97 protein-coding genes, 4 tRNA genes and 3 rRNA genes (2 of these 104 running past the window's edge) are annotated in these 115,343 nt (G+C 43.2%); 66 read left to right on the top strand and 38 right to left on the bottom strand.

Annotation, left to right across the window (positions count from 1 at the left end; translation table 11 throughout):
* The 7 genes in view from J7649_RS09840 to J7649_RS09810 are tightly spaced (at most 36 nt apart) and all read left to right on the top strand, a layout consistent with a single transcriptional unit that may run on beyond the window.
* Nucleotides 1-384, top strand: the 3' portion of a protein-coding gene (locus J7649_RS09840) for an ABC transporter ATP-binding protein (RefSeq protein ID WP_219307710.1). Its footprint begins 279 nt before the window's first position; the window shows 384 of its 663 coding nt (coding positions 280-663); its start codon lies off the left edge, out of view; it ends in the stop codon at nucleotides 382-384.
* The gene (locus J7649_RS09835) at nucleotides 374-1,471 is read left to right on the top strand and encodes a KpsE/RkpR family capsule polysaccharide export protein (RefSeq protein WP_219307708.1); all 1,098 of its coding nucleotides are present in this window, start codon (nucleotides 374-376) and stop codon (nucleotides 1,469-1,471) included. The genes J7649_RS09840 and J7649_RS09835 overlap by 11 nt, the downstream gene beginning before the upstream one ends.
* 3 nt (nucleotides 1,472-1,474) lie before the next feature.
* Nucleotides 1,475-3,160 carry a polysaccharide biosynthesis/export family protein gene (locus J7649_RS09830; RefSeq protein ID WP_219307706.1) on the top strand — a complete coding sequence of 562 codons (1,686 nt, stop codon included), beginning with the start codon at nucleotides 1,475-1,477 and terminating at the stop codon, nucleotides 3,158-3,160.
* A gap of 16 nt (nucleotides 3,161-3,176) precedes the next feature.
* Nucleotides 3,177-5,399, top strand: a complete 2,223-nt coding sequence (locus tag J7649_RS09825) for a capsular polysaccharide export protein, LipB/KpsS family (protein ID WP_219307704.1) — start codon at nucleotides 3,177-3,179, stop codon at nucleotides 5,397-5,399.
* A 36-nt stretch (nucleotides 5,400-5,435) separates the two neighbouring features.
* Nucleotides 5,436-7,499, top strand: a complete 2,064-nt coding sequence (locus J7649_RS09820) for a CatB-related O-acetyltransferase (RefSeq protein WP_219307702.1) — start codon at nucleotides 5,436-5,438, stop codon at nucleotides 7,497-7,499.
* Nucleotides 7,500-7,509: 10 nt separating this feature from the next.
* Complete coding sequence (locus tag J7649_RS09815; RefSeq protein WP_219307700.1) at nucleotides 7,510-9,501, top strand: capsular polysaccharide biosynthesis protein; 1,992 nt, start codon at nucleotides 7,510-7,512, stop codon at nucleotides 9,499-9,501.
* 12 nt (nucleotides 9,502-9,513) lie between these two features.
* Nucleotides 9,514-10,773, top strand: a complete 1,260-nt coding sequence (locus tag J7649_RS09810; protein ID WP_219307698.1) for a capsule biosynthesis protein — start codon at nucleotides 9,514-9,516, stop codon at nucleotides 10,771-10,773.
* A 173-nt stretch (nucleotides 10,774-10,946) separates the two neighbouring features.
* Here J7649_RS09810 and J7649_RS09805 read toward each other — a convergent pair.
* Nucleotides 10,947-11,022: transfer RNA gene (locus J7649_RS09805), tRNA-Gly, on the bottom strand.
* Nucleotides 11,023-11,070: 48 nt separating this feature from the next.
* Nucleotides 11,071-11,143 (bottom strand) — tRNA-Gly (locus J7649_RS09800).
* 233 nt (nucleotides 11,144-11,376) lie between these two features.
* On the opposite strand from J7649_RS09800, the gene J7649_RS09795 reads away from it, so the two are divergent.
* The 5 genes from J7649_RS09795 (at nucleotide 11,377) to J7649_RS09775 (ending at nucleotide 14,217) form a co-directional block, all read left to right on the top strand.
* Nucleotides 11,377-11,685, top strand: a complete 309-nt coding sequence (locus tag J7649_RS09795; RefSeq protein ID WP_004280957.1) for a BolA family protein — start codon at nucleotides 11,377-11,379, stop codon at nucleotides 11,683-11,685.
* Nucleotides 11,686-11,694: 9 nt separating this feature from the next.
* Nucleotides 11,695-12,087 carry a SirB2 family protein gene (locus J7649_RS09790; RefSeq protein ID WP_005245348.1) on the top strand — a complete coding sequence of 131 codons (393 nt, stop codon included), beginning with the start codon at nucleotides 11,695-11,697 and terminating at the stop codon, nucleotides 12,085-12,087.
* 96 nt (nucleotides 12,088-12,183) lie between these two features.
* Nucleotides 12,184-13,020, top strand: a complete 837-nt coding sequence (locus J7649_RS09785; protein WP_219307696.1) for a ParA family protein — start codon at nucleotides 12,184-12,186, stop codon at nucleotides 13,018-13,020.
* 13 nt (nucleotides 13,021-13,033) lie between these two features.
* The gene (locus J7649_RS09780) at nucleotides 13,034-13,426 is read left to right on the top strand and encodes a hypothetical protein (RefSeq protein ID WP_005249588.1); all 393 of its coding nucleotides are present in this window, start codon (nucleotides 13,034-13,036) and stop codon (nucleotides 13,424-13,426) included.
* A 197-nt stretch (nucleotides 13,427-13,623) separates the two neighbouring features.
* Nucleotides 13,624-14,217 (top strand): threonine transporter RhtB, encoded by a 594-nt coding sequence (locus tag J7649_RS09775; protein ID WP_219307694.1) that lies wholly within the window; start codon nucleotides 13,624-13,626, stop codon nucleotides 14,215-14,217.
* Nucleotides 14,218-14,254: 37 nt separating this feature from the next.
* On the opposite strand, the gene J7649_RS09770 is transcribed toward J7649_RS09775, so the two are convergent.
* Nucleotides 14,255-14,893 (bottom strand): DedA family protein, encoded by a 639-nt coding sequence (locus J7649_RS09770; protein ID WP_004644839.1) that lies wholly within the window; start codon nucleotides 14,891-14,893, stop codon nucleotides 14,255-14,257.
* A 344-nt stretch (nucleotides 14,894-15,237) separates the two neighbouring features.
* Here J7649_RS09770 and guaA point away from each other — a divergent pair, with 344 nt between their 5' ends.
* Both guaA and J7649_RS09760 read left to right on the top strand, forming a co-directional pair.
* Nucleotides 15,238-16,806, top strand: a complete 1,569-nt coding sequence (gene guaA, locus J7649_RS09765; RefSeq protein ID WP_005245345.1) for a glutamine-hydrolyzing GMP synthase — start codon at nucleotides 15,238-15,240, stop codon at nucleotides 16,804-16,806.
* A 159-nt stretch (nucleotides 16,807-16,965) separates the two neighbouring features.
* Complete coding sequence (locus J7649_RS09760) at nucleotides 16,966-17,898, top strand: restriction endonuclease (protein ID WP_004280964.1); 933 nt, start codon at nucleotides 16,966-16,968, stop codon at nucleotides 17,896-17,898.
* A gap of 8 nt (nucleotides 17,899-17,906) precedes the next feature.
* Here the strand turns inward: J7649_RS09760 and J7649_RS09755 are convergent, their stop codons facing one another.
* Complete coding sequence (locus tag J7649_RS09755) at nucleotides 17,907-19,130, bottom strand: GGDEF domain-containing protein (protein ID WP_005108388.1); 1,224 nt, start codon at nucleotides 19,128-19,130, stop codon at nucleotides 17,907-17,909.
* A 190-nt stretch (nucleotides 19,131-19,320) separates the two neighbouring features.
* A complete protein-coding gene (locus J7649_RS09750; RefSeq protein ID WP_005264631.1) occupies nucleotides 19,321-20,643 on the bottom strand; it encodes a GGDEF domain-containing protein in 1,323 nt (440 codons plus the stop codon).
* A 497-nt stretch (nucleotides 20,644-21,140) separates the two neighbouring features.
* Here J7649_RS09750 and J7649_RS09745 point away from each other — a divergent pair, with 497 nt between their 5' ends.
* Entirely contained in the window at nucleotides 21,141-22,088 is a 948-nt protein-coding gene (locus J7649_RS09745) for a pirin family protein (protein ID WP_219307691.1), read from the top strand.
* 160 nt (nucleotides 22,089-22,248) lie between these two features.
* Nucleotides 22,249-22,899, top strand: a complete 651-nt coding sequence (locus J7649_RS09740; RefSeq protein ID WP_138743019.1) for a glutathione S-transferase family protein — start codon at nucleotides 22,249-22,251, stop codon at nucleotides 22,897-22,899.
* 46 nt (nucleotides 22,900-22,945) lie between these two features.
* Here the strand turns inward: J7649_RS09740 and phoR are convergent, their stop codons facing one another.
* From phoR to J7649_RS09725, 3 genes are all read right to left on the bottom strand, one after another.
* Nucleotides 22,946-24,304 (bottom strand): phosphate regulon sensor histidine kinase PhoR, encoded by a 1,359-nt coding sequence (gene phoR, locus J7649_RS09735; protein ID WP_148334838.1) that lies wholly within the window; start codon nucleotides 24,302-24,304, stop codon nucleotides 22,946-22,948.
* A 25-nt stretch (nucleotides 24,305-24,329) separates the two neighbouring features.
* Nucleotides 24,330-25,040, bottom strand: a complete 711-nt coding sequence (gene phoB, locus J7649_RS09730) for a phosphate regulon transcriptional regulator PhoB (protein ID WP_004280972.1) — start codon at nucleotides 25,038-25,040, stop codon at nucleotides 24,330-24,332.
* A 249-nt stretch (nucleotides 25,041-25,289) separates the two neighbouring features.
* On the bottom strand, nucleotides 25,290-25,967 hold the full coding sequence (locus J7649_RS09725; RefSeq protein ID WP_219307689.1) for a TetR/AcrR family transcriptional regulator: 678 nt from the start codon (nucleotides 25,965-25,967) through the stop codon (nucleotides 25,290-25,292).
* A gap of 223 nt (nucleotides 25,968-26,190) precedes the next feature.
* Here J7649_RS09725 and J7649_RS09720 point away from each other — a divergent pair, with 223 nt between their 5' ends.
* Entirely contained in the window at nucleotides 26,191-27,039 is an 849-nt protein-coding gene (locus tag J7649_RS09720; RefSeq protein WP_219307687.1) for an SDR family NAD(P)-dependent oxidoreductase, read from the top strand.
* Between the two features lie 114 nt (nucleotides 27,040-27,153).
* On the opposite strand, the gene J7649_RS09715 is transcribed toward J7649_RS09720, so the two are convergent.
* Entirely contained in the window at nucleotides 27,154-28,518 is a 1,365-nt protein-coding gene (locus J7649_RS09715; RefSeq protein ID WP_174894090.1) for an MATE family efflux transporter, read from the bottom strand.
* Nucleotides 28,519-28,646: 128 nt separating this feature from the next.
* Nucleotides 28,647-29,801, bottom strand: a complete 1,155-nt coding sequence (locus J7649_RS09710) for a methionine aminotransferase (RefSeq protein WP_034435675.1) — start codon at nucleotides 29,799-29,801, stop codon at nucleotides 28,647-28,649.
* Nucleotides 29,802-30,047: 246 nt separating this feature from the next.
* On the opposite strand from J7649_RS09710, the gene J7649_RS09705 reads away from it, so the two are divergent.
* From J7649_RS09705 to J7649_RS09695, 3 genes are read left to right on the top strand one after another with little or no spacing between them, the layout of a single operon-like run.
* Nucleotides 30,048-32,909: a type VI secretion system Vgr family protein gene (locus J7649_RS09705; RefSeq protein WP_219307677.1), complete on the top strand. Its 2,862-nt coding sequence runs from the start codon at nucleotides 30,048-30,050 to the stop codon at nucleotides 32,907-32,909.
* Complete coding sequence (locus J7649_RS09700; protein WP_219307675.1) at nucleotides 32,906-34,663, top strand: glycoside hydrolase family 19 protein; 1,758 nt, start codon at nucleotides 32,906-32,908, stop codon at nucleotides 34,661-34,663. Before J7649_RS09705 ends, J7649_RS09700 begins: the two co-directional genes overlap by 4 nt.
* On the top strand, nucleotides 34,660-35,052 hold the full coding sequence (locus J7649_RS09695) for a hypothetical protein (RefSeq protein WP_180181000.1): 393 nt from the start codon (nucleotides 34,660-34,662) through the stop codon (nucleotides 35,050-35,052). The genes J7649_RS09700 and J7649_RS09695 overlap by 4 nt, the downstream gene beginning before the upstream one ends.
* Nucleotides 35,053-35,127: 75 nt before the next feature.
* On the opposite strand, the gene J7649_RS09690 is transcribed toward J7649_RS09695, so the two are convergent.
* Nucleotides 35,128-36,042, bottom strand: a complete 915-nt coding sequence (locus J7649_RS09690) for a Dyp-type peroxidase (RefSeq protein WP_219307673.1) — start codon at nucleotides 36,040-36,042, stop codon at nucleotides 35,128-35,130.
* 160 nt (nucleotides 36,043-36,202) lie between these two features.
* On the opposite strand from J7649_RS09690, the gene J7649_RS09685 reads away from it, so the two are divergent.
* The gene (locus J7649_RS09685; protein WP_004280977.1) at nucleotides 36,203-36,823 is read left to right on the top strand and encodes a LysE family transporter; all 621 of its coding nucleotides are present in this window, start codon (nucleotides 36,203-36,205) and stop codon (nucleotides 36,821-36,823) included.
* Between the two features lie 74 nt (nucleotides 36,824-36,897).
* Here the strand turns inward: J7649_RS09685 and znuB are convergent, their stop codons facing one another.
* Genes znuB through J7649_RS09670 form a run of 3 tightly spaced genes read right to left on the bottom strand, consistent with a single transcriptional unit; the run spans nucleotide 36,898 to nucleotide 38,963 of the window.
* Complete coding sequence (znuB, locus tag J7649_RS09680; RefSeq protein ID WP_219307670.1) at nucleotides 36,898-37,698, bottom strand: zinc ABC transporter permease subunit ZnuB; 801 nt, start codon at nucleotides 37,696-37,698, stop codon at nucleotides 36,898-36,900.
* 3 nt (nucleotides 37,699-37,701) lie between these two features.
* Nucleotides 37,702-38,484 (bottom strand): zinc ABC transporter ATP-binding protein ZnuC, encoded by a 783-nt coding sequence (gene znuC / locus J7649_RS09675; RefSeq protein ID WP_005105130.1) that lies wholly within the window; start codon nucleotides 38,482-38,484, stop codon nucleotides 37,702-37,704.
* Nucleotides 38,466-38,963, bottom strand: a complete 498-nt coding sequence (locus J7649_RS09670) for a transcriptional repressor (protein ID WP_004280980.1) — start codon at nucleotides 38,961-38,963, stop codon at nucleotides 38,466-38,468. The genes znuC and J7649_RS09670 overlap by 19 nt, the downstream gene beginning before the upstream one ends.
* Before the next feature lie 146 nt (nucleotides 38,964-39,109).
* Here J7649_RS09670 and J7649_RS09665 point away from each other — a divergent pair, with 146 nt between their 5' ends.
* The 10 genes from J7649_RS09665 to J7649_RS09620 all read left to right on the top strand — a co-directional run bounded on the left by J7649_RS09665 (nucleotide 39,110) and on the right by J7649_RS09620 (nucleotide 47,306).
* A complete protein-coding gene (locus tag J7649_RS09665; RefSeq protein WP_219307669.1) occupies nucleotides 39,110-39,946 on the top strand; it encodes a metal ABC transporter solute-binding protein, Zn/Mn family in 837 nt (278 codons plus the stop codon).
* A 174-nt stretch (nucleotides 39,947-40,120) separates the two neighbouring features.
* The gene (locus J7649_RS09660) at nucleotides 40,121-40,513 is read left to right on the top strand and encodes an ATP synthase subunit I (protein ID WP_004280982.1); all 393 of its coding nucleotides are present in this window, start codon (nucleotides 40,121-40,123) and stop codon (nucleotides 40,511-40,513) included.
* Nucleotides 40,514-40,623: 110 nt separating this feature from the next.
* The gene (gene atpB, locus J7649_RS09655) at nucleotides 40,624-41,499 is read left to right on the top strand and encodes a F0F1 ATP synthase subunit A (RefSeq protein ID WP_004644859.1); all 876 of its coding nucleotides are present in this window, start codon (nucleotides 40,624-40,626) and stop codon (nucleotides 41,497-41,499) included.
* A gap of 85 nt (nucleotides 41,500-41,584) precedes the next feature.
* Nucleotides 41,585-41,830, top strand: a complete 246-nt coding sequence (gene atpE / locus J7649_RS09650; RefSeq protein ID WP_000424060.1) for a F0F1 ATP synthase subunit C — start codon at nucleotides 41,585-41,587, stop codon at nucleotides 41,828-41,830.
* Nucleotides 41,831-41,869: 39 nt separating this feature from the next.
* Nucleotides 41,870-42,340 (top strand): F0F1 ATP synthase subunit B, encoded by a 471-nt coding sequence (locus J7649_RS09645; RefSeq protein ID WP_004280990.1) that lies wholly within the window; start codon nucleotides 41,870-41,872, stop codon nucleotides 42,338-42,340.
* Nucleotides 42,341-42,352: 12 nt separating this feature from the next.
* Nucleotides 42,353-42,889, top strand: coding sequence for a F0F1 ATP synthase subunit delta (locus tag J7649_RS09640; protein WP_004280992.1), 537 nt, complete (start codon nucleotides 42,353-42,355; stop codon nucleotides 42,887-42,889).
* Between the two features lie 45 nt (nucleotides 42,890-42,934).
* Nucleotides 42,935-44,479, top strand: coding sequence for a F0F1 ATP synthase subunit alpha (gene atpA, locus J7649_RS09635; protein WP_004644861.1), 1,545 nt, complete (start codon nucleotides 42,935-42,937; stop codon nucleotides 44,477-44,479).
* An 89-nt stretch (nucleotides 44,480-44,568) separates the two neighbouring features.
* A complete protein-coding gene (gene atpG / locus J7649_RS09630; RefSeq protein ID WP_004644862.1) occupies nucleotides 44,569-45,438 on the top strand; it encodes a F0F1 ATP synthase subunit gamma in 870 nt (289 codons plus the stop codon).
* A gap of 26 nt (nucleotides 45,439-45,464) precedes the next feature.
* Nucleotides 45,465-46,859, top strand: coding sequence for a F0F1 ATP synthase subunit beta (atpD, locus tag J7649_RS09625; protein ID WP_004644863.1), 1,395 nt, complete (start codon nucleotides 45,465-45,467; stop codon nucleotides 46,857-46,859).
* 27 nt (nucleotides 46,860-46,886) lie between these two features.
* Complete coding sequence (locus J7649_RS09620) at nucleotides 46,887-47,306, top strand: F0F1 ATP synthase subunit epsilon (protein ID WP_219307666.1); 420 nt, start codon at nucleotides 46,887-46,889, stop codon at nucleotides 47,304-47,306.
* 44 nt (nucleotides 47,307-47,350) lie between these two features.
* On the opposite strand, the gene J7649_RS09615 is transcribed toward J7649_RS09620, so the two are convergent.
* Nucleotides 47,351-49,045 (bottom strand): ATP-binding protein, encoded by a 1,695-nt coding sequence (locus J7649_RS09615; protein WP_004732607.1) that lies wholly within the window; start codon nucleotides 49,043-49,045, stop codon nucleotides 47,351-47,353.
* Complete coding sequence (locus J7649_RS09610) at nucleotides 49,045-50,217, bottom strand: SIR2 family protein (protein ID WP_219307664.1); 1,173 nt, start codon at nucleotides 50,215-50,217, stop codon at nucleotides 49,045-49,047. Before J7649_RS09610 ends, J7649_RS09615 begins: the two co-directional genes overlap by 1 nt.
* A gap of 359 nt (nucleotides 50,218-50,576) precedes the next feature.
* Here J7649_RS09610 and J7649_RS09605 point away from each other — a divergent pair, with 359 nt between their 5' ends.
* On the top strand, nucleotides 50,577-51,953 hold the full coding sequence (locus J7649_RS09605; RefSeq protein ID WP_219307662.1) for an NAD-dependent succinate-semialdehyde dehydrogenase: 1,377 nt from the start codon (nucleotides 50,577-50,579) through the stop codon (nucleotides 51,951-51,953).
* 29 nt (nucleotides 51,954-51,982) lie between these two features.
* Here the strand turns inward: J7649_RS09605 and J7649_RS09600 are convergent, their stop codons facing one another.
* The 3 genes from J7649_RS09600 to J7649_RS09590 form a co-directional block, all read right to left on the bottom strand.
* A complete protein-coding gene (locus J7649_RS09600) occupies nucleotides 51,983-52,999 on the bottom strand; it encodes a pirin family protein (protein ID WP_005245301.1) in 1,017 nt (338 codons plus the stop codon).
* Nucleotides 53,000-53,140: 141 nt separating this feature from the next.
* Entirely contained in the window at nucleotides 53,141-53,740 is a 600-nt protein-coding gene (locus tag J7649_RS09595) for a hypothetical protein (RefSeq protein WP_005108413.1), read from the bottom strand.
* A 329-nt stretch (nucleotides 53,741-54,069) separates the two neighbouring features.
* Nucleotides 54,070-54,615, bottom strand: coding sequence for a glutathione peroxidase (locus tag J7649_RS09590; RefSeq protein ID WP_180038387.1), 546 nt, complete (start codon nucleotides 54,613-54,615; stop codon nucleotides 54,070-54,072).
* 190 nt (nucleotides 54,616-54,805) lie between these two features.
* Between J7649_RS09590 and J7649_RS09585 the strand changes: the two genes are divergently transcribed.
* The gene (locus J7649_RS09585) at nucleotides 54,806-55,702 is read left to right on the top strand and encodes a DMT family transporter (protein WP_219307660.1); all 897 of its coding nucleotides are present in this window, start codon (nucleotides 54,806-54,808) and stop codon (nucleotides 55,700-55,702) included.
* 445 nt (nucleotides 55,703-56,147) lie between these two features.
* On the opposite strand, the gene tsaC is transcribed toward J7649_RS09585, so the two are convergent.
* From tsaC to J7649_RS09570, 3 genes are read right to left on the bottom strand one after another with little or no spacing between them, the layout of a single operon-like run.
* Nucleotides 56,148-56,717, bottom strand: a complete 570-nt coding sequence (gene tsaC, locus J7649_RS09580; protein WP_086044343.1) for an L-threonylcarbamoyladenylate synthase type 1 TsaC — start codon at nucleotides 56,715-56,717, stop codon at nucleotides 56,148-56,150.
* Nucleotides 56,718-56,758: 41 nt separating this feature from the next.
* Nucleotides 56,759-57,898, bottom strand: a complete 1,140-nt coding sequence (dprA, locus tag J7649_RS09575) for a DNA-processing protein DprA (protein WP_219307657.1) — start codon at nucleotides 57,896-57,898, stop codon at nucleotides 56,759-56,761.
* Between the two features lie 56 nt (nucleotides 57,899-57,954).
* A complete protein-coding gene (locus J7649_RS09570) occupies nucleotides 57,955-59,109 on the bottom strand; it encodes a LysM peptidoglycan-binding domain-containing protein (RefSeq protein WP_219307655.1) in 1,155 nt (384 codons plus the stop codon).
* Between the two features lie 120 nt (nucleotides 59,110-59,229).
* On the opposite strand from J7649_RS09570, the gene def reads away from it, so the two are divergent.
* The 11 genes from def to J7649_RS09515 all read left to right on the top strand — a co-directional run bounded on the left by def (nucleotide 59,230) and on the right by J7649_RS09515 (nucleotide 73,480).
* The gene (gene def / locus J7649_RS09565; protein ID WP_044112406.1) at nucleotides 59,230-59,760 is read left to right on the top strand and encodes a peptide deformylase; all 531 of its coding nucleotides are present in this window, start codon (nucleotides 59,230-59,232) and stop codon (nucleotides 59,758-59,760) included.
* Nucleotides 59,761-59,852: 92 nt separating this feature from the next.
* Nucleotides 59,853-60,263, top strand: a complete 411-nt coding sequence (locus J7649_RS09560) for a DUF2946 family protein (RefSeq protein WP_004644876.1) — start codon at nucleotides 59,853-59,855, stop codon at nucleotides 60,261-60,263.
* 72 nt (nucleotides 60,264-60,335) lie between these two features.
* Nucleotides 60,336-62,351 (top strand): TonB-dependent copper receptor, encoded by a 2,016-nt coding sequence (locus tag J7649_RS09555; RefSeq protein ID WP_219307646.1) that lies wholly within the window; start codon nucleotides 60,336-60,338, stop codon nucleotides 62,349-62,351.
* A gap of 755 nt (nucleotides 62,352-63,106) precedes the next feature.
* Nucleotides 63,107-64,644, top strand: a 16S ribosomal RNA gene (locus J7649_RS09550).
* A gap of 60 nt (nucleotides 64,645-64,704) precedes the next feature.
* Nucleotides 64,705-64,781 (top strand) — tRNA-Ile (locus J7649_RS09545).
* A gap of 48 nt (nucleotides 64,782-64,829) precedes the next feature.
* Nucleotides 64,830-64,905 (top strand) — tRNA-Ala (locus J7649_RS09540).
* A 415-nt stretch (nucleotides 64,906-65,320) separates the two neighbouring features.
* Nucleotides 65,321-68,215 (top strand): 23S ribosomal RNA (locus J7649_RS09535).
* Nucleotides 68,216-68,440: 225 nt separating this feature from the next.
* A 5S ribosomal RNA gene (gene rrf / locus J7649_RS09530) occupies nucleotides 68,441-68,555 on the top strand.
* The 16S, 23S and 5S rRNA genes sit together here with 2 tRNA genes alongside, the layout of an rRNA operon.
* A 153-nt stretch (nucleotides 68,556-68,708) precedes the next feature.
* The gene (locus tag J7649_RS09525) at nucleotides 68,709-69,902 is read left to right on the top strand and encodes an MFS transporter (RefSeq protein ID WP_219307644.1); all 1,194 of its coding nucleotides are present in this window, start codon (nucleotides 68,709-68,711) and stop codon (nucleotides 69,900-69,902) included.
* Nucleotides 69,903-70,124: 222 nt separating this feature from the next.
* Complete coding sequence (locus J7649_RS09520; protein ID WP_004644879.1) at nucleotides 70,125-72,533, top strand: YgiQ family radical SAM protein; 2,409 nt, start codon at nucleotides 70,125-70,127, stop codon at nucleotides 72,531-72,533.
* A gap of 398 nt (nucleotides 72,534-72,931) precedes the next feature.
* Nucleotides 72,932-73,480 carry a DUF2726 domain-containing protein gene (locus tag J7649_RS09515; RefSeq protein WP_219307633.1) on the top strand — a complete coding sequence of 183 codons (549 nt, stop codon included), beginning with the start codon at nucleotides 72,932-72,934 and terminating at the stop codon, nucleotides 73,478-73,480.
* Nucleotides 73,481-73,534: 54 nt separating this feature from the next.
* Here J7649_RS09515 and J7649_RS09510 read toward each other — a convergent pair whose 3' ends face one another.
* The 6 genes from J7649_RS09510 to mdtD all read right to left on the bottom strand — a co-directional run bounded on the left by J7649_RS09510 (nucleotide 73,535) and on the right by mdtD (nucleotide 79,797).
* Nucleotides 73,535-73,891, bottom strand: a complete 357-nt coding sequence (locus J7649_RS09510; RefSeq protein ID WP_005101539.1) for a RidA family protein — start codon at nucleotides 73,889-73,891, stop codon at nucleotides 73,535-73,537.
* The gene (gene shiA / locus J7649_RS09505) at nucleotides 73,881-75,191 is read right to left on the bottom strand and encodes a shikimate transporter (RefSeq protein ID WP_148334370.1); all 1,311 of its coding nucleotides are present in this window, start codon (nucleotides 75,189-75,191) and stop codon (nucleotides 73,881-73,883) included. Before shiA ends, J7649_RS09510 begins: the two co-directional genes overlap by 11 nt.
* 222 nt (nucleotides 75,192-75,413) lie before the next feature.
* Nucleotides 75,414-76,469 (bottom strand): DNA polymerase IV, encoded by a 1,056-nt coding sequence (dinB, locus tag J7649_RS09500; protein ID WP_004281020.1) that lies wholly within the window; start codon nucleotides 76,467-76,469, stop codon nucleotides 75,414-75,416.
* 20 nt (nucleotides 76,470-76,489) lie between these two features.
* A complete protein-coding gene (locus J7649_RS09495) occupies nucleotides 76,490-77,506 on the bottom strand; it encodes an MBL fold metallo-hydrolase (RefSeq protein WP_174894108.1) in 1,017 nt (338 codons plus the stop codon).
* Between the two features lie 53 nt (nucleotides 77,507-77,559).
* A complete protein-coding gene (locus J7649_RS09490) occupies nucleotides 77,560-78,339 on the bottom strand; it encodes a glycoside hydrolase family 25 protein (protein WP_219307631.1) in 780 nt (259 codons plus the stop codon).
* Nucleotides 78,340-78,405: 66 nt separating this feature from the next.
* Nucleotides 78,406-79,797, bottom strand: a complete 1,392-nt coding sequence (mdtD, locus tag J7649_RS09485) for a multidrug transporter subunit MdtD (protein ID WP_219307629.1) — start codon at nucleotides 79,795-79,797, stop codon at nucleotides 78,406-78,408.
* Between the two features lie 177 nt (nucleotides 79,798-79,974).
* Between mdtD and J7649_RS09480 the strand changes: the two genes are divergently transcribed.
* Complete coding sequence (locus tag J7649_RS09480) at nucleotides 79,975-81,786, top strand: choice-of-anchor I family protein (protein ID WP_420868609.1); 1,812 nt, start codon at nucleotides 79,975-79,977, stop codon at nucleotides 81,784-81,786.
* Between the two features lie 153 nt (nucleotides 81,787-81,939).
* Nucleotides 81,940-82,914 carry a hypothetical protein gene (locus J7649_RS09475; RefSeq protein WP_114541479.1) on the top strand — a complete coding sequence of 325 codons (975 nt, stop codon included), beginning with the start codon at nucleotides 81,940-81,942 and terminating at the stop codon, nucleotides 82,912-82,914.
* 65 nt (nucleotides 82,915-82,979) lie between these two features.
* On the opposite strand, the gene J7649_RS09470 is transcribed toward J7649_RS09475, so the two are convergent.
* On the bottom strand, nucleotides 82,980-83,600 hold the full coding sequence (locus J7649_RS09470) for an LOG family protein (protein ID WP_004281026.1): 621 nt from the start codon (nucleotides 83,598-83,600) through the stop codon (nucleotides 82,980-82,982).
* A 332-nt stretch (nucleotides 83,601-83,932) separates the two neighbouring features.
* On the opposite strand from J7649_RS09470, the gene J7649_RS09465 reads away from it, so the two are divergent.
* The 6 genes from J7649_RS09465 to J7649_RS09440 all read left to right on the top strand — a co-directional run bounded on the left by J7649_RS09465 (nucleotide 83,933) and on the right by J7649_RS09440 (nucleotide 92,414).
* A complete protein-coding gene (locus tag J7649_RS09465; protein WP_174894110.1) occupies nucleotides 83,933-85,510 on the top strand; it encodes a TerC family protein in 1,578 nt (525 codons plus the stop codon).
* 72 nt (nucleotides 85,511-85,582) lie between these two features.
* Nucleotides 85,583-86,047: a YchJ family protein gene (locus J7649_RS09460; protein ID WP_219307627.1), complete on the top strand. Its 465-nt coding sequence runs from the start codon at nucleotides 85,583-85,585 to the stop codon at nucleotides 86,045-86,047.
* Between the two features lie 61 nt (nucleotides 86,048-86,108).
* Nucleotides 86,109-86,753 carry a trimeric intracellular cation channel family protein gene (locus J7649_RS09455; RefSeq protein ID WP_004644893.1) on the top strand — a complete coding sequence of 215 codons (645 nt, stop codon included), beginning with the start codon at nucleotides 86,109-86,111 and terminating at the stop codon, nucleotides 86,751-86,753.
* A gap of 129 nt (nucleotides 86,754-86,882) precedes the next feature.
* Complete coding sequence (niaP, locus tag J7649_RS09450) at nucleotides 86,883-88,202, top strand: niacin transporter NiaP (RefSeq protein ID WP_219307625.1); 1,320 nt, start codon at nucleotides 86,883-86,885, stop codon at nucleotides 88,200-88,202.
* Between the two features lie 165 nt (nucleotides 88,203-88,367).
* On the top strand, nucleotides 88,368-90,587 hold the full coding sequence (gene parC / locus J7649_RS09445; RefSeq protein WP_219307623.1) for a DNA topoisomerase IV subunit A: 2,220 nt from the start codon (nucleotides 88,368-88,370) through the stop codon (nucleotides 90,585-90,587).
* A 150-nt stretch (nucleotides 90,588-90,737) separates the two neighbouring features.
* Nucleotides 90,738-92,414: a long-chain-fatty-acid--CoA ligase gene (locus J7649_RS09440; protein WP_005101517.1), complete on the top strand. Its 1,677-nt coding sequence runs from the start codon at nucleotides 90,738-90,740 to the stop codon at nucleotides 92,412-92,414.
* Nucleotides 92,415-92,464: 50 nt separating this feature from the next.
* Here the strand turns inward: J7649_RS09440 and J7649_RS09435 are convergent, their stop codons facing one another.
* On the bottom strand, nucleotides 92,465-92,845 hold the full coding sequence (locus J7649_RS09435; protein ID WP_005108436.1) for a hypothetical protein: 381 nt from the start codon (nucleotides 92,843-92,845) through the stop codon (nucleotides 92,465-92,467).
* Nucleotides 92,846-92,945: 100 nt separating this feature from the next.
* On the opposite strand from J7649_RS09435, the gene J7649_RS09430 reads away from it, so the two are divergent.
* Entirely contained in the window at nucleotides 92,946-93,344 is a 399-nt protein-coding gene (locus tag J7649_RS09430) for an MAPEG family protein (protein ID WP_219307621.1), read from the top strand.
* 117 nt (nucleotides 93,345-93,461) lie between these two features.
* Nucleotides 93,462-93,998 carry an inorganic diphosphatase gene (gene ppa, locus J7649_RS09425; RefSeq protein ID WP_004644900.1) on the top strand — a complete coding sequence of 179 codons (537 nt, stop codon included), beginning with the start codon at nucleotides 93,462-93,464 and terminating at the stop codon, nucleotides 93,996-93,998.
* 95 nt (nucleotides 93,999-94,093) lie between these two features.
* Here ppa and J7649_RS09420 read toward each other — a convergent pair whose 3' ends face one another.
* On the bottom strand, nucleotides 94,094-95,434 hold the full coding sequence (locus J7649_RS09420) for an OprD family outer membrane porin (RefSeq protein WP_219307619.1): 1,341 nt from the start codon (nucleotides 95,432-95,434) through the stop codon (nucleotides 94,094-94,096).
* A 597-nt stretch (nucleotides 95,435-96,031) separates the two neighbouring features.
* On the opposite strand from J7649_RS09420, the gene J7649_RS09415 reads away from it, so the two are divergent.
* Nucleotides 96,032-96,766: a TorF family putative porin gene (locus J7649_RS09415; protein ID WP_219307617.1), complete on the top strand. Its 735-nt coding sequence runs from the start codon at nucleotides 96,032-96,034 to the stop codon at nucleotides 96,764-96,766.
* Between the two features lie 46 nt (nucleotides 96,767-96,812).
* Here J7649_RS09415 and J7649_RS09410 read toward each other — a convergent pair whose 3' ends face one another.
* Both J7649_RS09410 and J7649_RS09405 read right to left on the bottom strand, forming a co-directional pair.
* On the bottom strand, nucleotides 96,813-98,303 hold the full coding sequence (locus J7649_RS09410) for a YifB family Mg chelatase-like AAA ATPase (RefSeq protein ID WP_219307607.1): 1,491 nt from the start codon (nucleotides 98,301-98,303) through the stop codon (nucleotides 96,813-96,815).
* Nucleotides 98,304-98,369: 66 nt separating this feature from the next.
* Entirely contained in the window at nucleotides 98,370-98,597 is a 228-nt protein-coding gene (locus J7649_RS09405) for an accessory factor UbiK family protein (protein WP_004281041.1), read from the bottom strand.
* A 277-nt stretch (nucleotides 98,598-98,874) separates the two neighbouring features.
* Here J7649_RS09405 and glnK point away from each other — a divergent pair, with 277 nt between their 5' ends.
* From glnK to J7649_RS09370, 7 genes are all read left to right on the top strand, one after another.
* On the top strand, nucleotides 98,875-99,213 hold the full coding sequence (gene glnK, locus J7649_RS09400) for a P-II family nitrogen regulator (RefSeq protein WP_004281042.1): 339 nt from the start codon (nucleotides 98,875-98,877) through the stop codon (nucleotides 99,211-99,213).
* Between the two features lie 59 nt (nucleotides 99,214-99,272).
* Nucleotides 99,273-100,685: an ammonium transporter gene (locus J7649_RS09395; protein ID WP_219307605.1), complete on the top strand. Its 1,413-nt coding sequence runs from the start codon at nucleotides 99,273-99,275 to the stop codon at nucleotides 100,683-100,685.
* A gap of 140 nt (nucleotides 100,686-100,825) precedes the next feature.
* On the top strand, nucleotides 100,826-101,290 hold the full coding sequence (gene nrdR, locus J7649_RS09390; RefSeq protein ID WP_004281044.1) for a transcriptional regulator NrdR: 465 nt from the start codon (nucleotides 100,826-100,828) through the stop codon (nucleotides 101,288-101,290).
* 2 nt (nucleotides 101,291-101,292) lie between these two features.
* Entirely contained in the window at nucleotides 101,293-102,381 is a 1,089-nt protein-coding gene (gene ribD / locus J7649_RS09385) for a bifunctional diaminohydroxyphosphoribosylaminopyrimidine deaminase/5-amino-6-(5-phosphoribosylamino)uracil reductase RibD (RefSeq protein ID WP_219307603.1), read from the top strand.
* Nucleotides 102,378-103,670 carry a DNA adenine methylase gene (locus J7649_RS09380; RefSeq protein WP_004644908.1) on the top strand — a complete coding sequence of 431 codons (1,293 nt, stop codon included), beginning with the start codon at nucleotides 102,378-102,380 and terminating at the stop codon, nucleotides 103,668-103,670. Before ribD ends, J7649_RS09380 begins: the two co-directional genes overlap by 4 nt.
* 22 nt (nucleotides 103,671-103,692) lie before the next feature.
* On the top strand, nucleotides 103,693-104,352 hold the full coding sequence (locus J7649_RS09375; RefSeq protein WP_004644909.1) for a riboflavin synthase: 660 nt from the start codon (nucleotides 103,693-103,695) through the stop codon (nucleotides 104,350-104,352).
* A 109-nt stretch (nucleotides 104,353-104,461) separates the two neighbouring features.
* A complete protein-coding gene (locus J7649_RS09370) occupies nucleotides 104,462-105,007 on the top strand; it encodes a VTT domain-containing protein (RefSeq protein WP_005248429.1) in 546 nt (181 codons plus the stop codon).
* Between the two features lie 61 nt (nucleotides 105,008-105,068).
* Here the strand turns inward: J7649_RS09370 and blhA are convergent, their stop codons facing one another.
* Genes blhA through J7649_RS09355 form a run of 3 tightly spaced genes read right to left on the bottom strand, consistent with a single transcriptional unit; the run spans nucleotide 105,069 to nucleotide 107,573 of the window.
* Entirely contained in the window at nucleotides 105,069-105,698 is a 630-nt protein-coding gene (gene blhA, locus J7649_RS09365; protein ID WP_219307601.1) for a cell division protein BlhA, read from the bottom strand.
* Nucleotides 105,699-105,724: 26 nt separating this feature from the next.
* A complete protein-coding gene (locus J7649_RS09360; protein WP_180180668.1) occupies nucleotides 105,725-106,132 on the bottom strand; it encodes a DNA polymerase III subunit chi in 408 nt (135 codons plus the stop codon).
* Nucleotides 106,125-107,573, bottom strand: coding sequence for a leucyl aminopeptidase (locus tag J7649_RS09355; RefSeq protein ID WP_219307598.1), 1,449 nt, complete (start codon nucleotides 107,571-107,573; stop codon nucleotides 106,125-106,127). Before J7649_RS09355 ends, J7649_RS09360 begins: the two co-directional genes overlap by 8 nt.
* Nucleotides 107,574-107,729: 156 nt before the next feature.
* Between J7649_RS09355 and lptF the strand changes: the two genes are divergently transcribed.
* The 4 genes from lptF (at nucleotide 107,730) to J7649_RS09335 (ending at nucleotide 112,778) form a co-directional block, all read left to right on the top strand.
* Entirely contained in the window at nucleotides 107,730-108,830 is a 1,101-nt protein-coding gene (gene lptF / locus J7649_RS09350) for an LPS export ABC transporter permease LptF (protein ID WP_004281053.1), read from the top strand.
* 2 nt (nucleotides 108,831-108,832) lie between these two features.
* The gene (lptG, locus tag J7649_RS09345) at nucleotides 108,833-109,903 is read left to right on the top strand and encodes an LPS export ABC transporter permease LptG (protein WP_004281054.1); all 1,071 of its coding nucleotides are present in this window, start codon (nucleotides 108,833-108,835) and stop codon (nucleotides 109,901-109,903) included.
* Nucleotides 109,904-110,027: 124 nt separating this feature from the next.
* Nucleotides 110,028-111,575, top strand: a complete 1,548-nt coding sequence (gene gpmI, locus J7649_RS09340) for a 2,3-bisphosphoglycerate-independent phosphoglycerate mutase (RefSeq protein ID WP_219307596.1) — start codon at nucleotides 110,028-110,030, stop codon at nucleotides 111,573-111,575.
* 30 nt (nucleotides 111,576-111,605) lie between these two features.
* Nucleotides 111,606-112,778, top strand: coding sequence for a S41 family peptidase (locus J7649_RS09335; RefSeq protein ID WP_219307594.1), 1,173 nt, complete (start codon nucleotides 111,606-111,608; stop codon nucleotides 112,776-112,778).
* Here the strand turns inward: J7649_RS09335 and J7649_RS09330 are convergent, their stop codons facing one another.
* Nucleotides 112,779-114,206: a sigma-54-dependent transcriptional regulator gene (locus J7649_RS09330; protein ID WP_219307583.1), complete on the bottom strand. Its 1,428-nt coding sequence runs from the start codon at nucleotides 114,204-114,206 to the stop codon at nucleotides 112,779-112,781. It lies immediately after the preceding gene.
* Between the two features lie 14 nt (nucleotides 114,207-114,220).
* A protein-coding gene (locus J7649_RS09325) for a sensor histidine kinase (protein ID WP_219310093.1) crosses the window boundary here: on the bottom strand, nucleotides 114,221-115,343 show its 3' portion. It continues 443 nt past the right edge of the window; the window shows 1,123 of its 1,566 coding nt (coding positions 444-1,566); its start codon lies beyond the right edge, outside the window — the gene reads right to left on this strand; its stop codon occupies nucleotides 114,221-114,223.

Below are 115,343 nucleotides of genomic sequence, written 5' to 3'. Positions count from 1 at the left end.
CTTTATGTAAATCGTCATGATGAAGTTGAACATGTGGTAAATTTTGTTGAAGAGTTTGCTGAAATTGGTAAATACTTTGATATGCCGATGAAAAGTTACTCGAGTGGTATGCGTAGCCGGATTGGTTTTGGTTTAAGTATGGCCTTTAATTTTGATTATTATTTGCTCGATGAAGCGGGTGCTGTAGGGGATGCGTCTTTTCGAAAAAAGAGTCAGGCTTTACTTGACGAACTTAAAGAAAATTCAAATATTATTATGGTTTCTCATGACTTAAAAGACTTGACCCGCAATTGTGATGTCGCTTTCTTGGTGCGGGATGGTAAAGCAGAATATTTTGATAATGTGCAAGATGCAGTAGGGGTATATAAAGCGTATGCAAGCTAAAATAAATAAGCGGCTTTGGATTGCCTATACCTGCTGTGTTCTTATTCCGGTATTGATTATTGTTTTTTATCTTTTTGCCTTTGCGAAAGACCGTTTTCAGTCTTCTTCGATACTGTTGGTGAAGCAGGTGGCAGATACGCCAGTGGCTGATACTGCAGGAATAGGCGCTTTGTTGGGCGTGCCCAATACTAGTCGTGAAGACTCTCAAATTCTGAAAGAGTATATTGGTTCTCGCGATATGATCGAGAGGCTGGATCAAACGCTGAATCTGCGCAAAGAATTTTCATCGGTCAGTGACCCAATCTTTGCACTACCTCAAGATGCCTCAATCGAAGACTTGGTCGAATATTTTAATAAAATGATTAAAGTCGAACTTGATGAGCAAACCATGATGCTACATGTGCATGCTCAGGGATTTTCGCCAGAGTTCTCACTGAAACTCAATCAAGAAGTATTAAAGCAAAGTGATGAGTTTATCAATGAAATTTCCCAGACCATTGCGCAAGAGCAACAAGTATTTGCAGAGAAACAATATACAGAAGCAACAGCGCAGTTAGATGAGGCTCGTCAGGCGGTACTCCAGTACCAAAATGAAAATGAAATTTTTGATCCTGAATTACAAGCCAAAGCGGTGGCTACACTGATTGCAGGTTTACAGAGTAGTTTGGCACAATTGAAAACTGAAGAGCGCACTTTACTTAGTTATTTGACGCCTGAAGCACCTCAAGTGGTGGCGTTACGGAGTCAGATCGCAGCCTTGCAACAGCAAATTAATACTGAAAGTTCAAAACTGACTTCACCAAATAATTTGAAATTGAATAAAAATGTAGCGGACTTTGAAGCTCTGAAAGCGCAGGTTGAATTTGCAGCTGATCTTTATAAAATCTCTTTGGTCTCTTTAGAAAAAGCTCGATTAGAAGCCTCACGTAAGCTCAAGAAATTGGTGGTGATTGCGACACCGCGTTTAGCCCAGGATGCTTTATATCCGCGTAAAGTCTATATCAGTCTAACTTCATTTATTTTGTTGAATATTATTTTTGGTATTGGATTGCTGATCCATTCGATTATCCGTGAGCACAGAGAATAAATTATGAAAAAAATTGCGTTATTATCAGTTTTATCATTGGCCTGTGCGACGGCTGGTTATGCATTTGATCCAAGTTTATTGCCAAGCGAAGTATCTCAGACCTTCAGTGGCGGAAATTTCGATACAGCAAGTGCTAACAGTACTGCCCTGTTAAACAGCCAGTCTGTGGTTGAGCTTTCTCCAAGCAGCTCAATGAAATATCCAATTCAAAACAAGATGTTTGGTTCACAGCTGTTTAAAGGCGCTTTTGCTTCAACTGCAGGATCAACCTTCAATAGTAGTTATCAGATTAACCCGGGCGATAATATTAATTTACGTCTCTGGGGCGCTTATCAGTTTAACGGCACTCAAACCGTCGATCCACAAGGCAATATTTTTATTCCAAATGTAGGGCCAGTCAAAGTCGCAGGTGTTCGAAATGGCAATTTGCAATCGGTAGTTGAAGCGCAGGTCCGCCGTATTTATGTCTCCAATGTGGGCGTGTATGCAGCCCTCGAGCAAGCCCAGCCCGTGAAGGTGATGGTCACCGGATTTGTCAATCAGCCGGGTAATTATGGTGGTGTCGCCAATGATAGTGTCATTGCTTACTTGGACCGTGCGGGTGGGGTGGATCCGGAGCGTGGCAGCTATATTGATATTAAAGTCATGCGCAATGGCCAAACGATTCAGCAGGTCGATTTATATGACTTTCTGCTACAAGGTCAAATTCGCCCTTTCTCTTTCCGGGATGGCGATGTGATTGTGGTAGGACAGCGCACTCATACCTTTAATGTTTCTGGTGAAGTCTATAACCAGCATGATTTTGAGTTTAACTCGCCTGCGGTTAGCTTGGCACAGGCATTGGCATTTGCCAAACTTAAACCTGGGGCGACCAATGTCAGTATTCAGCGTCGACAAGGTGCAGAGTATAGAAGTGAATATTACTCGCTGAATCAAGCGCATAATATAATGGTGGAAGATGGCGATATTGTCACCGTTACGGCTGACCGCTATGCGGGTACCATTCAAGTACGTGTGGATGGCGCACACAATGGTGCTCACGCCGTTGTATTGCCTTATGGCGCTAAACTGAGTGATGTATTGACGCAGCTACAACCGAATGCTTTGGCTGAAGTGGAATCTTTGCAATTGTTCCGTCCTTCTGTGGCCAAGCGCCAAAAAGAGATGTTAAATGTCGCTCTAGATAAGTTGGAAGAAACCACATTTAATGCACGCTCAAGCACGCAGGAAGAAGCAGCTTTACGTTTGCGCGATGCAGAATTGGTCAAGCAGTTTATTGCTAAAGCGCGTCAAGTAGAGCCTAAAGGGCAGGTGGTGCTGAATCCAGATACTTTTCAAGATGTGATATTGGAACAAGGCGATATTTTACATATTCCAGAAAAAACATCCGTGATTATGGTACATGGTGAAGTTGCTTTCCCAAATGGTATTGAATATAGAAATGGTTTAAGTGCCAAAAACTATATTGAGCAGGTCGGTGGTTTTAGCCAAAAATCGAATAAATCCAAAGTGATTGTGATTCGACAAAATGGTAAGGCTGAACTGGTGCGTAAAGGCGAAAAAATTAAGCAAGGTGATGAGATTTTAGTCTTGCCTAAAGCGCAGACTAAGGGTATTGAGTTAACGCGTGGTATTACTCAAGTGTTGTATCAAATTGCAGTAGCGGCGAAAGTTGCTTTAGATTTATAAGAATGAGGAAGTTTAAGTGATAACACAATTAGAAAGTTTTTTCGTAAAAGAAAATATATCTGTAACACCTAAAGATATTACCTATTGTTTATGTATAAGAGTAAGTGATATTACCCCTTGGATTTTAGAAAGATTAGAGTTTTGCTTAAGTTATTATAGTCCACAGCCGGAAATTAATGTTGTAGATTTTGGCTCTGAGGATTTTTTTGCTACAGAGATTAAAAATATTTGTGAAAAATATGGAGCAAATTATATTTTTGAGAATGATAGAGAGGAATTTTCACTAGCTAAAGCACGTAATATTGCTGTTAATAATGTAAAAACTAAATATTTTCTTTTATCTGATATAGATTTTGTATTTGATAAAAATGTTTTTGCTAATTTAGCGAAAGATGCAGAACAATTAAAAATGCATATTTATCCAAAAAGATTTTTAACAATGTCAATATGTCATTTAGAGGAAAATGAAACAAATAAATTTTGGAATAGTGAAGATAAAGTAAGTTTTATCAAAGAGTTAGATTATTTTGTTTCTAAAGCTGAATATGGAAAAGATATAGAATTCTATACAAGCTATAGTAATGTATTTTTCATGACTAAGGAACTATTTAATTTAATAGGAGGATACTGTGACAAATTTAGAGGGCATGGTTCAGAAGATTTTGATTTAATGTTAAGAATTGGGTTGATCTGCTCAGATATCCCTAAGCCAGAACAATTAAATAAAGACTTTTATGGTCCATTAAAAGATTCTTTTTGGGGAGATAAAAATTATTCAGGTTTCAGAAGATATATTGAAGCTGTGATGTTTTCTAATGAAAGTCTAGGATATAAAGCTTACCATTTATGGCATCCAAAACCAAAAAGTAATGGTTATTGGACTAATAACAATGACTGGAAGAGAGAGAAATTTAATGAAGTGATTTCAGCTTATATTGAAAAAGAGGAAAAGGTATTAGAAGCTGATTATTTAATTAAAGATAAAAACTGTCTTTGCTTAATGAATGACTATAAAAACTGGAGATATTTTTTACCATTAAAATATCTTGGTTATAATTTAAAAGTTTTATCAAGGAATAATTTGGAAGAAATTGTCGAAGGTTATAAGCTTATTTCTGAAGGCAAAGTTGATTTTTTATGTATGTTTAATCCATATATGAAAAGTCATAAGAAATATAAAGATTTATTTGATTTTGCAAAGAAAAATGGTGTAGAGGTTTCAGTTGTAGAGCGAGGAGGTCTGCCAAACTCTATCTATTATGCTAACCAAGTTAGTTATGATGATAATGACTTTAAAAATACAAAAATATTAGATAAAGAACTAAGTGAAGAAGATATTTTTTTAACAAAAAACTATATAAATAGTTTAGTAACAGGGTCTCATACTTTAGAGTCAATGGAGACTTATGATGAAACGATTTCTAAACCAAGTATAGAAATACTAAAATTTAAACAATCTATTTTTATTCCTCTTCAACTTAATGATGATATGGCTGTTACATTTTTTAATGAAGGTTATTTAAAATATGACGAGTTTTTAGATGAATTAGAAAATACTATAATTAAAAATAAAAATATCCAATTTGTCATTAAGCCACACCCATTAGATAAAAAAGCTAATAGATTTAATTATGAAAATGTAACCAATTTAAATAATGAGAATATACATGCTGTAATAGATTGTGTAAATGCTGTTCTTTTATATAATTCAGGTGTGGGGTTGTTAGCGCTTGCACATAATAAACCTGTTTATACTGTTGGTAATGCATATTATAGTTTTAATGGTGCATTGACTAAGCAGATAGAAAGTCTGGAGATTATTATTAAAGACTTATATAATAATAAAGTATTTGATTTAAATGAAAGTAAAACTATAAACTTGTTTAACTGGTTGATTACAGAAAAATATAGTTGGTTTACTGCAAAAGATATTATTAAAGAGTTTGATAATAGAAAATCACATGCCTACGATTATATTAATGTCGAGTTTTTTAACTTTAAAGGAAAAACATGGTTTTCTGGTTTAAATCCTCTTTTTAGCTATAATAATAGAAGTTATTTAAATGCTATGTTGAAAATTGAAAACTTAAAGAGTGCTACTACTAGTGCAGTAGATAAAAAAGTATTAAAAAAATCTGATAAATTAGCTAGTGAAATATCTCCTTTAATGAGAAAAATCAGGAAATTAAAGAGAGATCCAAAAGCTTTTGTTGTAGATTTTATTAAGAAAAAAATATAAATATAGGATAAATTTCCTTTTTAATTGGATGTGGAAATGTTAAATTATTTAGATAACTTATTGAATGAAAATAAAATTGAAGGTTATGGGTTTGTTGAGGAGTTTTGCTTAATTAACTCTTGGAAGATTAGAGGTTTTTTTTCTATTGGCGCTTATACTAATATTAGTAAGAATGCTAATATTCGAGATGTAATTATTGGAAGATTTAGCAAAATAGATTCGAACGTTAATATAGGTAAATTTCTAGGTGAAAAAAATATATTTTCAAATAGTGATTTCTCTAATGGAATACCTCAAGTAATTTCAAGTGATTATGAAAAAATATCGAAAAACCGATTTTTTTATAATAAAACTCCATTAACTAAAATTGGTAATGATGTATGGATACAGGAAAACTGTATTATTAAATCGGGTGTTACTATATCGGATGGAGTTATAGTTCTTCCTAACTCTCTTGTAATTGATGATTTACCTCCATTTTCAATTTGTTCTGGAAATCCTGCACAAGTAATTGGTTATAGATTTGAATTTGAGATAATTGAGAGATTGCAAAAATATAGATGGTGGGATAAAGATATATTTAAATTAGAATCTGTTAATTACTCAAATATAAAAAAGATATTAAATACAAATTTAGACAATAAAAAATATCAACGATTCTTTGTTGATAGTTTTGATAGTAGAGTAATTAAAGATAATTTAGATCGTGTATTAATAGGACCTTCACATATAAAGAGATGGCGTGATAAAATATATAATGGTGATATTTTCTATCCAAATTTTTATTTAATAGGTTTTTCTGGCTTAAGTCTTTATGATAAAAGTTTAATAAGGTGGATTGATTTTTTTACTGAAATTGGGAAAGAAATTTTTTTAATGGTACCTGATTTTAGAATAGGTAATTCTTATATTTTAAATAAATCTTTAAATCCTACTTTTATTGATAAAGATCTAATTAATTTAGAGAATGATACTATTTTATATAATGAAGCAATTAAAATCCTTGATCACTTTGTAAAATTAAATGATAAAATAAAATTTATTTTTTGGTGCCTAGGTGCTAGGGAGAATTTGAATATTAAGAATAATAAATATATAGTTAATGGGTCTTATAAGCACCCCATATGGAATTTAGAAAAATTAAATAATCTTTATTCTAATAACACTCTGCAATTAGATAGTAGTTTTAACTTTGAAGATATGATTGAAAATGATGGCACAGTTCATCCAACTAACTTGGGCTATAATTTTATAAAAAATATAATAAATGGGAGAACTGCCTTTTCCAATATTAAAAAAAATAAATATAAACCAAATATATTGATTAGAACTTATCGTTGGGATGAAGTTAATAATCTATTAGCTTTATATTATAAAGAAAAGGGTGCAAATGTTATTTTTGTTGTAGATGAAACAAAAAATATCGTTAATATTCCTAGTGAGTGGTCAAAAGTATCTATAAATAAAGATAAAATAAAGAATAAATTTCTAAGATATCAAGATGATATAATGTGGCGTTCAGGAGATTACTGCTATTATTTTGCTTTTGATGAATTTCCTGAAATGGAGAGAGCTTGGTTAGTAGAAGATGAAGCTATTATTTATTCAGATGATTTTTTAAATTTTTTAGAAAAATTTGAAATGCATAATATTGATTTTTACGCAGGAAAATTTGGTAAGAGAGGTAATAAAAATTATTTATACAAAACTATAGATTTTATTAATAGATATCCTTACGGATGCATTTATTCAATTTCTATGATGACTAACTCCTATGCTAAATTTCTATATAAAAAGCGTGTAGAATTAAATAACTATTTTATTCAAAATAATTTAGAAAATGATAAATGGATGAATGATGAGTATTTTAGTATTAATATGAGTTATGGTACCCAATATTGTATAGCTGCTCTGCAGGATGTTAGTCGTTGGTGTTGTTCACAGACACTCCATTTCAGTACTCAGAAAGTTTTAATGAAAACGTCAAAATCTCTTAATTTTGAATATCAGAATCGTTTTTATCATCCCATTCTTGTAGAGGGTTTAGATGATTCTAATAGTTTAAAACGTAATAAAAGTTTACTTAATAAGTATTTGTAATGAATTATTTATGTATCTAAATGCTAATAAAAATATCTTATCTATAGTTAATCTCTATAAATATATTTTTAATAATCAAACCAACCTGCGAGTAAGTTGTGGCTGGGGCCGTAAAAAAAGTTTCTTTAAAGCCCAAGCCTTAGCCAAACAAAAAGGTCTGACAGCTCTCTGCCTGGAGGATGGTTTTGTCCGCTCTCTGGGCTTGGGTAAAGATGGTTATCCACCTCTATCGCTTGTTGTTGATGAAATGGGGATTTATTTTGATGCCCTACAGCCATCAAACCTAGAAAACCTTATTTTAAAAGATGAGAGTGTTAGAGATAATCTTCGTGCCCAGCATGCCATCGACCAAATTTTAAAATTTGGAATTACTAAATATAATCAAAAATTTCAAACAATAGATTTAGGTAAGTTTGATCGAAAAATTAAAAATATTTTAGTTATTGATCAAACTTTTGGTGATCAATCAATCAAATACGCAGGGGCTACTCCTGACACCTTTAAAAGCATGTTAAGACAAGCCTGTATTGATCACCCAGATGCGATTATATGGGTAAAAACCCATCCAGATGTCTTGGCAGGCAAAGCACAATCCCATTTTCAACCGCAAGATTTAGCATCTGCCAATATTCGGGTTTTAACGGAAGCCTATAATCCGATTGAGCTATTGGGCTATATGAGCGAAGTCTATGTGGTCAGTTCACAATTGGGCTTTGAAGCCTTGCTTTGTGGCAAGAAAGTTCATTGTTTTGGGGTTCCCTGGTATGCGGGATGGGGGCTGACAGATGATCAATATGCACCTTTGGAAATTTTAAATGGAAGACGTGGTGTCAAATGTTCCCTCAACCATTTATTTGCATCTGCTTATTTTCATTATGCACGCTATGTCAATCCAGTTACTGGTGAGCGCTGTGAATGTGAAGATATTATAGATCTGATTATTCCGAATATTGAATTTCAAAAACGTCTAGGTCAATCCTATATTGCGTATGGTTTTAGTCCCTGGAAAAAGAAATTTATTGCGGACTTTTTAAGCTTTCCAAAGCTTAGTCTAAAATTTCAACGCTATCTAAAGCCTAAAAAAAATCAGCCAACTCTTGCTTGGGGCAAAAAAGCGCAACGACTGAAAGATCAGAATTATCTAAATGTGATTACTGTAGAGGATGGATTTATCCGATCTGTTGGATTGGGCGCCACTTTAATTCGACCATGTTCGCTCGTTTTTGATGATGTCGGTATCTATTATGACGCGACAAAACCATCAGGAATTGAGAATCTTCTCAATCAAGTTAATCTTACCGAACAGCAGCTTCAAAGAGCACGTGATTTACAGCAAAAGCTGATCGATCTGAATATTTCAAAATACAATGTAGGTGAGTCAAGGCCATTAAAACGTCCTCAGCATTCGCGGGTTTTATTGGTCGTGGGGCAGGTTGAAGATGATATGTCGATTCAGCTAGGTGGAATCGGGATTAAAACTAATCTGGATTTGCTGAAACAGGTGCGGGGAGATCATCCTGACAGTTATATTATCTATAAACCCCATCCAGATGTACAAACGGGTCTGCGGGTCGGGAAAATTTCCGACCAAGACATGTTGACCTATGCTAACCAGATTGAATTGAACACCTCTATTTTAGAATGTTTTGAAATTTGTGATGAGGTACATACCATAACCTCACTTAGTGGCTTTGAGGCTTTGATTCGAGGCTTAAAAGTTTATTGTTATGGTTTACCATTTTATGCAGGTTGGGGATTAACACAGGACTTGTATTCATCACAAAGACGCAACAATAAAAATATAACCTTAGAAACTTTGTTATATGTAACTCTAGTAGAATATCCTACATATAATTTACCGCATACTCGAGCATCGGGTATTCCCTTGGTGCGTCCCGAGGATGTGATCGCTTATATTAAAAGTCAATTAGATCAACCGGTAGCTCATGATCATAGGTATAAGCGTGTATTATTACATTTATATAACAAGTTAAAAAAATAGGTTAGTTTCTTTATGTCAGTTCATGTGAATCGTTTATTGCTTTCTGAACGGGTTCTGTTATTACAGGGGCCGATGGGGAGTTTTTTTAATCGTTTTTCTGCCTGGCTCAAAGACCATGATATTCAATGTTTTAAAGTGAACCTGAACGGCGGAGATCAATTTTTTTCGCGTTCTTTTGAATACAACTTTGATTTTACAGGTGCTTACGCCGATTTTTCGACCTGGATCGAAGACTTGCTTTTGTCTCAAGAGATTGATGCAGTGGTCTGTTTTGGAGACTGCCGCAAGTATCATCAAGCTGCAAAAAAAGTTGCCTTAAAGCATCGAATTAACTTTTTTGCTTTTGAAGAAGGCTATATTCGGCCGAACTATATTACGTTTGAGCAAGATGGGGTAAATTTCTTTTCCAACTTCTTATCGCATTTAAAATTAAAAACAAAAAAACCTAAAAATACCCAAGTGAAAAAAGTATCTGAAGTCAATAATAGTTATCGTTCGATGCTGATCAGTGTCATGGTCTATTATGTATTTATGCTGCTTTTCTCTTGGAAATACCCGCATTATAAACATCATCGGCAGATGAGTATCTGGTCGGAAATTTATTATTGGGTCTGGTCGGGTGTGCGACGGATTAAAAATTCTTTCGTAGAAGAAAAGCAGTTTAATGCATTTATACAGGCCTATAAAAAACGTTATTTTGTATTTGCACTACAAGTACATAATGACTTTCAGATTCGTACCCATTCTGATTTAAAATGCATGAAAAAATACATTGAAATGGTCATGCAGGATTTTGCACAACATGCAGACCCCTATCATCATTTGGTGCTCAAACATCATCCGATGGATCGTGGCTATCGTAATTATGCCTCTTATATTCGTAAGCTAGCAAAGTCTCACGATGTTGAAGGGCGTGTTCACTATTTTTGTGATATTCATTTGCCTACACTATTAAAAAATAGTCTGGGTTTTGTTGCAGTAAATAGTACGACAGGTATTCAGGCTTTGTACCACCATATTCCTGTCAAGGTATTGGGTTATGCACTTTATAATTTACCTAAATTGACCAACCAACGTCCTTTGGCTAAATTCTGGAGAAATCCAGGTAAGGTCGATCAGGTGTATTTCAACTATTTCCGTGAAGAGCTAATTAATTATTCCCAATTGAATGGGGCTTTTTATGGTGATTCTCCTTGGATGAATGATTATGATTTATCACATATCGAGGTAGATGTTGAAATGCAACAAGCCAATAATCCTGTTTCCATCTGATAGAGATAAGATCATTACTGGTTTATATAAGCAATTATTTATAAAATTTAGGGGTCTTTTCTAGGAAAGATCCTTGAGTACTTTTGTTTAATCTTTACTAAAAAAATAATGATAATAAGAGATTTAACACAATAAAAAAGCCCCGATCTTTCGATCAGGGCTTTTTTAGAATCTGGAGCGGGAAAGGAGACTCGAACTCCCGACCCCAACCTTGGCAAGGTTATGCTCTACCAACTGAGCTATTCCCGCGGAGTCTATAAAGTTTTTTAAATGAAAAAACTAAATGAAAAAATTTTGAGCGGGAAAGGAGACTCGAACTCCCGACCCCAACCTTGGCAAGGTTATGCTCTACCAACTGAGCTATTCCCGCATGCCGTGTATAATACAGCATGCAAAAATGTGGTCAACACCTTTGTTAAAAATCTTGCATCAATTGCATAAAATAAAAGCAAAATGCTGTAGACCAGACAGTAAATAACCAATATTCATATAAAAATCAATAAATTTTCGCCACAATCAACGGATTGCATCTGAACAGATTACCGAAATACTCGGCAGAACAAGGTATACTGAGACCATATTTTTGAAGATTGGAGTCAGGCCATGAGCTTAGAACAACAACTGAAAGATCGTTTGGCGCAATTATCCCCAACCCATTTGGAAGTGGTGAATGAGTCTTCGGGTCATGGTGGTTATTTCCCGGGAAAAGAATCGCATTTTAAAACCGTGATTGTGAGTCAGGCATTTGCCGGTTTGCGCCCCGTCCAGCGTCATCAGAAAGTTTATGCTGCTGCGGGTGATCTGCTGTCAAAAGACAAGATTCATGCGCTGGCCATTCATGCATTTTTGCCTGAAGAATGGGCAGGTCAGGATACGACCAGTCCTGCTTGTGCACACGCACCTAAAAACTAAGAGGAAATGATGGAAACCCAACTTTTAGTCAAGATTATCCATATGTCGGTAGCAGGACTGGCGATTGTCGCCATTCTTGCCCGTGCCTTGACCTTGTTTGTCGGCACACAGGGAAATATGCCTAATCCGGTAGCACGTACAGCGCTAGTCGCTTTACAGCATTTAGCTATCACGGTGATTGCACTGACCGGTATAGTATCGCTCGTCCTGAAAGACTTTGATGTACAGCCTTGGTTCTATGCCAAAGTCATTTTATTTTTGGTGCTGGTGTCCTCGCTAGGCAAAGCCTATAAAAAAGATGATTCGATCTTGTTGTCGCAGCGTCGGGCTGGCTTAGTTATTGCTGTAGTTTCATTGGTGTCTATTCTGGCTTTGGTGATGATCAAGCCGAATTTTGGCTAAAAGCAGGCTGGCTGTGATGATCAGCACAGCCAGTCCATGCAAATAATTAGAAAATACAAATGTTGTAAAAGTAATTAAAAATGTGAGGAGGGGGACATGCGTACACGTGTGGTATTTAATCAAAAGGGTGGGGTAGGCAAGTCGAGTATTACTGTCAATCTGGCAGCGATCAGTGCATATCAGGGTTTAAAAACCTTATTGATTGACCTGGATCCGCAGGCCAACTCTAGCCAGTATGTGCTGGGTGATGATGCGACGTATTCTAGTGACAAGCCGGCACTCGAACCGAATATCGAAAACTATTTTGAAGATGTACTCGGTAATCAGCAAAGCAAGGGCTTGCTTGGTAATGCGATTGGCTCGATTTTAAAAAGTCGTAGCAAAGGTCTGGAAAGCTATGTGCATCAATCTTCTTTTAAACATCTGGATGTTATTCCGGCTAGCCCAACACTGGGTGCATTGGCCCATGCACTGGAGTCCAAGCACAAGATTTATAAGCTACGAGATGCCTTGCAACAACTGTCGGGGCATTATGACCGGGTATTTATTGATACACCGCCTGCATTCAATTTCTTTACCCTCTCTGCTCTCATTGCGGCGAACCGCGTGCTGATTCCATTTGACTGTGATGTATTTTCTAAACGTGCCCTACAGACCCTGATTGAAAATGTCATTGAAACCCAGGATGACCATAATGAAGGGCTGGAAATCGAAGGGATTGTCGTGAACCAGTTTCAGGCACAGGCCAAATTACCGCGTGAAGTGGTACAACAGCTCAAAGATGAAGGCTTACCGGTCCTCGACAGTATGTTGCCACCCTCGATCTTGATGAAAGAATCTCATCAGAAAAATCAGCCTTTGATTCATTTGGCTACTGATCATAAATTGACTCAGGCCTATCAATCGTTGTTCAATGAGATAGAGCAGAATTAAGATCGAGTTAGCTATGAAACTTGTGAAAGTAAGCCTGAGTATTGCTGCACTGGCATTACTGAGTGCCTGTGCAACGCCGGTAAAACCGACTTATGTGTCGCCCACCCTCTATCAGACTTTGGGTTGTTCGCAATTACAGGGTGAATATAATCGTATTCAGCAGTATATCGACAATGGCGTTGAACCACCGAAACGTACTGGCGTCGGTGTGGGTGTTGGTCTTGGCGGTGGTTGGGGTAGTCGCGGTGGATGGGGTATTGGCCCGAGTGTTTCAGTCAATATGGGACAGTCATCCGATACCAAAAGAACCGAACTGGCACGGCTTTTAGGCGAGCAGGAAGCGATTGTACAGGCCGCGCGTTATAAGAACTGTTCGATCATCGTTCGGCAGGCGACGCCTAAATAAATCATTCAACATTAAACGGATAAATGCTGACTTCGGGTCGGCATTTTTTATTGCTTTCACCAAGAATAGGGCAGTTTAAATTAAGATAAAACTCACGGGAAATTGACCAGAGTGTATATAAATCTGAAATTTATAAGCTTGTTATCCCACTCCCATATTGATTAAGCTACAACCTTGGCCCGGAAAAGTTCATTGCGATGATTGAAAATTGGTTATTTGTTTTAGGACTCATTGCTGTGTTGATGGTTCCAGGGCCCGCCAATGCCTTGGTGGCCAGCTCTGCTCATCAGCAGGGGCAGGCTAAAACCAGTCTCTATCTTCCTGCCATTTTACTCGGCTATTTTTATGCCATTAATGTCTGGGCCTTGTTGATTCATCTGGCGTCACCGATCTGGCCAAATTTTAAAGGCTTGGTCTATGTACTGAGTACCATCTGTGTGGGCTGGATGACCTTGCATTTATATAAGGCCCAGCAGTTAGAACGCTACAGCAAGAACCATCCGCAGATTCGCCCCTGGCAAATGTTTACAACTACCTTAAAAAATCCTAAAGCAGCATTGTTGGCCTCTGGAATTTTACCGATAGAAACCTGGCAAAGCCCGACCAACTTCGTTCTGGTTTTTGCTGCCTTTAGCTTGAGTACCGTTCCGGTCGGGATATTCTGGATGGTCTTTGGTCAGGCCATATTGACCAGTCCATCTGAAAAAATAAAAGCCGGCCTCATTTATAAAGGCGCGGCTCTATTTGTCCTGCTTTGTCTCATCCCACTCTTGATCAAGCTCTGGGATTAAACGCACAGGCTGTAAAAAATCTTAATGTAAAAAGTTCTTAAGCTGTTTTACTTTTTTTGAGCTTTTGTTGAATAAAGCCAATCACACCTGGCAATACACTTAAAATAATGATGCCAAAAATTAGATAGGTGAAGTTGTCTTTGACGATCGGCATATTGCCAAACATATAGCCCAAAATGACAAATGAGCTAATCCAGGCAAATGCACCTACTACATTATAGGTCAGGAAATATTTGTAATTCATGCTGCCAGCACCGGCAACGAAGGGTGCAAAGGTACGGGCAAAAGGAACAAAACGCGCAAAAATAATGGTCTTACCACCATGTCTGGCAAAGAATTGCTGGGTCGCCAATAAGTGTTTTTTATTGATGAAGCGCGATTCGATCTCGAAAACCCGAGGACCAATATATTTACCAATATGATAATTCAGGGTGTCACCCAGAACTGCCGCAACAAACAAGAGTGGAATCAGCACCCATGGATCCATTGCACCAGTAGAGGCTGCCAGTGCACCTGCTGCAAATAGCAAGCTGTCGCCAGGCAGGAACGGCATGACCACCAGACCTGTTTCTACAAAGATAATCAGGAAAAGAATGGCATAAATCCAGATCCCGTAATTAGTGATAAATTCAAGCAAGTGATCATCAACATGCAAGATAAAATCAATCAGTTCCATGAGCCCAGTACAAGCAAAAGTGTGGTCAAATCCTAACAGCCCGGGGCATGAAAGTCAGTACCAGAAAGTAAAATAATTAAGGCTTCATCCATCTTCAATTAAGCAAAAATTTCTCTTACATATTATCTTCGGATTTTTATAAAAACAGGCTTAATTGGATTAAATCTTGAGCTTAAAAATATAAAAATGACAGACCAATCAAGGCATCCAAAGGGATGCTTTATTCTGCTAGAAATATAATGCAATCAACTAAATGCATACCTCATGCGAATTGTGTGCTTAATGCGCTGAAAAATGTTAGAATACGGCGCTTATCTTTCGTTTGCCTTTCATAGTTGTTCGTCATGACTACCAATACTCAAATTACTGAAGATCGTATCCTGATTCTGGATTTCGGTTCTCAATATAGTCAGCTCATCGCACGTCGTGTCCGTGAAGCTGGTGTATATTCTGAAATGTATGCCTATGATATGTCTGAAGAAGACATTCGTGCATTTAATCCAAACGGTATCATCTTGTCTGGTGGACCTGAGAGCGTTCACCTTGAAGGCAGCCCGCGTGCGCCACAAGTGGTATTCGAGCTGGGTGTGCCGGTATTGGGTATTTGTTATGGTCTGCAAACCATGTGCGAACAACTTGGCGGTAAAGTTGAGCCAGGTACTGTGCATGAGTTTGGCTATGCAGAAGTAGATATTGTTGTACGTGACAAGCTGATCGGTAATTTACAGGACCGTGAAAACCAGCTGCATGTCTGGATGAGTCATGGTGACAAGGTTGCCCGTATTCCAGAAGGCTTCCAGATCACTGCACAGACGCCTAGCTGCCCAATTGCGATGGTATCTGATGAAACTCGCCGTTTCTATGGTATTCAGTTCCATCCTGAAGTGACACATACGTCTAAAGGTGCAGAATTACTGTCGAACTTCGTGCATCAAATTTGTGGCTGTCGCGGTCTGTGGACGCCAGAACACATTATTGATCTACGTGTAGAACAGCTTCGCCAACAGATTGGTGATGAAAAAGTATTACTAGGACTTTCTGGTGGTGTGGATTCATCTGTAGTGGCAGCGCTGTTGCATAAAGCGATCGGTGATCAGCTGACCTGTGTATTTGTAGACAACGGTTTGCTTCGTTTGAACGAAGGCGATCAAGTGATGCAAATGTTTGCTGATAACATGGGTATCCGCGTGATTCGTGCTGATGCTGAAGAGCGTTTCTTGACTGCGCTTGCAGGTGAAGTTGATCCTGAAGCAAAACGTAAAATTATTGGCCGTGAATTTATTGCTGTCTTCGCTGAAGAAGCACGTAAATTAGATGGCGTAAAATTCCTTGCACAAGGTACGATTTATCCAGACGTAATTGAATCTGCTGCAAGCAAGCAGGGTAAGGCGCATGTGATTAAATCACACCATAATGTGGGTGGTTTACCAGCAGATCTAGCGTTTGAACTGGTTGAACCATTACGGGACTTATTTAAAGATGAAGTACGTAAATTGGGTACGACTTTAGGCTTGCCACACAGCATGATCTACCGTCATCCATTCCCGGGCCCAGGTCTAGGTGTGCGTATCTTGGGTGAAGTGAAAAAAGAATATGCAGACATTTTACGTCTTGCGGATGACATTTTCATGCAGGAACTGCGTGCCAGCGGCTGGTATGACAAGACTGCTCAAGCATTTGCAGTATTCCAGCCAGTAAAATCGGTGGGTGTAGTCGGTGATGGCCGTCGTTATGCATGGGTGATTGCACTGCGTGCGGTAGAAACCGTGGACTTTATGACGGCTCGTTTCGCGCATCTTCCTTATGATTTAGTCGATAAGATCTCGACCCGTATCATGAATGAAATTGCTGAAGTTTCTCGTGTTGTGTATGACGTATCGTCTAAACCACCAGCAACAATTGAATGGGAGTAATTTAGGGGTTTCGGACAGCACTGCTGTCCGCCTAAATTACGCCAAGCGCTATGCGCGTGGCAGTATCTGGTTTATCAGATATAACCTAATAAAAAAGAGCGCTTCGGCGCTCTTTTTTTGATTTATACTGAATAAAAATAAACCTTTAAAAGCTAAAAAATGCCTTTACCTACTTATGATCAATTAATGCTGCCTTTAATGAAATTATTATCAGAATTAAATGAGCCAATAAAAATTTCGGATGCTGCGAATATCCTAGCTGAACGTTCCAATTTACACGAAGAGGATTTAAATAAAATTCTTCCGAGCGGGAAAAATATATTTAAAGATAGAGTGGCATGGGCAAAGACCTACTTAGTTAAGGCGGGCTTAGTTCAACAACCGAAGAGAGCATATTGTGAGATTAGTAGCTTGGGTAGACAGGTTGATTTAAAAAGTTTAGATGCTATAACAAATGAATATTTAGCACAGTTCAACGGATTTTCAGATTTTAAATTAGGAAAGAAAAATAAAGATGAGTTTGGGATCGGGAATCTACAAGTTATTGAAAGCCTAAATAGTTACCAAGAAACTCAGACTCCAGAAGAAACAATCCAGAACACAACGGAATTATTAAAATCTGATTTGAAAAGTGATTTGCTTCAGATGGTAAAAGATAAATCTCCTTCATTTTTTGAAAGACTGGTTGTCGATCTTCTGGTGGCAATGGGCTACGGCGGTTCACATCAAGATGCAGCTCAAGCGATTGGTAAAACCAACGATGGTGGAATTGATGGTGTAATTAGTGAAGATCGATTAGGGCTAGATAAAATTTACATCCAAGCGAAACGTTGGAAAGATACTGTTGGTCGTCCCGACATTCAACAGTTTAAAGGTGCTTTGGCCGATCAAGTTGCTAAGAAGGGGGTATTCATTACTACGTCAAGTTTCAGTAAAGAGGCCATTGAGTCGGCAAGAAAATCCGGTATTGTTTTAATTGATGGCGATAAGCTGACGTCTTTAATGATTGAATTTGGTTTAGGTGTACAAATAGAACGTAGTTTTCATATCTATAAAATCGACCAAGATCGTTTTGATGAAGATAATTTTTAACGGGTAATTTAAGCCGGTTTAACCTGCCAGTTTTGCAGCTCCCCAGCTAAACTTTGCTCCAGATCTGGATCATAAGCTTCAACCCGATTCCGTCCATTGGCTTTAGCCTGATATAAGGCAATATCGGCCTGTTTAATCAGGGTCATTAAATCTGTTTCACAGCTTTCCAGAATGGCAGCACCAATCGAAATGCTAAAACTGAAACGATGCTGGCTGTCTAGATCGATCACAATATTTTCAATGTTATGCCTTAAACGCTCGGCAACTTTTAGCGCTTCATCCAGAGAGGTTTCGGGTAAAAATGCAATAAATTCTTCACCGCCATAGCGTGCCAAAATATCATGCTGTCGCATTTCACTGCGTGTGCTCAGGGCAATCGTCTGTAAGACCTGATCTCCGATATCATGACCATAACGATCATTAATCTGCTTAAAATGATCGACATCAAAGACCAGTAAACTCATAGGTACCGGTTGATCAAAATTCTGTTGTACCAGTTGTTGCGCGAGATATTCAAAACAGCGACGGTTATTCAGGCCGGTGAGGGAATCGGTATGGGCCATATTTTCAAAGGCCTGCCGGTTATATTCATTCAGGGTATGCTGCAAGAATACCATGCGTGATTTTAAGGTTGAGCTCCAACTAATATAAAGACTGAAGGTCAATACCGGCAGATAAATCAGGGAAAATAAAAACATCTGGTACAGGTCAGACCGAGTATTGAAATATACACCGATGTAAATCATCAGGGTAATCAGACTTGAAGTAATCAAAGACGGCCAGAACCGGATCTGCACACATAAATTGGCCAGTACAATAAAGACTAAGGAGGCATATTGATAAATGAGGGTATAAGCACTTTCAGACTGATTCAGATTAAAAAACCAGATGGCACTTGCACCAATAATCGAGGTAGGCAAGAGCAGATCAAAGACAGGCAGATTGCGGTAAGAGTGATACATCCAGATCGTGATCAGTACGATCAGGATGGTATAGCTGATTTTGGTCAAAATGAGTAACTTGAGAATATCATTCAGCACCAGAATATCGGCGAGGGTATAAGAGGCATATGCCAGCTGTGCGAATAAATTGACCTGTAATAAGTATTTTAAAGTGAGTTTTTTCTGATGAGCATAGTAGGCCGGTTTTAGAGGTGCAGGAATACGAACAAGCGGATCTTGAAGAGCCTCCTGAATCAGGGTACGTGATTCTTTTTCGTTATCATGCGGCATGCAGCCTTCCCAAATTAAAATATATAAAAATGAATAAGATGAAATTTATATATAGTTGTATAAAAAATATTCTATTCTTTTGTTGGATATTTTAAAAGTGGAAGAATCAAATTTATTTTATAAAATGAAATCCCCGATTAACGCATTCTAAGAATGATCCTAGCTTATAGAACAGACTAATGATTCAGCTTTAATTCGCCGTTGACTGGGCTGGTTGAGTGTCTGGCTTAAATACATTCCAGGGATTTTCTGTTGCTGGCTTGGGCTTATTCAGCATATCCGGATGATAGACTTCAATCCGGTTTCGGCCAGACTTCTTGGCTTGATATAAGGCAATATCGGCTTGTTTGATCAGATCTTCCAGAGTCTGGGTATGGGATTCTAGTTCTGCAACACCGATCGAAATGGTGAACCGGATGGCATGATTGGATTCAACATAAATATACTGCTTTTGAATTGCACAACGAATTCGTTCTGCAATCACCAGGCTGTCTTGTAGCTGAGTATCTTCCAGGAGAGCGATAAACTCTTCCCCGCCAAAACGTGCCAGTACATCGCTATGCCGCATTTCTTTACGGGTCACTTCAGCAATCAGTTGTAGCACCCGATCACCGACATCATGCCCATAGCTATCATTAATATTTTTAAAATGATCCACATCAAACATCAACAGGCAGCTACTGGCATGTTTGGGCCATTGATGAATAGAGCGTTCAGCCATATCGACAAAATGGCGACGGTTGTAGAGCTGGGTCAAATCATCGGTATGTGCCAGATTCTTTAAGGTTTGATAGTTCCATTCATCAAGCAGGGAGCGCAGAAAAGAACGCCGCACATTCAGAATATTATTCCAGTTAATATAAATGCTAAAAAACCACAGTGGACTAAAGACCACACTAAAAATAAAGGCTTGAGAGGCACTCATGAACTGGGTCACCCCAAGCATGATAAACAGCGCAATCAAGATGGAGCAATAGACTGCGACTTTAAACTGGGTCTGCACACAGAGATTGGCGATAAGAATAAAGATCGCAGAGGCATAAATATAGGTGGCAACATGGGGACTGGTTGAAAGCGCGAGTAAGCTAATCCAGGCCGCTGCAGCTACAGTGGTGCCTATCGGCAAGATTCTGTCCAAAATCTGAATATTTTTATATTTTTTAAACAGGTAATAACAGCAAAACATCGCCCCCAGAACCAGAACGACGCGCATCAGACCAGAAATAAAAAACATGTCTGGAATAATCAGGATATCGGCAAAGAAATACAGTAAAAAGGCAATTTGCGCCAGATAGTTAATTTGACGCAAGTTATGATGACTATGCGTATAGACATAATCATGAAAATACTGCTGAAACAGGGCAGGGATACGGGCATGAGGATCTGTCAGCGCCTGTTCAATCAGCTGACGGTTTTGCAGATCACATTCAGATAATTTCAGTGATTTATCGGTCGTCGAATTTTGAAAAGATACATTCGCCGTTGAATATATATTCTCATTCTGAGCAGACATGTCCTGGTCCAGTATTATTTTTATAGGTGCCTATTATGCCGTGTTTGAGTAAAAAATAACCTCCCAAAAATTGGGTATCCGGGGAGTTTTTAAAGCTAAAACGTAACAAAATTTGTGTTTTATAAAATTGAAAGTGATTGAAATACATGAATAATCATCTTATTCATTGGGGTCTTTAGTTGTTGTGGATTCGTTTCACGTGAAACATAAATGACATTCCTGATCTTCAGTTTATTTAAACTCCTAACGTCATGTACCTAAATCATGATTGACTTGTTAAAACTCAAGTTTGGGGCTTTGAATATAAATCTCATCAGCTTTTCAGAATTTAAATTGATGGGACTAGTGAGGCGTTTTATACGTATCTAAATATTTCCAGGGATAGATTTTGCCCATAGACCCTGTACATTGTCCTGAACAGAGAGGCATCTTGAATCGGTCAAATACATGTCTCACCCACTCAAAAGTAGAATGAAAATGCCGAGGTAAGCTCAGCCATGTCGAATAATAGTGATATTGAACTGTCGAATTCCGATGATTGTGAAAAGTACGTGAATCAGTTTATTCAGGAGTTTCCTTTACGTCGCGCGGAAATCGGGCAGGGTACCGTGATTAAACGTGCCTTACCGAGCCGACATAAACGCATGATTGGTGCCTGGTGTTTTCTGGATCATGCGGGTCCGGCCAGTTTTCCGCAAGGAGATGGTCTGGATATCGGCCCCCATCCACACATTGGTCTGCAGACCTTTACCTGGATGATCGAGGGCAGCATGATGCACAATGACAGTCTGGGAAATCAGCAATTGATTCGTCCCAAACAGGTCAATCTGATGACCTCGGGCTATGGCATTTCACATACCGAAGTCTCTCCCGAGAGTGAAACGCATATGCATGCAGCGCAGTTATGGATTGCCTTGCCGGACGACAAGATCAATATGGCACCGGGTTTTGACCATTATCCTGAATTGCCGGTGGTCCATGAGCAAGGCATCGAGTTTACCGTGCTGGTAGGAGAATATTTAAAAACAAAATCACCGGTTAAAGTACATAGCGAACTGCTCGGAGTAGATCTGTATGCGGCTGAAAGTAGCAGTATGCATTTGCCGTTGAATCCGAAATTTGAATATGGTTTTATGGTGCTTGAAGGGACGGCTAGCATCAATGGGCATGAACTAAATGAAGATAATATGCTGATCCTGGAGCCCGGCTTACAGCAGGTCAACGCTGAAATTCATGCCGGGAGCCGGGTGTTATTGATTGGTGGGGAACCATTTGAAAGCCCGATTTTACTGTGGTGGAATCTGGTCGGGCGTACGACAGAGGAACTTAAAATTGCGCGGGAACAATGGATTGAAGGCCATGAACGTTTTGGTTCCATTCCTGCCTATGATGGGCCACGTTTAGAAGCGCCTGCATTTCCAGACCAGATGCGGGCTTCCCGATAAATGCTAAAAATGATGAGAATGTAGAGCGCTGTCTGAATTGAACTTAAATAGTTAATCTGCAACATAGAATACATATCATTACAGTCATCAAAAAATGAGCTAGAGTCTGCTGCTTTTTGTTATGCTCAAAAAGTAAGAACAATAAAATCATGAGTCTAATATGCGTGTTTTACATCATCTTGAACAATCACGATCATTTCGTATTCTGTGGGCTATGGAAGAATTAGGACTGGATTACGAGGTTAAATACTATAAACGTCAGCCCAACCTTTCTGCGCCACCGGCCTTAAAACAGATTCATCCGCTGGGCAAAGCTCCGATTCTGGTCGATCAATCGCAGGTACTGGCAGAATCTGCGGCGATCCTGGAATATTTGCAGGAAACTTATGATGAAATGCAGCAGTTTCGCCCAGAAGATATTGCTGACAAGGCCCAGTACCGTTACTGGATGCACTATGCGGAAGGCTCGTTAATGCCGCTGCTGGTGATGCAACTAGTGATGACCACTGTACCAAAACATACCCCGTTGCTGATTCGACCAGTCGCCAAGAAAATCTGTGATGGAGTGAAGAAGCAGTTTGTACAGAGCCGTTTAAAAGATCATATCCAGTTTCTGGAAAGCTATTTGAGCGAGCATGATTATTTTGCCGGACACTTCAGTTTTGCCGACATTCAGATGAGTTTTCCTTTGGAGGCGATGCAAAGCCGGACAGGCCAAAGTTATCCAGCGATTCAGGCCTATCTGAAACGGGTCTCGCAACGTGCTGCCTATGCGCGTGCACTGTCCAAAGAAAAACAGATCAGCTCTTAAACGCTTAAAAGAAAAGGTGCCGATGGCACCTTTTCTGATGGTTGTATTACTCTGGAAAGCTGAGACGCTCTTTGGGGAAAATCACCTTAAAGGTAGAGCCTTGGTTTTCCTTGGACTCAATTTCCAGATGTGCCTGATGTTGCATCAGCACATGTTTGACGATGGCAAGTCCCAAACCGGTACCCCCAGTACGGCGGCTGCGGTCTGAATCGATGCGGTAAAAACGCTCGGTCAGACGTGGCAGATGTTTGGGATCAATGCCGATGCCGTTATCTTGCACGACAAAATAGGCCGATTCACCATCATCATGCCAGCCGATGGTGATGGTACCGCCTTTAGGCGTGTACTTGATGGCATTGGTGATCAGGTTGCTAAAGGCGCTGGCCAGTTCCATATCTGAACCGATCAAATCGCAATGACTGTCAATGTCCAGATTTAGGGTATGACCATAATCAATATTATAGGCCTGGGCATCATCAAATAGCTGGTTCATCAGACTCGGCATTTCAATGATCTGGTTTTTGGCAATATTTTTATCATTTTCCAGACGTGACAGCAGCAACAGATCGTTGACCAGTGCATTCATGCGTCGGGTTTGCGACTGCATCTGATCAAAAGCGCGTTTCCAGCGTGGATTGATATCTTCCTGATCGGTAAAGGTTTCAATATAGCCACTGAGCACGGTCAAAGGAGTGCGCAGTTCATGTGAAATATTGTCGACAAAATCCTTTCGCATCTGTTCCAGATTGTGCATCCGGGTCACATCATAAGCGACCAGTACCCGACTTTCTCCGCCAAAACGGGTCATTTTGACCTGCACATAATGGTCTTCAAACAGCGAAGAACGCATTTTCAGGCCGTCCGGGGATTCATCAATATGGTGATAGTATTCGATAAAGCTTGGTTGGCGTAACAAGGTCAGGATATTACGGCGACGGTCATCACTGGAGATTCCGAGCAGACGTTCGGCTGCCGGATTCCACCATTCAATCTGTTGGTTTTCATCAAGTAGTACCACGGCTTCTTGCAAGGCCACCAGCGAAGATTGTGCACGATCAATCAATTCGACCATTTCCGCCTGAACAATCCGTTCCTGACGTTGGGCGCGATAAACATTGAAAAGTAGCGCACCCCAAATCCCGCCAATATTCGGTGGAACATCATAAGGGCGATTGGAAATCCATTCATTGACCAGATATAAGGAACGCATTTGGGTCGCAAAGAATGCCACGAAGGCAATTACGATACAAATCCAGAAATACCCAATCCCAAAACCGATAAAGCTGGCGATAATTAGGAAAAAAGCCAGTAGGCGTAAATCCTGCTTCGCAAAATCCCATAAACTGCTGTAACGGATTCTTTTGTGCTCGCGTGCCAGTTCGGGGACAGGGTAGGGCTCATACATAAAACAAGATTTACCTTAAAAGATATTAACCTAAAGCGACATCTGAACGGGTCGAGAAACGATACCCCGTTCCGCGAACGGTCTGTACAAAACGGTCTACACCATAAGGTTCCAGTACTTTACGCAAACGGCGGATATGCACATCGATGGTCCGGTCTTCAATATAGACGTTACCGCCCCAAACCTGATCCAGCAATTGCGCACGGGTATAGGCACGTTCAGGATGGGTCATGAAGAAGGCCAGCAAACGGTATTCAGTTGGCCCCATTTCCAGAATGTTGTTACCAAAATTCACCCGCTGGCTGACCGGATCCAGAATCAGGCCATTGGCATCAATGGTTTTTTCACCACTCAGGGCATTGGCGCGGCGAAGCACCGCCTTAATCCGCGAGACCAATTCCCGCGTCGAGAATGGTTTGGTCATGTAGTCATCGGCACCGGCATCCAGACCTTGTACCTTGTGGTCTTCTTCACCGCGCGCTGTGAGCATGATCACCGGAATTTCTGACAGGCTTTCATCACGTTTCAGACGACGACACAGGTCCACACCGCTGACACCACCCGGCATCATCCAGTCCAGCAAAATCAGTGCCGGACGCTGATCCACAATCATCTGATGCGCCTGCTTGGCATCTTCTGCCTGTAAGCACTGAAAACCGGCCATATCCAGAGAGGTATGGATCATTTCCCGAATCGGGAGCTCGTCATCGACGATTAATATGTAGTCATCTTTCACAACGCAATACCCTATTTCATGTAAACGGTGAACCGTTTTATATTTATGACAGGCTTATTACAAAGACTAATTATGACAGTATCATTGCAGAAAGGGAAAAACTGCTGAAATTCGAAAAGATTTGTGACAAATATAGCGCAGAAACTTGTTAAAAAATCATAAATTAATTTTACTCATTTCCGTAGTGCAGCATAAATTTGTAACTCACTGGTAAATGCAGGAAAGCCTATTAAGCACAGGATTTAACAGTTATTTTTTCTCTGAAAATGACTCGAGCAGCGCCAAAAAAACCACACTACAGGATGATAAAACTTCCTCAAGCGAATGCTTAAAACCGCTCATCACCCAACGAATGGCAATTTGGGTGACATAACCATTTAAACCGGTCGACACCAGGGAAATTTCCTGCTCACTGCGATTTAACTGCGGCATCATCAACATGACAAAGGCATGAATCATGCGGTCGAAACGTGACATGGTTTCATGAATAGTGGCCTGATTATGCAGTTCCTGCACCAGCATGGCATCAATATAAATGATCCTGGCCATACGTGGATTGTCACGCAGGGTAGTGAGCAAAGCGGTCAGACCCGCCTCGATCATTTTTTTTGGATCGGTGGAGGCCTGCATCATGGCCTGCATGACATTCTGTTGCAGCTCATCAATCAGTTTTAAGAAAATGGTCTGAAACAAATGTTCGCTTTTCTTGAAAGATTCGTAAAAATAACGTTCGGTCAGCTTGGCTTCATTGCAGATATCTTTGACCGTAACTGAAAAAAAGCCGTGACGGCCATAGGCTTCAATCCCCGCTTCGATCAGCTTTTCACGACGTGCCTGCTGCCTTTCAGCCATCGACAGGCCTTTAAACTGACGTTCCTTGCTCTTGGAGGGGCGTGATTTTGCTGCTGAGTCGGTTGAATCAGTCATAAGGCCTATGTGCTCATCTGCATGAAGATTTTGAATATCTTAGCAATAAATCACGCTTAGACCTATATAGAAATGCTCCCCTGAAATTTGGCCTCTAAGGACATGGGATAATTATTGACAATATATATTGTCAAAACTATATTGAGGATCTGTGCTAGCTCCTGAAACAACAGAACAAGATCCTGCTGTCATGGAATGGCAGTTCTTTACATAAGGAAATTGAATGAAAAATTTTAAAAATAAAGTCGCTGCGATTACCGGTGCCGGTTCAGGTATTGGCCAGCAACTGGCGGTATTACTGGCCCAGCAAGGTTGTCATTTGGCGCTGAGTGATATCAATGAACAGGGTCTGGCGCAAACGCTCGAATTGCTCAAAGAAAGTGATGTCCATGTCACCATTCAGAAAGTAAACGTAGCTGAACTGGAACAGGTGCGTAACTGGGCGGCACAGGTCGAACAGGATCATGGCAGTGTCAATATGATCTTTAACAACGCTGGCGTTGCGCTGGGTTCAACCGTTGAAGGGGCGTCTTATGAAGAACTAGAATGGATTGTCGGAATCAATTTCTGGGGCGTAGTTTACGGAACCAAAGAATTTCTGCCACTGATCAAGAAAACCGGCGATGGGCATGTCATCAATATTTCCAGCCTGTTTGGTTTAACGGCGCAGCCGACCCAGTCTGCTTATAATGCGACCAAGTTTGCGGTACGTGGTTTTACTGAATCCCTGCGTCAGGAACTGGATCTGGAAAATTGTGGGGTGAGTGCACTGTGTGTACATCCGGGCGGTATCCGTACCAATATTGCCAATGCTGCAAAAATGAATAACAGCCTGCTGACTTTAGGTATGAATCCGGAAAAATCAGCCCGTAATTTTAATAAATTATTGCGTTGTCCACCTGCAGAAGCCGCTCGTCAAATTCTGGAGGCGGTACAAAAAGACAAGCGCCGTCTGCTGATCGGTAATGATGCCAAAGCAATTGACCTGATTCAGCGGATCTTGCCGACCGGTTATCAGCATGTCACTGCACTGGCGACCCAGTTTGGCAAAAAGAAGAAAAAATCTGCTTAAAAAATTGCAGAACAGACCCGCGAAAGCGGGTTTTTTATCGCTGTAATAGGGTCTATTTTTTGCGACTAAGAGTGTTAGCTACTGTAATACTTCTAGGTACATAAAACCTTGCATCTAAATCAACGCTTCAACCGTTTTTTTCTTCCAGACAAACTGATAATACAGTCCCTGCAAAATACACAGGCTGACAAAGGCCAATGCATAGGCATACCAGATACCTTCCAGGCCCCACCACTGACTAAAAAGATAAGCGGCGGGAACTTCAATACAGAGAATGGCAAAAATATTAATCAGCATTGGCATGGTCACCGTTCCACTTGAGCGCATGATCGAAGCAAAAATGGCACTGGCGCCAAAAAACAGAATTGACCACAGCACAATAAATAGCAGTTGTTGTCCCAGTACTACAACCTTAGGATCGGTAATAAACAGTGCCATCAGATATTTGGAGAACAGGTATGCCAGAATCACCAGACCGCCGGTAAACAGGATATTCATACTCAGCGCAGTCCGTGTGACTTTATTGAGTAGATCCGATTTACCTGCGCCAATCGCTTGAGCACCAAATACAGACGCGGCAATCGCAATCGACAAAGCGGGAAATTGAATATAATTTAAGACCTGATTGACCGCACCATAAGCGGCTGTTGCTTCTGCGCCATAACGATTGACCAGCCCGACAATCACCAGTCCGGCAACTGAAGTCGTGACCATTTGTACCCCAGTCGGAACCCCCAGTTTCAAGATCATTCTGCTCAACTGTGGCTGATGACGAATATTTTTTAATAAAGCCCAGTCGAGCTTGAGCGGGTGCTGTCTATAGTTCAAATACAGGATTAAAAACAACAGGACCGCCAGATTTCCCAGAATGGTGGCAATCGCCGGCGAGATAATGCCCATTTTAGGAAAGCCAAAATAACCGGCAATCAGGACCGGTGTCACCACTAAACCCACCCCAATGGTAAGTGCGGAAGCAAACAGGGGGGTGGTACTATCCCCAACGCCACGCAAGATGGAGGTATAAATAATATAGATAAAAATTAAGGGACTACCCGCCAGCATCCATTGTACATAGGGCAAGGACAAATGCATTACATCAGGATCTGTGCCAAGGGCCAAAAGAATATTCTCAGCAAAAATTACCCCGAAAAGCGCAATCAAACTTCCGCCAATCAAGGTCATAAATAAAGTTGAACCGACCACACAGCGCACTTTTTCTATATTTTTTCCACCCCAAGCCTGTCCAATCAATACGGTAGAACCGGCAGATAAACCAATCACAAAGGCCATCAGACAAAACAGGATCGGGAAAAAAACGGCAACAGCAGCAATCGCATTCACTCCGAGCATTTGTCCCACAAAAACCGTATTGATCGTGCCGGAGAGACTTTGCAGGATATTGGTCGCAATTAATGGCAACAGAAATACCAGAAAGGCTTTCCATAAATTCTGTTGATGAATCAGTGAGTGCTGTGCCATGCGACATCCTGTGATTGAATTATCATCTATTTGTTGATGCAGCTATTATTCGGCAGAATGTAAAAAAAAGCCTTAGCTTTTAAGTAACTAAGGCATTTATTTTATGAGATTTTTAGTTAAAAAATGAGTTAAACCTTTGAAAGAATTTGACCTGCCTGGATCAAGGTTTGTTCTTTTTTTGCAAAGCAAAACCTGAGCAAGCGTAAATCTGTAGGAGGATGCTGGTAGAACGCAGAGACTGGAATCGCGACAATCCCATGTTGTTCTGCCAGAAAATGGCACATGGATAAATCATCGAGCTCAGGCCGAATCTCTGAATAATCTAAGTTCTGGAAATAAGTCCCTTGAGAAGGTGTCCATTTAAAGCGTGACGTTTCAATGGATGAGTTAAATAAATCCCGTTTGTTTTGATAGAAAGAGGACAGTTCAGGTATATGCTCAGGATGCAGTTGCATATATTCCGCCAAGGCAACCTGAACGGGCGTCACACCACAGAAACTGGCAAACTGATAAATCTGTCTGAACATTTTCATCAGTGCGGGTGCAGCAATACAAAATCCGGTTTTCCAGCCAGTGACATGGAAGGTTTTACCAAAAGAACCAATCACAAAACTCCGCTCACGAAGTTCTGGAAATGACCAGGCCGAATAGTGCTGAACGCCGTCAAAAACCAGATGTTCGTAGACTTCATCGGACAGCACCACAATATTGCGCTCGCGAATCAGCTCGATCAGTTGCTGCCAGTCTGCCTTGGACCAGACACTACCACTCGGATTATGTGGAGTATTTACCACAATCATGCGGGTACGGTCATTAATGGTATCTTTGACCTGATTCCAGTCCACAGAAAAATCAGGATGCTGCAAAGCAATATGCACTGGCTTTGCCCCGACCAGTTGTACCGCAGGGCCATAACTGTCATAGCTCGGGTCGAAAATAATTACTTCTTCACCGGCGCGCACTGTGGCCTGAATGGCACAAAAAATCGCAATCGTGGCCCCAGGCGTAATCGTGATTTCCTCGAAAGGATCAATCATCAGTTGATCACGCTGCTGATAGAGATCTGCCACTAGACCTCGCAAGACTGGCAGACCATCTCCCGGAGCGTACTGGTTAAATCCATTCTGGCTAGCCCGGTTTAAAGCTTCAATCAAGGCAGGAGGCGCTGCAAAGTCTGGAAATCCTTGAGAAAGATTCAAGGCTCCGAGTTTTTGTGCCAAGGCCGACATGGTACTAAAAATGGTCACGCCCAAATCGGGTAATTTAGAAGGGAGTTCCAGCATGTCCTTGGCCTTGAAGAATGAGATCTGAATGAGTGTAGCAGCAAGTTCCGTATAGGATAATCGGAAAAATAGGGAATATTGAGCAATATTTTTAATTAAGATGTACCACATGCAATTTAAGATTTTTAATTGAAGGGCCATAAATTAAAGGCCTAATTATGTGAAATGCATCGTGAACTGGACGAAATGGATAACTTTTCCTAAAATCTGCCGCACAATAATAAAGCTTAAAATTATAACTATAAAATGCCAAAACCTATCCATATGCTGGTGGAGCAGCTCGGGCTTAAGCGACAGCATCGTGCGCTACATTTACAGTTTTCACATCCTCCTTTAAATCATCAGGTTTTGATTCAGCGTATTGAGGGTCAGCATCAGATCAATCAAGGCCTGCAGGCTGAACTGATCTGTCTTTCCACTCATGCTCATATTGCCTTGAAACAGTTTATCGGCTGTCGGGTGGCCATTGATCAGGTCACAGACCGGGGTGAACTTTTCCGGACTACGGGCATTATTACTGCAGCCAGTCAAGGGCAGAATGATGGAGCTTTGACCCTGTATAAATTGACGCTAAATGATCCGACTGCACTCTGGCAGAAGCGCCGTAACAGTCGGGTTTTTATGAATAAGACGGTGCGCGAGATCAGTGAAATCCTGTTCAGTGAATGGCAAAACAGAAGTGTATTATTCGCGGCCAGTCTCAGCCTGGATTTGACAGGACTCAGCCGGGACTATGATGTCCGACCTTTTGTAATGCAGTCGAATGAATCGGATTATGATTTTCTGACCCGTTTATGGCGTAGCGAAGGAATTAACTGGCTGATTGATGAAAGGCAATTAACTGTGCCTGTATCAGCCAGCGAGATTCAAGATCAGCTTTTAAAACTGGTAGATCATTCCCAATATTTTTCAGCTTTAAAACGCCGCTCCATCCGGTTTCATCGCAGTCATGCCACCGAACAGCTCGACACGCTGAACAGTCTGATTGCGGTACGTCAGCTCAATCCGAATAGTACCCAGACCCAGCGTTGGCATGCCCAGCAACTTGCCCAGGATCAAAGCCAGCCTTTATTCAGTAATCATCAGCAAAGTGATATCCATGCAAATGCCACTCTTCAGCTTGAAGATGCGTGGAACATCAGTCCGGCCTGGACCGGCGACTTAAATCATGAGGATCAGGTGACAGCATCTGGTATAGCCCAACTGGATCGACTCAATCAGCAGCTCAGTGACTATCATGCTTTGCAGTCCAAATATTTTAAAGCCAGTAGCAGCGTACGAGATGCTCAGGTTGGATACTGGTTTGAACTGCAACAGCATCCTGAAATTGATCAGCATCCTGCCCATCAACGTGAATTTCTGATTTTAGCTAAGCGGTTTTATAACCAGAACAATTTACCCAAAGATATCTTATCTCAGCTGGACAGTTTGCTTGAGAAGAGCGGCTGGCAGATGACACAGGAGGAACGACAGGCCAATGAACTACAGATGGTGCGCCGTGAAATCCAGGTTGTTCCTGAGTACCACCCCTTCATTCATCGGCCTGCTGCATATCCGCAACGGGCTCGAGTGGTCGGACCTGAAGGTGAAACGATTCATGTCGATGCATGGGGGCGGGTGAAAGTTCGTTTTCTGTTTACCCGGAGTGAGGATCATCAGCATGATGGCGGCGCAGGTAGCAATGACAATGATAGTGATTCTGCCTGGGTGGATGTTTTGACCCCTTGGGCGGGTGAGGGTTATGGCATCAGGTTGCATCCGCGAATTGGCGAAATTGTAGTGATTGACTTCTTTGAAGGTGATATCGACCGGCCCTTTGTGGTGGGACGGATTCATGAAGCAGAACGGCATCCGACCATGTTTGATGCAAAAGGAGAACTTCCTGCGACCAAAAAACTCAGTGGCATCCGTTCTCAGGAGGTCGATGGGGATGGCTTTAACCAGTTGCGTTTCGATGATACCCCTGAACAGATTAGTGCGCAGCTGCAAAGTAGTCATGCAGCCAGTCAGCTCAATCTGGGAAATCTAAGCCATCCTAAAGAAAGTGAAAGCAGCGAAGGTCGAGGAGAAGGTTTTGAACTAAGGACAGACCAGTGGGGTGCCATACGTGCAGGAAAAGGCTTATTAATCTCCACTTATCGGCAAGATTCAGCCGCAGGCAATCACCTGGATGCGAGTCGTGCCAAAGAGCAGATTGAATCGAATCTCGATCATAGTAAAGCCTTGAGTGATATTGCTGAACAACAGCAGACTGATCCGCTGCAATTTTTTGATAGTTTAAAACAGTTTCTGAGTCAGATTGAAGCTGAAGATCAAGCCAAGGCCATCGCATTTAAACAGGCCGTGATGTTATTAACTGCCCCCCAAACGATTGCACTGAGCACAAATGAAAATATTCATTTATCCGCTGATCAGCAAATCAATCAGAGTGCCGGGAATAATATTCATTTATCCACACAGAAATCTTTAGTTGCTCATGCACAGGACAAGATCAGTTTATTTGCTGCTCAAGAGGGTGCGAGTCTCTATGCTGCTCAAGGAAAAATTGAACTACAAGCCCAAGATGATGCGATTGAAGCGATTGCCCGCAAGGTAATCAAGCTTATTTCGACTGAAGACAAGATCGAAATCACCAGTCCGAAAGAGATTGTACTGACCGCTGGAGGGTCTCAAATTAAGATCAATGGTGGTGGAGTGGTGGTCACAACTGGTGGGAAATTTGAGTGTAAGGCCGGGCAGCATCTGTTTACGAAAGGTCAAAATATTATTGAACAAAAAATAAATCTTCCAAAAATGAAAACATTATTCAGTAATAAAATTAACTATCAGTGGACTAACCAGTCTGCAGGAGAAAAAGAAATTTTTATTCTAAATAAGTTGGATGGGAACTTAATTAAAACTAAGAAGTCTGTATTAAATGAAAATAATCAATTAAGTACTTTAAGATTCTATACCTCTCAACCCACAGATTTCGTGGCTTTAGGATTTAATTCTTTACAAACTCATCTCATTCAAGACTTAGATAATGAAAGTATTGATGAACTATTGAATGAGATAGAAGAAAGGGATTTAGAGGATGATGTATATACTGAAGAGGATGTCGAATGATGAGCAATTTAGTTACCATAACATCAAAAATTTATGATGCTTCAGGAAAATATGTCATTAATTTAAAAGTTAAATCACGCTATAAAGGTTCATCGAGAGAAAATACAAATAAAACAGATAAAGATGGTTTATTTATATTTCAGGGTTCACCAAATCGAACTGTGGAAATTTTAGCTAAGCCACCTAATGTGGAAGATTATATCGTTATTAAAACGATTGATTCTTCAATCATTTCTTCTAGAAAGAATCCTGTAAAAGTATCCTTGCCTAAAAGTATAGAGGAGTATCATAAAGAAAAAGTGATGCCTACTACAAAAGGTATAGTTACGACTTTATTTAAAATAATAGACTGCAATGAGAAAATATTAACGAGTTTCCCGGTAAAATCTCGCCCTAAAGGAAAACAAAGTTCATTTGAACGTCATACCAATGAGCAGGGCATTGTAGAGGTGGTATCTTCACCTAATCGAGATATTGAAATTCTAGTTTTGACTTCAAATGATGAGTTTGCTCTAAAAGGTGCTGTTAACTCTGAGCATGGCTCTCAAATACCACAAATAATTAAACTAGACGAACCCTGCGAAAACTTTAAAAGTCAATCAAATATCCAACTTCTAGATAGAGAAGGAAATAGTTATATCGTTGAAAATACAAAGATCGAGATACTTTATCTAGGAAATAAGATAACAAAAATTTCAAATACCTCTGATGGTAAATTTTCATTTCCAAGCATGATTGGAGAAAAAATACAGATCACGGTATTTAAACCTGATGGTAATCCCTTGGAACCGAAAACTCATGTGGTAAAAAGAATTAAAGAAGATGCCATAAAAATGAAATTAGATGTGGACTTAACGGTAGGTCGAACTGTACTAAATAAGCCAAGAATAGAGAAAAATTTAAAAATAAGTAAATGTGTCTGTAATAGGGATATTTCAGCAGAAGAATTTAAAAAAATAACAACTAGTGCCACAGCTATAAGCTTTCTTAATGATTTAAATGAACAATTTAAAAAACTTAATATGATTAATTGTCTTGAAAAGGCTCATTTTATAGCACACACATTACATGAAACTGCAAGTTATTCTTTGCTAGAAGAAGGATTAGGTGGTAAATCTGAAAGTGAAGTTTATGATGGCTATAAAGGACGTGGCTTAATGCAATTAACCTATAAAAATAATTATGAGCTTTATGGGTTAGCAGTGAATGAAAACTTTTTAGGAAATAATAAACATAGAATTGCTAAAGAAAAAAAACATGCTGTAGGTTCTGCAGTATGGTATTGGCATCATTCTAAAGCTGGCAATTTGAGTCCTCATGCCATTAATAATGATTTAATAGCAACTTGTGCTTTAATTAATGGCGGATATAACGGATTTGATGATAGAGAGAAATACTATAAAAGAGCTGTAATCGCTCTTAATATAAAAACCTGTTTAAATTTAGATAAGAAAATAGTTGATAATCTTGATAATTATACGAAATTTGAAAATAGTTATATTTATTTTAATAAAATTGGTGAATGCTTTGGATGGGGTTTATGGAGTGATCCTGCTGGTTACAAAAAAGGAAAATTAAAAAACTCTAATGAGTCAAAAAAAGGATACTCAAGATTTCTAGAAATGTGTAAAGACAAAGATTATCCTTTTGGTTATAAACAAGATAAGAAAGGGAACAAAGTTGGCAGAAAGAGGTATGGTTATAGTGCGAATTCTGCAATAACATTAGCTAAAAAGAGGTTAAAAGAATTATGAAAAAAATTATACTTATTTTTTTTGCTCTAGTGGTATGTACAAGCGCACAATCAAATGATGAATATTATTGTCTGATAAGTGAAAAGAAATCTATTTTGTTAGTTTCTAGTAAGTATCCTGATATTAATTTTGTAAAATATTATCCCTATTTGAAAAATATTAAAATATCAAGACCTATAAAAGAAAAAAATGTCGATATGGGTGATAATGCTAAGCCTGAAGTCTATAGAACAATGAATGAAATCATTAATGGAGAAATTACTGGGTATTATACTTTTATGTCACAAGGTTATCTTTTATATGATGTCGAATATAAAAATTTAAGAACCAAGAAGACTACTATTTTTAATAAAAGTAACATACATATAGATAATATAAGTTGCTTATAACTCTTTAAATTCTATTTTAATCTTAGTTAAAAAGCATAAATCGAAATAAGATTTATGCTTAATTTTAAAGTGAATTTACAAAACCTCTTCCAGCAACTCCTCACTCGGTGCAAAGTAATAGGCACCATCTAGAGGTGTTACGAAATGAAGCAGACGGTCGTGAATCCCATCGCCAGAGGTACCAAACATACGTTCTAACATAGCATCGATAATCGTAAGGTCTTTGGTGTAGGCAATAAAGAATAGACCCTGGTCACCACGTCCATCACCATAAGGCAGAGAATGACGTAGGATTTCCATTTCTTCGCCTTCTTCATCTTCCACTACAGTACGTGACACGTGCGCATTTTCAGGTTTGACTTCATCATCCAGCTCAATCGATTCAAGCTTGGTACGACCCATAACCTGTTCCTGAGTATCAACTTTTAGCTTTTTCCATTTTTCCAGGTTATGCGCGTAACGTTGGGCAAAAATAAATGAACCATCTTGGAAAATACCTGAATCTTCACCTAATAATGCGACTTCAGCACGATCATCCGGGAATTGCGGATTTTCAGTTCCATCAATAAAGCCAGTTATGTCACGACCATCAAAATAGCGGAAGCAAACCCGCTCATCCAGCACCTGAACCTGATCCTGAATGCCTTCAAAAAAAGCCTGACTGAGCGCAAAACAGATATCAGCACGGGCACTGGCAATATGAATGATCATATCTGCCGGAACCACTGGCATTTCAAATGAACCATGAATGGGCTCAAGCTGTTTAAAGCCTGCAGGAGCTTGATCATAAAGTTTTGCCCACAGTTCAGGACCAAAAGCCACTGCCGTTTTAATTTGTGCTTGAGGATGTTGCGTAATAAGACGATCACGCGAAGTAAAAAGATGTTCGAGTTGTTCTTTTAATTGTTCAATACTCAAATCTTTAAGACGTAAAACAATAAAACGGGCATGATCTGAAGGAAGTGGCAAGATTACCGATTGGGCTGTCATTCATGGCTCCTGTAAGGATAGATCCTGTTTTTAATGTACATATTGTGCCTGAAGCTAGACAGAGTGAATAGTGCAATGCCTTATATTTAAGCAGGTTTTTAGCCTGATTTTATTGGAAAATTCATATAATATTGGGCAAGTTTTGCTGAGTTAAATATTCATGTCCTATCAAATGTGGTTTGCCTATATGTTGGCCTGCTGGGTGATTAGTGTCTCTCCGGGTGCTGGTGCAATTGCATCGATGTCGAGCGGATTGAATTATGGTTTTCGGCATGGTTACTGGAATGCGCTGGGTCTGCAACTGGCTTTACTGGTACAGATTGCAGTGGTTGCAGCAGGCGTGGGAGTTTTGTTTGCGACAACCCCATGGGCATTTTTAGTGGTGAAATGGTTTGGTGTCGGCTATTTATTGTATTTGGCTATTTTGCAATGGAAAGCACCTGTACAATCTATCGAAATTAAACATGAATTGGCGCGAAAATCGAGAGGGAAACTGGTACTGCATGGTTTCTTGGTTAATATCACTAATCCTAAAGCCATCGTATTTTTACTGGCCGTCTTGCCGCAATTTCTGGATTTGTCTAAGCCACAATGGATTCAGTATTTGATTATGGCTGCGACAATGGTGACGATTGATCTGATTGTGATGGCGGGTTATACCGGATTGGCTGCTAAAGTTTTAAGGCTGCTTAGATCGCCGAAACAACAAAAAGTCATGAACCGGACTTTTGCCGGTTTATTTGCAGGTGCTGCATTTTTATTGAGTTTGGTGCATCAATAACGAGTGTTTGCTCTCTCCTTAAAGGAGAGAGGCTGAATAGATCATTAGAAAATCATCATGATTTAACAGAAAGATTAATTCAGCTTTTTAAACTTCTGCACACAGAAGATCAGTGCAAATAGCACCGCCATGGTCAGGACAATGGTTAAACCTGTCGAAGTATTGAGACCTGCACTCGACCATAGGCCCACGGTCACCCCAATTTGCGCAATTACGAATGCCCAGATCACCATTTGTTTTGGTGAATGTGCAAGTAATCGCGCAGTCAGCGCAGGGATCACTAGTAATGCCCCCATCAAGAGTGAACCGACTGCTTTTAGGGCGAGCACGGTAAAGAGCGCCAGCAACAACATAAAGATCAGGCGTTGCCATTTGGCATTTACACCTTCACTGACCGCCATGTCCGGATCAATCGCGATTTGAATCTGCGCTTGCCAGCTCTTATAGAGGACGGCTAAGGCCAGAATAATCACGATAGCAAAGGTGGGTAAGTCCGCCCAAGAAATCGTCAGTAGATCACCAAATAGATAGCTGAGAAGTTCCGGTCTTAAACTCGGTAAATGTTGAATGAACAATAATCCCGAGCAAAGCAGTGTTGCTGAACACAGTGCCAGCAAGGCATCATTCGGCAGGCGCGGATCATGCAGTATCCACAAAATCCCTACCAATAATAAGGCAATAAAAGTTACACCCATCCACAGCGGTAAACTTAAAGCCCCAGCAATGGCAACACCGAGTAAAGTACCGTGTGCCATAGTGTCAGCAAAAAATGACATACGTCGCCAGAGCATGAGACAGCCCAATGGGGCAGTCAGAAATACCAATAGCGTACCCATGATCCATGCAGGTAAAAGGAGTTGTAACCAATCCATCATGGTTTAAGCTTCCGGCTCGGGGTGAATATGAGGACGTGAGTCATGCTGACAGGGGGTGGCAGAATCACCATGTGCGCAATGATCATGATGATGCTGATAGAACACCCGGTTAGTGCCAAAAATTGCCTGGTATTCCGGATGTTGCTGCACGCTTTCTGGCAGGCCGCTACAACAAATATGTTTGTTTAAGCAGACCACACGAGTCGTACCTTGCATCACCCATTGCAGGTCATGTGAAACCATCAGTACGGCACAGCCATATTTTTCCGGCAAGTTACGCACATATTCATACAGTTCAGCTTCGGACTGGATGTCTAGACCCTGCATCGGTTCATCGAGAACTAAAATGTCCGGCTGGCGTAATAAGGCGCGGGCCAATAGCACCCGCTGACGTTCGCCGCCAGACAACTGCTGAACTTTAGAATCTTGCAGTTTACTAATGCCGGTATCGCGGATAATTTCGGTTTTAATCTGGGATGGGCATTTTTCTAGCGCCAATAAATCTTTCACCCGGAGCGGCAAGCTATGTGAGGGATTGAATTTTTGCGGCACATAGGAAAATTTCAGCTTGCGCGCAGTTTTGATTTCACCCGATTGTGGTTTCAGTATGCCCAGCATGACTTTAATCAAGGTCGATTTACCAGCACCATTGGGACCAATCAGCGTGACAATTTCTTTCTCTTGTAACGAGAAATCAATCGCTTTTAAGATATCGCGCTCATCGATTTTAACCCAGATCTTGGAGAGCTGAATCAGGGGAGAGGCACTTAAGCTTTGTTGCGGCACTGCTGACAAATTCCTGAAATTTCGATAATGCTGTGATGTGCCGTGAAGTCGTCCGAGCTGGCCAGTGCATCAAGCTGATCGAGCAGGCCCTGAGCTGACGCTTCTTTCACGGCTTTACATTCGGTACAGATTAAAAAAGCGGCCTGATGCCCTTCGCGCGGATGGCAACAGGGGATATAGGCATTGATCGAGGTCAGGCGATGAATCAGCCCTTTGCTTAATAAAAAATCCAGAGTGCGATACACCGTGGGTGGTGCTGCAGGACGATCACTGGCATTTTTCATTTGTGCCAGCAGATCATAGGCGCCCATCGGGCCATGCGCATTCAGAATGAGTTCCAGCACTTCTTTACGTAAAGGTGTAAGGCGTGCGCCGCTTGCTGCACAAAGACTTTCCGCTTCAGCAAGACGTTGTGCGACATTTGGATGGTCGTGCACGCCGTGCAATGCGTTGTGGTGTTCGTGCGAACAGGAACCCATAGTTCACCTCAAGTGCGAAACTGAAAATTAATAGATTTCAAATCTTAACATGAAGCGTTCTGAGTTTCGATTGGGCATAGGTATTTTTGTATTTTTGTTATATTATAACACTTCCTGATTTTATCGTTTTTAAGTGATTTCTACTCATGTTCCGTCTCCTTGCAATCAGTCTGCTGGCATTGTTCAGTACACTCAGTTGGTCACAAAGTCTGGTGGTGTCTACGCAGCCGATCTATCTGATTGCCAAGAAAATTACCCAAGGTGTGGAACAGCCGACTTTATTGCTGGCCAACCAAAGTGGACATGATGTGAGTCTGACTCCGGCGCATCGAAAAACTATTCAGAATGCAGGTCTGGTGATCTGGCTGGGTCAGGCGCATGAAGCACCCTTGGCCAAAGTGCTGAATGAAAGTAATAAAGGCATTGCACTGTTAGACTCGGGGATATTGACCACCTTGCCGATGCGTAATCCGCGTGGCGAGGCCTTAAAAAATACGGTAGACACGCATGTCTGGCTCGATCCGAATAATGCAGTGCGGATTGGTTTCTTTATTGCGGCGCTACGTTCGCAGCAATTGCCGGAGCATCGTGAACGCTACTGGAAAAATGCCCGTGACTTTGCACAAAACATGTTTGCGACGGTCCAGCGTTATAGTTCAAGCAACAAATCCAAACCTTATTGGTCTTATCACGATGCCTACCAGTATCTGGAACGCCCGTTAAATTTAAAATTTATGGGTGCGCTGACCGATGATCCGCATGTTTCGCCAACCGTAGCCCAAATCAAGTTTTTACAGGATCATCGTCCACAGCGCAAAATGTGTCTGCTGGCCGAAGGTCATGCCAGTGAAAACCAGTACCGCAAACTCAATCCGGTACTGTTCCAGCATGTCGATGAAAGCATGAGCGGGGCAGGGGACTTTGTGCAGGCTTGGCAGCAATTGGCCGCCGAAACCCAGAAATGTGTACTAAATGCACGCTAATGATTTAAAAAATAGACAGATTTTGATTATTTTAACAGCAGTGACCCGATTTAAAAAAACACGACTAAGGTCGGGAAAAGATTGCATGTTCAGGGGTGTAACTCTATAATGCCTGCGATTAAAAATAATCACCTGTTAAACTTGTCAAGCATGATTGCTGTGAGTGAATAAATAATGAGCCGAACTAGTCGCTTGATTGACCGACGATTAGCGAAAGCTTTGGTCCTCCTGCAAGCCTGTATGATCCCTGTTTCAGCCTTGATCGGCTGGGTCGTGAAAGACTCAACCGCAGCCTTGAGTGCAGCATTAGGTGCACTGGTATGTTGGCTCGCGACTTGTTATTTTTCGTGGCAATCGTTTCGAGCAGCAGGAGCCCGCGCGTCTAAACAAGTTCTTTCGAACATGTATAAAGGCTTGATGGGAAAGTTTGCCATTGTGATTGTTGGTTTCATTTTAATTTTAAGCAATGTTAAACCGTTGTCAGCGGTGGCGTTGTTTTGTGGTTTTATACTTGTTCAAGCCATGTCGTGGGTCGCTCCGTTTTGGGCGTCACGTCTACAAAAATGAGTATAAGCACAACAAGAAATTGAAAAGTTTTTCAGGAGCAGGCGAGATATCAAGCAGCACGCGATATTCGTTTGTTCTATTAGTTTTTTGACATTGACCAGGTGTGATTTATGGCTGCTGAAGAACATGCCCTTACTTCGACCGAGTATATCAAGCATCACTTGACCAACATGACCTATGGCAAAATGCCGGACGGTACGTGGAAATTGGCCGAGAGCGGTGCTGAAGCTCAACAGATGGGGTTCACTGCTATTCACTTGGATTCAATGGGTTGGTCTATCGGACTGGGTCTGATTTTCTGTTTGTTGTTCTGGTTGGTTGCGAAAGCGGCTAATGCTGGTGTTCCTACCAAGTTCCAGTCTGCAATTGAAATGATTATCGAGTTTGTAGATTCAAGTGTACGTGATACCTTCCACGGGAAGTCTCGATTAATTGCACCCTTAGCATTAACCATTTTCGTGTGGATTTTCCTCATGAACTTGATGGATTTGATCCCTGTTGACTTTATTCCTTATGTAGCTCAACACGCGATTGCTTCTATGCTGGGTGTAGACCCTCATCAGGTTTACTTTAAAATTGTTCCGACTACAGATCCAAACATTACCCTCGGTATGTCTATTTCTGTATTCTTCTTAATTATTTTCTATAGTATTCGTGAGAAAGGTGTTGGCGGCTTCGTTGGTGAGTTAGCACTGAACCCATTTAACCCAAGTAATCCAGTTGCTAAAGTGCTTTTAATTCCATTCAACTTATTGTTGGAATTGACTACTTTCTTGGCGCGACCAGTTTCATTGGCTCTACGACTGTTCGGTAACATGTATGCGGGTGAGTTAATCTTCATTCTTATCGCGTTATTACCGTTCTGGATCCAGTGGGCGTTGTCTGTGCCTTGGGCGATTTTCCACATTTTGATTATTACGCTACAAGCATTCATTTTCATGATGTTGACTATCGTGTACATGAGTATGGCAAGCGAAAAGCATTAATGGTATTGCCTAACTGTCAACGGATGGTTGGGCACACAATTTTTTAACTTAATTTGGTATAAAACCTAACCTCTGAGGAATTATCATGGAACTCACTTTAGGTCTAGTTGCAATTGCATCTGCTATCTTGATCGCTTTCGGTGCTTTAGGTACTGCGATTGGTTTTGGTCTTCTAGGCGGCCGTTTCCTTGAAGCTGTAGCTCGTCAACCAGAATTGGCTCCACAACTTCAAACTCGTATGTTCTTAATCGCGGGTCTTCTTGATGCTGTGCCTATGATCGGTGTTGGTATTGGCTTGTTCTTCATCTTCGCTAATCCATTTGTAGGTTAATCAGCTTAATTCCGAAATTCACTATTTGAGGAATTTGCAATGAATATCAACCTCACATTGTTTGGCCAAGCGATTGCGTTTGCGATTTTTGTCGCATTCTGCATGAAGTTTGTATGGCCACCACTAATCAATGCGATTAGTGAACGTCAGCGTAAAATCGCTGATGGCTTAAATGCTGCTGAAAAAGCGAAGGCTGACCTTGCAGATGCGCAAGCACAAGTGAAAGCTGAGTTAGACGCGGCAAAAGCACAAGCGGCTCAATTGATCGAACAAGCGAACCGTCGTGGTGCACAATTGATCGAAGAAGCGCGTACCCAAGCTGCGGCTGAAGGTGAGCGTATTCGTCAACAGGCTAAAGAAGCTGTTGATACTGAAATCAATGCTGCTCGCGAAGAATTGCGTCAACAAGTGGCTGCTCTTGCAGTAACTGGTGCTGAGAAAATTCTTAGCCAGCAAGTTGATGCAGAAGCTCACAATGCCATGCTGACTCAGCTGGCTGCTAAACTTTAAGAGAGGCGGATTATGGCTGAACTCTTGACGTTGGCACGCCCATACGCTAAAGCAGCATTTGCTTACGCTTCTGAGCAAAGTGCAACTGACTCTTGGTCAACAGCACTTGAATTGCTCAGTGCTGCGGTGCAAGACGAAGCATTTTCAGCTTATCTAAATCGCCCTGAGCTTACACCTGCTGAGCAGGTGGCTCTTTTTGCGAAAGTTTTAGGTGAAGACCAAACTGCAGCAGTGTCTAACTTCCTGACATTGCTTGCAGAGAATAACCGTTTGGTTCTTCTTCCTGAGATTGCAGCAGAATATGAGCAGCTTAAATCACAGAATAACAATACTGTGGATGTAGTGATTGAATCTGCATTCCCATTAACTTCAGTACAAGAGCAATTGCTTGCGCATGCATTAGAGAAGAAATTCGAAGCTGCCGTAAATGTTTCTGTAGAAGTTAACCCAGCGCTGATTGCTGGTGTAGTTATTCGTGCAGGCGACCAAGTGATAGATGATTCTGCGCTTAACAAGCTTGAAAAAATGCGTACTCGTCTTCTTGCTTAATTGCATTTAGAAGACTGAACTTTAAAAAGATTGAGGTATAGCGCAATGCAACAACTGAATCCATCCGAGATCAGTGCGCTCATTAAACAGCGTATCGGCGATCTGGACACCAGCGCAACCGCTAAGAACGAAGGAACCATTGTTATGGTTTCCGACGGTATTGTGCGTATTCACGGCTTAGCTGACGCTATGTACGGTGAAATGATCGAATTCGACGGCGGCCTTTACGGTATGGCACTGAACCTAGAACAGGATTCAGTGGGCGTCGTTGTTTTAGGTAACTACTTAAGCCTTCAAGAAGGTCAAAAAGCGCGTTGCACAGGTCGTGTATTAGAAGTTCCGGTTGGTCCAGAACTTTTAGGCCGTGTAGTAGATGCTTTGGGTAACCCGATTGATGGTAAAGGCCCTATTGATGCAAAATTAACTGATGCTGTTGAAAAAGTAGCACCAGGCGTAATTTGGCGTCAATCAGTGGATCAACCTGTACAAACTGGTTATAAATCAGTAGATACAATGATCCCTGTAGGCCGTGGTCAACGTGAGTTGATCATTGGTGACCGTCAAACTGGTAAAACAGCAATGGCGATCGACGCGATCATCGCTCAGAAAAACTCTGGCATTAAATGTGTATACGTAGCAATCGGTCAAAAACAATCGACTATCGCTAACGTGGTACGCAAGCTAGAAGAAACTGGCGCTATGGCGTATACAACTGTTGTAGCTGCAGCTGCAGCTGATCCAGCAGCAATGCTGTATCTAGCTCCGTATTCTGGCTGTACAATGGGCGAATACTTCCGTGACCGCGGTGAAGATGCGTTAATCATTTATGATGATTTGTCTAAGCAAGCTGTTGCTTACCGTCAAATTTCATTGCTTTTACGCCGTCCACCAGGTCGTGAAGCGTATCCAGGTGACGTGTTCTATCTACACTCGCGTCTACTTGAACGTGCTTCTCGTGTATCTGCTGACTACGTTGAGAAATTCACTAACGGTGAAGTTAAAGGCCAAACTGGTTCATTAACTGCATTGCCGATTATTGAAACTCAAGCGGGTGACGTATCTGCATTCGTACCAACCAACGTAATTTCGATTACTGATGGTCAGATCTTCCTTGAAACATCATTATTCAACGCAGGTATTCGTCCTGCTGTGAACGCGGGTATCTCTGTATCTCGTGTTGGTGGTTCAGCGCAAACTAAGATCATCAAGAAATTGTCTGGTGGTATCCGTACTGCTTTGGCGCAATACCGTGAATTGGCAGCATTTGCTCAGTTCGCTTCTGATCTTGACGAAGCAACTCGTAAGCAACTTGAACATGGTCAACGTGTAACTGAGTTAATGAAGCAAAAACAATATGCTCCATACTCAATTGCTGACCAAGCTGTTTCAATTTATGCATCTAACGAAGGCTACATGGCTGACGTAGACGTTAAGAAAATCGTAGACTTTGATGCTGCGTTAATTTCTTACTTCCGTTCAGAACATGCTGCGTTAATGCAACAAATCGATGCCTCTGGTGATTACAACAAAGACATCGAAGCTGCAATCAAAGCAGGTATTGAAAGCTTTAAAGCGACTCAAACTTACTAATTTCAACCTCTGTTGAATTTAGTGTCGGTTTGGTTCACGGAATCAACCTTCGGAAGCTCGCAAGGGCTTTCGAATACTAGGTTAAGCGTATGGCAAATTTAAAAGAAATTCGCGCCAAAGTAGCTAGTATCAAGAGCACGCAGAAGATTACTCGAGCGATGCAAATGGTAGCAGCTTCTAAGATGCGTCGTGCGCAAGAGCGCATGGCTCAAGGCCGTCCGTATGCCGAAAATATGCACCGTGTAATTGCTCATTTGGTCCAAGCGAATCCTGAATACAAACACCGTTATATGGTTGAACGCCCAGTTAAGCGCGTTGGCTATATTATTGTGTCTTCAGATCGTGGCCTTGCTGGTGGTTTGAACATTAACCTGTTCAAGAAAGTGGTTAAACACGTTCAACAGCAACAAGAGCAGTCAATTGAAGTTCAATTTGCTTTAATTGGTCAAAAAGCGGTTTCGTTTTTTAAAAACTACGGCGGTAAAGTGCTTGGTGCGACGACGCAAGTCGGCGATGCTCCAAGTCTTGAGCAGTTATCTGGTTCTGTACAGGTGATGTTGGATGCTTATGATAAAGGCGAGTTAGATCGTATTTATCTAGTGTCAAACGGCTTTGTCAATGCCATGACTCAAAATCAAAAAATCGAACAACTTGTTCCTTTGGCTGCTGCTGAAGAAGACAAGAATCTGAACCGTCAATACGGTTGGGATTATATCTACGAGCCTGAAGCTGAAGAGCTTTTAAATGGCTTGTTGGTTCGCTATATCGAGTCTGTGGTGTATCAAGGTGTGATTGAAAACATCGCATGTGAGCAGTCTGCACGTATGGTCGCTATGAAAGCAGCGACAGACAACGCAGGCGAGATCATTAAGAGCCTGCAACTTATTTATAACAAGCTGCGTCAAGCCGCGATTACTCAGGAAATTTCTGAGATCGTTGGTGGTGCCGCTGCCGTTTAACATTATTTTGAATTGAGGAGACAGCAATGAATAGCGGTCGTATCATTCAGATCATCGGCGCGGTTATCGACGTCGAGTTTGAACGCAATAGCGTTCCTAAGATCTATGACGCTCTCCAAGTAGATGGTACTGAAACTACTTTAGAAGTTCAGCAACAGCTTGGTGATGGCGTAGTTCGTACTATTGCAATGGGTTCTACTGAAGGCCTTAAGCGTGGTTTGAACGTAACTAACACTAACGCGCCGATTTCTGTACCAGTAGGTACAGCGACTCTAGGCCGTATCATGGACGTTCTTGGTCGCCCGATCGACGAAGCTGGTCCTGTTGCGACTGAAGCGCGTTTACCAATTCACCGTCAAGCGCCTTCTTATGCAGAACAAGCGGCTTCTACTGACCTTTTAGAAACTGGTATTAAAGTCATTGACTTACTTTGCCCGTTTGCGAAAGGTGGTAAAGTTGGTCTGTTCGGTGGTGCCGGTGTTGGTAAAACTGTAAACATGATGGAGTTGATCAACAACATCGCGAAAGCTCACTCAGGTTTATCTGTGTTTGCTGGTGTTGGTGAGCGTACTCGTGAAGGTAACGACTTCTATCACGAAATGAAAGATTCTAACGTTCTAGACAAAGTAGCAATGGTCTACGGTCAGATGAACGAGCCACCAGGTAACCGTTTACGCGTAGCGTTGACTGGTTTGACCATGGCTGAATATTTCCGTGATGAGAAAGACGAAAACGGTAAAGGCCGTGACGTACTATTGTTCGTAGATAACATCTATCGTTATACACTAGCGGGTACTGAAGTATCAGCACTTCTAGGTCGTATGCCATCTGCAGTAGGTTACCAGCCTACACTTGCAGAAGAGATGGGTGTTCTTCAAGAACGTATTACATCGACTAAGTCTGGTTCTATTACGTCAATCCAAGCGGTATACGTACCTGCCGATGACTTGACAGATCCATCGCCTGCTACAACGTTTGCTCACTTGGACGCAACTGTTGTATTGAGCCGTGACATCGCATCTTCTGGTATTTACCCAGCGATCGATCCACTAGACTCAACTTCACGCCAGTTAGATCCGTTAGTTGTTGGTCAAGAGCATTATGAAATTGCACGTTCTGTACAGAACGTATTGCAACGTTATAAAGAGCTTAAAGACATCATCGCGATTCTTGGTATGGACGAGCTTGCTGAAGAAGATAAACTGGTTGTTTATCGTGCGCGTAAAATCCAGCGTTTCTTCTCTCAACCGTTCCACGTAGCTGAAGTATTTACTGGTGCTCCTGGTAAATTAGTATCTCTTAAAGAAACGATTCGTGGCTTTAAAGGTCTTCTAGCTGGTGAATACGATCATATCCCAGAACAAGCGTTCTACATGGTTGGTGGTATTGACGAAGTTATTGCTAAAGCCGAGAAACTTTAATTAGCTACTCTAATTTAGGAGATTCTCATGGCGACTATGCAATGTGATGTTGTAAGTGTTCAGGAGTCTTTGTACTCAGGCACTATAACTATGCTAATTGCAAAAGGTGCTGGCGGTGAGTTGGGTATTATGCCTGGCCATGCTCCGTTGGTAACTTTGCTCCAACCTGGCGCGATCCGCGTTATTTTGGAAAACGGTACAGAAGAGTTGATCTATGTATCTGGTGGTGTTCTAGAAGTTCAACCGCATGTTGTTACGGTTCTTGCAGATACTGCAGTCCGTGCAGAAAACTTGGATGAAGCTGCAATTATTGAAGCGCGTAAACACGCTGAAGCATTGCTTGCGAATCAAAAGGGCGATTTGGACGCTGCTGCTGCTTTGGCTGCTCTTGCAGAAACTGCTGCTCAGCTGGAAACGATCCGCAAAATCAAAAACCGCGCTCAATAAGAGACGGTTTGAGATTGAAAAAACCACCCGAAAGGGTGGTTTTTTTATGCCCAATTTTCTTGGAAATTTGCACCTTCCGAATTTGGTTTTATTGTTGGCTTTTTAATATTTATGGTCAATGGGATAGGAAAGTCATTCCCAATAATCACAGCCTCACCTGGTTGTAGGCTTGGTAGGAAGTCAGAAGCAGCTTTATCAATTTCACCACAGGCTCTTTCTACAATTTCACGATCTCTATCGTTTGTAAGGCGATGAACGATCAATGTACCAAGCTGACTTAAAACACCTTCAGTAATATCTCTTGGTCTTTGAGTAGCAAGACAGATATTTAACCCAAACTTACGACCTTCTTTAGCAATAAGCTCAAAAGCATCGAGTTTGGCTAAAGTATCTTCATTACCAATTGTTTTACCAATGAAGTTATGTGCTTCATCAAGAAAAATAACAACTGGTTTTTTTTGAAAAACTCTTTGGCGAGACTCATTTAGTAAGGCACGTCCAATACAATTTGCAATGATTTCACGTGCTTTATATTCAAAAGGAATCCCGCTTAGATCGATACGTAAGAGTTTGTGACTTGGATCTGTAGATGATGAGAATCCTTTGATTTTTTCTATTAAAGAAATATTTTTAGGAGTTGGATGGAAAAGTGTATTAAATGGCGGTGAATTAATAATTGTTGTAATTCTGCTTATTAAAGAAAGGCAATTAGCAAAAGATTGTCCATCATGATTCCCCCATCTTGTAATATCTTTGATTGGTTTTTTTTCGATCCAATTGGTTGCATCTGGAAAAATACATTCTTGTTCAATTTGAAAAGATAGGTGGCTTAAATTGAAACTTAAAGTTGGATCATCAAGATTATAGCTTTTATATAAACTATTAAAATCACCTTTAGGTTGATCAGTCTTTAAAATATATTCAGATGCATATAAATCATTTCTTATTCTTGCTAACTTTAAACTTTTTAGCGCTTCTCGAAATTTAGGTCCTTGAACTTTTCCTGAAGGTTCAAATAGTGCAAGAAAGTCAGTTTCTAAGAAGCATTCAGGAGGTAGATAGCATTCTGTAGTTTTACTGGCAGGGTTGATAGAGTTTCCGAGATGTAAGTGAAATACACCTTCTTGATCAAAATCTTTATATTCACCAGTTGCATCCAAAAGAATTATTCTTGGATGATATCTAAGGCATTCTTCTAAAATTTTAGCAGTTGTATAGCTTTTCCCTCCACCTGTAGATCCTAATATACCAAGATGACGACCAAATAACTTTTCAGGTGTAACTGTAATTTTACAGTCTCTATCTAGGTCTATGGATCCAATTTCCAGTTCAATTTCTGGGGTTATATGGTTCATCCTGCGAGGAATTTCTGCTATGAAGTCATGTGGTGCTGAATAGATTAAGTCATTGATGCTTGGGTAGTAATCAATACCTGCTGTAACTTTCAGATTATCCATTTGGATAGAACCAAGAAGTTGAATTCTTCCAACAATATCTAAATTTGAAAGTTCTAAATCGGCTTTCTTTATTTCGACAATGCGGCCAAGAATTAAATTAATCTGACTTTCAATAATGACGAATTCACCAACTTCACCTTTACCATACCTACGACCTTCAAAATAAGCAGGTTCATGCTGTAGGTTAATGAATTCGAATTGTAATGAGTTTGCTGAAATTGCATTAACTTTACCGAACAGAAGTTCAGAACGTACAATTCCTGTATTTTCTAATTCACCCATTAGCTACCCCCATGAATAACTTGATAAAGACTTTCTGCAGGGCTCAGAGCTTTGAGGTCTGGAATGTTAATTGCAAAATTTTCGAAATCAGCTTCAATAAATAAAATATCTAAGCCTTTATAAGCAAGTGCTTTAAATTTTTTCCAGTATGGTGAAAAATCATCTGGATTTTTAAACTTTCGTTCTACAGAGCGATCTACGATGATTAATTTTAAGTGTGGATTAGATTGTAATGCAGCATATATCGGTTCAGATAAGTGATCGTCATTAAAACCAAAACCTGTTGTTATTAAACAAGTGTTTGGTTCACGTATACCTTGAAGGAATTTAGCTATCAGCTCTAGGTGAGGTTGAATGTATGACTGTTGATATTTGCCTTTTGCAGGAAAAATCATGCATACATTTTTAGCATCATTAGATTCTTTTTGCTCAATAACAAAACTACCATCAGTTTCCGTTCTTTTAAACCAATTAACAGAGCCGTGTAATTTATACATATGAAATACACCATCCAAATATTTTGGTGTGGTTGACGTATTAATAGAATCTCTTTTAATAATGTCATAATCAAAAAATTGAGGACTATAAATTCTAGGCGTAGAGAAAGTGAATCCATCAATTATTGTAATTCCAAGTTTTCCTGCAGCTTCTTCAAAGCAAGTATCATAATTTGTGGTAAAAAGTTTAATCCTATTATCTTTACTTTTTCGTCTAGCAAGTTTTTTTATAAACTCCATATGTGCAAATAAATCAGATAGAGGTTTATCAAATTTACATTTATCTAAGATAATTTCTTTTGATTTTATTAAGAAAGCCTCTAATTCAGGACATTCTTTAATCTGTTGATATGCTTCACAGTATGAGAGAAATTCTTCAATATTCTTCTTAGTAGGACTAGTAAGATCATAGTCAATTTGCGCAATGATTTTGTCTGCGTCAGTCTTCCTAGATGGATCTTCAATACAAAATGTCCATAAGTCAGGCATACTTGGGCCTTTTACTTTACCGAGCGAAGTTCCACTACCAGCTAGTACCATAATATTGGGCATTTGAAGTGCTGTTTTAAGCTTGATTTTGAGATCATTTAAGTCATTAGTCTGTTGCTCAGTCTCGTCATCTCTATGAGGGATAAACTTCTCATTAGGTGTGCTTCTATAAAATCTGATGCCCATTAATATATTCTTGTAAAGTAATTGTTTTTATTATAATTTTATTATATTAAAAAAATAGTCATATTCTAGATTTAATTAAAAATTTTCTATTCTCTACAATCTTTACCTTAAATATGTCATCAAAATTTTTATCCAAACTTGATAGCTCTTAACTTTTTATAAGTTGCTCAAATTTCATTTTGTACCACTCGATATAACTTTTACCTGCTCTCAGTAATGTTTTGAACCAATCTGTAAGCAGACACACGCGATAAAAAAATCAGTGATAAGTTAAATAATTCGAATAGATACACGCTTGTTATAACTTGATGCAATTGGGTTTTGAACAGGCAAAACTTATAATTGAAAAAGGGAAAATCATGGCTTATCAATCTATTAATCCATTTACCAATCAAAAATTGAAAGACTACCCATCCCATAACGATCAAGATATTCAAAATGCACTTGATGCAGCAGAACAAATCCTAAAGTCAGACTGGTCACAACAGGTCGATACTCGTATTGAAGTACTGCGCAAATTGGCCAGCAATATGCGAGAGCAAAAATCTGAACTGGCCAAGCTCATGACGCTGGATATGGGGAAACTGATCAAGCAGAGTGAAGGTGAAATCGAAACCTGCGCCAAAATTGCCGAATACTATGCTGATCATGCCAAAGAATTTTTAGCACCAGTGTCTTATCAGACCGATCTGGGTGAAGCTTGGGTCGAGCATCATCCACTGGGTATTATCATGGCGGTTGAACCGTGGAACTTCCCGTTTTATCAACTAATGCGGGTCTTTGCCCCAAACTGTGCGATTGGTAATCCAGTCTTGGCAAAACATGCCGGCATTGTGCCGCAATGTGCCGAAGCCTTTGAAAAGCTGGTATCAGAGGCAGGTGCACCCAAAGGTGTCTGGACCAATCTGTTTATCAGCTCCGATCAGGTTAAAGATGTGATTGCAGACAAACGCGTACGTGGGGTAGCACTCACAGGTTCAGAAGGTGCGGGCAGTGCAGTCGCTGAACAGGCCGGGAAACATCTTAAAAAATCCACACTGGAATTGGGTGGTAATGATGTATTTATCGTACTGGATGATGCAGATCTGGAACGCGCGCTCAAGTTAGGTTGTCAGGCGCGGGTCAATAATGCCGGGCAGGTGTGTACGGCGGCGAAACGATTTATCTTGCATGAAAAAATTGCCGAACAATTCAAAGCTGGCATGCTGAACGCTTTTGAACAGTTAAAACTGGGTGATCCGCTTGATCCTGAAACCACGTTAGGGCCGCTGTCTTCAAAAGATGCGCTGGAAAAACTCTCCAAACAGGTCGAAAAGGCTGTAGCGCAAGGTGCGACCGTAGTCACTGGCGGTAAGGCTGTAGAACATCAAGGCAATTTCTATGCGCCAACCATTCTGGAAAATATTACGCGTGAAAATGAAGCCTGGTATGAAGAATTCTTTGGCCCGGTGGCGCAAATCTATGTAGCGAAGGATGATGATGAAATTGTCGAAATTGCCAATGATTCTAATTATGGCTTAGGTGGCGTGATTCATTCACAGGATATCGAGCGCGCTAAAAAACTGGCGTCACGGGTAGAAACTGGCATGATCTGGATCAACTGGTTTACTGACACCACGCCCGAATTGCCATTTGGTGGAATCAAAAATTCCGGTTATGGGCATGAACTGTCGATTGATGGTTTTAGAGAGTTTGTGCAGAAGAAACTGGTCGTCGTCAAAAGCCCGAAAAAATAATATGAGCTGATCCAATGTCAAAGAAGCCACTATTCAGTGGCTTCTTTGTCTGGTTGGTCTGGATATTCTTCACGTTTGCCACCTTCATAACTGGCAAAACGTGGGTGTTCTGGTGGAAATGACGGTTCAGCACTTCGCCAAGGCCAGCCACCAAACTGGGTTTCGCGATAACGGCGAAAAGCAGTATCTAGCTCTTGCGCACTATTCAGAACAAAAGGCCCATGCATAGCCACCGGTGCACCGATCGGTTCACCTTCCAGCCATAAAATATGTGATTCCAGCAGCCCACCTTTGAGCTGAATATCTGCATCCGGTTTGAGTTCAAGTAGATGCTTCGGCGCTATCTTCTGTCCTTCAAGCTCCAAGCTTCTACCTTGATAAAAATAACAAAAACGCGTTGCAGTAGCAGTGGTTGCAGGAATGATTAATTCTGCTTCCGGCCCTAAAGTGATTAAATAAATATTGAGCTGATTCTCTGGCATGGCTGCCCATGAATGTGGTGGCCGATCCAGTGCCTGAGTCTGTTTAAACTGCCCTGAAATGACCCGGATATCCGCTTTACGTCCGGCCGTATCTGCTGAAAATACATGTGGAATCTGTTCACGCCACAACATTTTATAATCGGCCGGCTGCTTTTTCTGTTCCGGTGAGGAATTCAGCCAGATTTGAAAAAGCTCCAGAGGATTGTCCTGATCCTGATGGACTAAGGGAAACATCTCGCAATGCCGCACCCCATTGCCGGTAGTCAGCCATTGCACATCACCTGCACCATAACGTCCCGAGTTTCCCAGCGAGTCAAAATGATCGACATAACCGCGCTCGACAATGGTAATGGTTTCAAAACCTGTATGCGGATGCTCCGGAAAGCCGGGAATACTCTCGCCATAATACATGTCATATTCATGCTGCTGTGGCGGGGAAACTGGGCCTAATTTAGAATTGCCTTGCGGATAATGATCTTGATGATGAACTGTAAAAATAAAAGGATCTTTCAGATCAAGCCGGGATGTGACTGGAACCACAGAATACAGCACTGAATTCGACATGATTGAACTCCTGATGATCTGATTAGATGAAAATTGTTGATCTAAATGTAATTTTTATAATCCATAACAGTGTATAGCCTGCAAGGCGATTGAGGAAGACATGTTTCGATCAATCGCCTCAAAATGAGATTTTTAGGTATTTTAAGTATTATCCTGATCAGTATTGCTCTCTGATTCCTGATCTGGATTCTGGATCAGCAAGCCGGCCAGTTTGACCATTTCGGATTGCACATTAACCATCTGGGATTCAATCTTTTTCAAGTTCACTTGGCTGAAATCCACCTGACCATTTAAAAGAGGAGAAGCCAGAACTTGCTGATTGGCGGTCATAATGTTGTCACGAATCTGGTCAATTTCCTGACTTTTCAAGTTCAGGTTGCCTAACACCTGATTAAAACTGCTGAGTTGCTGTTGTAGCTGGGTCGCAGTGGACTGCAGTTGCTGGGTATCTTTAGCTTCGACCGCCGTTTGCAGTTCGGTCTGGGTCTGTTTTAACTGTTCTACATAACTGCCGGCCTTGAGCTGCAAGTCGGCGACATCACGAACCATATAAAACATATTGCCCGATTTAAGTTCGGTTTGTGCTGCTGAACTCTGTTGCTGAGAGGCTGGTTCCAGATCTGAGGTCGTGGTATCTGCCTGTTCAGCCGGTGCTTCGACAGCCTGTTCACAGCCCATCAGTAAAATTCCAGAGCTAAATAATGCGAAAGGAAGGACAGCATTGGCAAGAATCTTGGACATGGAATCAGGGTCTCGATACAGGTGATGGAATTTTAATAGTATTTAATATAAGGACAAACTATGGAGATAAAAAAGATTGTTGCAAACTCATAACAATTCTTCTGGGTTGCGAACGTTGCTCTATTTAAAAACAAGAAAAAGATTATTAAAAGCTGGTAAAGAAGTACTTTGCTCTCACCAAATTGGCTTGTTTGGCCTGCAATCACTTTGAAAATATTTTAGGTGAATTTTAATGCAATTAAATAATCGTTTTTAAATAAAAAAAATAAGTATCTACCAAGAAAATAGATACTTATTTCAAGCTTGATGCTTATGAGAATAATCGAGAATTATTTTGCAAGTTCTGCATTCACTGCATCGACAATCCGTGGATCATCTGCAGTAATATCTGGAGCAAAACGTGCCACTACTTCACCATTTTTATTGATCAGGAATTTTTCAAAGTTCCAGAGCACTTCTGGTGGCTGATTTGGGGTTAGACCATAATCGACCAAATCTTTCCACCAAGGGCCTTCACCGATACGTTCCGGGATCGCTTGCGTAAGGGTGGTATATAAAGGATGCTTGTCTTCGCCCGCGACAGAGATTTTAGCAAATAGCGGGAAGTCGACTTTATAATTTACTGAACAGAATTCCTGAATCTCGGCTTCGCTACCCGGTTCCTGTTCCAAAAAGTTATTGGCAGGGAAGCCCAGAATTTCCAGACCTTCCGCTTTTTTGTCCTGATACAGTTTTTGTAAGCCTTCATATTGCGGCGTCAGGCCACATTTAGATGCGACGTTAACCACCAGCAAAACCTTACCTTGGTACTGGTTTAAAGTGGTTTCTGTTCCTTCAATGGTTTTGACTGGAATGTCATATACAGAGCGAGTCATTAGATTTCCTGTTTATTGCGACTGAACGGTATTTGTTTTAACGGGTATTCGCTTTCAGTACAAGTAAAAACAGGTGAGCTCAGTTACTTAAAGCTGCAAATTGCCTCAATATTATGTGAAAAATCTATTATGCTAGGATGCGCGAATACGCATAGCTTAATAACAAGACCAGCGACTCATGGATGAAAGTATGACACAGCAACAAAAGGCAGTCTGGTGGGCCATGGCCTTACCACTGGCCGCAGTTTTGATTTGGTCTCTGAATATGACTGTCACCCGCTATGTGGCAGATTATATTTCTCCCATCAGTATCAGTTTCTACCGCTGGGCCTTGGCCTTACTGATTTTAACTCCATTCATGTTGCCCAAAGTCAAAGCAGCGTGGCCGGAGATCCGTCCATATCTCGGGCATTTTGCTGTTTTGAGTGCGCTGGGAATGGTGCTTTATCAGGGGTTGGCTTATAGTTCGGCACACTATACCACTGCAACCAATATGGGCCTGATCAATGCCTTTATTCCTATTTTTACCATTATCGTGGGTATTTTTGTTTTAAGGATTCGCCCAACACAGGCTGCAGTGCTGGGGAGTCTTCTGTCTTTTATTGGCTTGATGTATGTCATGGAACAAGGGCAGGGCCTGCAGTTTTTAACTGTTGGTGAAAGTTATATTGGCGATCTTTTGATGTTGATCGCAGTATTTTTCTATGCCTGTTATGGCGTGTTTCTGAAAAAATGGCAGATTCAGATTCCACTCTTAGTGAGCCTGTATATTCAGATTTTTATGGCCTTTCTCTATCATATTCCTTTGGTATTGATTTTAGGTCTGGACAGCATCAATCATGCTAATGCAGCCAGCATTATCTATGCCGGAATTTTCCCATCCATTGCCGCGCCGTTATTCTGGATGATGGCTGTGCAGCAACTTGGTCCCAATCGCAGCAGTATTTTTATGAATCTGATGCCGGTTTTTACTGCAGTAGTCGCATATTTGTGGCTGGGTGAAGCGTGGACCATGTATCACAGTATCGGCGGTGGCATCATTTTACTTGGAATCCTCTGGGCTCAATATCCCGGAAGATCCGCTTAATCAGGAATTAAAAGAGCTAATTAAGAATTTTGTCTGATTAAATATTGAGCGGTTGATCAAAACTTTTTTAATTGAAATCCCCTTTTAAATGCTAATTTTCAAATGTTAAAACAAATAGAAAAATATCGTTTTATTTTAAAAAGAGAATAGAAAGAGCAAGATATTTTGAATATTGCTCAAAAATTGTTTGCTATTAATAGAAAATATGTATTATTTGATTGTTTTATTGTACTTGTCGTCGCATTCAGTTTCTTTCATAATGCGCCCATCGAGAATGATCAAGCAAGAAAATCCTTGTTTTATCAGACTCCCAGAGATTTTCTGAACCCTCTGGATGTGATTTATGCACATCCTTTTTTATGCTCAGCCATCCCTATATGGCTGAGCTTTTTTTTGTCTTAAAACTTTAGTCGGGCTTGAGTGTCCCGACTAAATCAGACAGGACTCAGTCACGAATAATTGCGCCAGTCACTGCATCAATGATCCGGCTTGGTTGCTGACTTAAACCGAGGTCACCATTCAGATAATTTAGATTCTGGTCAAAATAGCGGATCGCATCCTGCAGTGAGCGGGCAGGTTCCATACCGGCAGGGTTGGCACTGGTAGAAACGATAAAACCGCCAAAGGCCTGACACAATGCGACACAGAGCGGGTGAGTGGTCACGCGGACGGCTACTTTAGGGTGATGACCTTTAATCCAGTCAGGAATGTCTTTATTTGCAGGAAGTAACCAGGTGGTCGCGCGATCAGCAGGTCTGTCATGGTTCCAGGATTCAATCACTTTTTCACGCATTTCTTCAGTTAAATCCTGCAACAGATGTTCTACCTGTGAAAGATGAGCTGCCAGCAGAATCACGCCTTTTTCAATCGGGCGCTGTTTTAATTCTAAAATCTGATGAAATGCCTGTTCATTATAGGGGTCGCAACCCAAGCCCCAAACAGCCTCTGTAGGATATGCCAAGACTTGTCCATCTTTAAGCCATGCTGCTGCTTCGGCAACAGAGGTAGTGATCATGTGGATACCTTATATCAAACAACAAAGCGCTATTGTGAACCTTATTTGAGAATCCGACAACGTAGATAGAGGCCGGCTTGCTGGGTACAAAAACCGAGTAACTCCAGTTCCATGAGTTGGCTGGTCAAAGCAGATACCTCTTGCTGAACCTGCGTTCCCAGTTGATCCAAACTCTGTCCCACCCAGTCCAGCTGATTATACAGACTAAGAAGATGTGGTGGGATCTGTTGTGATTCTGCTGCAGCGACTTCCAGTTTGGGAGTATTTTCCAAAGCCTGCCATTGCGTCGCCAGTGCCAGTTCTTCGATGACCTGCTGCGGGTGATCAATCAAAATTGCACCTTCACGAATCAGTTGGTGGCAGCCCTGATGATGCTCGCTGTAAATATGTCCCGGAATGGCAAACACAGTTTTACCTTGCTCAGCTGCCAGTTTAGCCGTAATCAGAGAACCACTTTTTAATGCAGCCTCTGCCACAATCACACCTAGACTTAAACCACTGACGATTCGGTTGCGCCGTGGGAAATGGTGTTGCAAAGGCAGCGTATCTGGTAGAAACTCACTGATGACTGCACCATCGTGCTCAATGATTTGCTGGCGTAGTGATTGATGTTGTGCTGGATAGGTTTGATCCAGTCCAGTCGCCATCACTGCAATTGTCCCTTGATGCTGTAACGCAGCCCGATGCGCTGCTTCATCAATACCGTATGCCAGACCGCTATTGATATAGAAACCCTGTTCACTCAAATAAAAAGCAAAGTCATAAGCTACTTGCCGGCCGTGTGGACTGGGTTTGCGGCTGCCCACAATGGCAATCTGTGCCTGAAGCAGGGTATCGGATCTACCCTGACCAAAAATGATCGGTGGTTTATCTGCATAAGGATGCAACTGCTGAGGATAATGCGGATCGCTGTGCAGCAAAATAAAATCGCTATCCTGCTGGATCTGCTGCAGACATCGCTGAAATTTTTGCCGCGCTTCTGGGAGGTAAAACTCTTTTAAGCGCTGCACATGATTGGCATGAAGGCCGAGTGCTTGCCAGACGGGTACTTGATCCGGCTGAAGGGCATGCGCCAGTTCGGCATAATGTTGACTGATTTTATAGAAACTCGAAAGAGAATGCTGAACTAGATACCATAACGTAATTGTTTCCAGTTGCGCGCGTGATAACGGGTTCAGCATATTGAGACCTATAGGGTTGTCTTCTTATTATTAAGTTTTTTTATTTAGACAAATATTTATTCATCTAAAAGAGGTGCTTGAATTCCTGCACCAACCTTGATTGGTAATTCGCTCTCTAGCACATAGGCATAGCTTAATTGATCGAAGTTTTTGAATACCATGATTTGGCCAATACGCTCACCTGGCAATTGCACACGTTCTTTAGTTTTAGGATCAGTGACCACTTCACCTTTTTGATTCACACTAAAGACATGACCCGTCTGAACTCCATGTGCTGTACCACGGTCAATGGTGACAACACTATGACGTGCTGCTGTACCAATTGACCCCAATACACGCACAATCTGGCCACCGGCAGCAATATTTTCTGCATTGGTCGGATAGAACAGAGTCGGTAACATTGGATCGTATTCTGGTAAGACACGATCACCGCGACGTACTTCAGCATTGTAACTATCTGTCAGTTCAAGTGTGGTGACATCACCTTCGCCACGAACTGCAATACCGGATGCCACCTGTTGCAGCTCGAGTGCAGCCGTATATTTCTTGCCATTCGCATCGGTAAATACATACGGTTCAGCTTCGCGATACACGGCATAGCGTTTACCAACTTCCAGACCGTTACCACGTACATAGACTTTCTGGCCTTTGCCTGCCAGTACGCGCTGATCGGCAGTTCCAAGAATATATGGCGTACCTTGAACTGAATCAGGTGCCATCAGGGTGTAGCGTTCCAACCACTGCTTGATATGTTCTAGTGGAATTACTGGAATGGTATTGTTTAACGATTCAACCCGAATCTGAGGTTGCAAGGAGGTGCTACCCAGATAACGGCTGATAATGCCTTCACAACCATCACCTTCGTCTTTACCAATAATCGGACGGCCCTGGTAATCACACATCAGTAGGCGGTCACCCGGGAAAATCCAGTGTGGATTTTTGACGTGCTTGTTGCTGGCCCAGATTTCCGGCCAACGTACCGGATTTTTCAGGAAGCGTTTCGAGATATCCCAAAGTGTATCTCCTTTTTTCACCACATACACGTTCGGTGCACTGGCTTTTAATGCCGGTGGATTGACGTTACGTGCAGGTGCTGCCTCGGCGGAATGAATGGTCCCCATACTGACGCCTACACAAATAGCAAGTGCCAGCATCTGATTTTTAAACCCCAAGGCACTAAAAAATGGCATGCCCTTTAAAACCTTTTTCATTATCATAATTCCTAAAATTATGTGCGTAGTTGCGTTATAATAACGATCTTACACACATTTTTTTGATGAAGCATTCCCTTCATTTGGTTTTTTGATCAATGGCATAATTGAGGATGCAGTATGGCCTTATTACCTATTTTAAGTTTCCCGGATCCCCGTCTTCGTACCATTGCCCAACCTGTCGAAGAAGTAACTGATGAAATTCGTCAGCTCGCTGCAGATATGTTTGAAACCATGTATGAAGCACCAGGTATCGGACTTGCCGCGACTCAGGTGGATCGTCATATTCAGCTGATTGTTATGGATCTGTCTGAAGATAAAGATCAACCGATGGTGTTTATTAACCCCAAAATTACACCATTGACTGAAGAAACGCAGCCCTACGAAGAAGGCTGTCTATCAGTTCCTCAAATATACGATAAAGTTGACCGTCCGTCACGTGTAAAAATCGAGGCAATTAATCTGCAAGGTCAAGCATTTGAGCTTGATGCTGACGGACTTCTCGCTGTGTGTATCCAACATGAAATGGATCACTTAAATGGCAAATTATTTGTTGATTATTTATCACCATTAAAACGTCAACGTGCACGTGAAAAAGTGGAAAAACTGGTTCGCCAGCGTAATAAAGACAAGGTGGCAGTGAAACGCTAGGATCATTTTAAAGTTTATTTAAATGGTCTAACAAAGCCCAATTCTGATTGGGCTTTGTTATAATCAACATAAGCATGTTTTAGGAATAGCCTGTGTTTTTACGCGCGGGGCTGCTATTTGCATTTGCAGCTGTGTTTCTACAGATTGCTGTATTTTTACAGCCTTTGTTACCGAAGCAATATCAGGTTGCTCCGGTCTGTGAAACCATCACGCGTGCGCTTTTTATCGCGACAGATGCTCATGCGCAGCATAGCGCTGGCGAGCATAGTCACCTTATCCAATCTGATCATCTTCAACATGATCATCATGATGCCAATCATCAGTGTCAGTACTGTAAGGTTCATGCCAATTTAGTCTTACCGCCTGATCTGGACATCAAACAGGTTCTTGACCGGATTCATGTCCGTTTAATTGCCTATCAAAAAACCTTTAAGCATGTCTGGTTTGTCCTTCAGCAACTCTTCTTAATTCCTCAGGGGCGAGCGCCACCACTGCCTGCATAAATCTGCATTTTTCAGCTTGGGTTGGTATTGACTCAAGCCGTGCCTAATTTATGTATTTAGTGAGATAGAGAAATGGCTCAGCCTAAATTTTCTTTACAGCCACTTGCGGCTGCGATTTGTGTTGCTTGTTATTCTTCGATAGTGATGGCCAATGACGCCATGCCAGTGCAGACGTTTGCCCCGATTGTGGTGACATCGGCAGCAGGTAATGATGCCAATGGGCTGATTGTCCGCGCCGACCCTAAACAGCCGATTCAACCGATTCCTGCCAGTGATGGTGCGGATTATTTACAAAGTATTGTTGGCTTTAGTTCGGTCAATAGCGGTGCCGGCACCAATGGTGATGTGACATTCCGCGGTATGTTTGGTTCACGAATTAAGATCCTGACTGATGGCACTGAAAACCTGGGCGCCTGTCCAAGTCGTATGGATTCGCCGACCTCCTATATTTCTCCGGAAAGCTATGACCGTATTTCGGTGATTAAAGGACCGCAAACGGTTCAGTATGCCAATACTGGCTCTGCGGCCACGGTGATTTTCGAACGTACACCGGAACAGTTTGATCAAGATCAAAACTATCGTGGTCAGGCCAGTGTCTTGATGGGATCTTTCGGGCGCCTTGATCATAATGTCGAAGTCGCAGCAGGCGATGAACAGAAATATATCCGTCTGAATACCAATCGTTCGGTATCGAATAGTTATCAAGATGGGGATGGAAATACAGTTCCTTCAGACTGGGAACGCTGGAATACTGATTTGGCGATTGGCTGGACACCAGATGAAGATACTTGGGTCGAGCTAAGTGGCGGTAAGGCAGATGGTGAATCAGTTTATGCTGGCCGTACGATGGATGGCTCTCAATTTGCACGTGAAAGTTTAGGTTTGCGTGTACAAAAACAAAACCTAACAGAGACACTTAAGAAAGTAGAAGCACAGGTCAACTACAATTTTAATGACCATATCATGGATAATTTTAGCTTACGTCAAGTTGATGAACCTAATAAAGCCATGACCGTTACACGTCGAACTTTAAATTCACGACTATCAATGACTCATGAGTGGGATAAGCTACAGTTAGTCAGTGGTGTAGATTCTCAATTAAATAAACATGCGGGCGGTATGTACCATTCGACTAAACCCATGATGAACTCTCATGTAACAACAGATATGGAGTTTCAATCCATTGGTGGTTTTGGTGAATTGAGCTATGATCTAGAAGATGATAATAAAGTCGTTTCAGGCTTGCGTATTGATCAAGTCAATATTGATTCAGTTAAGCGTGGTATTGATCGTAAAGAGACTTTACCGAGTGCCTTTATTCGTTTTGAAAATCATCATCCCGATCATGACGATGGCAAGACCTATATTGGTCTGGGTTATGTCGAGCGTATGCCGGATTACTGGGAATTGTTTAGTCCTAAAACGGGAAATGATAACGTCAATACTTTTGCCAATATTGATATTGAAAAGACATTACAGTTTGATTTTGGTTATCAACATGAGCATGGTCATTTCAACTCATGGGCATCCGCATACGCAGGTTTGATTAATGATTATGTGTTAACGACATATAAACCTACTGGCATGATGGGAATGCTTGAAGCACATACCCGTAATGTCGATGCCACTATCGCTGGTGCAGAAGCTGGAATTGGTTACCAGTTTACTGACCGCCTGCAGGCCGATATCAGCGCCATGTATGCCTGGGGTGAAAACACCACAGATAATACGCCGTTACCACAAATCTCTCCTTTAGAAGCCCGTGTTAACTTGCGCTATGTTCAAGACAAATATAATTTTGGATTGCTATGGCGTGTAGTAGATGGTCAAAACCGGATCAGTCTTAACGAAGGTAATATTGTGGGTTATGACAACAAGCAGAGCGCAGGTTTTGGCACTTTGTCTTTAAACGGTAGCTACCATGTCATGGATAGCGTGGATATATCAGTCGGAGTCGATAATGTCCTAGACCGGACTTATACCGAGCACTTAAATAAAATGGGTGCTTCCGGGACAGGTTTACCAACAACCGAGCAGTTTAATAATATGGGACGTAATTACTGGGCACGTGTCAGTATGAAATTCTAATTGTTACTCAGTACTCCAAAAGCCATTGCTCAATAGCGATGGCTTTTTAATTTTTAGCGTTGCAATCAATTTTTCCATATTTAAATAGGGCCTATGTATCTTGGAAGAAGACCGGATAAAACAAGTTTTGTGTATATAAACGCCAGGTTGATGAAAAATCAAACAAGAATAGAATGTGAATTGAACGATATAAGTCATGTGATAAAGATTATTATAATTTAAATTCAAATAAAACAATATTTTATGTTATTTGCAGGTTGGTTTCGTTGGATGTGCTCAATAAAATTTAAAAATAATGAAAATAAATTAACTATATATAACAGTGTTTTATGTTTTCATTGGTTTGAAAAATAAACACACGATAAAAAATCTTTGCAAGAAGTGTTGCAAGCGTTCTGAAATGCTGTAGAATGCACATCCATCGGCGGTGATGAAGATTAAAACTTCTGATAAAACAGTGACTTAGTTAAGTTTGATTGAGTTGGGTTTTAGAAATAAAGTTTAAAAATAGTTTTCATTACTGGTTGACTTTCTAGAGATAGAGAGTAATATAGCCGACCTAGCTTGCTGGTGACGAATCAGCAAGAAGATCATTAAGAGATTATGAAGAACAACTTGTGTGGATTTTTACTGGTTGATCGATCGAAATTATTTTCATTGATTGATGGTAGAAATTACTCGAAGTTTATTTGAGAAATATTTGTCAGAAAATTGATGAGCCAAGATTGGTGCCCTTTAAGGCACTACATAGTATTAAACTGAAGAGTTTGATCATGGCTCAGATTGAACGCTGGCGGCAGGCTTAACACATGCAAGTCGAGCGGGGAAGAGTAGCTTGCTACTTTACCTAGCGGCGGACGGGTGAGTAATGCTTAGGAATCTGCCTATTAGTGGGGGACAACATCTCGAAAGGGATGCTAATACCGCATACGTCCTACGGGAGAAAGCAGGGGACCTTCGGGCCTTGCGCTAATAGATGAGCCTAAGTCGGATTAGCTAGTTGGTGGGGTAAAGGCCTACCAAGGCGACGATCTGTAGCGGGTCTGAGAGGATGATCCGCCACACTGGGACTGAGACACGGCCCAGACTCCTACGGGAGGCAGCAGTGGGGAATATTGGACAATGGGGGGAACCCTGATCCAGCCATGCCGCGTGTGTGAAGAAGGCCTTTTGGTTGTAAAGCACTTTAAGCGAGGAGGAGGCTACCGAGATTAATACTCTTGGATAGTGGACGTTACTCGCAGAATAAGCACCGGCTAACTCTGTGCCAGCAGCCGCGGTAATACAGAGGGTGCAAGCGTTAATCGGATTTACTGGGCGTAAAGCGCGCGTAGGTGGCCAATTAAGTCAAATGTGAAATCCCCGAGCTTAACTTGGGAATTGCATTCGATACTGGTTGGCTAGAGTATGGGAGAGGATGGTAGAATTCCAGGTGTAGCGGTGAAATGCGTAGAGATCTGGAGGAATACCGATGGCGAAGGCAGCCATCTGGCCTAATACTGACACTGAGGTGCGAAAGCATGGGGAGCAAACAGGATTAGATACCCTGGTAGTCCATGCCGTAAACGATGTCTACTAGCCGTTGGGGCCTTTGAGGCTTTAGTGGCGCAGCTAACGCGATAAGTAGACCGCCTGGGGAGTACGGTCGCAAGACTAAAACTCAAATGAATTGACGGGGGCCCGCACAAGCGGTGGAGCATGTGGTTTAATTCGATGCAACGCGAAGAACCTTACCTGGTCTTGACATAGTAAGAACTTTCCAGAGATGGATTGGTGCCTTCGGGAACTTACATACAGGTGCTGCATGGCTGTCGTCAGCTCGTGTCGTGAGATGTTGGGTTAAGTCCCGCAACGAGCGCAACCCTTTTCCTTATTTGCCAGCGGGTTAAGCCGGGAACTTTAAGGATACTGCCAGTGACAAACTGGAGGAAGGCGGGGACGACGTCAAGTCATCATGGCCCTTACGACCAGGGCTACACACGTGCTACAATGGTCGGTACAAAGGGTTGCTACCTCGCGAGAGGATGCTAATCTCAAAAAGCCGATCGTAGTCCGGATTGGAGTCTGCAACTCGACTCCATGAAGTCGGAATCGCTAGTAATCGCGGATCAGAATGCCGCGGTGAATACGTTCCCGGGCCTTGTACACACCGCCCGTCACACCATGGGAGTTTGTTGCACCAGAAGTAGGTAGTCTAACCTTAGGGGGGACGCTTACCACGGTGTGGCAGATGACTGGGGTGAAGTCGTAACAAGGTAGCCGTAGGGGAACCTGCGGCTGGATCACCTCCTTAACGAAAGATTGACGATTGGTAAGAATCCACAACAAGTTGTTCTTCATACGATGTATCTGAGGGTCTGTAGCTCAGTTGGTTAGAGCACACGCTTGATAAGCGTGGGGTCACAAGTTCAAGTCTTGTCAGACCCACCACTACTGACGAAGTACGGAAAATCAGAAACATTGACTTATTGATAAGCTGGGGACTTAGCTTAGTTGGTAGAGCGCCTGCTTTGCACGCAGGAGGTCAGGAGTTCGACTCTCCTAGTCTCCACCATACATTCCTACGGAATGTATAAAGACAAAAGCTAATAAATAGACAATCAGTTGATTGTTAGTTTAGTCCTTAAGCGATCAAGTGTTTAGATCCTAGAGATTAGCAAGTACAAGCGTTATGATACGCGCACTTGATAATCTCTGTGATTTATCACAGTTTCCTGACCTGACGAAGGCTGGAAAAATCATTAACAGAATATATTTGAGTTGAAATAATTTGTTCAAACTCGTTTCAAGTAGGCAACTACAAGAAATGAGTTCTAGCGAAATTAACTGAATCAAGCGTTTTGGTATATGAATCTAATTGAAGCTGTACTGTAGTTAAATCTACGAAACGCCAACTGTATGAGAGTGTTGAAAGACACGATCTGTTGCTTATCCTACTTGTAAGGATAAACGACTGTTTGGGGTTGTATAGTCAAGTAATTAAGTGCATGTGGTGGATGCCTTGGCAGTCAGAGGCGAAGAAAGACGTGATAGCCTGCGAAAAGCTCCGGGGAGGCGGCAAATATCCTGTGATCCGGAGATGTCTGAATGGGGAAACCCACTTACCATAAGGTAGGTATTGCAACATGAATACATAGTGTTGCAAGGCGAACGAGGGGAAGTGAAACATCTCAGTACCCTTAGGAAAAGAAATCAATTGAGATTCCCTCAGTAGCGGCGAGCGAAAGGGGAAGAGCCCATTAAGTCATATAAGTTCTAGTGGAACGCTCTGGGAAGTGCGACCGTAGACGGTGATAGTCCTGTACACGAAAGGGCTTATATGATGATGTCGAGTAGGGCGAGGCACGTGAAACCTTGTCTGAATATGGGGGGACCATCCTCCAAGGCTAAATACTCCTGACTGACCGATAGTGAACCAGTACCGTGAGGGAAAGGCGAAAAGAACCCCTGTGAGGGGAGTGAAATAGATCCTGAAACCGCATGCATACAAGCAGTGGGAGCCGGCTTAGTCCGGTGACTGCGTACCTTTTGTATAATGGGTCAGCGACTTATATTCAGTAGCAAGGTTAACCGAATAGGGGAGCCGTAGGGAAACCGAGTCTTAATAGGGCGTTTAGTTGCTGGGTATAGACCCGAAACCAGGTGATCTATCCATGAGCAGGTTGAAGGTTGGGTAACACTAACTGGAGGACCGAACCCACTGTCGTTGAAAAGCCAGGGGATGACTTGTGGATAGGGGTGAAAGGCTAATCAAACTTGGTGATAGCTGGTTCTCCCCGAAAGCTATTTAGGTAGCGCCTCGGACGAATACCATTGGGGGTAGAGCACTGTTTCGGCTAGGGGGTCATCCCGACTTACCAAACCGATGCAAACTCCGAATACCAATGAGTACTATCCGGGAGACAGACTGCGGGTGCTAACGTCCGTAGTCAAGAGGAAAACAATCCAGACCGCCAGCTAAGGCCCCAAAATTATAGTTAAGTGGGAAACGATGTGGGAAGGCATAGACAGCTAGGAGGTTGGCTTAGAAGCAGCCACCCTTTAAAGAAAGCGTAATAGCTCACTAGTCGAGTCGGCCTGCGCGGAAGATGTAACGGGGCTAAAACTATATGCCGAAGCTGCGGATGCATAATTTATTATGCGTGGTAGGGGAGCGTTCTGTAAGCCGATGAAGGTGGATTGAGAAGTCTGCTGGAGGTATCAGAAGTGCGAATGCTGACGTGAGTAACGACAATGCGAGTGAAAAACTCGCACGCTGAAAGACCAAGGGTTCCAGTCCAACGTTAATCGGGGCTGGGTGAGTCGACCCCTAAGGCGAGGCCGAGAGGCGTAGTCGATGGGAAATTGGTTAATATTCCAATACTTCTGTGTAATGCGATGAGAGGACGGAGAAGGTTAAGTCAGCCTGGCGTTGGTTGTCCAGGTGGAAGGTTGTAGGCATGTATCTTAGGCAAATCCGGGGTACTCTATGCTGAGAACTGATAGCAAGCTGTACTTGTACAGTGAAGTGGCTGATACCATGCTTCCAGGAAAAGTCTCTAAGCTTCAGTTACACAGGAATCGTACCCGAAACCGACACAGGTGGTCAGGTCGAGTAGACCAAAGCGCTTGAGAGAACTCTGCTGAAGGAACTAGGCAAAATGGTACCGTAACTTCGGGAGAAGGTACGCTGTTGTCGGTGATAGGACTTGCTCCTTGAGCGGGCGACAGCCTCAGAAACCAGGCCCCTGCAACTGTTTATTAAAAACATAGCACTCTGCAAACACGAAAGTGGACGTATAGGGTGTGATGCCTGCCCGGTGCTGGAAGGTTAATTGATGGGGTTAGCGTAAGCGAAGCTCTTGATCGAAGCCCCAGTAAACGGCGGCCGTAACTATAACGGTCCTAAGGTAGCGAAATTCCTTGTCGGGTAAGTTCCGACCTGCACGAATGGCATAATGATGGGGGCGCTGTCTCCAGCAGAGACTCAGTGAAATCGAATTCGCCGTGAAGATGCGGTGTACCCGCGGCTAGACGGAAAGACCCCGTGAACCTTTACTGCAGCTTGACATTGAACTTTGATCTTACTTGTGTAGGATAGGTGGGAGGCTTTGAAGTCGCGACGCTAGTTGCGATGGAGCCGTCCTTGAAATACCACCCTGGTAATATTGAGGTTCTAACTCTGTCCCGTTATCCGGGACGAGGACCATGTCTGGTGGGTAGTTTGACTGGGGCGGTCTCCTCCTAAAGAGTAACGGAGGAGTACGAAGGTGCGCTCAGCGTGGTCGGAAATCACGCGTAGAGTATAAAGGCAAAAGCGCGCTTAACTGCGAGACCCACAAGTCGAGCAGGTACGAAAGTAGGTCTTAGTGATCCGGTGGTTCTGTATGGAAGGGCCATCGCTCAACGGATAAAAGGTACTCTGGGGATAACAGGCTGATACCGCCCAAGAGTTCATATCGACGGCGGTGTTTGGCACCTCGATGTCGGCTCATCTCATCCTGGGGCTGAAGCAGGTCCCAAGGGTATGGCTGTTCGCCATTTAAAGAGGTACGCGAGCTGGGTTTAGAACGTCGTGAGACAGTTCGGTCCCTATCTACCGTGGGCGTTGGAAATTTGAGAGGATCTGCTCCTAGTACGAGAGGACCAGAGTGGACGAACCTCTGGTGTACCGGTTGTCACGCCAGTGGCATCGCCGGGTAGCTATGTTCGGAAGGGATAACCGCTGAAAGCATCTAAGCGGGAAGCCTACCTCAAGATAAGATTTCCCCGAGACTTTATGTCTCCTAAAGAGCCGTTGAAGACTACGACGTTGATAGGTTGGATGTGGAAGCATAGTGATATGTGAAGCTGACCAATACTAATTGCTCGTGAGGCTTGACTATACAACACCCAAACAGTTGTTGTACGAACTTCGAAAGAAGTGAGGATCAATTGATTCGATATTAAGCAAAACAGCTTGATTTAGTGAACGCTAAAGAACAAATGAGAGTATAATTAAGCACTGCTTAGTTCTACTCGCAAGAACTCAGATATACCTGTTAATGAATTCTATTTGGTAGAAAGCAAGGCATCTCAATAAGACCTAGCAAGTATCCATAAACAGTTGTGCTGGCGACCATAGCAAGAGTGAACCACCTGATCCCTTCCCGAACTCAGAAGTGAAACCTCTTAGCGCTGATGGTAGTGTGGGGTTACCCATGTGAGAGTAAGTCATCGCCAGCTCATTATTCGAAAATCCCCCTCCGCCAAGGCAGAGGGGGATTTTTTTATGCGTAGAATTTAGTCAAATAAATGTTATTTATGTGCTATTTCGACTGAAACATCACATAAAAATAAAATTGAGAGGCGTATACTGAACCGGTCTATGGAGCGGATATGTCCTCAAATTCATCTTCAAGCCATATTGAATATGGCTCTTCTGCTTTTAAAGCAGTGCTTTTTTCCTTATTCCTTGCTGGCTTTGCCATTTTTTCATCACTGTATTGCGTACAGCCGATGATGCCGATTCTGGCTGATTATTTCCAGGTCAGCCCGACTCAAAGCAGTTTCCCTTTATCTTTTTCTACCATTGCCTTGGCAGTTGGCCTGATTTTTACTGGACTAATATCAGACCGATTCGGTCGTAAGCCGATTATGGTCTGGTCTCTATTTTCAGTCTCAGTATTATTACTATTAAGTGCAATATTGCCGATCTGGTCCGTGTTTCTGACCACACGAGTAATGATTGGATTGACAGTCAGTGGTGTCGCTGCGGTCGCGATGACTTATATCGGAGAAGAAATTGCAGAAAAAGATATCGGTTTTGCCATGGGCTTATATATTTCTGGCACAGCGATAGGTGGTATGGGAGGGCGTTTAATTGCCGGAGTTTTAGTGGATTTTATCTCCTGGCAATCTGCCACTTTGATTATCGGTATCTTAAATCTTTGTATCGCTGGATTATTTTCTTACCTATTACCCGCTTCGCAACATTTTAAAGCCTATCCAATCAAGCTGAATCGTTTTAAAAACTCATTTAGGCAGAATCTCGCTGATTCAAAACTTCGGGTTTTATTCCTGCAAGGTTTTATCTTGATGGGCTGCTTTGTCTCGGTATTTAATTATCTGAGTTATCGCTTGATCCAAGCGCCATTTGAATTATCTCATGTCTGGATTGGCGTGATTTCGATTACTTATTTGGCTGGTATTTATAGCTCCCCTCGAGCAGCACACTGGGGACGGCATTATGGCAAATTCAGAATATTGGCAGCCATGATCCTGATGATGCTTGTGGGCTTGGCGCTGATGCTGATTAATCAGTTGGTTGTTGTTTTTATCGGATTGCTGATTTTTACTTTTTCTTTCTTCGCTGCCCATTCGACTGCCAGTAGCTGGGTGTCGATCCAGTCGTTACAGTATCGGGCAGTCGGTTCGTCGCTGTATTTATTTTGCTATTACCTGGGTTCAAGCGTGTTGGGGAGCTCAAGCGGATTGGTATGGGAAAATTATGGCTGGATAGGATTAACTGTGTTTATCACAGCGTTATTACTGACAGGTTTGGCATTTAGTTTAAGACTCCGTTCAAATTAGAGATTCTGTCCAAGCTTTCCTCCTCATAAATAAGATAAATTTCTTTTTTGATATATTTAAACTTTAGATTCAAGTGACAAATAGAAAGTGGTTCAGTTAGTCTCTGATTTTGTATAAATTATAATCAAGCAAGCTAGACCTGATTCATGGTAAAATAATCGGCTTTCATCTTTGATCTTATTTTTAGATCTCCTATCATCTGCCAGCCGAGAATTGCTAGCCATGTCTACTGCTTATACCATGCAGACTGCGCCAAAAGCGTTGTTTGATTACGACAAATATTGGGCGTCTTGTTTTGACCCTGCGCCATTTTTGCCGATGTCACGCGAGGAAATGGATCAACTCGGCTGGGACAGCTGTGATTTTATTTTAGTTTGTGGTGATGCTTATATCGATCATCCATCTTTCTGTTCAGGCATTATTGGCCGTACCCTGGAAGCACAAGGCTTCCGTGTCGGTATTATTGCACAGCCAGACTGGACCAGCGTGGATGCGTTCCGCGTTTTGGGTAAACCAAATATTGCCTGGGGTGTAACAGCAGGGAATATGGATTCCATGATCAACCGTTATACGGCTGACCGTAAAATCCGTTCTGATGATGCCTATTCACCAGACAATCAGCCAAACAAACGTCCAGACCGTGCGGCAACTGTGTATTGCCAGCGTGTTCGTGAAGCTTATCCGGATGTACCAGTATTGCTCGGCGGTATTGAAGCGTCGTTACGTCGTATTGCACATTATGATTACTGGTCAGACAAAGTCCGTCGTTCAGTCTTGATGGATTCAAAAGCCGATCTTTTAATGTACGGTAATGGCGAACGCTCAATCACTGAAATCATGCATCGCTTGGCGCGTGGCGAGAAAATTCACGAGATTACTGATGTTCGCGGTACAGCGTTTATTGTGAATAAACACAACCGTGCCTCTAAAGCCAAGTTTGTGGAAATTGCATCGAATGATGTCGATGCCATTGGCCGTGTTGATCCAATTATTAACCCGTATGTCATGACTGAAGATATCGAGGGTTGTGAGATTGAACAAGGCAAGGATTCTAGTCAGTACCAAGGTTTCCAAAAAGAACATGTCGCCAATCCGATTGTGCGAGCAGGGGATGACTTAGATCCTGATACGCAAATTGTGCAACTGCAACCGGCTTCTAAAGCGATTAAACATAAGTTACCGCCGCGCGAATTGGCCGTAATCCGTTTGCCTGCTTTTGAAGAAGTTGCTGCAGATCCAGTGCTCTATGCACATGCCAACCGTATTCTACATCTGGAAACCAATCCGGGGAATGCGCGTGCCATGGTGCAAAAGCATGGTGAACGTGATGTCTGGTTGAATGCACCGCCAATTCCGTTGACTACGGAAGAGATGGACTATGTGTTTGACCTGCCTTATGCACGTCTGCCGCATCCTGCTTATGGCAATGCCCGTTTCCCTGCGTTTGACATGATCAAATTCTCTGTGAACATCATGCGTGGCTGTTTCGGTGGCTGTACTTTCTGTTCGATTACGGAACATGAAGGTCGTATTATTCAGAACCGTTCTGAAGAATCGATTCTGCGTGAAGTGGAAAAAATCCGTGATACGGCTCCAGGCTTTACTGGCATTATCTCGGACCTGGGTGGCCCAACAGCCAATATGTACCGTCTGGCATGTAAAGATCCTGAGATTGAAAAGAACTGTCGTAAACCGTCATGTGTATTCCCGGGCGTGTGCCAAAACCTGCATACCGACCATGCGCCATTGACGCAGTTATATCGTAAAGCACGTTCTTTACCAGGCATTAAAAAAATTCTGATTGGTTCAGGCCTACGTTATGACCTTGCGGTTTTAAACCCTGAATATGTCAAAGAACTTGTCACCCATCATGTCGGTGGTTACTTAAAAATTGCGCCTGAACATACCGAGAAAGGTCCACTCAATAAAATGATGAAGCCGGGTATTGGTACCTATGACCGCTTCAAGCAAATGTTTGATCGTTACAGTAAAGAAGCCGGTAAGGAACAATACTTGATTCCTTACTTCATCGCGGCGCATCCGGGCACCACCGATTACGACATGATGAATCTGGCGATTTGGTTGAAGAAGAATGGTTTTCGTGCCGATCAGGTACAGACCTTCTATCCATCACCGATGGCGACTGCAACTACTATGTATTACACGGGTAAAAACCCGCTGGCGAAAGTGGCGCGTTATACTGAAAATGTTGACATTGTGAAAGGTGAGAAGCGTCGTCGTTTGCACAAAGCTTTCTTGCGTTATCATGATTCAAACAACTGGCCTTTACTGCGTGAAGCCCTGAAAGAAATGGGTCGTCAGGATTTGATTGGTAATTCGAAACAGCATTTGATTCCGACTTATCAGCCTGTAGGCAGTGCAGATGGTCAGTATCAATCGGCGCGTAAGAAGAACTCGACGGTTGCCGGTGATTCGCAAAAACGTACCGGTGAGCAAGGGAATCGTAGCAAGGCTGCACAGGCTCAGTCACGTCCTTCAAATACCAAGAAACGTCCTGAACGTGGTCAAATTCTGACCCAGCACACTGGTTTGCCGCCGCGTGAAACAGGCGATGCCAAAAAACCGTTTGGTGGGCCAAAGCCTAAAGCGAAGCCCAAATCACGTGCATAATTAAGTTAACAAAAAGACACTTCGGTGTCTTTTTTTAGCTCTTGGGTAAAGTAACGTAGCCTGAGCTTGTTCGTTGAAAGTGTAAAAGAATATATTATTTGGACTAAGTTCTTTAAAAAAGTGATATAAAAATAACACTTTGTCGGAATTGTCCTACAGTTGGGCAGATATGTATTGCGATCAATTCCATGGATGTTTTAGAGTGCATTATCAGTACTTTAAATCCACTTTCATTGGCATCTAGAGAGATGTCACTTTAGGTAACATAGAATCGAGTTTTGATACCAGTTGTATGGGTATTTAAACAGATTGGTTGTTAGCTCTATTTAAAATAAAGCGTGGGTTTATACTGCACAACAATAAAACAAAAATGATTATAAGAATGCAAGGATTTAGGCATGACCACCTATATTATGATTGGGAGTTTCCTGCTCTTCTGTGTCGTGCTCATGGCATGGAAAAAGCTCGGAAATAATTCCAAACCACAAGACAGTGCGTTAAAGCAACGTGCTATTTTTAACCTGAATGAGCAATTGACCTTCACTCGCCTGAGAGAAGTCTTACCTGAATACATTATTCTGGCACATGTTTCCTATGATGCCTTAATGACGACTAAATTTAACCGGACTCGACATAAGTACCGCAACCTGACTGCAGATTTTGTAATTCTGGATCAGCAATATCAGATTCTGGCAGTTGTAGCGGTAGATGACCCTTTAATCCTTAAGCGTCCACAACAGACAGGGTTCCAGGATGCATTACTGACCATGGCTGGTTATCGGGTGATCCGTTACGACGATGTGCCGGAATATTATCAGTTGCGCCAAGACTTTTTGCAGGAGCAAGCGCAAATGCAGAAAATGCCCAAATATACAGTTAGCAATGATCTGAAAAAATATTATTTATATTCGGATTTAGAGCGCAGTAAAATTAAAGCAGTCGGTTAAAACAAAAAAGCATGCCAGAAGCATGCTTTTTTTATGAATATCGATCTTGAAACATTATTCCGGTTTAACCGCCACGACAGTCAGTTCGACCAATACCCGTGGATCATAGAGTTTTGCTTCTACACAGGTACGAGGCAGCGCTTCGATATCAGCGACCCAGGCATCCCAGACTTCATTGAAGGCTGCATAATCCTTTTCAATATCTTTCAAATAGATAGTTACCGACATGATGTGACTTTTGTCTGTACCGGCATCTGCCAGAAACTGGTCAATAATATCTAAAGTCTGTTGGGTTTGCCCTTTAATATCCAGTTCGACATCTGTGGCCAGCTGGCCGGCAAGATGTACCAGATTACCGGCAATGGCAATTTCCGAAAAGCGTTTCGATACATGTAAACGTTCAACTGTCATGTTGTTCATCCTGAGTTTTGGGCATCAGGGCTGCGACCAGTGCAGTCAGCAGACAACCCACCGCCAGATAGATGGCTACATAATGCCATGAACCATCCGCCCAAATCACCAGTGCCGCTGCAATAAATGGGGTAAAACCACCCCCAATGATGCTCGCCACCTGATAGCCAACTCCGGCACCGCTGTAGCGGTATTCTGTGCCAAACAGGGAGGTGAAAATCGGTTGATGGACACTGACCACCATATCGTGTGCGACGTTCGCCAGTAAAATTGCCCCGACAATGATCATCCAGGTGTTTTGTGCATCGAGCGCCATAAAAAATGGAAAGGCTGAAAGCGCACCAATCAAACCGCCCCAGACACACATTTTCTGATGATTGAATTTATCCGCCAGCCAAGCAAAAAATGGAATACTGAAACAGCTAATTACCCCGACCATCAGCGTGATATTCAGGAAGAACTGTTTGTCCATGCCTAGGTTGCTGGTGGAATAGTTCAGGGCAAAGTTGGTGACCAGATACATGGTCAGCAATTCAGTCAGACGTAAGGCAATGATATAGAAGAAAGCTTTTGGATGTTTGCTGATGGCTTGCAAGATTGGCAGCTTTTCTGGATGATGGTCTGCTTTGACCACCTTTTCTACAAATTCCTGAGATTCATCCTGATCACGGCGAATCCACATCGCCACAGCTAACAATACGATACTGGCCAGAAAGGGAATACGCCATGCCCACTCGGCAAAGGCTTCTTCACCCAGTGTCGCAATAATAATCGACACTGCACCGGTGGCCAATACCAAGCCAACACCATAGCCGACCTGAACGCCACTGCTATAAAAGGCTTTTTTACCCTTGGGTGCATTTTCAACTGCCATCAGAGCTGCGCCGCCCCATTCACCACCGACAGCAAAGCCTTGCAAGGCTCGACAAAACACCAACAGCACCGGAGCCCACCAGCCAATTGCCTCGAAATTTGGCAGTAGACCAATCCCGACCGTGGAAATTCCCATCAGGATTACCGTGAGTACCAGCATTTTTTTGCGGCCGAGCTTGTCACCAAAGTGACCAAATACCACACCGCCTAAAGGACGAAACAGGAAGCCGACCCCAAAGGTGGCTAGTGCCGCCAGGGTGCCCATGTTCTCGCCAATACTAGGGAAAAACTGATCTTTAAAAATTAAGGCTGCAACAATGCCGTAAAGGAGAAAATCATACCAATCGACAACAGCACCAACAAAACTAGATAGCGCAGCTTTACGTGCGCGTTGTTCTTGAACAATAGAAGAATTTACAGAAGACATGCAGGAGGGGATTCCATGAGTTACATCAGAGTTGCCCTGTAATATTCGGATTTGATCGTCACGCTAATCACAGGACAGCATGCTGAAAGTAAAGGTGATTTTCAGCATCTCAGCACATACATGGATAATGCATTGCGCAGATAGAGTACTCTAAAAAATCAAAATGTAAAAACAAAGTTGCCGTATTTTTAAACTGATGCCTAAAACGTGATCAAAAAAGGTTTAGAGCAGCAATAACTGGGTTTCAGTCTCGGGGACGCTGAGCTGATACACGCCAACACCGATCAGCCGGAATTGCATCTGCGGGGCAATATGCAGGTCGTCGAGCAGTAAGTCCAAGGCTTGGGCTAATTCCTGTGGGCTACGCAGCACCTGTTTAAAACTTTTACTGTGTTGCATCACCTGAAAGTTCTTGAGTTTTAATTTGACCGTAACGCCGCGAGCCGAAAGCTGTTTCTTTTGCAGACTTTGCCATACTTGTCCAAGTAAAGGTTCCCAATAGGGGCGACATTGGTTCAGATGCAGGTCATCATCAAAAGTGGTTTCTTTGGAAATTTGCTGGCGTTCCCGTTCTACTTCGACCGGTCGTTCATCAATACCTTGAGCGTACAAAAACAGCCGCCGGCCATATTTGCCAAAATGTTGAATCAGTAAGGCTTCATCAATTTGCTGTAAATCGCCTAAAGTTTCTAGATTCAGACTTTTCAGTTTTTCCTGAGTGACTTTTCCCACGCCGGGAATTTTTTTCAGCGGCAGATCCTGGATAAAACGCTGTACCTGCGAAGGTTTAATTACACAGATGCCATTCGGTTTGTGCCAGTCCGAAGCAATTTTAGCGAGAAATTTATTGGGTGCCACACCGGCAGAAGCAGTCAGTCCGGTCGCTTGAAAAATATCCTCGCGAATCCGCATGGCGACTTCGGTGGCACTGGGAATCTGCTGTAAATTCTCCGTGACATCCAGAAAGGCTTCATCCAGAGACAGTGGTTCAATCAGGGAAGTATATTGTTGGAAGATCTGATGAATCTGTGCCGATACCTGCCGGTATTTGGCAAAATCTGGCTCAATCACGATAACTTGAGGACATAGTTTGCGCGCCTGCCCCATGGACATGGCAGATCGCAGGCCATAAACTCGTGCCGGGTAGGAGGCAGCCGCGACCACCGCCCGAGGATGATGCGAGGCTATCACCACAGGTAAGTCTTTCAATTCTGGACGTTCACGCAGCTCAACCGAGGCATAAAACGCATCCATATCAATATGAATAATTTTGCGCATGTTCGCTATCTTAAGGGGCTTTAATCGGATTGGGAAGCGAAGGCTGAGTTGAGTAAATAGGGTTGCGGTCCGCTGAGCAGAATGACTTTTGTCCCTTGTGTCTCGGCAGCCTGAATCAGAAGTTGCAAACTTTTTGGAGTGTCATCGGCAAGACGGGGTAAAAATTGCAGTGGCTGCTTTAAAGGCTGAAAAAAATCATCCCAATGCACCGGAATCACTACTTTGGGCTTGAGCATGTTCAGGGTTTCAGTCAGATATTGCTGCTGATAGTCACTGGATTGTCTGGAGAGCTGGGCAATACCTAAAAATAAAGTATCGACCTGTAGGTTTTTAAATTGATCCGGGATAAATCCGGTACTGGTCTTGACCAGAATTTTATGTCCCGCATGCTCAATCAGGTAATCGAAACTGCCACCTTCTTTAAATTCGGAAAATTTAGCCGGAAGAGTTAAAGGCCGCAGCAGCTCTTCGCCTAAATCATCATTTATCGCTGTGGGCGGGGTATGTTGTGAGGGAATTGCCGTGGTCTGGAAATGTCCCCATTGCTGTACTTGCCCAGGCTTAATCGGCTGTAATTGCTGTGGAGTAACTTTGGGATTTGCCCGGGCGATATTCAGGGTGCTCGGCGAACCGACCACAGCAGTTTCGGGAAGCATCTCTAGTAAAGCCGGGACATCCAGAACATGATCATAATGAGAATGACTGACCAGAATGGCTTGGGTTCGGCTCAATTCATGGCATTGTACCAGTTGTTCTAAGAGCAGCTTATCACTTTGAATAGGTCGAGTAATTACTTGCCGCAAAGATGGCCGGCTAAAGAAACCATCGATCAGGATCTGATCGTGGCCATCATCGAGTAACAGGGTGGACACACCAAAAAAATTGACTGTAAGCCCGTGAACGGATATACCGGTTTGCGGCTGCCACGCTTTAAAGTCACTAACCTTGCCCGAAGCTTGCAACAGATAAGCCAGCATACCCGCGATGAGTAGGAGTAGAATCACCAGACCGAGTAAAATGCCTTTTATCCATTTCAATCTTTTTATTTCCTTGTTGTTTTTATAAAGAACTTGTTTTCAGGCGATCAGCTTTATTTCGCTTTATTCTCAGATGAAGGTACTACAATTGCATTCTTTTTGAGAAAATCCAGCCATTGCTGTTCTGAGCCATAAAAAACATTCAGGTCTACCGGTGTGGTAATACCGGGAATTTTCCCCTGACTGGTATGTTGCCAAAACGTCCATTTAGGCTGATCTTTTAAATCAGGCAGACCTTTGTATTCACGTACCCAGAGTGGTACGTTAGGAAAGTGTCCTGCCAGTACAATATTATAAAAAGCTTTAGAAATATAGAAAATCGGCTGCTTGCCATAATGCTTTTTCAGGGCATCGTGCATGATCTGGATTTCGCTTAAAAGCTGCTCTTTAGAATAGGTATTGATACATTTGCTGTCATATTCCAGATCAATCACTGGCGGTAAGGCATCCGGTTTATTGGGAACAGCGTCAATAAAGTTCTGTGCCTGAATGCTGCCATCGCGGCAGAGGCGGTAGAAATGATAGGCACCGACCAAAAAGCCATGTTCACGCGCTTTCAACCAATTTTCCTGAAATTTGGTATCTTTGAAGTCGCCGCCTTCAGTGGCTTTCAGATAAACAAAACGGTATTTTTCAGGCGAAATCTGCTGCCACTGAATTTCTTTCTGATGGTGCGATACATCAAAACCCTGGATTGGATAATCGGCAGCATGGGCAGAGGGTGCTTTCATTAGGCATAGATAAACTATGGCGATCGTGATCACGGTGATCAGCACGCCAAGCCCAATCAAGAGCGATTTATTAACTCTGTTCGGAGCCTGATTTTTTTGCATCTTCAGTCCTTGCCTATATGTGATTTAGCCTAAAACTTACAATCAGCCCAAAGTGAATATAGCGCATCAAACCGGGGTATTTTTAGGAATATGCCAGAAAATATAGGCCGCAATAATATTGATACAGCCTAAACAGATCAGTGATACATGAAAAGCAGCCACCAGATTGTCAGCGCCGTAATAAGCACTCAGCATGTTCACCAGTGTTCCTGCCAGTGCCACCCCGATACTCATTGACAGCATCATGATCATCGACAGGAAACTGTTGCCGCTACTGGCATCCTGCTGGCTTAAATCCTTTAAGGTCAGGGTATTCATCGACACGAATTGCAGTGAATTTAAAATGCCGAAGATAAAGAAATGTATCGCACGGAGCCAGATCGGAGTTTCCGCCGTGGTCAGGGCAAAACTGGCAATACATAGACCTACCAGTAAGGTATTGACCAGCAAGACCCGACGGTAGCCAAAACGCTGAATGATGTTGCGGATAATCGGTTTGGAGGCCAGCGAACCAAGCACAGTCGGAATCATCAATAAACCGGTAATAAAAGGTTCGAAACCGAAAGCCACCTGCAACATCAGCGGCAGTAAAAACGGAATCGAGTTACCGCCGAGACGGGCAAAGAAATTACCCAAAATACCAATCGCATAAATTTTTTTTTTAAACAGCCGGCTGCGAAACAGGGCATTGCTATGCGTATGCGAATGATAGGCATAAACCAGGGTGGCCAATAAACCGGCCAGAATCAGGCTTAGACTCCACCACAGCGAGTTTTGTGGACTGGCAAAATTTTCAATTCCCAGACAGAGACCTACCATGGCCACGACCAGCAAGATAAAGCCCCAATAATCAAAACGGGCCACTGTAGGTTCAAGTACATTCGGCATGGCCTTAAAGGTAATTAGTGCGCCCAGCAAGCCAATCGGCAGATTGATCAGGAAAATCCAGTGCCAGGACAGATATTCGACCATCCAGCCACCTAGGGTTGGGCCAATCAAAGGACCAATCAGGCCGGCCAGACTCATCAGGCTCATGGCGGCCAGAAACTGGGTACGGGGAATGATCTTCAGCATCGCCAAACGGCCGACCGGCAGCAATAATGCACCACCGATCCCTTGAAAGATCCGGTACACCAATAATTCATTCAGGCTACTTGACCAGGCACAGCCCAAAGAGGCCAAAGAGAAAATAATAATCGCAGCAAAATAGGTATTTCTGACCCCGAACCGGTCTGCCAGCCAGCCACTTAAGGGAATGCAGGCCGCTACAGACAGCACATACGCCACGACCACACTGTGCATGCGTAGCGGATCTTCCTGCAAATTTTGGGCAATTGCAGGTAGGGCCGTATTAATAATGGTGGTATCCAGCCCCTGCATAAAAAAGCCAATCGAGACCAACAAGACCAGCAGTCTGAACTCAGGATCTAAGGCTTGATGCGTAGGCGTGGCATTCATAATTCTGGAAAACTGAAAATTTTGAATAGTTTAAAGGAATCAGCCGAGTCTGTCGTATATAAAGCGTTTCAACTTTTATGCGGTGTTGTGTCAAGGAACTGCAACCGATCTGTCATGGCACTGCAATGCTCTGGTTATAAATTGGTCACGAATTCTTCATGATAGATCAACAAAAAAATGAAATTAAAATCATTGATAGTGGCCATGCTGGCTGTGGGGATGGTGGCATGTGGGAGTGAGAATGAAAATGAAACACCGGTTCCAATCGTCGAGGCTACACCGAACTCGATCGAGTTAAGCAAATTAGCCGCTTATGAATCGGGTGTGTTTGCGCAAAGTGCAGCAGAAATTCCGGCCTTTGATACCGAGAGTCAACGCCTATTCGTGGTCAATGCCAAAGAAGGCGTATTGGATGTGCTGGATTTAAGTCAACCTGATCAGCCGAAAAAAATAACTTCTATCAAGGTAGATGATATTGCGCCAGAGGCTGAGGTCAACAGTGTCGCGGTGCACAATGGCGTTGTCGCCATTGCGATTCAGGCTGCTGTGAAAACCGATCCTGGCTATGTTGCTTTATATCAGGCCAAAGACTTGACCAAGCTGGCCCACGTACAGGTGGGTGCTTTGCCGGACATGCTGACTTTCACACCGGATGGTCAAAGCTTGTTGGTGGCCAATGAAGGCGAGCCTTCTGATGATTATCAGGTTGACCCTGAAGGTTCAGTGTCTGTCATTAGTCTGGCCAATTTAAAAGCCCCGATCGTTCGTACAGCAGACTTTAAGTCCTTTAATGGACGGGAAGCAGTATTGCGTGAACAGGGCATCCGCATTTTCGGACCAAAGGCGAGTGCTGCACAGGATTTTGAACCTGAGTACATTACTGTTTCAAAAGATGGAAAAACCGCCTGGGTTACCTTACAGGAAAACAATGCCTTGGCCAAAATTGATGTGGCTTCTGCCAAAGTACTCGCTGTTTATCCATTTGGCTTTAAAGATCATGGCATAAATGGTCATGGCATGGATGTCAGCGATGCGGATGGTGTCGACGGTAAAGGCAAAATCAATATTCAAACTTGGGCCAATGTCCGTGGCTTATATATGCCAGATGCGATTGCAAGTTTCGAGGTCGCGGGCAAAACCTATATTGTGTCTGCCAATGAAGGCGATGCCCGTGCCTGGGGTGAAAACAATCCCGCATATTTCAATAACGATATCAGCCAGGGCTTTGTAGAAGAATGGCGGGTGAAACACTTAGTCCATGCCAAAGGTTTTGACCGCCGTCTGGGTGATGATTTGCCAGCTCATCTTCGTGTATTGGCCAAAGGAGCAGAACTCAATCCGAATAATTTTGCGTATTGTGGCGCGGTGGCAGGGGATGCCAAAGACTGCCGTGAAGATCATCTGCTGGGCCGTTTAAATATTACGTGGACTGAAGGCTATCAAAAAAATGCCGATGGTACAGCCAAACTGAATGAACGGGGCAATCTGGTCTATGATCATTTATATAGCTTTGGTACACGCTCGGTCAGTATCTGGGTGGAAAATGATCAACAGACCGGTTTAGAACTGGTATGGGATTCGGGTGATCAGTTTGAGCAGTATATTGCCAAACATCATCCTGAGATTTTCAACTTTAATCATGAAGAAGCCGGACTGGATAATCGCAGTGACAATAAAGGGCCGGAACCTGAAGGGGTGACCTTGGGGCAGATTGGTCAAAAAACCTTTGCCTTTATTGGGCTGGAGCGTGTCGGTGGCATCATGGTCTATGATGTGTCTACACCTGCATCACCAGTCTTCGTGCAATATATCAATTCACGTGATTTTAAAGCGACCACAGAGCAGATTGAAATAGGACAAGCCGGTGATTTAGGACCGGAAGGTTTGGTATTTATTCCGGCAAAAGACTCCCCGAACAAGAAACCCCTCCTGGTGGTCGGCCATGAAGTCAGTGGCAGTACCACGATTTATCAAGTAAATCTCAAGTAGTCAAAAGCTTTTAAATTCAGGGCACTTCGGTGCTCTTTTTTGTAAGGTGACCGCATATATGACATTTTTGTCATTAAAATGAAATAAAACCGTCATAATCTTGGGCCAACTTTTCAGCAATGCTGAAATCTCCTCGCGTATAGGTTTGTTTTTATGACAATCGAGATTTTGATGGTGATCGGCTTCTGTTTGGCCGCTTACTCTATTGTCGGAAATGATGTACCTCAAACCCTAGGGACATTTATTTCTTCGAATTCACATCGCCCATGGTGGGTGTTGTGGATTTATATCAGCTCAATTTTAATTGTCGTATTGGTCTATGGTTGGTATGCATCTGGGGTGGGTGATGCCTCATACGGTCGTTTAGAAACGATTCCTTTCCCTGAAGGTGGCATTACCTGGCTGTACATTGTGCCGCCAATTCTGCTGTTGATGCTGACCAAATACGGGATTCCAGTCAGTACCACTTTCCTGGTGCTTACGATTTTCTCTCCCGCCAGCTTAGGCTCGATGATGGTCAAATCGATGATGGGCTATGCCGTCGCCTTTATTGTAGCGATTGTCATCTATCGTTTTGTGGTCAAGCAGCTGGCACGGCATTTTGCCAAGACACGTCATCAGGAGCACTCCAAGGTCTGGATGGGCTTGCAGTGGGTTTCTACCGGTTTCCTGTGGAGTCAATGGCTGATTCAGGATCTGGCTAACATCTTCGTGTATGTGCCGCGTCAGGTACCGTTTGAATTCCTGATGTTTGCGATTGCGGTATTCGTAGTGTTGCTGGGCGTGATTCTGTATCAACGTGGTGGGGCCATCCAGAAAATTGTCGATACCAAAACCGGTGTGACCGACATTCGTGCTGCGACGATTATCGACTTCCTGTATGCCATTATCCTGTTGATCTTCAAAGAGTGGAGCAATATTCCAATGAGTACCACTTGGGTATTCCTGGGATTACTTGCAGGTCGTGAATTTGCCATGTCGATGATTCTGGATGAAGTCAATAAACATCGTACGTCACGCAATGTCAGTGCAGATGCCATGAAACTGATGTTCGGTCTGGCTATGTCGGTCATTCTGGCAACGACTTTGCCGATGTTTTATGAGTTTGTGACGAATTATGGTCAATAAGACCTGATATTAAAAATCCAATAAAAAAGCGAGCCAGGTGCTCGCTTTTTTATTGCTTGAGAAGCTTAGACTACAAATCTTTGCGGATGGCCTAAATTGGTTAAAGTCGTATAAATTTCTTCTTCGTGTTCACAAATGATCAGTTTGGCACGATGCTGTGGCGGTAAAAAACCATCTTCAACGGCGCGGTCCAGCTGCGCAATCAAGGCATCATAGAAGCCATTCACGTTATAGAGCATCATCGGTTTCTGGTGCTGGTTTAGCTGACCCCAAGTGGCAATTTCCAGAATTTCCTCAAACGTGCCCAGTCCACCCGGTAATGCCACAAAGGCACAGGCCCGCTCGGCCATCATAGCCTTGCGTTGATGCATGCTGGTCACCACATGTAATTCGGTGAGCTGGTTATGGGCAATTTCATAATCCAGCATAAATTCAGGAATCACCCCTACAGCTTCACCGCCATGCTGGATCATGGCATCCGCGACCTGTCCCATCAAGCCAATACTGGCGCCACCGTAAACCAGCCCGAAACCATGTTCTGCCAGTCCTTGCGAGAGATGAATGGCTTTTTCTAAATAAACCGGTTTGTTGCCTGCACGTGAACCACAATAGAGAGCCACTAGAGGGCGTGTTGTTTTTGGGGAGTTTTCTTTAAAATAATCTGTCATTTGAATTACGCTTTGCATTTATTTTCTTCACCTTATCATTTTTCTTTCTTGTGACTATAGCTTAATTAATAAATATGACAATTCTGTGAGCAGGGACATTTTCACTGCAATAGGGCTCAGCAAAATTCATCGATAAACAGCTATGAAAACAGGTGAATTTCAAATTGATCTTGATATACTGAAAATTGGTTTCACAACAATAGAACGACGATGGGTAGTGGTAGTTGGCCGTTTAACTTTATAAATCTACGCCAAATAATTGATCTTATTCAATATAAAAAATTCTGTTTTGCTGTGTCACAGCGTCAGGTGATTCCATGCTGCAGTCCTGAGCTTCAGGAGCCAAGCGTATGATCTTTGAATGGATGTCAGACCCTTCAGCCTGGGTCGGTTTACTCACGTTGATTGTTCTTGAGATTGTACTCGGGATCGACAATCTGGTTTTCATTGCTATTTTGGCGGAGAAACTGCCACCAGAACAACGTAATACGGCGCGGATTGTCGGCTTGATGCTGGCCCTGCTGATGCGTTTGATCTTACTGGCCTCGATTGCCTGGGTAGTGACCCTCACTGATCCACTATTCCACATCTTTGATCATGCTTTCTCGGGCCGCGATCTGATTCTATTGTTTGGTGGGGTGTTCCTGCTGTTTAAAGGCACCATGGAACTGCATGAGCGTCTGGAAGCCAAACCCGTCATCAAAGAAGAAAATCCGGTCCATGCGGTATTCTGGATGGTGATTGTCCAGATCGTGGTGCTGGACGCCGTATTCTCATTAGACAGCGTGATTACTGCGGTCGGTATGGTCAAAGACCTGTCAGTGATGATGATTGCCGTGATTATTGCCATCGGGATTATGCTCTGGGCATCCAAAGCTCTGATGGATTTCGTCAACAGACATCCGACCGTGGTGATTCTGTGTCTGGGCTTCCTGATGATGATCGGCTTCTCACTGGTGGTCGAAGGCTTCGGTTTCCATATTCCGAAAGGTTACCTGTATGCTGCAATTGGCTTCTCGGTGATTGTCGAATTTATTAACCAGACCATGAAACGCAATCAGGAAAAAATGGTGACCACCACCGACATGCGCTACCGGACTGCTTCAGCAGTGATGCGGATGCTCGGTGGCAAACCTGCTCAGGACAATGATTCGTCTGAACCGGAAGATGTTCTGGCGACGCGTGCCTTTGCTGATGAAGTCTTTAATGATGAAAACGGCATTTATCACAGTGTCATGGTGCAGGGGGTACTGGGTCTGTCAGAACGTCCGGTCAAGTCGGTGATGACACCACGTCCTGAACTGGAATGGATTGATCTAGATAATGAGCCCGACAGTATCAAAGAACATTTATTGCAAATGAGCCATTCACGTCTGATCGTGGCGCGTAGTGAACTGGATAATATTGCCGGGGTGGTACTGACCCATAAAGTCCTGAACGAATACATTGAAACCGGGGTGCTGGATTTTGAAAAGCACTTACGTGAACCGGTGATCGTGCATGAAAATGCCCAGGTTCTGATGGTGATGGAGCAATTGCGTCAGGCTCCATTGCAAATGGCGATTGTCCTGAATGAATATGGTTCGATTGAAGGGATTGTCACGCCAATTGATATCCTTGAAGCAATTGCCGGTGAATTTCCGGATGAAGATGAGCTGCAAGCTGCCGCAGAAAGCCTGGAAGATGGCAGCCTGATTCTCGATGGTTCCACTGATATTCGTCATGTTTCGTTGCTGCTGGATCGTGATCTGGTCAATGAAACCGAAGAATATTCAACCTTGTCTGGCTATGTGTTATTCCATATGGCACGTTTACCGCATAGCGGTGAAAAGTTTGAAGCAGACGGGCATATCTTTGAGGTCGTCACCATGGACGGTCATAAGATCGACAAAGTGCATATCATTCCGCAGCTTCCTGCACAGGACTAGACTCTAGTCATGTTTGGTCTTTAAAGTTTGCTAAAATAGCCCGCATTGTCGGGCTATTTTTATGGAACTAAAATGTCAGAAGCATGTCCATGTGGACAAGGCGAATATCACAGCTGTTGTCAGCCGCTGCATGCAGGAAAACAGATCGCAGAGACTGCACAGCAACTCATGCGTTCCCGTTACAGTGCCTTCGCCAAGCATGAAATCGATTATATCAAAACCACGACTGCGCTGAGTCAGCAACAGGCGCTGGACCTGCAAGCGATTAGTGATTGGAGTAAAGCCAATCAGTGGTTAAAAGTTGAAATTGTTCAAGCCAATGAAAAAATAGATAAAAATCATGCCTTAGTCGAGTTTAAGGCACATTATCATGATGGCAAGCAGGCACAGGTGCATCATGAAGCTTCGCATTTTGTGAAGTTTGAAGGTCGCTGGTATTTCCTGGATCCGACTACAGACCAGAGCATCACCATGAAACAGGCCTGTATTTGTGGCTCGGGGAAAAAATTTAAGCAATGTTGTGCCGGATTCTTATAACTTTCACACAGATTTAGCTTAGAATAGCCGCCATCTCAAAGCCTCAGGTGGAAGCAGGGCGATGTTACTGACCGTCATCTATATTATTGCAATTACCGCTGAAGCCATGACCGGGGCACTGTCCGCTGGCCGGCGCAGCATGGACTGGTTTGGCGTGATGATTATTGCCTGTGTTACTGCACTGGGTGGCGGTTCGGTCCGCGATGTTCTGCTCGGACATTATCCCTTGACTTGGGTCAAACATCCCGAATATCTGGTGCTGACCTGTTGCGCAGCCTTCGTGACGATCCTGATTGCCAAATGGATGCGACAGTTACGTAATGTCTTCCTAGTGCTGGATGCCTTGGGTCTCATTGGCTTTACCATTATTGGCTGCCAGATTGCCCTGGAAATGGGACATGGTTTTGTGGTCAGCGCCGTCGCGGGTGTTTTGACCGGAGTGTCTGGCGGGATTTTGCGTGACATTTTATGTAATGACGTGCCGCTGGTGTTCCGCCGTGAACTGTATGCCAGTATTGCCTTTGTGTCAGTGATCTTTTACTGGCTCTGTAGCCACTACGGCTTGTCGCAGGATCTGACCATTTTGTCTACCCTGATTTTTGGTTTTAGCTTACGTCTGATCGCCATCTATTTTGGTCTGGAAATGCCAAAATTCATTTATAAAGATGATGATGAGCACTCGGCATCTTCCAAAGACGAATCTTAATTTTTAAATGTATAAAGTGCGGCAATAAAAATAGCCGCATTCAGCTCAATTCGTAGTATAAAAAATATAAAGCAGCCCACCTGTTGAGAAAGCAGCATCTCCCGTTCCACCTGATCAGAGATTTTTGTTATGGATTTAGTTTCTCGCATACAACGCTTACCGATTGGTAGGTTTCACTACACCTTGCTGGTGGTGATTGGACTGGGCTGGATGTTTGATGCGATGGATACCGGATTGATTTCCTTTATCCTGGCAAAAATGGCTGAAGACTGGCAGATGACTGCCGATCAAAAAAGCTGGGTGGTGTCGATCGGTTTTGTCGGCATGGCGATCGGGGCGATTTGTTCAGGTGGCCTGGCAGACCGTTTTGGCCGTAAAACAGTCTTTGCTGCGACCCTGGTCATTTATAGCCTGGCCACTGCAGCTTGTGCTTTTGCACCGGATCTGACCTGGCTGCTGGTATTCCGTTTTATCGTCGGTTTGGGCTTGGGTGGTCAGCTACCCGTGGCCGTAACGCTGGTCAGTGAATATATTCCTGCGCATGTACGTGGCCGTTTTATTGTCTTGCTGGAAAGTTTTTGGGGGCTGGGCTGGCTGGTCGCGGCGCTAGTATCGCGCTTTATCATTCCAGATTTTGGTTGGCAAATTGCTTTCATGATCGGTGGCCTGCCTGCGCTGTATGCCATCGTGATCTGGAAAATGGTGCCGGAATCTATTCCTTTCCTGATTAACCGTGGCCGTATAGAGGAAGCTTCGGCACTGGTGAAAAAGATTGAGCGTCAATGTGGCGTTCAAGTCTATGAAATTTTTGAAGTGAAACCGGTCGCAGAGAAGCAGAATATTTCATTTTCCCAGTTATGGTCGGGTATCTTTGCGCGCCGTACGCTTATGCTCTGGCTGATCTGGTTCGGTATTATCTTTTCCTATTATGGCATCTTTACCTGGTTACCAAGTTTACTGGTCAAAGAAGGCTATAGCATTGTCCAGTCTTTTGAATATGTGCTGATTATGATTCTGGCGCAGTTGCCCGGTTATCTGGTGGCGGCATGGCTGGTCGAAAAACTCGGTCGTAAGCCGACTTTGGCCGGCTTTATTGGCATGTGCGCGATTTCTGCCTATTTCTTTGGTCAGTCGGGTAGTGTTACTGAAATCGTGATTTGGGGCTGTCTGATGTCCTTCTTTAATCTGGGTGCCTGGGGCGTACTCTATACTTATACGCCGGAACAATATCCGACCAATATCCGTGCCTTTGGTTCAGGCTGGGCCGGGGCTGTTGGCCGGATTGGCGGTATCGCGGCACCTTTTGCCGTAACCCATCTGATGGGTATGCCGAATGGCTTTAGCTATGTCTTCACCATGTTTACGGCAGTTCTGGTCGCTGTCGCGATTGTGATTCTGGTCTTGGGTGAAGAAACCAAAGGCAAGACCCTGGAATCGATGGGCTTATAAAGGGAATGATTTTTTAGTTGCTTAGGGCCTATAAAGTGGATATTTTTAGGCCATAAGACACAAATTGTCGCGCTGAACGATTTGATGCCCTTGTGTCATCTACAGCCACGACTTAGCATAAGAAACATTGATACAAAAACGAATTATTTAGGACTATAGGTTGTTATGACAAGCCTTGCGCATCATGCGACAGAAAACCGCTCCGTAGCAGAATTTACCGAACAAGCTTATCTGAATTACGCCATGTACGTGATTATGGATCGGGCACTCCCTCATATTAGCGATGGCCTGAAACCGGTACAGCGCCGGATTGTCTATGCCATGAGTGAGCTAGGCCTGAAATGGACCAGCAAACCGAAGAAATCGGCACGTACGGTCGGTGATGTACTCGGTAAATACCATCCGCATGGTGACTCGGCCTGCTATGAAGCCATGGTGCTGATGGCACAGCCATTCAGTTACCGCTATCCGTTTATTGAGGGACAGGGCAACTGGGGTTCACCGGATGATCCGAAGTCTTTCGCAGCGATGCGTTATACCGAAGCCAAGCTTTCCCAGTACAGCGAACTGTTATTGTCTGAATTGGGACAGGGCACCTGTGAATGGCAGGACAACTTTGACGGTTCGATGAAAGAACCGGTGAACTTACCGGCACGTGTACCGAATATCCTGCTAAATGGTACCACTGGCATTGCAGTCGGTATGGCCACTGACATTCCGCCACACAACCTGCGTGAAGTAGTTAAAGGTACGATTGCGCTGATTCGTAATCCGAACCTGACCGATGAAAAAATCGCAGAATATATTCCTGCGCCAGATTTGCCGACCAAAGCCGAAATTATTACCCCGCCTGCTGAACTGTTAAAAATTCAAACCACAGGTCGTGGCAGCTACCGCATGCGTGCGGTCTATAGCGTCGATAAAAACGAAATTATCATTACCGAACTGCCTTATCAGGTGTCCGGTTCCAAAATTATCACCCAGATTGCCGATCAGATGCAGGCCAAAAAACTGCCATTGGTCAGCGATGTACGGGATGAATCGGATCATGCCAATCCAACCCGTTTAGTGATTGTTCTGCGTTCGAATCGTATTGATGCCGAATCGGTGATGAGTCACTTGTTTGCCACCACCGATCTGGAATCCAGTTATCGTGTCAATATGAACATGATTGGTGCCGATGGCCGTCCACAGGTGAAATCGATTCGTCGTATTTTACTGGAATGGATTGAGATCCGTAAAACCACGGTAACGCGTCGTCTGCAATATCATCTGAACAAGATCGAAAAACGCCTGCATATTCTTGGTGGTCTGATCATTGCTTATCTAAATATTGACGAAGTGATTCAGATTATTCGTGAAGAAGATCAGCCCAAGCCGGTACTGATGCAGCGTTTTAATATTGACGAGATTCAGGCCGAAGCGATTCTGGAACTGAAATTGCGTCATTTGGCCAAGCTTGAAGAAATGGAAATGCGCCGCGAACAGGAAGAGCTGGAAGCGAAAGCTGCAGTAATTCGTGAACAACTGGCCAATCCGGAATCTTTAAAAAGCCTGATTATTTCTGAACTGAAAGACGATGCCAAGAAATTTGGTGATGATCGCCGTTCGCCAATCGTACAGCGTGCCGAAGCTGCTGCAATCAATGAAACTGAAATGTTGCCGGCCGATCCGGTGACGGTGGTGTTATCAGAAGCTGGCTGGATTCGCTGTGCCAAAGGCCATGAAGTTGATGCAGAAAATCTGAATTTCCGTGCTGGTGATCAGTATTTGAGTCATGCACAGGGCAAATCCAACCAACGCGTTTATGTATTAGATGACACTGGGCGTAGCTATGCCTTGGCCATCAACACGCTGCCATCTGCGCGTGGTCTCGGCGAACCACTCAGTTCAAAACTGTCTCCAGGCAGCGGGGTCGGTTTTAAACAGGTTCTGGTGGCAGAGGATGAAACTGAAATTCTAGCAGCAAGCAACAAAGGCTATGGCTTTAAAACCCAGGCCAAGCAGCTGGATACCAGTGCCAAAGCCGGAAAAGCTTTCCTGAATTTATCTGAAGGGGCAGAGGTCATGAACCTGCAGCCGCTCGAAGATGCTACACATGTTGCACTGCTCAGTTCAGCAGGACGTCTGTTGATTGTCGATTTAGCAGAATTACCTGTATTGAACAAAGGTAAAGGAAATAAATTGATACAACTTGAAGATGGTGATCAAATTTTGTCCATGACACTATTGAAGCTTGATGAAATAATTCAAGTGCTTGCAGGACAACAGCAGTTAAAATTAAAAGGGGATGATTTGCGCAAATATATCGGTAAGCGCGGTGCAAAAGGACAGCTTTTACCACGCGGATATCAAAAAGCAAATAAACTGTTGATTCAAAGATAAGACTAGCATCCATCCTGCGAAATACGTTATATATGAACAACGATTCAACAAGATGGATGCAATATTACACATATACAAGTCTAAAAATGGCGTGTGATATTGAAAAAAACAGTTGAAATACTAAGGATTATGATTGGAGAGATGGCCATTATGGAAAAAATTTGGTTTGCTGAATACCAAAAAACAGGGATTCCAGAAACAGTAGAATTACCAGCAGAAAATACTTCTCTAGTAGATGTTTTTGAGCGTAATTTCCAAAAATTTGGCTCGCGTGATGCCTTTATCTTTATGGATAAGGCCATGACTTTCAATGAACTGGAAGAGGCGAGCCGTAAGTTTGCAACTTATCTACAAAGCTTGGGGTTGGCAAAAGGTTCACGTGTGGCAGTGATGATGCCAAACGTTCTTCAGTATCCGGTTGTGGCACTTGGGGTGTTCCGCGCAGGTTTGGTATTGGTCAACGTGAATCCACTCTACACATCGCGTGAACTTGAGCATCAATTGAATGACTCAGGTGCTGAAGTTCTGGTGATTATTGAGAACTTTGCATCTGTTTACCAGGCGATTATTGGTAAAACACCGGTGAAGCATGTTGTAGTGGCTTCTGTCGGTGACATGCTGGGTGCCTTGAAAGGAACATTGGTAAACTTTGTACTGCGTTCTGTGCGCAAGCAAATTCCAGCTTGGGATATTCCAGGCCATGTGAGATTCAATGCGGCGTTATCTAAAGTTAATCCAAGTAACTATAAACGCCCTGAATTAACCCTTAGCGATACTGCAGTTCTTCAGTACACAGGTGGTACGACGGGTGTATCTAAAGGTGCTGAACTGACACATCGTAACCTGGTTGCGAACATGCTGCAGTGTGACGGCATCTTCCAGAGTAAATTTGGTGCGCAAGATGGTCAGCCAGATGACCGTATTTTCTGTGCTTTGCCGCTTTATCATATCTTTGCATTCATGGTATGTGCACTGTACGGGATGTACAAAGGTCAGGCGAATGTTCTGATTCCAAACCCGCGTGATTTACCTGCGGTGATGAAAGAGCTACGTAAATACCAGCCGACTTTCTTCCCGGCAGTGAACACACTTTTCAATGCGCTGGTAAACAATGAAGAGTTCAAGCAACTTGATCATAGCAAATTGAAAATGGCGATGGGCGGCGGTATGGCCGTACTTCCTTCTACCGCAGCAGCATGGAAGAAAGTTACCGGAACCAATATCGTTGAAGGTTATGGCTTGTCTGAAACTTCTCCGGTGGCAACAGCAAACCCACCTGCATCTGAAGAATTCAGTGGCACGATTGGCATTCCATTGCCATTGACTGAAGTGGCTATTCTGGATGATGAAGGCAATGAAGTTCCACTGGGTGAGCAAGGTGAAATTTCAATCCGTGGTCCTCAGGTCATGAAAGGCTACTGGAACCGTCCAGATGAAACTGAAAAGGTCATGGTGAATGGCTTCTTCCGTACCGGTGATATCGGTGTTATGGATTCACGTGGTTATGTGAAAATTGTAGATCGTAAGAAAGACATGATTCTAGTGTCTGGTTTTAACGTCTATCCATCTGAGATTGAAGAGGTTGTAGCAACTCATCCAAAAGTACTGGAAGTGGCTGCGATTGGTGTACCAGATGAAAAATCAGGTGAAGTGCCAAAACTGTTTGTTGTGAAAAAAGATCCGTCTTTAACCACAGAAGAAGTTTTAGCATTCGCGAAAGAAAACCTGACCGGTTATAAACGTCCACGTTATGTCGAGTTTATGGATGAATTGCCAAAATCAAACGTAGGTAAAATCCTGCGTAAAGATTTACGTAAAACAGCCTAATACCTATAAGAAAAAAAGCGCCGTCAGGCGCTTTTTTTGATTTGGACTTTTTATTTTTTCATTAACCAGCGATCAAAATAAGGACGACCTACACCAACTACTCCCAAGAAGATAAACATGGTGCCAAACTGGCGAGTAAATCCGGTTTGATTAAAGCTGCCATAACTTAGAATGTTATCGACCAAGCAATACACCAGAATCGCGACCAGCCAGTGCCAGAGAGGCATACGCTTGATACCGACGAAATAAAAGGCAATCCATAAAATGGCAAAGGTGAAGATTGGTGACCAGATATTCATATTGGCACAAATGACAGCCATCAGAAATGCCACAATCGGCAGGACAATTTTTAATACGCGATCCACTTGACGTTGATGCTGGCGTTGTTTCTCGAGGACATCGAACATTTCATTTTGATCAGGCGCGACCATAGTGAATCCTTAACAAGTAATAAAAAGCACTCTATTTAACAAAATTTATTCACGAAATGCCATGCTATGATACAGATAAAATTTTCATGAGAAAAAACAGATGCACAGCATTAGTGGGGTTATTTATCTCATTTTGGCCGCTTGTCTTATGCCTTATGTGTTTACATTGATTGCAAAAAAATCAGCAGGCTTCAGCAGCAAAGACAATCAGAACCCACGGGCATTTTTAGAAAAGTCTTCAGGCTTGGCCAGTCGTGCCAATGCTGCCCAACAGAATAGCTTTGAAAGTTTGCCACTCTTTATTGCTGCCATTTTAATGGCAGAATATATGGTGGTGCCGCAAAATGTAGTGATGACGTTTGGTGTAGCTTATCTGGTTTTTCGTGTGTTGTACGGAATCTGCTATTTGGCCAACTGGGCGACTTTACGCTCCATTGTATGGTTGCTCTCGATGTTATGTCCGGTGGCTTTATTACTACTGATCATCAAGTTGGTTTAAGTCATCAGGTCTGTGGACATATTTACAGTTCGATATTTTAAAATCCAAAAAAATCTTTAAAAACCGTTATAATTGTCGCGGTTTTTTAAAAGATATAACTTGTTAAAGAGTGATGCTATGAGCTACAGCAATATCCCAGCGGGTAAAGATGCGCCAAACGATATCTATGTGATCATCGAAATTCCTGCAAATGCAGCACCAATCAAATACGAAATCGATAAAGATTCTGATGCGTTATTTGTAGACCGTTTCATGGGTACAGCAATGTTCTACCCAGCAAACTACGGTTATGTACCAAACACACTATCGCTTGATGGTGATCCATTAGACGTACTGGTGGTAACGCCTCATCCAGTAGAGCCAGGTTCTGTGATTCGTTGCCGTCCTGTCGGTAAATTGAACATGGAAGATGACGGTGGTGTTGATGCGAAACTGGTTGCAGTTCCACATGACAAACTGACTCCAATCTACAAAGATGTTCAGGAATATACTGATCTTCCTCCATTGTTGATTAGCCAGATCGAACATTTCTTCCAGCACTACAAAGATTTAGAGCCAGGAAAATGGGTCAAGCTCAGTGGTTGGGAAGGTGCTGATGTTGCGAAACAAGAAGTACTGGACTCAATTGCTGCTTATGCAGAAGCACATAAATAATTGCTTTTTGTCGTCTAGGGTTTAACTTTTTAAAGCCTGGAATAAAAAAACCTGCACATTGTGCAGGTTTTTTTATGGCTTGAAACTCGAGTGAATTAGAATAATTTCACAGGAATGTCTAACCAGATACGCCATTCGTTAGTGTCTGGCATGTAAATAGATTTGTAGCTATCATTTGCACGATAATAAGAGTGACGTAAGCGTAAGCTGGTGTCTTTCGCAAAACCAGATTGAACTGTGTATTTCACCTGGTTAAAGAATTCGCGTTCTTGGCCTTCTTTATCTTGGTCACGAACATCAATATCCCAGCCATATACAAATGCAGTAGTCCAGTTTAGACCAGGAAGACCATGGTTCTTGAAGCTGTAATTATATTGCAAGCCAAGCGATTTCTCATCATTACCAACAAAGTCAGATAAATATGAGTTTGGTAGATAAATACTTTGTACACCGTCAGCATTGCCACCATAATCATAACCAATATCACCAAAGTTTTGCTGGTAGGCTAACATGACGTTATGGACATCTTTATTATAAGTAGTTGATACAGCCCAAATATCATTGGTTTTTTCTGTACCTGCAATACTTCCATCTAGAGCATCAGTACCATAATTAGGATTAGCAATAGTTCCTGTAGCCGAATAGGTAGATGCATTTTTAGCGAATTTCGTGTGATAGCCACTAACATCATGGGTTAACGTACTACCATTCGCTAACGCATAGCTATAGTTGGCATTGATATAATGACGATCAAGTTTATCCTTAACATCTACGCCATAATAAGATGCGTTTAAGGCATCATTAAACTTATATTTCGCACCCCAAACTACAGCACGGTCAAGTTCGTTACCATCTGAATTGATTTGATTTGAATACTGGTTTTCAGTGAATTTACCAGCAACTAAGTTTAAGTTTTCAATTTCATTACTTTCAACTAACACACCTGTGAAGTATTCAGGAACCAAGCGAGCTGTATTACTTGCAAGTACAGGTAGGTCTAAAACCTGAGTACCATAAGTTGCTGTTGTATTCGATACACGAGCTTTTACATATGCACCGCCACGAGCCCAGTGATCATAAGCGTCTTTAGTGCCATCCGCGTTATCTTGTGGGTGGGTAGGAATCATGCCATTGCCAGTATGACCGTTTTCACCCAATTTGAATGATGCATCGCCAATAATACCGGCACCAAAGCCTACAGTACCTTGAGTAAAGCCAGAGTCTAATTTTACAATTGCTGTTTGAGCAAAAGAACTTGTATCAGTACCTGGATTAGTACCTTTATAGTCACGAGTCAAATAGCCGGTACGGAAAAGTACAGAACCTTCAGCGTCTTCTACAAAACCTTTAGACTCGCTTTGCTCGCTAGCGAAAGCGGTAGAAACCAAAGCAGCCTGAATCAAAACTGCTAATGTTAATTTTTTTGAATTTTGCATTGGGAAGAGAGCCTTATACAAATTGATCGGAATTTTTTAGGAATTGTATAAGAAATGCTGAAAAAATGTCATTTTTTATTGGATATATTCCACTAAAGTTTAGATTTTTTTAACTCAAATTAAACAATAGCAAGGATTCGAGGTGATTAATTTCTAACCTATCGGTAAAAAGTGAGTAAAAATATAATTTTATTGGAAAGTATAAATGATATTTCTAAAGTGGTGAAATGAATGTGATCAGCTTATTTATTTTGAAACGTGCGAAAAATATGATCAAAAATTACGCACTATTTTTTAGCACAAATTTTAGTCATTCTAAAAATAGAATCAAAATGGGGCAAATTGTAAATGATTATGTATAATTATTAAAAAAGTGAAGAAATACCCTTAAATACATTTATTTAAGAGAAAGCCTAGATAATTCAGTTTTTCATAATTTAAATTTTAATTTAAAAACAATGATTTAAATTTTATTTATCTTTTTGTGTTTATTATTTTGGTTCCTTTTATCCAGATTGGCATAGCTCTTGCAAATTTTGAGCTTGAGTTTAATCAATGATCATAAAAACGTCTCAGACGATCTGGGGGAGCCACACAATGAAATTAACATTAAAAGTATTATCTCTTGCTTTATTGGGCGCTGTATCTTCTTTTACTTTTGCCGAAGAACCTGTTGCTGAACATACGGTATCTGGAAATATCAGCGTACTTTCAAGCTATGTATTACGTGGTAATACAACAGCAGTTGAGAATACAGGGGCGACTTTACAAGGTGGGTTGGATTATAACCATGCATCGGGTTTTTATGCAGGGTGGTGGACATCAACTTTAGGTACAGATTCTTATGGTACTACTAACCCAATGGAAAATAATTTTTACCTAGGTTACGGTGGTTCAATTAATGAAGACGTAGGCTTTACAGTAGGAACCACTTACTATTATTACTATGATGTAGACACAAGTATTTATGATGGTTTTGAGCTGCTATTAGGTCTAGACTATAAAGATGTAAGCCTGACTGCACAGACTTTATTGGAAGATACTGGTTGGGGTAATGCAGGTGATACATACTTAAAAGGGACATATAGCTATGCACTGCCAAAAGACTTTAGCCTAGACACAGCTTTGGGTTTATATATTTACGAAGAATCGGGTAAATATATTGAAGACAGCAGTGAATCATTTGGCTTCCGCCATTTTGATATCGGTTTAAGTAAACCTCTAGCGGATACAGGTGTAACTGCAAGCATGAATTATATTTTTGGTGGTTATGACCGTGACGATAATAAATTTAAGAACAAGGTCGTATTTGGACTCGGTTATAGCTTCTAATTCTCTTTAGATAAAAAGGCGACCTTAGGTCGCCTTTTTTAATGACCTAAATCTGCTGCTGCCCGCGATAAGACAGGGCCTCCGAAAGATGCTGACTTTGAATATCTGGACTTTGATTTAAATCGGCAATGGTGCGTGCAACACGCAAGACCCGATGATAGCCACGTGCTGATAAATTCAGTTTTTGCTGAGCTATTTCAAGCATCTTCTGGGCAGACTGATCTAATGCGGCATATTGCTCTAGCTGTTTTGGACTCAAACTCATATTCAAGGTATTTTGCCGTTGCATCTGAATTTCATAGGCTGCAATGACGCGTTGTCTAACCGTTTCTGAGTTTTCTGTAGGTCGATTGTCCTGTAATTCATGCGCTTGTAATGGCGGTACATCAATATGCAAATCAATCCGATCCAGCAACGGGCCTGAAATCCGGTTCTGATAGCGTTTAATACTTTCGGGTGAACATTGGCAGCGGATATCTTGATTGAATGCATACCCACATGGACATGGATTCATGGCAGCCACCAACTGGAAATTAGCCGGAAAGGTAATTTGGCGTGATGCCCGGGAAATGACAATTTCCTTGGCTTCTAAAGGCTGACGTAGAACTTCCAGCACTTTGCGGTCGAATTCTGGTAGCTCGTCCAGAAATAAAACCCCTAAATGCGCCAGGGTAATTTCTCCTGGTTTGGGATGTGAGCCACCCCCGACCAATGCTACCGCAGAAGCAGTATGGTGTGGTGCTCGAAACGGCCGTTGCCCAAAAGGATGGTTGGCATTCGCCACCGAATAAATACTCGCCACTTCCAGATTTTCCTGCGTCTTTAAGGGCGGCAAAATACTGGCCAATCGAGAAGCCAGCAAGGTTTTTCCTGTTCCAGGTGGGCCTCGAAACAGCAATGAATGACCACCTGCCGCGGCAATTTCTAAAGCACGCCGTGATCGTAATTGTCCTTTTACATCCGCAAGATCAAATTTATAAAAATGGTCTGTATTAAGTGGACTGGTTTCTATCTGCGGCAAACGCTGCACTTGGGAAAGATGTTCACACACTTCTTTCAGATGATTGGCTGCAAAGACTTTAAAGTCTAGGAGCTGACAGGCTTCCTGTGCATTTGGGCCAGGTAAAATCAGTTGATGCTGGGCACTTTGACAGGCAATGGCAATACTCAAGGTACCGCTGACAGGACGTAATTGACCATCGAGGGCCAATTCTCCAATAAATTCCAGATGCTCGGTGCAATCTTCAGGCAGCTGTCCGGAGGCCACTAAAATGCCTAAAGCAATCGGTAAATCCAGACGTGAACCATCTTTCGGTAAATCTGCTGGAGCCAGATTAATAGTCAGACGTTTGGTCGGAAATTGAAAGCCGCTATTCAAAATGGCAGAACGGACCCGGTCTTTACTTTCACGTACCGCCGCTTCGGGAAGCCCCACTATAGTGAGCGAAGGCATACCCGAACTGACATGAACTTCGACTTCAATTAAAGGCGCATGCAGGCCCAGCAAGCCTCGCGTATAAATTTTGGCAAAAGACATTATTATTGTTCCAATTTGGTGCGTTATTTTTATAGTTCTGGTGTCTTTTATGCACTGTAGTTGTGCTTATTTTTTGTTCGAAATTTTCTCTTCTAATGCTTCCACCTGTTTGAGTAAATCATTCAGGCGATGATTGGCATTATTTAGGGCAGTACGCTGACGTTCTATTTCTTCTTTAGACACCAAATCCATTTTCGCCACAGCTTCATTTAACAGGGCACGGATATTATGTTCCAAATCTTTCTTGGGTTGTTCGACTTGCTGCAAAATTGCTTGTAATAAAGTTTCAATCATTGTCTGATCCATCGCCGTAGAAAGGAACCGACAGTTTAGCATTGCTAAAATGCAGACTATAGTATTTCAGACAAAATATAGACTTATTTGATTAAAGATATTGTAAAAATCCACATAAAAAATGTCTATTTTTTGAAGATTCAAAGCCTTTATCCGTATAAAATAAGGTATAAATAAACCACATGCTGGGCTTTCTAATTTCCCCCGACCTTAGGAATCTTGGCATGAAATTTGAACGTAAAACCTTACTGGTGAAATAAGCCGAAGGAAAACAAACATGAAGCTCGTAACTGCAATTGTAAAACCTTTTAAATTAGACGATGTTCGCGAAGCATTGTCTGAAATTGGTGTTCAAGGCATCACTGTAACTGAAGTGAAAGGCTTTGGTCGTCAAAAAGGCCACACTGAACTCTATCGTGGTGCTGAATACGTTGTAGATTTCTTGCCGAAAGTCAAAATTGAAATTGCGATTAGCGATGAAATGGTAGACGCGGTAATTGAATCTATTACTCGTGTGGCGAGCACTGGAAAAATCGGTGACGGAAAAATTTTCGTGACTAACTTAGAACAAGTCATCCGTATTCGTACAGGTGAAACAGGTGCAGACGCTGTCTAACTTGGCACGAAGTTTGCTGAGTACCTAATAACTCACAAAAACTTGGTTGGGGGATACGAATGAAAAAAATGCTACTAGCGTTCGGCATGGCCGGCGCTCTTTTTGGTGGTTCTGTTGCATGGGCTGAAGAAGCTGCAACAGCAACAACACCGACAGAAGAAATTGTGCTTGTTGAAGAAGCAGGCGATACAACAAATACAACAACAGACACTACAGCAGCAATTGCTGAAGCAGCGCCAGTTGAAGCTGCAGCACCTGCAGAAGAAGAACCAACGCTAGATACCGGCGATACCGCCTGGGTTTTAACCTCTACCGCTCTAGTTTTACTCATGACCATTCCTGGCTTGGCGCTATTTTATGGCGGTATGGTCCGCAAGAAAAACGTCCTGGCGACGATGGCACATAGCTTTATTGCTGCGGCTGTGGTCAGTATTGCCTGGGTGATTATTGGTTATACCCTAGCTTTCGGTGAAGGCAATGCCTTTATAGGCGGCCTGGATAAATTCATGCTGGCCGGTATTACCACAGAGGCGCTTTCAGGCACGATTCCTGAAATCCTGTTTGTGATTTTCCAAATGACCTTTGCCATCATTACGGTTGCCATCATCAGCGGTTCGATTGCAGAACGTATGAAATTTGGTGCTTTCGTTGCTTTCATCGCACTTTGGGTGGTGATTGTCTATGCACCAATTACCCACTGGGTATGGGGTGGTGGCTGGTTAGCTAACGACGGCGCGCTTGATTTTGCTGGTGGTACGGTTGTACATATCAACTCGGGTGTTGCCGGTCTGGTAGCAGCGTATATGCTGGGCAAACGTATGGGCTTGGGCCGTGAATCTATGGCACCGCATAACCTGACGCTTACTGTGGTCGGTGCATCTTTACTCTGGGTAGGCTGGTTCGGTTTCAACGGTGGTTCTGCATTAGGTGCAAACGGTTCTGCAGGCTATGCTTTGATCGTGACTCAAGTCGCTGCAGCGGCAGCAGCTATCTCTTGGTTAATCACTGAAAAACTGGCACGTGGTAAAGCTTCTGTACTGGGCGGCGTATCGGGTGCAGTTGCTGGTCTGGTGGTCATTACTCCAGCTGCAGGTTTTGTGACTGTAGGCGGTGCATTGGCGATGGGTCTGATCGGTGGTGTAGTGTGCTTCTGGGGGATTACTGCACTGAAACGCGCATTGAAAGCCGATGACTCTTTAGATGCTTTTGGTCTGCATGGTGTAGGTGGTATTGTCGGTGCGATTTTAACCGCATTCTTCGCTAGCGAATTCATCATGGGTGACAATGCCCCTGCCAATGTCATGCATCAGCTTTGGGTGCAAGTGGAAGGTGTACTGGCAACCATTGCTTACTCTGCGATCATGACCTTCATTATCCTGAAAGTCATTGACTTGATCATTGGAATCCGTGTGGCATCTGATGATGAGCGTATGGGTCTGGATTTAAGCCAACATGGCGAACGTGTCGAATAATAATCAATACACCATAATCAATATATAGTGTAAAACAGCCCGAATGGGCTGTTTTTTTTCTATATGTTGCGTAAAACTCTACAAAGTTTGTAATTTTTGCTACACTCGGAATCCATCTGGATTTGTTCAATTAAACCGCTATGCATTGCCCATTTTGCAATACTGCAGACAGTAAAGTGATTGATTCACGCCTGGCAGCTGAAGGCTGTCAGATTCGTCGTCGCCGTGAATGTGTCAGTTGTAATGAACGCTTCACTACCTTTGAAAGCTATGAAGTGGTGATGCCGCGCGTCATCAAGTCGGATGGCAAAAATGAACCTTTCGATGAAGCCAAATTACGCCGTTCCCTGATGCATGCCTTGCAAAAACGCCCGGTGACCCAGGAGCAGATTGAAACAGTGCTGAGCGATATTCAGCTACAGATTCGCCGTCTGGGTGAGCGTGATGTGAAATCACGTACCATCGGTGAAATCGTGATGCAGTCTTTATTTGCTCTGGATCATGTTGCCTATGTGCGTTTTGCTTCGGTCTATCAGGATTTTCAGGATGTCGAAGCTTTTCGTCATCAGATTGAACAGATGCAACAACGAGAATTACAAGAATAAGCATGGCTGAACTGAATCAAGATCAAATCTGGATGCGCCGGGCCATTGAATTGGCACGTCAGGGGCAATATTCCACCAAACCGAATCCGAATGTCGGCTGTGTCATTGTTAAAGATGGCATCGTGATTGGTGAAGGCTTTCATCCCCAAGCCGGCCAGCCACATGCTGAAGTCTTTGCGCTGCGTCAGGCCGGTGAACAGGCACGTGGTGCAACCGCTTATGTGACTCTAGAACCTTGTGCGCATTATGGCCGGACACCGCCTTGTGCCAAAGGTCTGGTGGAAGCAGGTGTGGCTAAAGTTGTCGTGGCCTGTCCTGATCCCAATCCGCTAGTGGCCGGAAAGGGCGTACAGATCCTGAAAGATGCGGGCATTGAGGTAGACGTTGGCATCTGTGAAGATGAAGCGCATGAGCTGAATCAAGGTTTCCTGAAAGCCATGGCGACTGGCATGCCTTATGTGCGTTTAAAAATTGCCTCAAGCCTGGATGGCCGTACCGCAATGGCATCGGGTGAATCGAAATGGATTACCGGTGTGGAAGCGCGTCAGGATGTACAGCATTGGCGTGCGATTTCAGGCGCAGTGATCACCGGAATTGATACGGTTCTTGCGGATGACTGTCAGCTGAATGTGCGGCAACTGGATGGGATTGAAGATATCAAGACCGTGGTGCAACCGAAACGAATTATTCTAGACCGTCAGGGGCGTTTACCACTAAACGCAAAAATTTTAGCGCAAGCCGATACCGTAATGGTGATGGGGCCATTTCGTCAGGAGCTTGCAGATCTGGGTGTGCTACACTTGCCGGTACAGCCTTTAGCAGAATTATTAAAGCAACTGGTTCAACAGCATCAGATTTATGATGTCTTGGTGGAAGCAGGGGCGACCTTATCTACGGCATTTTTACAACAAAAATTGGTTGATGAACTGATCAGTTACGTTGCACCGACCCTATTGGGTCGGTCTGCGCGTACCATGTTTAATGCAGAATTTAGCCATATGGCCGAACAACTCCGATTTAAGCTGTGCGATGTAACTCGCTTAGGTGATGACGTGCGCTTCAGGCTAATTCCTTTTCAAGAGACACTATGAGTTCAGAGTCTACGGTTTATCATAAACGTCGCCATGCGGCACGTACCACCGATGAATATCTTTTCCATCAGCTGGTTCCTTATCTGGGCAATAAACGCCGTTTACTGCATTTAATTCTGGAAGCGTTGGAAAGTACGGGAACTCTGAACCGTGCTGATGGTCGTGCGCCGATTTTTGCTGACTTTTTTGCAGGTTCAGGCGTGGTCTCGCGCTTGGCCCGTCAGAATGGCTATCGTGTGATTGCCAATGACTGGGAGCCGTATAGCCATGCGCTGAATCATGCGGTACTGGCCTGTACTGAAGCACCGGCATTTAAAGAACTCGGTGGCTATCAGAAAGCGATTGATTATCTGAACCGTCTGCCGGAAGTTAAAGGCTGGGTGACGCATAACCTGTGTCCGCGTAATGATGAAATTTATGATCCAGCCCGTGATCGTTTGTTCTTTAAACGTCGTAACGGCATGCGTATTGATGCCATCCGTCAGCAGATTGCAGCCTGGCAGGCACAAGGTGCAATTGATGATGTGGAAATGTCTGCCTTGCTGGCACCCTTGCTGTATTCCGCCAGTTTTGTCAGCAATACTTCAGGCGTTTTCAAAAGCTTTCATCATGGCTGGGGCGGGAAAACCCAAACTGCGCTGGAACGGATTGAATCATTGCTGTGGCTGACTCCAAGCCGTTTTTGTGAATCGGATCAGAAAAAGGGAATGGCCGCAGAAATGTGGTGTGTCGATGCCCAGCATCTGGCCAACCAGATGAGCGGCTTTGAAGTAGATGTAGCTTATCTGGATCCACCGTATAATCAGCATGCTTATAGCAGTAATTATCATGTGCTGAATGCGCTGACCTTATGGGATCAGGCCGATTTACCGACTCCGGATACCAAGGGCTTTAAGAGCGGGATTGACCGGGCATGGCGCAAAGAGCGTCCGAGCCAGTACAATTCCTCTAAATATGCCAAAGAAGCTTACGAGAGCCTGTTGGCCACCATCAATGCACGTTTCATTCTGACCAGTTATTCAACTGACGGTAATATCAGCGCTACCGATTTGTTACAGGCCAATCTGAAACGTGGCCGGGTGACCTTGCTAACCCAGGATGTGCCGCGTTATCGTGTTAGCAAACAGCGCCAGTCTGAACGTGCCCGCGTGCTGGAATTTATTGTGATTACCGATACCCATGCCAAGTCAGGTCCACCGATCCGTCAATTACTCAGCCAGCTGCATCATTATGCAGAATTGGGTGGTGTGGATACGACCGGCGTTAGTACCCAGTTGGCCCTCTGGTAAAAGAATTGAAAAGGAAATAAAAATGTTTACAGGTATTATCGAAAGCCTCGGCAAAGTCGAAAGTCTGCAAAGCGTTGGTGGTGATGTACGTTTACGCATCCAGACCGATCTGGACATGTCTGATGTACATCTGGGTGATTCTATCGCGACCAATGGTATCTGCCTGACCGTGATCGACTGGGGCGAGAACTGGTATGCGGCTGATGTTTCCCGTGAAAGTCTGAACCGGACCACGCTCGGCACTTGGAAAGCCGGTCAACCTGTCAATGTTGAAAAAGCCATGTTGCCGACTACGCGTTTTGGCGGTCATATTGTGTCAGGTCATGTCGATGCAGTCGGCGAGATCACCCTGGTACGTGAAGATGCACGTTCAATTTATTATGAAGTGACTGCACCTGCTGAAATTGCCAAATATCTCGCAGAAAAAGGCTCGGTCACAGTCGACGGCATCAGTCTAACGATTAATCATTTGCGTGGTAGCGTGATTAGTCTGAACCTGATTCCACATACTGCTGAACGTACCAATATCGGTACCTGGAAAGTCGGTAGCAAGGTCAATCTGGAAGTGGATGTATTGGCACGTTATATCGAGCGTTTATTGCTCGGTGATAAAGCCGCCCAAACCACTGAACAATCAAAAATCAGTATGGATTTCCTGGCTGAAAATGGTTTCTTAAAATAAGAGAAATGTTGATTTACTGAACAGTCTGATTGAAAAATTAGACTGTTTTTTTATTTTTCGGGATAATCAGCAGTTTAACTTGCAAATATTGCCTTGGTGGACGGGTCGAATGCTCGATTTTTTACTTAACTTGGAACAGTCATTGCCGCTATTGCTCGATCAATACGGGGTATGGATTTATGCAATCCTGTTTCTGGTGATTTTTGCAGAAACCGGTTCAGTGTTTTTCTTTTTTCTGCCCGGCGACAGTCTATTGCTGGCTGTGGGAGCTTTGTGCGCCAGCAGCGATCTGGTGACCCTGCATTCGATGGGGCTGTTGTTATTCACTGCCTCGGTGTTGGGCTATAGCGTGAATTATTACACCGGAAAAGTTCTCGGTTTAAAATATTTCAATCAACATTCACGTTATTTCAAGCCGGAATATATGGTGAAAACCAATCACTATTTTATGAAACATGGCGGTAAAACCATTTTAATTGCACGTTTTATTCCCTTTGTCCGCTCATTTGGCCCTTTTGCCGCCGGCTCAGCGCATATGAGCTTTGCCACATTCAGCTTTTATAATATTGCGGGTGGTATCCTCTGGATTGGCACTTTGTTAAGCATTGGTTATCTGCTTGGAAATGCGGCCTTTATGCTGGCAGATTTTTTCTAAGACGCGACATAGAAGACAAAAAAGCCCAAATTTTCGGGCTTTTTTAATGTGAAAGGCTCATTTAAATATTGCGTGGCTGATCAGAAAATTCAGAATTTTTCAGCATATACTCGATTTCTTCTTTGGCCGCAGCACGCATTTTTTCACGCAGTGCATGGACAGTCTGTTCAATCACCGTTTCTGCCTCAAGTTCCAGACGTAAACGTACACTTTCTAATTCGGATAAAATGCTCTGGTCTTCAATCTGGAGGCGACCTCTGGCAAAATCAAAAGTCGTCTCAGGATTTTTTGCATAACGTGCGACATAGTGCTGCACTTCAGTCTCTAGATGCGTATTTATTTCAGCAAGCACCTGACTCTGTTCGCTAAATTTACGCTGTTCTTCAAGACGTAGCTGTTCTTGATAGGCCTGTTCTTCGGCACGTTTCTCGGCCAAGGCTTTTTCAAGCGCAAGCTGTTTGCGAATGCGGGCTTCTTCAATCAATTCGGCTTTGCGCTGCGCATAGGCGGCTTCGATCTTATGTTCAGATTCCTGCTGCAAGTGCTGGTCACGACTCTGCCATTCTTCCAAAGACGTTTCTGGCTTTAAAATATCGCAGATCCGAGAGAGGTCATCGATAAAGGTCTGACGCACAGCTTCCGGCACATTTAACCAGCGCTGTTTAAAATCGGGACCTACATTTAATGCCACGTGCCTCTCCTTGTGGATGATATCGGTTAAAGCTTATGGGTGTCCGGTTCAATACCTAATCGACGATATTGCTTGAATTTTTCACGACCCAGCTGTTTAGCCGTTTCATGATTTTCAATGATCTCAATAATGTGACTAAATTTTGCGTAAGGTTCAAGTGCTTCCGGATTAAAATTGAAAATAATCCAGTCGGACTGTTCCGGTAGTGTGGCCGAAATACAGACTGTTGACTCAGGCTGGTCAATACCATGTGGAATAAAGCTGCTGGGGTCAAAACTCCACAAACGTTCATCTAGCTGCTGTTGCAATGCTGCATCGGCACATAATAACCAGATCCGCGCCGGCTGACGCAGAATCTTACGGCATAAACGACAAGTGCTGTCCACTTGTCGTTCAGGGCTTTTTTCAAATAAATAAAAGCTGACTTTAGCCATTGCTTTGAACGCGATTCGCCAGGAATTGCATCAATAATGGAACTGGACGGCCGGTTGCACCTTTATTGGTACCTGAGTTCCATGCCGTACCTGCAACATCCAGATGTGCCCAGCGATATTCACGGGTAAAACGTTGCAGGAAGCAGGCTGCAGTCACAGAACCAGCTTTTGGCCCACCGATATTGCCAATGTCGGCAAATGGTGAATCCAGCTGTTCCTGATAGTCATCCAGTACCGGCATACGCCATACCCGGTCAAAGGAGTGCTGGCCGGCAGCTTCTAGTTCTGCTGCCAGTTTATCATCTGGCGTGAACAGACCCGTTAGTACTGAACCCAAAGCGACCACACAGGCACCGGTTAAGGTCGCAATATCAATCACCAAAGCAGGATTAAAACGTTTTACATAGGTCAAGGTATCACATAGGACCAAACGACCTTCGGCATCGGTATTCAGGATTTCAACCGTCTGACCGCTCATGGTCGTTACGATATCACCAGGACGGGTGGCTTTACCTGAAGGCATGTTTTCTGCTGCAGCGATGGTTCCCACCACATGTAGAGGTAAGCGGGCTTCGCACAATGCACGCATTGTACCGAGTACAGAAGCTGCACCGCACATGTCGTATTTCATCTCGTCCATGCCTGCGCCTGGTTTAAGGGAAATACCGCCGGTATCAAACGTAATGCCTTTACCCACCAAGACTACCGGTGCTTCGCTACGCTCTGACTGATATTCTATGCTGATAATCCGACCAGGACGCTCTGAACCTTTACTTACCGCAAGGAAGGCGCCCATGCCTAAATCTGCCATTTGCTGTTCATCCAGCACTGTGACTTTAAGTAGGTCTGGATATTCAGCCGCCAAAGCCACCGCCTGTTCTGCAAGATATTCAGGGAAACAGATATTGCCCGGACGGTTGCCCAGGTCACGTGCCAGATTTTGTCCGCTTTGCACTGCTTGTACCAGTTGCAACTGTTCGGTAGTTAAGACGCTATGAGTGGCAATCAGGTCGATCTGCTCGAGCACAAATTCATTCTTCTTGGATTTATATTCATCATAACCATAGCTGGCCTGAGTCAGGAAGAGCGCAAACAGATAATGGAATTCTTGTGGAAGTTGTGTCAGATCTACAGAAATCTGTTTGAATTTTTTTTGAGTGACTTGAATAATAGTTTGCGCGATTTTTGCAAGTTTTGCCGGTTGCAGTTCAGCGACCTTGCCTAAACCAATTAGTGCTGCATGGCTGGACTGGCTCACCTGACCAATCAGGCTCAGGCTTTCCGCCAACGCTGCCTTGAATTGAGAGGCTTCAATTAATGTGTCTAAATTATTGATTTGATAGGTTGCGGTTGTATTCTGAAGTTGTTCTGAGTCAACTAAAATCAACAAAGATTGACTTGATCCATTCTCTGGGAATGACGTATTAATTGTAAGTTTCATATTCTGTTTTCACGCCTGTCTAGATGGGTAAATCATTCAGTCATTGAAACATTTATCCGAATAGATTTTCAATGGGCAGGGCGGCCTAGGTTTTATATTTTTGCTATTCGGGTAAACTAGCACTCGTTTTATGGACCTTATTTTGGAAGAATTAATTTGATTATTCGGCGTTATCTGGTCAAGCAAGTTGTCTCGACATCCTTGGTGGTGATTGCCTTATTGACCTTGATCATGATGGGCGGTCGACTGATCAAGTATTTTGGTGTCGCGGCGCAAGGCCGTCTGGATGCAGGCATTTTATTTAGCATTATTGGCTACCGTTTGCCTGAATTCTTGACCCTGATTCTTCCGCTCGGTTTCTTTATTGGACTGATGCTGGTGTTTGGCCGTTTATATGTCGACCATGAAATGGCCGTGATGAATGGCAGTGGCGTCAGTCGGCATCAATTGGCGCGTCTACTGGTGCCGATGACCCTGGTGTTTTTGATTGCTCAGGCCGGATTGATGCTGTGGGCTGCGCCGTGGGGCATTCGCCAGTTTGAAGCCCTGACCACCAGTCAGGCGGTACGTACCGGCTTTGACCTGGTGAGACCGAAAGAATTTATCTCCTCTGGGCCCTATACCATTTATGCCGGTGACCTGTCAGAAGACCGTAAAAATTTAAAAGATATTTTCTTTTATCAGCGTGCGGAAAAAGAAGGCAAACCGGATGTGATGATTCTGGCGCAGGAAGCCACCCGAATTGAAGTACCGAATGATGCTGCCAATGTGGTCGATCTGGTTAATGGACGCCGTTATGAGATCTATCCGGGTACACCGCAATATACTCAAGCTGAATTTGAAAGCTATCGTCTGCGCTTAGAAAGCGATGAAGAAGCGCAATTTGCCAGTACTGAAGTTGAGGCCTTACCGACCTCGCAATTGTGGCAGAACCGTCAGGATCCTGTGGTGGCCAGTGAGTTGGGCTGGCGGGTGTTTGTTCCTTTTGCGATTCTGATTGCCCTGATTCTGGCTGTGGCATTGTCTGAAGTGAGTCCACGACAGGGTCGATATCTCAAGTTATTTCCTGCCCTCATGATTTTTGCCAGTCTGATTGTGGCCTTGATGGCAGTGAAGACCCGGATCAGTAAAGAAGAAATGGGCATTTGGGCCTATCCATTGATTCTGATTGCCTATGCAATTGCGGGTGCCTTGTTCTCGCGTAAACAGAAATTAGGCCCGAAAATCAAGAAACAGATTCAGCGAGTGAGGTCTTAACAATGTTGGCACGTCGTATAGTTGCAAAACATGTGACCCAAACCACTGCGCTGGCGATGCTGGGTGCAACCGCGGTATTGGCGGGTTTACAGGTATTATTTACTTATCTGGGTGAGCTTGGTTCGCTCAAAGATGGTTATGGTGCCTGGGATGCCTTGAAATATGTGCTTTGGGGGGCACCAAATTATTTATATGAAATCCTGCCGATTTCTGCACTGATTGGTGCAGTTTTAGGTCTTGGTACATTAGCCTCGAATAGTGAGCTGATTGTGATGCGTTCGGTTGGTGTGAGCTTATGGCGCATTGTCGGCTGGGTCATCCGTTCAGCACTGCTGTTGGTGGTGTTGTCTTTTGCCCTGAGCGAGTGGGTCATTCCGTATACCAATGAACAGGCCAAAAGCGTCAAGAGTGCTAGTAAAGCCGCTCAGCTCGGTGAAGTTCGTGGTTACTGGACTCGGGAAGGGCAGCGCTTTATTTATATCGATTATGCCAACTCGCAAGGTCAGTTGAAAAATGTGCAGATGCTGGACTTTGACCAGAACTATCGTTTGCGCGGTACCTTGCAGGCAGATCAGGGCCAATTTGTTAAAGATGGTTCTTGGACGCTGGACAACACAGAGCAGTTCGATATTTTACAAAATGGCAATGCCACGCTGGTCAAGCAGCAACAGCAACCTTTAGCGCTGGCATTGCAGCCCAAATATGTGCATATGGTGACCATTGATCCTGAAGATTTATCGCCGAGTCAACTGGTCAGTTTCATGAGCTATATGCATGAATACAGTCAGGTACCAAAAACCTATCAGTTGGCCTTCTGGCAAAAACTTGGCTCTCCATTTGCTCTGATCGCCTTGGTGGTGATCGCCTGTTCATTTATCTTCGGGCCGTTGCGTCAGCAATCCATGGGTTTTCGTCTGGTGATTGCCTTATTTGCCGGACTGGGTTTCTTTTATCTGCAGGATTTCCTCGGCTATGCCAGCTTGATTTACGCACCGTCTCCGGCCTGGTTCGTATTTATTCCGATTCTGATCATGTTTGGCATCGGCGGATACTTGCTGCATCGGGCGCGCTAAGGCACAGGAAAATAGAACAAATCAATCATCATGAGAGGCTTAAACCATATATGGGTCATGGCCTCTTTTTATAAACTTCGCTAAAATAGAGCGATTAATTCGTAGACGAACAGAGTATTTCATTATGACGGATGCAACTGCTGGCAAAATCCCTCACGTTTTGGTGATTATGGATGGTGTGGGTCATCGCGAAGCGGTCGAAGACAATGCGTTTTTAGCAGCTAAACGACCAAATTTAACTGCGATACAGGACAAGCATCCGCATGGTTTGATCTCGGGTTCAGGTGAAGATGTTGGCCTGCCAGATGGTCAGATGGGTAACTCTGAAGTCGGACATATGAACCTCGGTGCAGGTCGTGTGCTGTATCAGGACTTTACCCGAATTACCAAAGACATTCGTACTGGCGACTTCTTTGAACATGAAGTGCTGGTCGATGCGGTGGAGAAAGCTAAAGCTACAGGTGGGGCAGTACATTTGCTTGGCCTTTTGTCTGAAGGCGGTGTGCACTCACATGAAGATCATATCGTGGCGATGGCTGAACTGGCCCTGAAACGTGGTGCAAAAGTCTATTTACATGCATTTTTAGATGGCCGTGATACACCCCCTAAAAGCGCACAGCCATCTTTAGAAAAGCTTGATGCCTTATTCGCACAATATCCAGGTCAAGGTCGTATTGCGACTATGATTGGCCGTTATTTTGCCATGGACCGTGACAACCGTTGGGATCGTGTTGAACAGGCCTATCGCTTGTTGACTGAAGGCGAAGCGGTTCGTACGGTTGCCACTGCAGTTGAAGGTCTGGAACAGGCTTACGCAGCCGATGAGTCGGATGAGTTTGTCAAAGCCATTCGTATTGGCGAGCTGGCAAAAATTCAGGATGGCGACAGCGTGGTGTTCATGAACTTCCGCGCTGACCGTGCCCGTGAATTGACCCGCGCATTTGTGGAAAAAGACTTTGCCGGTTTTGAACGTAAAGTGGTGCCAAATCTGGCGAAGTTTGTCATGCTGACGCGTTATCAAGCGACCATTGATGCACCTGTGGCATATATGCCAGAAGCGTTGAAAAACTCGATTGGCGAATACCTGTCTAACTTGGGTAAAACCCAGCTGCGTATCGCGGAAACGGAAAAATATGCACATGTGACCTTCTTCTTCAGTGGCGGTCGTGAAGATGAATATCCGGGTGAGAAACGTATCCTGATTCCATCGCCAAACGTGGCCACTTATGACCTTAAACCGGAAATGAGTGCCTATGAGGTGACTGATGAGCTGGTGGCTGCGATCAATTCAGGTGAATTTGACCTGCTGGTCGTGAACTTTGCCAATGGTGATATGGTCGGTCATACGGGCGTATTCGATGCTGCGGTGAAAGCTGTTGAAGCGGTCGATACCTGTTTGGGTCGGGTTTATGAAGCCGTGATGGCGCAAAAAGGTCATATGATTGTGACTGCCGATCATGGTAACGTAGAGCAGATGCAGGACTATCACAGTGGTCAGGTACATACCCAACATACCACTGAACTGGTTCCATTTATTTATGTCGGTCCAACTCAGGCCACGATCGCAGAAGGCGGTGTACTGGCAGATGTCGCACCGACTTTATTAAGTCTAATGCAAATTCCGGTACCTGCTGAAATGCAAGGTCGTAACCTGATTCAGCTTGATGCATAATTTTCGATAAAATTCTAAAAAGGTCAAAGAATGGCAAGAACACGCTGGAAGTCTGTTGTAATACCATGCTTACTGATGTGTTTGAGTCATTCAGCCTGGGGTGCGGGTTCAAATGAGCCGACATTCGATGATATGGAAATGGATGGGCAGGTCTATTCTGAAATTCCTGTGGCATCCATTCAGGAATTCGTACAAATTTATGGCATCGTGAAAGACAATTATATTCAAGATAAAAATGACGATGCCTTATTTCAACAGGCCATTCAAGGTCTAGTCAGTGGCTTAGACCGCTATTCCCGCTATTTGTCGCCTGAAGATTATAAACAGCTGCGTGAATATACCGAAGGGGATTTGGCCAGCATTGATTTCGATCTGCAATTTGACCCGCGGTTGAAGCAATGGGTGGTTCAGGGCCTGAGTGCCGATGCAGATTCAGCCAAGCAGGGACTGCGGAATGGCGTCACAGTTTATAAAATTGATGATCAGGTCTTAAGTAGCCTGAATCAGGAACAAGTCCGACAGTTATTGAGCGGAGCAGTTGGTTCTACGCTCACGATCCAGCTTTCCCCACAAAGTCCGGTCGTTCGTCTGGTCCGCAATACCAAACTGGATACTGAAATTAAATCGAGCTTGCACAATAATCAGGTTCTGGTTTTACAGGTTAAAGTTTTTCAGCAAGATACTGCCAATAAAATCAAACGTCTAATCGAAAGTTACTCGGATAAACGCTTAAAAGCCGTGCTATTTGATTTACGCAATAATCCCGGTGGCTTACTCTCGGCCGCAGTTGAATCTGCCGATTTATTTTTGAATCAGGGCGTGATTGTCTCGACCAAAAGCCGTACTGAAGGCAACCAGCAATTTCAGGCCTTGCCGAGTTTTGAGTTCCAGAATTTGAAAGTTGGGGTGCTGATTAACAACCGCTCGGCTTCTGCAGCAGAAGTGTTTACTGCAGCCTTAAAAGAGCATAACCGTGCCTGGGTCGTAGGCGAAAAAAGCTATGGCAAAGGCGTAGTACAGAAACTCTTTCCTTTAAGTAATGGTTCAGCCTTACAGATTACCGTATCACAATACTTTAGCCCGAGTGGCCAGATGATTGAAGGGCGGGGCGTGCAGCCGCATTTCAACTATCCGTTTAAGCAGGAAATGCGTGAGGAGAGCTATCTGGAACATGTTACAGACTTGCTGCTCCTGCAAAAATAATTATTCGTCTTCTTCAGTATCCAGTCCGAACTTTTTCAAGCGATAGCGCAGGGAACGGAACGACATGCCGAGTTTTTTGGCGGCCAGTGTCCGGTTCCAGTGGGTCAGATTCAGCGCATTCAGTAAAATCTCTTTTTCGACCTTTTCCAAATACAGCTCTAGACCCTCTTCAGGTAGCTTTTTAGGTGCAATCATCAGGGTTTCGGTCGCAATGATCTCGCTCGTGAGTGGATTCATCTCCTGAGGGCTGTTTAGCGCCTGACGTAGCGGTGCGCTCTGCAAATGCTGAAGATCAATCCGCTCTTCATCACTTAAAGTAATCGCGCGTTCCATAATATTACGCAATTCACGTACATTACCTGGGTAATATTGTCCCAATAAGAACTCTTTGCTGCGTTCGGTCAGTTTTTTATTGGGAATGCCCCATTCCTGGCAAATCTTCTGAATAAAGTGTTCGGCCAATAACAGAATATCCTGGCCTCGTTCACGCAGCGGCGGTAAAGTCAGATCCATCACATGAATACGGAAATATAAATCCTGACGGAATTTGCCTTGTTGCACCAAGGCGTCCAGATCCTGATGGGTGGCACTGATTACACGGAAATCCACATCAATTTCGGTATCTGAACCGAGTGGACGAATACGTTTTTCTTGTACGGCACGTAACAGTTTGACCTGCATGGCAAGCGGTAATTCTGCAATTTCATCCAGAAATAGGCTGCCCCCATGTGCAGATTGAATCAAGCCCTGTTTGTCCTGAGCAGCACCGGTAAAGCTGCCTTTCTTATGCCCAAACAGTTCACTTTCCATCAACTCAGTCGGAATGGCGCCGCAGTTAATCGCAATAAAAGGACCTTCGTTGCGGTTACTCAGGCGATGTACCAGATTGGCCACGACTTCCTTGCCTGTGCCTGATTCGCCAGTGATAAAAACCGGTGCTTGTGAGCGGGCAATTTTTTGTAAGGTAATGCGTAATTGCTGAATTGGCATGGATTGTCCAATCAGCATTTTATGTTCGAGTGCATCGTTCGGATTATTATGCGAATAATCCACCGGTTTATTCAGCGCTTTTTGTAAGAGCTGCTCCAGGTGTTTTTGATTAATCGGTTTGCTGACAAAGTCAAAAGCCCCTGCTTTGAGCGCAGCAATGGCGATTTCCATATTGCCATAGGCGGTCAGAACCGCGACCGGAAGTGCCGGGTAAAGATTGCCAATCCAATCCAGTAACTCCAAACCATTGCCATCGGGCAGATTCAGGTCGGTCAGACAGGCATCATACTGATGATTGGCAAGCCATTTTTTAGCGTCTTCCAGACGATGGGCAATGTGCGTGCGAATTCCCATGCGCAGCAATGACATTTGCATGAGGGTACATAAATCTTCCTCATCATCCACCAAGAGCACCAGTGGTTGTTGTTCCCCATTCATCTTCCTTGACCCCTTTAAAGCGTAATACGTTGACAGCTGATGCGAAAGCATGCGCCCTGTTCTTGTTGTATATAGTTTAATTGTGCCTGATTTGCTTCGCAAAAACTATGTGATAAATACAATCCTAATCCGGTACCACTAATCGATGTGCTAAAAAAGGGTTTGAACAATAGAGCTTGATCATGTACGGCTACGCCAGAGCCAAAATCCCGTACATCAATCCAGACCCGATGTTCATAGGGATGCACATTCAGCTGAATATAGGCTGCATCGGCTGAATTGTGACGAATCGCATTACGAATCAGATTAATCAGGATTTGCCGGAACTGTGCTTCATCAAACTGAATCACCAGCGGGATATCAATATTAAATTGAATCTGATCGCGAATATCGGCCAGATCTTCCTGGATAAATAACGGGATAAATTCATTGAGATGAATCGGCACCGGATGGGTTTCTTTATTTTTGACCATATTCAGCGTGTCCTGAATAATCCGGTCAATCCGGGTCGCCTGTCGACCAATCATCTGCTGGAGTAGCTGTTGCTGTTCAGTTTCTGAGTCCAGATACAAATCATTGGCCTGTACAATGGCCGCCAAGGGATTACGAATTTCATGCGCAATACTGGCTGATAGCTGACCCAGTGCAGCAAGTTTAAGTTGCTGCACCTGCTGATTCAGTTTTTTGGCATCCTGTAACACCAGTAGCATTAGAGTCTGATGCGGCACAATCAGTTTTTGTACCTGCACATGAATATTATAGCGACTTTGCTGGGATTCAAATTGAAAGCGCTCACCATTTTCCAGTGTTTCAAAATGGATCAGTTCAAATAAATCTGGCTGTGACTGAGATAAGGTGAATTTCTCATGGCCGTATTTTGACTCAATTCCAAGAAGAGTACAGGCGGCGGGATTACTGAGTACCACATGGTAGTTTTCATCCAGAACCAGATAACCGGTTTCAATCTGTTCCAGAATATAGCGGTTAATATTCTGTAAGCGATGCAGTTCCAGCGATTGAGAAAAATTTAGATTTTCCAGAATCTGAAAACGGCGTATGGCGATCTGCCCAGTGCCATAGACCACAAAAAATAAAAAGGCCAGCAAGGCGCTATTACTGATATTGCTGAGTGATGAA

The sequence above is a fragment of the Acinetobacter lwoffii genome (genome assembly GCF_019343495.1).
Taxonomy (GTDB): Bacteria; Pseudomonadota; Gammaproteobacteria; order Pseudomonadales; family Moraxellaceae; genus Acinetobacter; species Acinetobacter lwoffii_P.
Note: the sequence above shows the minus strand (reverse complement) of the source record. Positions and strands in the feature narration are given on the sequence as shown.

Coding starts and splice junctions, on each gene's coding strand:
- J7649_RS09835 (WP_219307708.1), top strand. CDS start 374: ATGCAAGCTAAAATAAATAAGCGGCTTTGGATTGCCTATACCTGCTGT.
- J7649_RS09830 (WP_219307706.1), top strand. CDS start 1,475: ATGAAAAAAATTGCGTTATTATCAGTTTTATCATTGGCCTGTGCGACG.
- J7649_RS09820 (WP_219307702.1), top strand. CDS start 5,436: ATGTTAAATTATTTAGATAACTTATTGAATGAAAATAAAATTGAAGGT.
- J7649_RS09815 (WP_219307700.1), top strand. CDS start 7,510: ATGTATCTAAATGCTAATAAAAATATCTTATCTATAGTTAATCTCTAT.
- J7649_RS09810 (WP_219307698.1), top strand. CDS start 9,514: ATGTCAGTTCATGTGAATCGTTTATTGCTTTCTGAACGGGTTCTGTTA.
- J7649_RS09795 (WP_004280957.1), top strand. CDS start 11,377: ATGAGCTTAGAACAACAACTGAAAGATCGTTTGGCGCAATTATCCCCA.
- J7649_RS09790 (WP_005245348.1), top strand. CDS start 11,695: ATGGAAACCCAACTTTTAGTCAAGATTATCCATATGTCGGTAGCAGGA.
- J7649_RS09785 (WP_219307696.1), top strand. CDS start 12,184: ATGCGTACACGTGTGGTATTTAATCAAAAGGGTGGGGTAGGCAAGTCG.
- J7649_RS09780 (WP_005249588.1), top strand. CDS start 13,034: ATGAAACTTGTGAAAGTAAGCCTGAGTATTGCTGCACTGGCATTACTG.
- J7649_RS09775 (WP_219307694.1), top strand. CDS start 13,624: ATGATTGAAAATTGGTTATTTGTTTTAGGACTCATTGCTGTGTTGATG.
- J7649_RS09770 (WP_004644839.1), bottom strand. CDS start 14,893: ATGGAACTGATTGATTTTATCTTGCATGTTGATGATCACTTGCTTGAA.
- guaA (WP_005245345.1), top strand. CDS start 15,238: ATGACTACCAATACTCAAATTACTGAAGATCGTATCCTGATTCTGGAT.
- J7649_RS09760 (WP_004280964.1), top strand. CDS start 16,966: ATGCCTTTACCTACTTATGATCAATTAATGCTGCCTTTAATGAAATTA.
- J7649_RS09755 (WP_005108388.1), bottom strand. CDS start 19,130: ATGCCGCATGATAACGAAAAAGAATCACGTACCCTGATTCAGGAGGCT.
- J7649_RS09750 (WP_005264631.1), bottom strand. CDS start 20,643: ATGTCTGCTCAGAATGAGAATATATATTCAACGGCGAATGTATCTTTT.
- J7649_RS09745 (WP_219307691.1), top strand. CDS start 21,141: ATGTCGAATAATAGTGATATTGAACTGTCGAATTCCGATGATTGTGAA.
- J7649_RS09740 (WP_138743019.1), top strand. CDS start 22,249: ATGCGTGTTTTACATCATCTTGAACAATCACGATCATTTCGTATTCTG.
- phoR (WP_148334838.1), bottom strand. CDS start 24,304: ATGTATGAGCCCTACCCTGTCCCCGAACTGGCACGCGAGCACAAAAGA.
- J7649_RS09725 (WP_219307689.1), bottom strand. CDS start 25,967: ATGACTGATTCAACCGACTCAGCAGCAAAATCACGCCCCTCCAAGAGC.
- J7649_RS09720 (WP_219307687.1), top strand. CDS start 26,191: ATGAAAAATTTTAAAAATAAAGTCGCTGCGATTACCGGTGCCGGTTCA.
- J7649_RS09715 (WP_174894090.1), bottom strand. CDS start 28,518: ATGGCACAGCACTCACTGATTCATCAACAGAATTTATGGAAAGCCTTT.
- J7649_RS09710 (WP_034435675.1), bottom strand. CDS start 29,801: ATGCTGGAACTCCCTTCTAAATTACCCGATTTGGGCGTGACCATTTTT.
- J7649_RS09705 (WP_219307677.1), top strand. CDS start 30,048: ATGCCAAAACCTATCCATATGCTGGTGGAGCAGCTCGGGCTTAAGCGA.
- J7649_RS09700 (WP_219307675.1), top strand. CDS start 32,906: ATGATGAGCAATTTAGTTACCATAACATCAAAAATTTATGATGCTTCA.
- J7649_RS09695 (WP_180181000.1), top strand. CDS start 34,660: ATGAAAAAAATTATACTTATTTTTTTTGCTCTAGTGGTATGTACAAGC.
- J7649_RS09690 (WP_219307673.1), bottom strand. CDS start 36,042: ATGACAGCCCAATCGGTAATCTTGCCACTTCCTTCAGATCATGCCCGT.
- J7649_RS09685 (WP_004280977.1), top strand. CDS start 36,203: ATGTCCTATCAAATGTGGTTTGCCTATATGTTGGCCTGCTGGGTGATT.
- znuB (WP_219307670.1), bottom strand. CDS start 37,698: ATGATGGATTGGTTACAACTCCTTTTACCTGCATGGATCATGGGTACG.
- J7649_RS09670 (WP_004280980.1), bottom strand. CDS start 38,963: ATGGGTTCCTGTTCGCACGAACACCACAACGCATTGCACGGCGTGCAC.
- J7649_RS09665 (WP_219307669.1), top strand. CDS start 39,110: ATGTTCCGTCTCCTTGCAATCAGTCTGCTGGCATTGTTCAGTACACTC.
- J7649_RS09660 (WP_004280982.1), top strand. CDS start 40,121: ATGAGCCGAACTAGTCGCTTGATTGACCGACGATTAGCGAAAGCTTTG.
- atpB (WP_004644859.1), top strand. CDS start 40,624: ATGGCTGCTGAAGAACATGCCCTTACTTCGACCGAGTATATCAAGCAT.
- atpE (WP_000424060.1), top strand. CDS start 41,585: ATGGAACTCACTTTAGGTCTAGTTGCAATTGCATCTGCTATCTTGATC.
- J7649_RS09645 (WP_004280990.1), top strand. CDS start 41,870: ATGAATATCAACCTCACATTGTTTGGCCAAGCGATTGCGTTTGCGATT.
- J7649_RS09640 (WP_004280992.1), top strand. CDS start 42,353: ATGGCTGAACTCTTGACGTTGGCACGCCCATACGCTAAAGCAGCATTT.
- atpA (WP_004644861.1), top strand. CDS start 42,935: ATGCAACAACTGAATCCATCCGAGATCAGTGCGCTCATTAAACAGCGT.
- atpG (WP_004644862.1), top strand. CDS start 44,569: ATGGCAAATTTAAAAGAAATTCGCGCCAAAGTAGCTAGTATCAAGAGC.
- atpD (WP_004644863.1), top strand. CDS start 45,465: ATGAATAGCGGTCGTATCATTCAGATCATCGGCGCGGTTATCGACGTC.
- J7649_RS09620 (WP_219307666.1), top strand. CDS start 46,887: ATGGCGACTATGCAATGTGATGTTGTAAGTGTTCAGGAGTCTTTGTAC.
- J7649_RS09615 (WP_004732607.1), bottom strand. CDS start 49,045: ATGGGTGAATTAGAAAATACAGGAATTGTACGTTCTGAACTTCTGTTC.
- J7649_RS09610 (WP_219307664.1), bottom strand. CDS start 50,217: ATGGGCATCAGATTTTATAGAAGCACACCTAATGAGAAGTTTATCCCT.
- J7649_RS09605 (WP_219307662.1), top strand. CDS start 50,577: ATGGCTTATCAATCTATTAATCCATTTACCAATCAAAAATTGAAAGAC.
- J7649_RS09600 (WP_005245301.1), bottom strand. CDS start 52,999: ATGTCGAATTCAGTGCTGTATTCTGTGGTTCCAGTCACATCCCGGCTT.
- J7649_RS09595 (WP_005108413.1), bottom strand. CDS start 53,740: ATGTCCAAGATTCTTGCCAATGCTGTCCTTCCTTTCGCATTATTTAGC.
- J7649_RS09590 (WP_180038387.1), bottom strand. CDS start 54,615: ATGACTCGCTCTGTATATGACATTCCAGTCAAAACCATTGAAGGAACA.
- J7649_RS09585 (WP_219307660.1), top strand. CDS start 54,806: ATGACACAGCAACAAAAGGCAGTCTGGTGGGCCATGGCCTTACCACTG.
- tsaC (WP_086044343.1), bottom strand. CDS start 56,717: ATGATCACTACCTCTGTTGCCGAAGCAGCAGCATGGCTTAAAGATGGA.
- dprA (WP_219307657.1), bottom strand. CDS start 57,898: ATGCTGAACCCGTTATCACGCGCGCAACTGGAAACAATTACGTTATGG.
- J7649_RS09570 (WP_219307655.1), bottom strand. CDS start 59,109: ATGAAAAAGGTTTTAAAGGGCATGCCATTTTTTAGTGCCTTGGGGTTT.
- def (WP_044112406.1), top strand. CDS start 59,230: ATGGCCTTATTACCTATTTTAAGTTTCCCGGATCCCCGTCTTCGTACC.
- J7649_RS09555 (WP_219307646.1), top strand. CDS start 60,336: ATGGCTCAGCCTAAATTTTCTTTACAGCCACTTGCGGCTGCGATTTGT.
- J7649_RS09525 (WP_219307644.1), top strand. CDS start 68,709: ATGTCCTCAAATTCATCTTCAAGCCATATTGAATATGGCTCTTCTGCT.
- J7649_RS09520 (WP_004644879.1), top strand. CDS start 70,125: ATGTCTACTGCTTATACCATGCAGACTGCGCCAAAAGCGTTGTTTGAT.
- J7649_RS09515 (WP_219307633.1), top strand. CDS start 72,932: ATGACCACCTATATTATGATTGGGAGTTTCCTGCTCTTCTGTGTCGTG.
- J7649_RS09510 (WP_005101539.1), bottom strand. CDS start 73,891: ATGACAGTTGAACGTTTACATGTATCGAAACGCTTTTCGGAAATTGCC.
- shiA (WP_148334370.1), bottom strand. CDS start 75,191: ATGTCTTCTGTAAATTCTTCTATTGTTCAAGAACAACGCGCACGTAAA.
- dinB (WP_004281020.1), bottom strand. CDS start 76,469: ATGCGCAAAATTATTCATATTGATATGGATGCGTTTTATGCCTCGGTT.
- J7649_RS09490 (WP_219307631.1), bottom strand. CDS start 78,339: ATGCAAAAAAATCAGGCTCCGAACAGAGTTAATAAATCGCTCTTGATT.
- mdtD (WP_219307629.1), bottom strand. CDS start 79,797: ATGAATGCCACGCCTACGCATCAAGCCTTAGATCCTGAGTTCAGACTG.
- J7649_RS09480 (WP_420868609.1), top strand. CDS start 79,975: ATGAAATTAAAATCATTGATAGTGGCCATGCTGGCTGTGGGGATGGTG.
- J7649_RS09475 (WP_114541479.1), top strand. CDS start 81,940: ATGACAATCGAGATTTTGATGGTGATCGGCTTCTGTTTGGCCGCTTAC.
- J7649_RS09470 (WP_004281026.1), bottom strand. CDS start 83,600: ATGCAAAGCGTAATTCAAATGACAGATTATTTTAAAGAAAACTCCCCA.
- J7649_RS09465 (WP_174894110.1), top strand. CDS start 83,933: ATGATCTTTGAATGGATGTCAGACCCTTCAGCCTGGGTCGGTTTACTC.
- J7649_RS09460 (WP_219307627.1), top strand. CDS start 85,583: ATGTCAGAAGCATGTCCATGTGGACAAGGCGAATATCACAGCTGTTGT.
- J7649_RS09455 (WP_004644893.1), top strand. CDS start 86,109: ATGTTACTGACCGTCATCTATATTATTGCAATTACCGCTGAAGCCATG.
- niaP (WP_219307625.1), top strand. CDS start 86,883: ATGGATTTAGTTTCTCGCATACAACGCTTACCGATTGGTAGGTTTCAC.
- parC (WP_219307623.1), top strand. CDS start 88,368: ATGACAAGCCTTGCGCATCATGCGACAGAAAACCGCTCCGTAGCAGAA.
- J7649_RS09440 (WP_005101517.1), top strand. CDS start 90,738: ATGGAAAAAATTTGGTTTGCTGAATACCAAAAAACAGGGATTCCAGAA.
- J7649_RS09435 (WP_005108436.1), bottom strand. CDS start 92,845: ATGGTCGCGCCTGATCAAAATGAAATGTTCGATGTCCTCGAGAAACAA.
- J7649_RS09430 (WP_219307621.1), top strand. CDS start 92,946: ATGCACAGCATTAGTGGGGTTATTTATCTCATTTTGGCCGCTTGTCTT.
- ppa (WP_004644900.1), top strand. CDS start 93,462: ATGAGCTACAGCAATATCCCAGCGGGTAAAGATGCGCCAAACGATATC.
- J7649_RS09420 (WP_219307619.1), bottom strand. CDS start 95,434: ATGCAAAATTCAAAAAAATTAACATTAGCAGTTTTGATTCAGGCTGCT.
- J7649_RS09415 (WP_219307617.1), top strand. CDS start 96,032: ATGAAATTAACATTAAAAGTATTATCTCTTGCTTTATTGGGCGCTGTA.
- J7649_RS09410 (WP_219307607.1), bottom strand. CDS start 98,303: ATGTCTTTTGCCAAAATTTATACGCGAGGCTTGCTGGGCCTGCATGCG.
- J7649_RS09405 (WP_004281041.1), bottom strand. CDS start 98,597: ATGATTGAAACTTTATTACAAGCAATTTTGCAGCAAGTCGAACAACCC.
- glnK (WP_004281042.1), top strand. CDS start 98,875: ATGAAGCTCGTAACTGCAATTGTAAAACCTTTTAAATTAGACGATGTT.
- J7649_RS09395 (WP_219307605.1), top strand. CDS start 99,273: ATGAAAAAAATGCTACTAGCGTTCGGCATGGCCGGCGCTCTTTTTGGT.
- nrdR (WP_004281044.1), top strand. CDS start 100,826: ATGCATTGCCCATTTTGCAATACTGCAGACAGTAAAGTGATTGATTCA.
- ribD (WP_219307603.1), top strand. CDS start 101,293: ATGGCTGAACTGAATCAAGATCAAATCTGGATGCGCCGGGCCATTGAA.
- J7649_RS09380 (WP_004644908.1), top strand. CDS start 102,378: ATGAGTTCAGAGTCTACGGTTTATCATAAACGTCGCCATGCGGCACGT.
- J7649_RS09375 (WP_004644909.1), top strand. CDS start 103,693: ATGTTTACAGGTATTATCGAAAGCCTCGGCAAAGTCGAAAGTCTGCAA.
- J7649_RS09370 (WP_005248429.1), top strand. CDS start 104,462: ATGCTCGATTTTTTACTTAACTTGGAACAGTCATTGCCGCTATTGCTC.
- J7649_RS09360 (WP_180180668.1), bottom strand. CDS start 106,132: ATGGCTAAAGTCAGCTTTTATTTATTTGAAAAAAGCCCTGAACGACAA.
- J7649_RS09355 (WP_219307598.1), bottom strand. CDS start 107,573: ATGAAACTTACAATTAATACGTCATTCCCAGAGAATGGATCAAGTCAA.
- lptG (WP_004281054.1), top strand. CDS start 108,833: ATGTTGGCACGTCGTATAGTTGCAAAACATGTGACCCAAACCACTGCG.
- gpmI (WP_219307596.1), top strand. CDS start 110,028: ATGACGGATGCAACTGCTGGCAAAATCCCTCACGTTTTGGTGATTATG.
- J7649_RS09335 (WP_219307594.1), top strand. CDS start 111,606: ATGGCAAGAACACGCTGGAAGTCTGTTGTAATACCATGCTTACTGATG.
- J7649_RS09330 (WP_219307583.1), bottom strand. CDS start 114,206: ATGAATGGGGAACAACAACCACTGGTGCTCTTGGTGGATGATGAGGAA.